This window comes from Micromonospora gifhornensis (genome assembly GCF_016863515.1).
In the GTDB taxonomy this organism is placed as follows: Bacteria; Actinomycetota; Actinomycetes; order Mycobacteriales; family Micromonosporaceae; genus Micromonospora; species Micromonospora gifhornensis.
The window spans coordinates 114,054-229,396 of record NZ_BOPA01000014.1 but is presented as its reverse complement, the minus strand read 5'-3'; the positions used below and the strand labels follow the sequence as shown (position 1 = coordinate 229,396).

Sequence of the window (115,343 nt, the reverse complement as noted above, 5' to 3'; positions counted from 1 at the left end):
CAGGCCCGGCCGAAGCGGAGCATCTCGGCGACGGTGAAGCGCTTGTACAGCGGGTGGTCCTGGGCCAGGAACCCGACACGGGACAAGGTTTGCGGGGTGCTGGCGGTGACGTCGTGGCCGAGGACCTCCACCGTGCCGGTGCTCGGGGCCAGCAACCCGACGACCAGGCGCAGCAGCGTGGTCTTGCCCGCGCCGTTCGGCCCGACCAGGGCGATCACGCCGCCCGCCGGCAGGGCCAGGGTGCAGTCACGCAGCGCCCAACCCTTCCGATACCGCTTGCCCACACCGTCCGTGCGCAGCGCGAGCTCGGTCCCTGTCACGCCACGTCCTCGTTCCTCGTCTGCTGGTGGACGGAAGTGAAGAGCGCGTTGACCGACTGTTCGTCGAGGCCGGCCGCGTAGGCGCGGCGCAGCCAGGTCTCCAGGCCGCGACGCAGCGAGGTGTACGTCGATGCCGACATCGCGGCCGACTGCTGTGCGTTGACGAACGTGCCCTGGCCGGGTCGACCGGTGACCAGGTTCTCCTGCTCCATCTGGCGGTACGCCTTGGCGACGGTGTTCGGATTGATCGCCAGGTCCTCGACCACCTCACGGATGAGCGGGAGGCGGTCACCGGGTTGGAGAAAACCGAGCAGCACCGCCTGGCGGACCTGCTGGACGAGTTGCAGGTACGGCGGCACCCCGGAGCGGGTGTCGAGCCGGAAGACGAACACGGTGACTCCTCACTGCTTTACTAGGACCATAGTAAAGCAGTGAATCGCTGGTCAAGAGGGGCCGACGCACCCGCACACTTGTCTCAGGGACTAGCTGTCTTCCTTGTCGAACGGTTCGTCGCTCCACCGCCACCAGGCCTCGTCGCCCTCGATGTGCAGCAGGAACTCGGGCACCTCCTGGCCCTGCGGGTAGCGCAGCGTCACGGCATTGCGGACCGCGTCGTACGCGCGCTCCCAGGATTCACCGTCCTGGTCGATGCGGTCGAGCAACCGCAGTTCCTCGGCGAAGAGCGGCCGGACCTCCAGGAAGCCTTCCGTCGGGCGGACATGGGCGTTGAGCCACGGGAAGTCACCACCGGTCACCACGAGATCAGCAAGCAGGCCGCCGTCGTCCCGCCGGTGCAGCGACCACACGTCACATTGATCATCACTCACGCCGGCAGACTAGCGACTGCAGCGAATGCCCCTCGACCCGTACCCGGCTCCGGCTTTGCCGAGCAGCCGGCGCTCCTGCTCGGGTGCGGGCCGATGCCATCGCTCTCGGCCCAGGTATCCCTGCCGATGGTCCTGCCGGGATCGGGAGTGTGTTGTCGGTGAGCGGTGGCAGGGTGGGCGTCATGGCGATCGACGTACGCCCCGCGACAGTGTTCGAAGATGTCGCGACTCTGGTCGGCCCGAGACGGCCGGACGCGAACGTGTGCTGGTGCCTGAGCTACCGCATCGGCGCGAAGGAGAACCAGGAGTTGCGCGGGACGATGCGCGGCGACCGGGTACGCGAACTCGTCGGGACGGATCCCCCTCCCGGCGTGCTCGCCTACGACGGCGACGAGGTCGTCGGCTGGGCGGCGGTGCACCCGCGCGCCGACACGAGCTTCGCCCGCAACAGGCGGATCCCGCACCTCGACGATCTCGATGTGTGGAGCGTGTGGTGCTTCCGGGTACGGCCCGGTCACCGCAAGCGGGGCATCGTGCACCACCTGCTGGCCGGTGCCGTCGCCTTCGCCCGCGAGCGCGGCGCGCCGGCCGTCGAGGGTTACCCCGTCGACAACCGTGGCGAGAAGGTGGACCTCACCATGGCCTACGTCGGCACCCGCGCCGTCTTCGAGCAGGCCGGTTTCGTGAAGGCAGCCGACACCACCTCCGTACTCGCCGGGTTCCCCCGGGTGCTCATGCGGCTCGACCTGCGGTGACCTGGCCCGAACCGGTCGCTGCACTGCAATCGAGCGGGTCGCCGGATACCGGCTGGCGGGTCGGGCGCGGGCTGAGCGAAGCTCAGGTGTGATCGTTGTTCAGCGGGTTCGGGTGCGGTGGACGGCTGATGCACGCGGTGTGTCGGCCGCGAACGCGCGCCGTGGCCTCGACCGGGCGGTGGCCTTGCCCCGGTCGCTGCCGGACGGCGATGTGGTCGTCCACGAGGTCCTGGCTGACCAGGCGGTCGACTACGCACGCCAGGAAGAGGTGCTGAGCGGCGGTGTCGAGCAGGCCCGTGCCATCGACCTCTGGCTGGGCCGCACCGGACAGAGGCTCACCGTCGACCGGCTACCCGGTGCGGCAGCCTATCCGCGACCGTACGCCTCCACCCGCCTGTTCACGCTGACCCCAGGTCAGGTCGGCCGTTACCGGGCAAACTTCCGGTTCACCGGCTGCGCCTGCAGCCCGAGCTGGTACTACGAGGACTGGCTGGTGCACGTCAGCCACGGCCCGGTGGCTTGCGGACACTTCGTACACCGACAGCCGGACCGCGATGTCGACCACCGCGTACACCTCTACGGCGGAACCGTTCGCCGCACTTCGTGAGGCGCAGTTCCCTGCTCGACAAGTTCGACGACGTGGCTGGAGCTGTCGCGAGTCAGCCCCATCCGTAACGTCCGGTGGGTGGTGCGTCAGGTGGTGGCGTGTTCGGCAGCGGTGACGGCGTTGCGGAACAGCGTGGCGACGGTGGTGGGGCCGACTCCCCCGACGCGCGGAGTGATCGCGGAGGCGACCGTGGCGCAGGCCTCGTCGACGTCGGGCAGGAGGCGGCGGCCGGCATACCGGACTCCGGCGCCGACCACCACCGCGCCCGGGCGGACGTGCTCGGGTTGGATGATGCCGGGGACGCCGGCCGCGGCGACGAGGATGTCGGCGCGCCGGGTGTGGCGCGACCAGTCCGGGACGCCGGTATGGACGACGGTGACCGCGGCGTTGGCGGTGGGGCGTTTCTGGGCCAGCAGGATCGCCAGTGGTCGTCCGATCGTCGCGCCGCGGCCGAGGATCACCACCTCGCGGCCGGCGACGGGGATCTGATGGTGTGCCAGCAGTGCCTCGATTCCGGCGGGGGTGCACGGCAGCGCGCCGGGCAGGCCGAGGGCCAGCCGGCCCATGTTCAGCGGGTGCAAACCGTCGACGTCCTTGTCCGGGTGCAGTGCCTGCAAGGCGGCGTCGTAGTCCAGGTGGTCCGGGATCGGGTACTGAAGCAGAACCCCGTGCACGTCGGGGTCGGCGTTGAAACCGGCGATCACGTCGAGCAGGTCGTGCTGGGTGGCGTACGCGGGCAGGTGCCGGTGGGGTGAGTCGAAGCCCAACTGGCGGGCCTGCCGCTGCTTGATCCTGATGTATCCGGCGCTCGCATCGTCGTCACCGACCAGGATCGTGGCGAGGCTGGGCGTGACGCCTCGTTCGCGTAGAGCGGCGACCCGCCGGGTGATGTCGGCGAACACGGCCTCGGCCACCGGTACGCCGGGGAGGAGTCGAGCGGTCTGGGTCATGGTTCCTCCGAACGGCAGCCCAGGCGGTCGACTCCCGTGACAGGCTCCCCGATGGTCCGACCCATCCCCGTGCCGCCAGTCGCCCTCCCCGCACCATACCCGGCTCGAACCTCGATCACCGCGTACGCCCTGCATGCACGTGCCTCGGCACGTGGAGAGCGCGGCGTCCCTTCCACACGCGAGATGTCAGGGCCAGGTCAGGGGTTCGTTCCCGTACGCCTCGTGCAGGAGGTGCGCGAAGGTGGTGCCGTCGGCGAGCGGCCGGTCGCCCAGGTGGGAGACGGCAATGGCGGGGGTCCAGGAGTTCATGAGGACGCATGCCAGGTTCTCGGTCAGGTCGGCCCGGCGGATGTCGCGGGTCTGCTGAGCGACGCCGAGGTAGGCAAGCTGACGGGTGAGGATCTGCATGGTGACTCCGGGCAGGAGGTCGGCCTGCGGCCAGATCACCGTCTCGCCGTCCCAGAAGGCCAGATTCCAGATGGTCGCTTCGCTGAGTCGGCCCGTGCCGTCCTCGAAGACGGCGTCGTCGAAGCCGCGGGCTTGGGCCTGCCGGAGGTACCAGGTCTTGGCGACCTCCCCGACGTGCTTGATGCCCGCCAGGTGCCGCTGGTGGCTCACGACGTCCAGGGCCATCGGCCCGGTCGGCGGCTGAGCCGGGTCGGTGAGCCTGATCAGCACGTCCAGGCCCGGGTCGGTGTCGTCGACGACGAACTCCCCCGGCCGGGAGGTGACGAAGCAGGCCAGCGACGCGTCCGGCCCGCCCTTGTCGACGGCCAAACGCAGATACTCGCGAACCCGGCTGGTGGACAGCTGTTGGCCGAACAGCACTTCGCTGGCCCGACGCAGCCGTTCCAGGTGCAGGTCCAGGCCACGGACGGCCCGGTCGCGGACCTGCATCGCGGTGAAGTGGGCGTAGCCGGCGAACGCCAACGGCGCGAGGTCGGCGGCGGTGGCGGGCTTACCGTTGAGATGAGCGAGCGAGACAGCCATGCCAGGACGGTAGGAGCTGACATCAGTGTCACAGGCAAATGGCCAGCGGAGGCGGTTGCTGCGCATCGGTGAGTTGGCCCTGCGTACGGGGGTCAGCCCGCGGATGCTGCGCCACTACGACAACCAGGGCCTGCTGCCCGCCGAGCGGTCCGCCACCGGGCAGCGGCTCTTCGAGGTCTCGGCGGTGGAGCAGGTCCGCTCCATCCGGCTCCTGCTGGACGCCGGCCTGCCGACTCGTGTGATCGCCGAACTGTTGGAGTGCATCCACGAACCCGGCCGACTCGAGCCCTGCGCGGTGCCCACCCTCATCGAGCATCTGCAGGCGTACGACAAACGCATCGCGGCTCTGCTGAGCACTCGTACCGCCCTGCAGGGACTCATCGATTCGTCGAGCCGGACGCAGGGACAACTCGGGGCGGGCGCGCCGCGATAATGGCGGTGCGGCGCAACGCCTGCTGCCGGAGACTCGCTCACATGGTCACGTCAGTACACAGTGTCGCCGACCTGACCGCGGCGATGCGCTCGGGTGCCCGGGTGAAGTTCCTGTTCTTCTGGGGCCACCAGCCGCAGCGCGACGGCAGCGTCGGGGCGGGCTGCCTGAGCCAGTGGTGGTCGGCGCCGTTCACCATCGACGGGCTGCGTTTCGCCACCGCCGAGCACTACATGATGTGGCGCAAGGCCACCCTCTTCGACGACCACGCCACCGCCGCCCGGGTCCTGACGGCGGCGCACCCGCACGCGGCGAAGATGCTGGGCCGGCAGGTCACCGGTTTCGACCAGCACGTGTGGGAGCAGCACCGCTACGACATCGTGCTGACCGGCACCGTCGCGAAGTTCGACGAGCATCCTGCGCTGCGCACGTACCTGATCGGCACCGGTAAGCGGATCCTCGTGGAGGCCAGCCCGCTCGACCGGATCTGGGGCATCGGCCTGGCCGCCGACCATCCGCGCGCCACCGACCCGGCACGTTGGCGCGGGCTGAACCTGCTCGGCTTCGCACTCATGCAGGCCCGCGAGATCCTGACCGGACAGCAAGGCGCCCGCTGACCGAGGCCGTGGAGCTGGGACCGGGCTGTCGTGATCAGGAGGTGGCGGGAGGGCCGCCGCCGGCGACCCGGCGGGCCGAGCGAGGTGCCGGCCGGGTGGGCAGGCCCACCCGTACGACGTGCAACAGCCGGTCGGGTGCCACGTCCAGCAGTGCGGCGAGGGCCGTACGGGTGGCGGCGACGTCGATCAGTTGGCTGAGCGGGTGGGCTGCCAGCCCCGCCGTGTGCAGCGTCAACCAGCACCGCATCAGCACCCGTCCGAACTCGATCTGTCCGGCCGGGTCGAGGCTGTCGGGGGCGACCAGGGCCAGCACGGTGCCGCCTCGGGCGAGCGGGTTGTCGGCAGCGGCGAGCAGCCGGGGCAGGCCGAGCGGGCGCAGCACCGGGTACGCGTCCAGCGCCGCGCGTAGCCCCACCGCGGCGGGCCGGGACAGGGCGAGGCAGCGGTCGGTGAGCCCGTCGACGTGGTAGTTCGGGTGCGCCGGGTCGAGCCGTAGCCAGCGGCGCAGCTCGGCGGTGATCGCCGGGTCCGCGTACAGGTGCCGGTCGGCGGTGCGCAGGAGGGCACCGAGCCGGCCGGCGTGCGGCACGACCCGTACGCTGCCGCCGGCCCGTCGGGCGACCCGGTCCACCGCCGCGAGCACGTCCGGTCCCGGACCGGCAGCGAAGTGACCCCGGTCGGTACGACGTTCCCACACGTCGATGGCGCGGAAGGGGGTCGAGTAGCGGTGTGCGGTGGGCCGCAGCCAACCCACCCAGCGGTCGTCGTGCTCGGCGACGTACTTCAGGTGCAGGTCGGCGTCGGCCGCGACGATCAGGCAGGTCTCGACGAACGCGCCGAGGGACAGCCGCAGGTCGCGGCCGGTGGGGTCGGCCGCCGGCAGCGTGTGGGCGGCGTCCCATCCGACGCGGATCGCTGCGGGCTCGTACCGTAGCCGCCACGGCTGGGTGTTGTGGGCGCTCGGGGCCCGCCAGCACAGCGGTGCGAGAGCGCGGAACGCGGCGAAGTCCACCTATCGCTCCTTGGCGTAGAAGGTGTACCCGTGCAGCGGGCGACCGCCGAGGCGTCGGTACTGGGCGGCCGAGGCCGGATTGTCCCGCTCGACGTAGGTGCTGCGCAGGGTGGTGTAGCCGGCGGCGTACAGGTTGTGGTGCAGGTGGGCGGAGAGCAGCCGCTGGTAGCCGTGTCCCTGGTACCGCGGCACGACACCCTTGATGATCAGCACCGCCTCCCGCCGGTAGCGGCGGCGGGTGGCCAGCAACCGCAGCTGGTTGAGCGGGTGCAGGTTGCCGCGCACGCCGGTCAGGAACTCGCTGATGTCCGGTACGCAGAGCACGAACGCCACCGCCGCGCCGTCGCGGGTCAGGTAGAGCAGCAGCGACTCGTCCAGCAGGTACGCCAGCCCGTCGGTCTGCCGCCGCAGCTGCTCGGCGGAGATCGGGGTGTAGTAGCCGAGCTGGGCGAAGGAGTCGTTGAGCATCCCGCGCAGCAGGTCGAGCTGCTCGTCGAGGCGGCGCAGGTCACCTCGGTGCACTTCGAGGCGTACGCCATCGGATTTTATGTATGTCGACGGCTTCGGCTGCGGCGGGGCGGGCACGGGGCAGATCCAGGTGTCGGCTTCGAAGCGGCGGTGGAACCCGTACGCCTCGTAGGCGATCGGGTAGTGCGGCGGGTTCCAGGCGCTGTCGACGAAACCCCGGTCGGCGTACCCGGAGGTGATCACCCCACCGGCCTGGTTGGGTAGCAGCGCCACCGGGCCGAAGAGCAGGTCCCGGTCGGCGGCGGTGTGCGCGGTGATCGCGTCGAACAGCGGCCCGGCGGCCGGCTCGGTGAACTCGGTGAGCCCGAAGAGTTGGCAGCGGCGGCCGAGTTTGGCGTCGAAGGCCGCGTCGGTGTGCAGGGTGGTGCGTCCGATCACCGTGCCGGCTGGGTCGCGCAGCAGGTACATCGGCACGCCGTCGCGCCACCACCGCCGGATCTGCTGCCGTGGGGTGGGCACGTGCCGCGGTTCGCCCGCGTACAGCCGGTCGGTGAGGGTGAGGAAGTCCCGCAGGTCCCGGCGGCCGGTGACCCGTTCGAACCGGGTTCTCACCGCACGACCTCCGGCCCGGTGCGCTCCGCGCCGATGGGGGTGAAGGTGGCGATGTGTCCCATCTCCGGGCCTTCGGCGCGCCATGTGCCGTTGGAGTATCCGTCGGGGGCGGCGGTGTAGAGCCGGATGAAGCCGGCGGTCGCGTTGCGGGTGCCGTCGGTCAGCCAGACCATCAACCGGCGGTGCTCGCGAGTGCGAGCGAAGCGCAGCATCGCCTCGCGGTCGGTGAAGAAGGCGATCGTGCCGAGGGTCAACGGGAACTGCCAGTAGACGGTGTGCCAGCAGTAGCCGGACATCCGTCGCATGTCGCGGACCATCCGGATCCAGGCCGGTGCCAGCCGCAGCAGGACCAGCGGGTTGGTGTAGCGGGTCGCGCCGATGAACATGGCCCCGGCGCGGGCCTGCGCGGGAGCGCGGGAGAAGTCACGGGTACGCATGGTCACCTCACCAGGTAGACGTTTTTGATCTTCTGATCGCCGACGAACGGGCCGCTGCCGGGTTCGTGCAGTTCCACCCGCAGGTCACCGGCGGTCGGGTCCTCCAACAGCGACTGGGCGAAGTCCCGGGAGACCGAGGTGAGGTGCCGGCGTACCCCGCTGCGGCAGGCGGCGGCGAGGGCCTCGCGTTGCGACGCCGGCAGCGAGCGGCGCAGTTCGATGTGGATCACCGGCCGGGTCTCCAGCGCCGCGTCCTCGACCAGCGCCAGACAGAAGCGGCTGATCTCGGCGGCGTACGGGTTGCCGGTGTAGAGGCCGTACTCGACGTCCTGGGGGTAGAGGTTGGCCCCCAGGTAGGACACCGTGGAGTCGCGCCGACCGAACAGCAGCAGCACCGGCAGGGTCATCCGTTCCGCGGATACGGCGGTACGGAACTCGGCTCGGCGCACCGGGTCGGCGTGCGCCAGCTCGACGATCCGCCGGTACGGCACGAGCAGCGCCTCGTCGCCGATGTTGTAGCGCAGCCGGGGCTGGAGCACGTCACCGGTGACCGTGCAGATCAACTCCCGGTGCTCGTTGGTCTCCAGGTAGGTGGCGAACGGGTTGTACTGGAACACCATGGGCAGCCGCTGCTCGTCGGTGCCGAGCAGCTCGGCCCGCAGCGCGCGGTCGTTCTGCAGCCGCCGCCGCAGCCACACCGTGAACCGGGTCTCCGCGCCGATGCCGATGGTCAGGTCCGACGCGCCGTACGCCGAGCGCACCAGCGCGAACCGCTGCTCCAGGTAGTCGCGCAGCGCCTCGGTCATCCCCTCGCCGCCGCAACTGGCGTGGATGCGGTACCGCGACCAGGGGAACTCCTCGGCGTCGAGCCGGTCGCGCAGATGCTTGAGAAACGGCGGGTACGCGGTCACCAGGTAGTCGAAGTCGGGGCCGAACTCGCGCAGCGTGTCGACGATCTTCCCGAGGTCCGGCCCGGTGTTCTTGACCACGGCGATCCGGGCCATCGCGGCACCTGTCGTCGTCCCGGTCGCCCAGGCCCCCATCGAGTACGCGTTGATCACGAACGGTCGGCGCATCGGGAAGACCAGCCCGGTGTAGCCGACGATGTCCCGGTGCACCGCCCGCAGTTCCCGGTCCCCACGCGGCCAGTTGAACGGCCGCCCCGACGAGCCGGCCGACTCGTCGACCACCACCCCTCGGGTGGGCAACCGCCCGCGCCAGCAGCGCGCGGCCGCGTCGTGGGCCACCACGTACCCGAGCTTGTCGGTTTCCGGGAAATCCGTCAGCCGACGACGCACACCGGCCGGACGGGCGCGCAGGAAGGCCCGGTAGGCGGGCACCTGCCGGGCGGCCCGTACGCAGACGGCCTGCGCGTGCGCCACGGCCAGCGTGTCCAGGACCGGGTGGTGTCGCCGCGCCACCCACCGCCATCCGGCCGGGTGGCGGCCGACGAGCCGGCTCAGCGCGGCGACCGCGCGTCCGAGGGGGGCCAGCACGGCCTGCCGGCTACGCGCGGCCAGGGCCGGCAGCGGTGAAGAAGTGGTACGCAGAGCGAGGTGTCGGTGCGGCAGATCAGCCATGCCATGATCCTCGCGATGCCGACGGGCCGGCACCTGAGACCGCGAACGGTATCCGGGCTGAGCATCCCTACTCAGTCGACAGTGACGCCTGCCCCGGGCCCGCAGCGCCGACCGGATCGACCGCTACGGCATGGCGGGCGCGGGGGTGAGCGCGGTACGCCGCAGACGGGTGGCGTCCTGGCTCGGTGGGGCGCCGAAGTGGCGGCGGTACTCGCGGCTGAACTGTGACGGACTGTCGTACCCCACCGCGTGTCCGACACCGGTGACGTCGTCGGGGTGGGTGGCCAGCAGCAGCCGGGCCTGCTGCAGACGGATCTGCTTCTGGAACTGGATGGGACTCATCGCGGTGACGGCCTGGAAGTTGCGGTAGAACGCGGACAGGCTCATGCCCGACAGTTGGGCGACCTCCTCCACCCGGAACGCTTCCCGGTAGTTGTCGCGGATCCAACGCACCGCGCGGCTGACGTGCGCGATGTTGCTGTCGGCCAGGCCGATCTGGCGGACCGTCTCGCCCTGCTCCCCCGTGACGAGACGCCACAGGATCTCCCGCTTGATCATGGGGGCGAGCACCGGGATGTCGCGGGGTGTCTCCAGCAACCGCAGCATCCGTACCGCGGCGTCGACAAGCTCGACCGGGGCGTCGCTGACGGCGAGCGCGGACGGCGCGCCGTGCGCCCGGGGCAGGCTTCCCGGTGGTGTGTCGAGCAGCAGTTCGGCGATCGCCGCCGGCGCCAGGACGAGGCCGAACCCGAGGGCCGGGCGCTCGCGGCTGGCCTCGGTGTAGTGGCCGGTGACCGGCAGGTCGACCGAGGCGACCAGGTACTGGCCGGCGCGGTACTCGTACACCCGGTCGCCGAGGGCGAGGGTCTTCGCGCCCTGGGCGATGAGCGCCAGCACCGTGCCGGACATCGACGCCGAGGGCAGGTGCGCCTGCTCGGCCCGGCCGATCAGCACCCCGTCGATGGCGGTGGTGCCGTCGGGGCGGGCGTGACGGGCCAGCAACTCCCTCAGTTCGTCAAGCGGCACCGGACAATTCAAGCACGAACCCTGCCTCCGATGGGTGAGAGAATCAGGCAAGAGGTCGGGAGCATCCTTCTAACAGATCACCTGTTCAGGCTGATCAGATGGACTCATCTGAATCGCCGGGAGCTGACAGCAGCTCCACGAATGAACAGGTGGACAGCATGCGGGTCGCACTCGTCATCGGTGCCAGTTCCGGCATCGGCCAGAGCACGGCAATCCAACTCGCCAAGCGCGACACGGGCGTCATCCTGACCTACAGCGGCAACCCGGCCGGCGCGCAGGACACGGTGACGGCCGTGGAGAAGGAGGGCGGCACCGCCGTCGCGCTCCGCCTGGACATCGGCCGCAGCGACACCTTCCCGGCCTTCCGCGACGACGTCGTCACCGCGCTGCGCGACACCTGGCAGCGGGACACCTTCGACCACCTGGTCAACAACGCCGGCTTCGGTGGGATGGCGATGTTCGAGGACACCACCGAGGAACTGTTCGACCGGTTCATGCGGGTGCTGCTCAAGGGGCCCTACTTCCTCACCCAGGCGCTGCTGCCACTGCTCGCCGACGGTGGCGCCATCGTCAACGTCAGCAGCAACTCGGCGTTGCCCACCGGCCTCGTGGACGCCGGCTACTCCGCGTACGCCACCATGAAGGGTGGCCTGAACGTGCTGACCCGCTACATGGCCAAGGAGTTCGCCGCTCGTGGCATCCGGGTCAACGCCGTCTCACCGGGACCGACGCGTACCCGGCTCTCCGACGCCTCGGGCGTCGTGGGCTTCGAGGCGTACCCGGAGGTGATCCCGCTGCTCGCCGCCAAGACCGCGCTCGGCCGCCTCGGCGAGCCCGACGACATCGGCAAGGTCATCGCCGCCCTGCTCGACGACACGGGCGCCTGGATCACCGCGCAGAACATCGAGGTCTCCGGCGGCTACGACCTCTGAGCGCCCACAGTGTCCGCCCGCCGCCCGGCAACGGGCGTGCGGGCGGACGCGGCGCGGTCAGCATGAACGGTCCTTCGGCAGCTCGAACTGGCGTCGATCCTCGCGTGACCTACAGCAGTTGATCTGGGGATAGGGTCGCGAGGTGACGACGGATGCCGATTCCGAGGCTGGGCGTACGCCGGTGCAGCGGCGGTGGGACTGGGAGCATCCGGTCGCGCCCCGCTGGCTGCTCCTCGGCGGTGTCGGCGTCTACGACTCCGACGAGGACGACATCCCGCTGGCGTTGTGCGCCGAGATCGAGGGATTGTTCGTCGACCTGCCGTCCCGGCCGCGGGAGCGGTTCACACTCGTGGGCTGCGCCCCGGAAGGAGCGCTTGCCGATCTGTTGGATCGGCTGCCTGTCGAGGCGCTCGGCACCGAACGAGCCTGGCTGGGTGACATCTCGCTGGCGGCACCAACCGGGTCACCGGACACGTCGCCGTCCTGGTTCGGCGAACATCTCGGCGATGTCGTCGTACTCGGTCGACGACCGAGCCCCACGACGCCGCAGACCGTGGACGTCGACCTCGACGGGTTCGTCCACGTCTACGACCGCACGGACGCGGTGGTCCGTCCCGACGTCGCCGAGTTCGCCCTGCTGGGCCGGGACGAGGCGCCCTACGGCACCTGTCGGGATGTGACTGGCGTGTTCCGCGAGCAGGCCGCACCGCCGGCGCCGCGGGTCAGACTGCTCGGTTGCCGACCGGAAACGCCACTGCTCACCGCGCTCGGTGCGGTCAGCAACGCGAGCAAGGCTTCCCGGCGTCGCCGTCGGATCCACGCCGAGGTGCACATGACAGCCGCCGACGGCTCGATCCGCCCGGTGTTCGACGGCCTGGTGTCCGGAACGGTCGTCGCGGGTGAGCCGTCGCGTCTCGGCGCCGGACTCTTCGACGTGACCGTCGACAGCGATCCACGGGAACCCCTGCCGCTGGGGGTCCTCGACATCCTGGAGCGTTGGCGCATCCGACGGCCCGCAGCAAGGAACGAGTGGGCGGGCTACCACCGCGAGTTGCGCGACCATTGGGCCGGGGTGGCGCTCGCCCACCGGATCGATGTCGCCGACCGGCCACCCGGCACCAGCTATGACCTCGACGGACGGTACGTCAGCGACATCGAAGGGTTCTACTGCGCGATCGGCGAGGCGATAAACGGCCCCGGCGGGTATTTCGGATGGAACCTCGACGCGCTCCACGATTGTCTGCGCGGAGGCTTCGGCGCACGGACACCGTTCAGGCTGGTGTGGCACGACTCGGCAGTCGCCCGCGCGCACCTCGTCGCCGGCTATGACGGACGACGGCTGGCACCGGCGACCACTCTGGACGATCTGCTGGACATCCTCGCGGCACAGCAGGTCGAGGTCGACCTCCGCTGACCACGCCACCCGATCGGGGCCACCCCGGTAGGCGTGTGTCGGAACTGCGCCGCGTGGCATCCTCCCGAAACCGCGGCCCACTACTCTGCGGGAGTGGACTGCTACACGCTGCGATCTGACGTCGTCCCGGATCTCGGCGTGGCACGCACGAGCTGCTGATGAGTGCAGTCCACGACATCCGCCGACGTCATCGTCGGGGCACCTCCGCCAACGCCAGTCCGCGCCGCCACCGCAGCCGATCCTGCTCGTTTCCGGGAGGTACTTCCATGTCCACGTCAGAGCATGGCGCCCGCACGTCGTCACGGCAGGATTCCGTACTGCCGGAGTTGCGGGAGCTGTGGTGGGAGACCGGGGTACGGGCGCGGGCGCAGGCCAGCCTGTTCGCGGTCTTCTCCGAGTTGCCCCGCCTGGTCTGGGCCGCCATCGTCGTCAGCTGGCGGGCCGACCGGCTGCGTACCTCGGTCGTGGCGGTGACCACCGTCGGCGCCGGGGTGATGTCGGCGTTCGGGCTGCTCGCGGCACAGCGGGTGCTCGTGGAACTGTTCGCCGGCGGGCCGACCGCCGACAAGGTGATCGCGGCGCTACCCGCCCTGATCGCGCTGGCGGCGGTGACCGCGCTGCGAGCGAGCATGACAGCCGGGATGGGATACGCGCAGAACGGCCTCACCCCGAAGGTCGATCGGGAGGTCGAGCGACGGCTGTTCGAGATGACCACGGCGGTACGGCTGGAGGCGTTCGACGCCGACGCGTTCGCCGACGACATGGAGCGGGCCACCCGCGGCTCGACCTCCACCACCGACCTGGTGCAGGCGTCGATGAATCTGCTCGCCGGCCTGGCCGGGGTGCTCGCCGTCGCGATCGCCGTCGTGGTGATCCACCCGCTGCTGCTGCTCGCCCTGCTGGTGGCCACCGTGCCGAACGGGTGGGCGTCGCTGCGGGCCGGGCATCTGCGCTACCGGACCTACGCCGCCGGGTCGGTGCGGCGACGACGGATGTGGCTGCTGCACCGCCTGATGGCCGAACGTGACTCCGCTCCCGAACTACGCTCCTACGGCCTGCGTGGCTTCCTGCTCGACCAGTACGACCGGGTCATGGGCGTCGAGACCGACATCCAACTCGCTCTGGCCCGCCGGGTGACCACGACCACCACCGTCGGGGCGATGATCGGTGGCATCGCGACAGGGGTGGTGTACGTCCTGCTTGGTCTGCTGCTCATCGACGGACAGATCCCCCTCGCGGCCGCCGCAACCTGCGTGATCGCCGTCCAGTCCGCGCAGCGGTCGCTGGCCGTGGTCACCTTCCAGACCGACCGGATCTACACCGAGGGCCAACACTTCCGCGACTACACAGGCTTCATGACCCGCGCCGCCGACTACCTGCCCCCGCCCGCCGCCCCCGCGGCGGACGCACCTGACCAACTGCGGGAGATCGTGGTGGACGACGTCCGGCTGCGCTATCCCGACCGCGGGAGCGCCGCCGTCGACGGGGTGAGCCTGCGCATCCAGGCCGGGCAGACGGTGGCCTTCGTCGGCGAGAACGGCTCCGGCAAGTCGACCCTCGCCACCATGATCGCCCTCCTGCGCACCCCGACCGGCGGCACCATCCGCTTCAACGGCCGCCCGGCGGCCGACTGGGACAACGAGGCGCTGCACGCCCGGATCGCCGTCGTCACGCAGGAGTACCACAACTGGCCGTTCACGGCCGCCACGAACATCGCCATCGGCGACATCACCACCGTCCCGGAACAGGCCCGCATCGAGACCGCCGCCGCCCGCGCCGTCGCCCACGACATGATCACCGATCTGCCGTACGGCTACGAGACGCTGCTCGACCGTACCTTCGCCGGTGGTCAGGACCTCTCCGGTGGACAGTGGCAACGCATCACCGCCGCCCGCGGCTTCCTGCGCGACGCCGACCTGCTCATCATGGACGAACCCTCCTCCGCCCTCGATCCGCGCGCCGAGGACGCCCTGTTCCAGGCCATCCGCGACCGGAAAGGACGTGGCATCACCATCCTGATCACCCACCGGCTCGCCAACGTCCGGCACGCCGACCGCATCTACGTCCTGCACCACGGCCGGCTCGTCGAGACCGGCACCCACGACCAACTCATGGCCGCAGGCGGCCGGTACGCCGAGCTGTTCACCCTCCAGGCCGCCGGCTACCGCACCACCCCGGCCACGTCACCGCTGCCCCGCCAGCCCACCGCCTCCGCCTGACGCACGGCATCCGGCCGGGTGCACCTCCGCCCTGCACGACGGCCGCCGCCTTCCTGTCGGTGGTCGATGTGAGAATGCCGGACAACCGATCCTGGGAGATGGCATGGGGACGTGGGACAGCGGGCCGTTCGACAACGACACCGCCGCCGACTGGTGTGGTGATCTCAACGACGCCGACGTGGGCAAGCGCCCGATGCTGGTCCGCGAGGCGCTGAGCCGGACCGCCGGTGAGGCCGGCTACCTCGAGGCCGATGTCGCCTGCGTGGCGATCGCCGCAGCCGCGATAGTGGCCGCGCAGCAACCCGGTGGACCGGAGATCACCTCCTCGTACGCACCGGATTTCCTGCTCGACGGTGGTCGGCTCGATCTGCCCGACGACCTGGTCCCGCTCGCGGCGCGGGCGCTCGACCGGATCATGGCCGCCGACTCGGAGTGGCATTTTCTGTGGCAGGACGCCGCGGGACCCCGCAATCGGGCCTTCGACAGCGTCCACGACCTGCGCGGAGTCCTGACAGCCCGGTAGCCGGGCGCGCCCGGGTCAGGGGCGGGCTGCGGCGAGCTGCGGGTAGAGCCCTTCGACCGGCCCCGCGAGTCCGGCCTTCACCCGGCCGCTGAGCTCATCGGCGAGGATCTCGTAGCTGCCTGCTTCGATCCCGTCGTACGCCGAGCGGACGACGTCGGCCGGGTCGAGCTTGGGGGCCTCGACGTCCCTGGTCATCGGGGTGTCGGCGTAGCCGAGGTGCAACGAAGCGACGTGCACGCCCTCGAGGGCGAGCGTGATGCGCTGCGTGTTCGTCGCCTGCCAGAGTGCCGCCTTGGTGGCGCTGTAGGCGTCGCCGATGCCGAGCCAGCTCAGGACGGACAGCACGTTGAGCACCGTGCCCCGCGACGTCTTCAGCGCCGGAGTGAACGCGTTGGTCACCGCGAGCGCGCCCCAGAAGTTGGTCTCGAACAGCTCCCGTGCCGCCGCCAGGTCGCCGAGCACGCTGGCGCCGTTCAACGCCCCGGCGTTGTTGATCACGATGGTCACGTCGTCGGCGACGTCGGCTGCGGCCGCGATGGACTCCGGCGACGTCACGTCCAGGACGAGGGGGACGATGCGGTCGTCGTTCCAGTCCCGTGGGTTGCGGGCGGCGGCGTACACCTTTACCGCTCCCCGGTCGAGGGCCTGGTGAACGAAGTGGGTGCCGAGGCCACCGTTGGCTCCGGTGACGAGTACGACGGCTCCGTCGAGGCTGGGCATGTCAGATCCTCCCGTGATGGGTGACGGCGTGGCTGCCGCCTTCGCGATCCGGCTGACTAATGTCTGCCATAGCCAGCAACCTAGCCCGCCTGGCTTGGGTTAAGCAAAGTCAGGGTAAGATGGGTGTCATGAATCACGACGAGGGACCTGTCGAGTCCACCGACGCCCTCGAGCGTCTGGGCGTGTTCGCCGCGCGCGACGACTGGACGGCGACGGGTTGGTGCCGCATCGAGCGCTCGCTCGATCTGATCGGCACGCGCTCGGCGATGCTGATAGTCCGTGAACTCTTCTACGGGGGCACCAGGTTCGACGAGTTGGCTCGACGTACGGGCTTGAGCGAGGCCGTCGTCGCCGGGCGGCTCAAGCAGCTGCACGCCGACGGCATCGTCGACAGGCGTCCCTACCAGGAGCCCGGCAAGCGCACCCGCGACGAGTACCTGCTCACCGATCGCGGGCGCGCCCTCTTCCCGATCATCGTCGCCCTCGTGCAGTGGGGTGAGCTGCTCGGCGACGACCACCGCACCGGCGTCGAACTCGTTCACCGTGGCTGCGAAGCCCCGCTCTCCGCCCACGTCAGGTGCGCCAAGGGGCACGACGTGCCGCTCGGCGAGGCTGCCGCGCGGCTGAAGGACGAGGACTACGCGGCTGCGGCGCGCCGGCAGCCTCGCGACCCCGACTGACTCTGCGGTTCGATGACCAAACGGTCCGGCGGCGCGGACGGTGGGGTTGGCACGAGCCGGGCAACTGATCAGCTCATGATCGGCTAAGGGCCCGGTGTCGTCTGGACAAGGTCCAGCTGCACCAGGTCGTCTCCCCTCTCCGTCCAACGGGCGATGGCGGCCCGTCGACTGTCGGCGCTTACGCCTATCGCGCCGAATCGCCCGGACAACACCCGCGAGAACTCTCCACTGGCGGTGTCGATTCGCCAGACACCTGACCTGTTGTCGTGACGACCGGACACCAACAGGGCAGCTCCGTCCGGCGACACCGCTACGTCGGAGGGATCAGTGAGTTCTGGCCCTGTCTGCCGGATGAGACCTGAGGCGGGGTCGAAGGTCATCGCACGCCATCGTGCGCTCTCGTCGAAAAGGCTCTCGGCCTCGTCGGAGACAAGGAAGAAGATCTCGCCGGACCGTGCCACGGCGAGAAATCCCGCTCGTCCCGGTGTCGAACAACCGGATGGGTCGAAGAAATCCTGATCCAGGCCGAAGGGTACGAGTTGAGCCGGTCGGTGCTTCGGAAAGGGGACGACGTGACCCTTCACGTGCCGGGCGATACTCGAACAGTCGCCGTCGGCGTACTCCACCCATCCGTTCGACAGGTCGTCATCCCACGACACCAGCCACTGAGCACCCAACGTCGCCAGCTTGACCATCTTCCCGTCGTCAAGGGCGGCGGCAATTCGTGAACTGACATGCGTCGTAGTGGCTTCGCAGTCGACCACAGCGCCCAGCCTGCCGTCCGGCAGGGTGGAGATGGCGACGATTTCGGGAGCACCGCAGAACCCCGTGGACGGAACGGCCACCGTTTCGCCTCGACCGCTACTTGTGATCATGGAAAACGCCGTGGGACTGGCAGAGTCGACATAGCGGAGAACGTAGAGCTGGCCGCTCGGTAGCCACGCGACATCCACGATGTGGCCATCCTGCGCCGCCGCCAGCCGCTCTGGGGCGATCTCGGCGTCGGTCCCGCAGCCGCTGAGCATGACGACAGAGGCAGCGGCGATCGTTACGACAGTTCGACGCCAACCCCGACCTCGTCTCGGGGCACCGCATTCGCCACGCCGCAGCATCGGTATGCCCCTGCTCCCCGTCGACGTAGGCCGGCCATCCGCGATACGCGTCGGCGGATACTCCCCGCCGGTGCCGTTGCCTCGGCGCACACGGGACCATACCGCCGCCGTACTCGTCACCAGATCGAACGCTCGCTCGGTCTGATCGGGCAGCCCGCCTGCCCTGTTGATCATCGACAGCTCGGCCGGTCAACACGTACGGTGCGGGAATGCGAGTCGTACCCCGATGGGCGCTGGCCTCCGCCGTGGCAGCGCCCATCCTCCTGATCGGTGGCTGGACCCTCGGTGCGGCCCGCCAGCCCGGCGGATTCGACCAGGTCACCGAGACGATCAGCGCGCTCGCCGCAGTCGACGCGACCGACCGGTGGATCATGACGCTCGGTCTGGCCGGACTCGGACTGTGTCACTGCGTGACCGCCGCCGGGCTACGTCCTCTCGCACCTGCCGGACGGGCCCTGCTCGCCCTCGGCGGGGTGGGAACCCTGGCGGTGGCCGCGTTCCCGCTGCCGGCCGGCGGTGAGGACTCGGTGCCCCACACACTCGCCGCCGCCGTGGCCTTCGGCGCCCTGGCGCTCTGGCCCGCCCTCGCCGCGCCGCGCACCACGACCACGAGGGGACCCGCCCGACGGCGCGCACCCTGGGCGGCACTGACGGTCGCCTTGGCGCTGCCGGTGGCCTGGTTCGTGGCCGAGTTGGCTTCCGGCGGCGAGCGGATCGGCCTGGCCGAACGGGTGGCGGCCGGCGCGGAGGCGCTCGCACCCCTGCTGGTGGTCGCCGGGCTGCGCACCGCCTCCGGCCGACGACGGCAACGCGGCACCGCTGCCCGCCCGCCCACCGCGTGACAGGGAACTACTCGCCATCGAGAACACAGATCAGTTGGCCCCACTCGGCAGCGTTGGCGCCGGAAGACGGCTGACCTTCATCGATCGTCACCCTCCGTTTCGGTGAACGCCCGAAGACGCAACCGCGCAGCCGGGTTGAAGACGAACCATGCGTAGAAATCGCCCATCCGGTCTCAGGTGGTCAGGGCCAGGCCGGCCAGCGTGACGGTGGACAGCACGACGGTGCCGACCGTCCCGGCAGTCAACGCGGTGCGGCTGCCGTGGGCGACCGACCGCAGGTCGACCGCGGCACCGAGGGCGAACATGGCAGCCGCCAGCAGAAGCGTGCCTGCCACCGACCCGAGGTCGAGGACACCTGTCGGCAGCCAGCCGGTCGCGCGTAGCATCGCCGCCGCGACGAAGCCGACGACGAACCACGGCAGCATCGGAGGCTTGCGTACGTGTCCGGAGGTCCGGCGTTGCAGGGCCATCAGGGCGACGAGCGGGGCCAGCAGCAGCACCCGGAACAGCTTGACGACGACGGCCGCCGACAGGGCCGTGGCACCGACCGCGCCGCCGACCGCGACGACCTGGCCCACCTCGTGCACGCTCGCCCCCACCCACAGGCCGAGCAGCGCCTCGTCCAGGCCGAACAGCACACCGAGGGCGGGCAGGACGATCATGGACACCGTACCGAGTACGGTGACGACCGCGACCGCGGTGACGACGTCCTCCTCCTCGCCGTCACCGACCTGGTTCATCGCGGCCACGGCCGACGCGCCGCAGATGGCCACTCCGGTCGCGACGAGCAACGACCGGTCGGCGGTGAGACCGAGGCGTCGGCCCACCCGGCGGGTGGCGAGGAAGCTGGCGGCCACCCCCAGCGTCACGACGAGTATCGGCCCGACACCCAACCCGACGACATCGGCCAGCACCAGTTGCAGGCCGAGCAGCACGATGCCGATCCGCAGCAGGGTGGTGGCGGCGAACCGCAGGCCAGGCCGCAACCACGGGCGGTTGCCGCCGCAGGCGGTCAGCACGATACCCAGCACGATCGCCACCACCAGCGGGCTGGCGGCACCGAACCGGAGATTCACCAGATGTCCGACGGCGGCGGCACCGGCGGCGACGAGCAGTCCCGGCAGCAGGCGGGAGCCTCCCCGACCGGTGGCGGGAACGACGCTGGTCGCCTCCTTGATCGTCATAGGGACAGCTTCACGTGATCTGGCCCCCTCCAGTAGCCGTCCACCGGGATGCAGGTCATAGCCTGGGGTTATGAGTGTGCTTCCCGACCTGATGTCGTTGCGGCTGCTGGTCGGGGTGGCGGAGCTGGGCAGTGTCGGCCGGGCCGCACGCGCGATGGGGATGTCCCAGCCGTCGGCCAGCAAGCGCCTCGCCGCGCTGGAACGGCAGGTACGACTCCCGCTGCTGACCCGGACCCCACGCGGTTCGATGCTCACCGACGACGGGCAGGTCGTGGTGACGTGGGCGCTGCGTCTGCTGACCGTCGCCGACGAGTTCGACAACAGCCTCACCGCCATGCGCCACGCACGGGCGGCACGCCTGCGCGTGGCGGCGAGCATGACCGTCGCCGAGGCCCTGCTCCCCCGGTGGTTGCACCGCCTCGCGCAGCGCGAACCCGATGTGCAGGTCGGCCTGACCGTCGTCAACTCCACCGAAGTCGCGCGGATGCTGGTGACCGACGACAGCGTCGACATCGGGTTCATCGAAGGGCCGAACGTGCCCGACGGACTCGACCACATGATCGTCGGGCACGATCACCTGGTCGTCGTCGTGGCGCCACAGCATGACTGGGCCCGTCGTCGTCGCCCGCTGCGTCCGGCGGAACTGGCGGCCACCCGGCTCGTGGTGCGAGAGCAGGGATCAGGCACCCGGGAGACCCTGGAACTGGCCCTGCGCGACCTCGACCCCGCGCCGCCGCACCTGTCCCTCGGCTCGAACGCCGCCGTCAAGGGCGCGGCGATGACCGGCACCGCGCCCGCGGTGCTCAGCAGGCACGCCGTCGAGACGGAACTCGCCACCGGTCACCTGGTCACCGTGCCGGTGGACGACCTGCCGCTCCGGCGGGACCTGCGCGCGGTGTGGCCACGCGGTCGGCGGCTCACCGGGTCGGCCACCGCACTGCTGCAGGCGATCGACACCTCCCCCACGACGCCCCCGGCCCGACCCACGAAGATCACCAAGGACCGGCACCCACCGGGTCGACGCTAGGTCAGCACGGTGGGCCGCCAACGGCCTGGCCGAGCCCCGCGAGTCGGCGGCGCGCGTCATCGACGGTGGGATCACCCAGGTCGTCGTAGATGGCAGAGGCCAGCCGCCAGGCTTGCGCGGCTGCCTCGGCGTTGCCCATCGCGGCGTGGGTCTCGCCGAGACGAACGAGCGTCTCCGCCTGGTGATACCGGTCGGCGGAGGCGCGGAAGAGTTCGACGGACTGCTCGTAGCAGGACACCGCGCGGGCATGATGACCGAGTGCGTGGTAGGCGAACCCGAGGCTGTCCAGCGTCGCCGCTTGGCCGTTGTGGTCGTCGATCAGGCGCTGCTGGGTCAGCGCCGCCGTACAGTCGACGATCGCCTGCCGGTAGTCGCCGCGAACGGCGTGCATGTACCCGACCGCGTTGAGGGCCCGCCCTTCGCCGGCCCGGTTGCCGGTCCGCCGGTACAGGCGCAGGGCCTCGTGGCCGTGGGTCAGCGCCTCGTCCACGCGGCCGAGCACGAAACAGTGCTCGGTGTAGTTGTGCAGGGTCTGCGCCAGACCATCCTCGTCGTCGAGCTGCTCGTACAGCTTGATCGCCCATTCCAGGCGGTCACCGGCGGTGTCGTGCTGGCCGAGTCGCGCGGCGGCCCGGCCCAGCAGTCGGCTGGCCGTGGCCTGCGCATTCAGGTCGCCAAGGCACTCCGCCGCCTGGAGCGCGACCTGCTGGGCGGCGAGCTGGTCGTGCCAGAGCCCACGGGGCGCCAGAAAGGTGGTCAACGCCCAGGCGAGCTGCCAGGCGTACGCCTCGAACCCGGTCGTGGCGGCCTGCCGGATCACCCGCAGGAGCACCCGGCGTTCCGTCGAGAACCAGGCCAGGGCGGCGTCCTGGTCGGCCATCGGCACGTGGATGACGTCGCCCAGTGCCGGCACGGGGGTGATGGGTGTCCACTGCGGCTGGACCAGCCGGGCCGCCGGATAGGCGCTGTGCAGGTAGTGGTCGTACAGCCGGTGCCGGGCGTCGTGCCGCTCGGCGCTCTGCTCAGCGCCCTGCGTCAACTCGGCGGCGTACGAGCGCAGCAGGTCGTGGCAGGCGTACCGGTCCGGCCGGTGCTCGGTCAACAGGTGCAGCCGGGTCAGTTCCTTGAGCACCGGGCCGACCACGGCGGCGGAACAGCCCAGCAGCGCGGCGGCGGCGGCACTTGTCAGTTCCGGTCCCGGATGCAGCCCGATCAGGCGGAACAGGCGGGCCGCGACAGGGCTCAGGGCCCGGTACGACCAGGAGAACACCCGACGTACGTCGCCGTCCGCCAGGACCTCCAACCGTGCCTCGGGTGGGCGCAGCTCCGCAGCGATCGCCTCCAGCGGGAAGGTGGGCCGGGTTGCCACCCGCGCCGCCACGATCGACAGGGCGAGCGGCAGGCGCCCGGATGCCTCGATCATGTCGGCCACCGCGTCCGGTTCGTCGTCGAGCCGGTCGCCACCGATCCGGCTGCGCAACAGGTTCCTCGACTCGGTGGCGGTCAGCAGGTCGAGGGCCAGCAGTCGAGCGCCCTCCGCGGCGACCAGGCTGTGCAGCTGGTCCCGACTGGTCACCACGACGACGCACCGGCCGGCACCGGGCAGCAGAGGCCGTACCTGCTCGGCGTCGCGGGCGTTGTCGAGCACGATGAGCATCTCGCGGGAGGCCAGCAGGCTGCGGTACAGACCGATCCGAGCGTCCAGACTGCTCGGTATGCGGGCCAGGGGTACGCCGAGCGCCTCGAGGAAGCCGAGCAGCGCGTCGGCGGGCGCGACCCGCTCCCCGTCGTCGTACCCGCGAAGGTTGACGTGGAGTTGTCCGTCGGGAAAGCGGTCGGCCACCCGGTGCGCCCAGTGCAGCGCCAGCGCGGTCTTGCCGATGCCGGCCATGCCGCAGACCGCGGAGATGACCACCGTGGTCGGCCCGCCGGCCCGGTCGCCGACCGCCGCGTCGAGGCGGCTCAGGGGCAGCTCCCGACCGACGAACCCGGGTGGGACGAGCGGTAGCTGCTCCGGGCGTACCCGGAGCGAGGCCGTGGCGACACGTTCGGCTGTCGCCGACGGTCCGTCCGGTTGCCGCCGGTGGTGCAGGATGTCGTCGTGCAGGCGGGTCAGCTCGGGCCCGGGATCCATTCCGGTCTCGTCGGCCAACACCCGTCGGACCTGCCGGAAGGCCGCCAGCGCGCCGGCCACGTCACCGCTGGCGTAGAGCGCCGACATGAGGTGCACCCAGGCACGCTGCCGTAACGGATGCCGGTCGAGCAGGGCGCGCAACCGGGGGATCACCTCTGCCGGCGCACCGAGGGCGAGCTTCGCCTCGGCGTGGTCCTCCTCGGCCAGCAGCCGCCGTTCCATCAACTGCTCGACCCAGCGGGACAGCTGCGGGGGAAGTGGCAGCTCGGCCAGCGCCCGGCCGCGCCACAGGCCCAGTGCTGCGGCCAGCTCGGCCTCGGCCCGCTCGGCGTCACCGCTGGTCAGGGCTTCCCGTCCCCGCGCGGTCGCGGCGTCGAAGCGATCGAGGTCGCGTTCGTCCGGCTCGACCCGCAGCAGGTATCCACCGTGGGTGGTCACGATCCGCGGCTCGTCGTCGGCGGCATCGTGGAGGGCCTGCCGCAGCCCGCGGACGTAGGTGCGGATGTTGGCGTTCGCGGACGCCGGTGGCTGGTCGTTCCAGAGGGCGGTGACCAGTCTCTCCCTGGAGACCGCCTCACCAGGCCGGAACAGCAGACAGGCCAGCAGCAGCCGTTGCTTCACCGAGCCGAGATCGACCGGCCGGCCGTCCCGGACCACCGACAACGGGCCGAGCAGGTCGAAGTGGATCGGCATCGTTCACCTCAGCCTGAGGCTGACCAGATGTACCTCGATTGTGCGCGGGTTGTACGCCGGCCACCGTACCATCGGCCACCGAAGCGATCATCTTTCAGCTGTGGCTGTCCTGGAGGTCCGCCATGCAGCAGCCCCCGATCACCGTCGTTGCTGTCGGCGACTTCGGTCGCGCGGTGGCCGGTCGCCTGGTGTCCAGAATCGCCGGAACGCAGGTGACGGAGAGCGTCCCGGCGGCAACCCCTCCCCTGCGACCGATCGTCCTGGCGTCCTGGCGGGAGGCCCGCACCATCGCCCGGAGCATCGACGCCGACGATGCGGTGCCGTGGTGGCTGCCAGTCATCCTGACACATCCGCAGATTCGTGTGGGCCCCGTCCTCGGCGGGCAACTGCCCGGCTGCTACGACTGTCTGCTGGGGCAGGTGCTCGCCACTGACGAGCAGCCGCACGTCACCAGGGCGCTGTGGGACCTGTACGACCAGGACCGGTGGTCTGGTCCGCTCGGCTACCTGGAGCATCACGTCAGTGTCGCGGCGGCCCTCGCCACGATGCTGATCAGGCAGCAGGATCCATGCAGCCAGCGCATTCTCAGCTACGACCTGCTCGACGGCACCGTACGCACCGACGCATTCGTGCCGGTCGACGGCTGTCCCCGGGGCGAGCGCGCGGCGGCGGCGCAGCAGTTACCCGGCGGGTCCGGAGACCGAGCGGGCCAGCCCGGGAGAACGGGGGTTGTGGCGTGACCGGGCCGGTGTACCGCCTCAGCACCGGGCTGGTTCGCTTCGCCTTCGGCGACTCGTACGTCCTGGAGGGCGGGCCGGCACGTGCCGTCGTGACCGGGCCCGGCGCGACGGATGTCCTGCCGCAGCTCTGCGAACTGCTCGACGGCAATCACTGTGTATCGCAGATCGCGCGGTTGCTGGGCGTACCGATGTCGGAGGTCACCGACCGGATAGCCCTGCTCGTGCGACACGGGCTCGCGCACACCGTCACCACGGACGACGCAGCCTGGTCGGGAACCGATCCGCCGACACCGGCGGCCGACTTCCTGTCCCGTACCGCCGGCCAACTCGATCACCCGACCGACGCCGCCCGGATGCTGGCCGACCTGCGTCATGGCCGGGCACTGGTGGCGGGGCGCGGATGGCTGGCCGCGACGATCACCGCCGAGCTGGACCGCAGCGGGGTCACCATGTGGCCGTACGACCCTGATCTGCTGGTCGGACTGCCGCCGGTCACCGCCGACGGACGGAACTCGGTCGTGGTGGTGGAGGTGCTCGCCGACGGCCCACCCTCCACCCTGGCCGCGACCCTGCGGGCGGGTCAGTGGTGGCTCGGCGCGCGGGTCGACGCGAGCGGCGGGTGGGTGGGACCGCTGCTGCGGCCCGGCTCCTGCGGGTGCCAGCTACCACTGCCCCGGCCGGCCACGGCCGGCCCGACCGCGACGGTCGTCGACGTGATCGCGGCGCTGACGGCCGGAAAGGTCGTCGACACCCTGAGTCGGGGCGTGGACCCCACCATTGCGGACACCTGCCTGGAGATCCGCTGTCCCGACGGGGTGCCGACCGCCACCGTCCGACCTCTCCCCCGACGCCGCGACTGCCCCGACTGCGGCCCGAACGGCGCCGCCGACGGCCGGTACGAGCAGGCGAGCCCGGCCGCCTCCGGGTTGCTGCGGCACCTGCCGTCCCCGCCCGCCCCGGTGCCATCGCCGGCGGTGCACCTGCCCGGCGACCCGGTGCCACACGTCGGCGGGTGACTCCCGCGTCCTGGACCAGCCCGTCGGTAACGGGATGACTGACGGTCCGGTCCAGGACGCGGGCGGCTGCACATCGTGGCCGGCTGCGGCACACTCTCCTGCATGACGGTCGCGGGTCGGTGCACATGGGATCAGGCCAATGCGCGACGTCTGGCGCGCGCGGGTCTGACCGGCCCCCGCAGCAGCGGCGAGGCGGCCCTCGCTGAGGTCGCGAGGGCGCAGTGCGGCGTACACGCGCAGGTGATGTCGGCCGCCGAGTGGTCGCTCGGAGCGCGGCTCGACGGGGTGTCCCGGCAGTCTGTGCAGGATGCGCTCTGGCGGGATCACCGCCTGGTGAAGACCCGTGGACCACGTGGCACGGTGCATCTGCTCGCCACCGACGAGCTGCCGATGTGGGCGGGTGCGCTGGGCGCGCTCCCCACCGGCCAGGACCACCAGCCCGCTGCGGTACGAATGACGAAACCCCAGATCGAGGCGGTGATCGAGGCGATCGATGACGCGCTGCGGGACGCCGACCTGACCGTCGACGAGTTGACCGAGGCCATCGCCGCGCGGGTCGGCGACTGGTCGGCCGACCGGGTGATGGAGGCGTTCGGTGATCGTTGGCCGCGGTGGCGGCAGATCGAACACCAGGTGACCAACCGAGGTGTGATGTGTTTCGGTCCGTTACGCGGCCGGAAGGTGACCTATACGAGTCCGGCGCGGCTGCTGCCAGGTTTCACGCCGGCCGCGAGTGACGTCGCGCTGACCGACCTGCTTGCGCACTATCTCTGGGCGTACGGACCCGCAACACCCGCACACGTGGCGCAGTGGTTGTCGATTCCGCGTCCATTCGCGACCGAAATGTTCGAGCTGGCGGCGGACCGATTGGAGCCGGTCGATCTGGAAGGTGAGCGGGCCTGGGTGATCGCGGAGGACCGCGCGTTCGACCAGGAGCCGCCGTCCGGGCTTCGTCTGCTGCCCTACTTCGACGCGTACGTCATCGGCTGTCATCCCCGGGACCGGCTGTTCGCCGGCCGAGCGGCCCAGCGCGCCCTCGCCAACGGTCAGGCGGGCACGTTCCCCGTGCTCCTCGTCGACGGGCGGGTCGCCGGCGTGTGGCATCAACGCAAATCCGGACGCCGGATCGACGTGACGGTGGAACCGCTTGACGAGTTGTCCGCCGCGCAGCGCCGCGCCCTCGACGAGGAGGCGGATCGGTTGGCCGCGTTCTTCGGGGCGAAAGTCTCGATGCGAATTGGTCCTGTCACCGTCGGCGGTCACGCCTAGCTCCCGCAAAGCCGGGTGCGTAACTTCAGTCAGTGCCGCTGCCTGACGTGAACGAGCAGGCAGCGGGGCATGCGCTGGCCATTCCGGCAGTGACCTGATCCGACTTCCAACGTGCGCTCTCGACCAGAGACACGGACTTTTCGTACCCCCGGTGCTTAAACACGACCCTGTTGATGGGGTAGGCTCTGCGGCGCTATTCAACTAGAGTCATATCAGAGACAATAACAGGAGTCGTGGAACGATGGCGAAAGGGCAACTGGGTTGGCTTCCGCAGGGCGAGATCGCCGTGACCCAGCCGGAGTTCGGTCAGCGACTGAAGGCGCGGCGCACGGCACTGCGCATGTCGCAGCGCGAACTCGCCGGTGACTTCGTCACCCCGAGCTACATCTCCCTGCTGGAAGCGGGCAGTCGGGTCCCGACCCTGGACGTGGTGGTGTACCTGGGCCGCATGCTCGACTGCAGCCTGGAGGAACTGCTCGACGTCGACGTGGCACCCCTGCTGCCGAGCGAAGCCAGCCGTCGCCCCATCGTCTTCGAACAGGTCCTGGCGCGCAGCGCGAGCGAGGTCGGTGACCACGCCCAGGCCCGCCGGTTCCTGGAGAACGCGCTAGCCAGCGCGAGATCCGACGGACTGCCCGAGCGCGTGGTCGACGTCAGCCTGGAACTCCAGGACACCCTGCGAATGCTCAGCGAGCACCAGGCCCGACTCCGACTGCTGGAGGAACTGGCCGAGATTCCCCTCGTCCAGTCCGCCCCGGAACTGCTGTTGGTCGTCAAGACCCACCTCGCGTCGGTACTCCGCGACCTCGGGCAACTGCGCGAGGCCCGGCGTACGGCGTACGGCGCACTGACCCACCTGCGGCAGCCCGGAATCGGCGGCACGAGCGTGCACGTACGGCTGCTGGGCGTACTGATCTCGGTGCTCTGCGAGGCCGGTGAGCTCGACCAGGTGGAACCGCTGATCACCGAGATGTTGGAGGTCGCGGGCAAGCTCGACTGGCCGGGCTTCGTCGGGCGGGCCCACTGGGTGGCAAGCATGGCGTACGCGCAGTTGGGCCGCCCGGAGGAGGCGCGTGAGCACTTCGGGCTGGCCCGGGACGCGCTGGCCTTCCCCAGCATGTCGCTCATCGACTGGCTGCGGTTCTGCCGGTCGGCGGCCTCGGTGCTGCTCGACATCGGCGACGACCTGGACAGCGCGCGGCAGTGGATCCGTGACGCGGAGACCACGTCACGGATGCTCGGCCTCGCCCAGGAGCAGGCCATCGTCTCCGCACTGCGGGCCCGCTACGAGCTCAGCACCGGCAACCCCCAGGAAGCGCTGCGCCTGTACGAGCCGCTGACCGGCCCGGACACCCCGCTCGCCGGGCTGGATCTGATCTACAGCTACCTCAGCCACGCCAACGCGCTGCACCAGACCCGCGAACTCGACAAGGCGATAGCGATGCTGCGCTCCGCGGTCGAACTGTGCGAGAAGGGCGGCTCGTATCAACTCGCCGCCCAGGTGTGGCGACAGATCGACGAACTGACCCGGGAACGCGACACGATGCTGGCCGACGACCAACCATAGGAGACGCGATGGCCGACGAGACGACTGATCTGCTAGAACGGCTGGCGAGCCTGCCGGCGAACCGGCGGGAGGCGGCGCTTCGGCTGCTGGGGCGCGACACCGAGGCCGGCACGTTGCGGCCGCGCGTCGATCCGAGCACACCGGTACGCCTGTCCAGCGGACAGGAACAGGTCTGGCTGACCGACCTGATGACCGGGGAACCGGGAAGTCTCGTCGACCATGTCGCGTTCCGGCTCCACGGTCCCCTCGATCTCGCCGCGCTGCACGCCGCGTTCGGCGATCTCGTCGCGCGGCACGAGCCGCTCCGCAGCCGACTGATCCGTCAGGGCGAGATCCCGATGCTCGTGTCCGGATCCGCCCCGGTGGACGTGAGCGTCACCGACCTGACCGGTCAGGGAATCGCCGCAGCGACCGCGGCCGCCACAAGCGACCTCGCGGTGCCGTTCGATCTGGAACAGGGTCCGTTGGCACGGCTGAGGCTGTACCGCCTCGCACCCGACGACCACGTCCTGGTGCTCGCCTCACACCACATGGTGACCGACGGGGTGTCCCAGGGCGTACTCCTGGTCGATCTGGAGGTGCTCTACCAGGCCCGACGCGAAGGCCGGCCCGCCGCGCTCGCACCGCTGCGGGTCCAGTACGCCGACTTCGCCCAGTGGCAGCGCGGCTTCCTGGCCGGTGAGCGGCTGACCACGCTGACCCGGTACTGGACGGATCGGCTGGCCCACACGTCCGGTCGGCTGCTCCTGCCGCTGGACAATCCCCGCTCGGCCCGACGCGGCGGCGCCTACCTGGACTTCACCGCCCCCGCCGGGCTGGCCGACCGGGTGGCTACCGCGGCCCGCCAGCACGCCACGACCCCCTTCGTCGTACTGCTGACCGCATTCCGGCTGCTCCTGTGGCGCCTCACCGCGCAGCGCGACACGCTGGTCGGCACCCCGGTCAGCGCCCGGCCACTGGCGGAGACCGAGAACATGGTCGGCTACTTCCTGAACATGGTGGTGCTGCGCGGTACCGCCGACCCCGAGGCATCGCTGCGCGAGGTCATCGCCGCCGAACACGCCTCGGCGATGTCCGCGTACGCGCACCAGGATCTGCCGTTCGAGCAGTTGGTCACGCAGCTGCGCCCGCCACGGGAGATGGGCTCCACCCCGCTGGTGCAGAGCGTCTTCTCCGTCGAGGGACAGCCCGGAATGAGCGGCAGTTACCTCGGGGCGAGCTGCGAGGAGATCGTGCTGACCGGCGGCCGGGCACAGTACGACCTGATGGTGAAGGTGGTCCGCGACGTGGAGCTGACCGCCCGGTGGGACTTCGACGACGCGATCATCGACGCGACCCGGATCACCGAGTGGGCGCGGCAGTTCTGGGCGCTCGTCGACGCGGTGACCAGCGACCCCGGCCGCCGGGTACGCGACATCCCGGGACTCGGCGACGTGCCACCGGACCCGAGCCAGGACGACCAGGGCACCGTCGAGGTCCTGGCGTGGGCCGGCACCGCGGACCGGGTCGAGCCGCAGGGCTATCTCCAGGAGACCATCGCCGCCGCCTGGCAGTCGCTGCTCGGCGTCTCCCCCGGCGCCCACGACGCCCTGTTCGACCTGGGCGGGCACTCGCTCACCGTCGCGCAGCTCTCGTTCCGGTTGAGTGACACGTTCCGCGCCCACGTCGGGGTCGCCGAGCTGTTCGAGTATCAGACGGTGGCCGCCCAGGCCGAGTACGTCGAGCGCCTGCTGCTGGAGCGGGCGGCACAGTTGTCGCCGGACGAGCGGGAGCAGTTGCTCGACGGGCAGCCCTGATCGGCACCGCCGGCTGCGGACAGCACGCCCGCCGCGGGCCTCACGCGAAGGCGTCGAGGCCCGCGGCGAGGTTCCGGACCTGCCGGCAGGCGGTCAGCAGCGCGGCGAGCCGATCCACCGGATACATCTGTGCCGCGTCGCCGGGCCGGTACATCCGTTCCGGCGCGGGATGCGTCTCGACGAGCAGCCCGTCCACGCCGAAGACGGCGGCCGCCAACGCGGCCGGCGCGACCGCCGCGGCGCTGCCGGTGCTGTGGCTCGGGTCGAAGATGACGGGCAGGTCGGTGTGTCGCCGTACCGCCGCGACAGCACCGTAGTCCAGTTGGTACGCCAGCGACCGGTCGAACGACACGACGCCCCGGGCGCACATGATGACGTGCGGGTTGCCGTGGCTGACGACGTACTCCGCGGCCTTGAGCCACTCCACGACGGTGGCGCGTACGCCCCGCATCAGCAGCACCGGCCGACCGCTGCCGCCGAGCTCGGCCAGCAGGGCCCGGTTGGTCATGTTGCGCGGATCGACCTGTAGGCAGTCGGCGACCTGCGCGACCGGTCCGACGTCACGTGGGTCGACCACCTCGGTGATGACCGGCAGCCCGCCTTGGGCGCGGACCTCGGCCAGCGCCGACAGGCCGCCGCGTCCCTTGCCGGGGAAATGGTAGGGACCACTCCTGACCTTGAACAGGCTGGCCCGCAGCGCGTCGGCCCCGGCGCGACGCACCATCGCAGCGGTCTGCACCGTGTCCGACACCGACTCCAGCGCGCACGGTCCGGCCCCGCACCACAGGTCACCGCCGCCGACGTGACCGGTCCCGAGCGGCACCCGCCGTGGCAGCACCGCGTTCGCCCGGTCCACCAGCCAGTAGCCCTGCTCGGCGGTGCTGTGCCAGGCGCGGATCGCGGCCGAGGGCACCCGGTGCACCAACCGTTCGTCTCCGGCGACGACGAGGAAGCACCTGCCGGCCAGACGCAGCGGCCAGGCGGTGACGTCCTCGTGTCGTGCGATCCGGGTGGCCAACGAGGCCAGCTCGGCGTCGCTGCTGTGCGGAGCGAGCTCGACGAGCACGGGTCAGCTCCGGGTGGCGATACGTACCTGGTACCGGACGAACTCCGCGAGCTCGACCAGGGTGGGGTGCTCCAGCACCGCGCGCACGGTGATCCGTACCCGCAGCCGGCGACTCAGGCGTGCGGCGAGCCGGTTGGCCGACATCGAGTCGCCGCCCAGGTGGAAGAAGTGGTCGTCCAGGCCGATCTGCGCCACCGGCAGCAGGTCCGCCCAGAGCTGCGCCAGGTCACGCTCCACCTCGTCGCGGGGTGCCCGGTAGGGCTTGCGGAGGGTGGTCCAGTCGGGGGCCGGCAGCGCGTTGCGGTCCACCTTGCCGTTGGCGGTCACCGGCAGCCGGTCCAACAGGGTGAACGAGGCCGGCACGGCGTGCCCGGGCAGCAGGTCGACAAGCGCGGCCCGGACCCGGTGCGGTTCGGCCTGCGGGGCCACCAGATAGGCGCAGAGCTGGCTTTCGCCGGCCTCGTCGGCGAGGGCCACCACGACCGCGTCCTGCACACCGGGCTGGGCGAGCAGCGCCCGCTCCACCTCCGCGGGGTCGACCCGGAAGCCCCGGATCTTCACTTCCCGGTCGACGCGACCCCGGTGGTGCAGCCGTCCCCGTTCGTCGAAGCAGGCGAGGTCGCCGGTGCGGTAGAGGCGGGCACCGGGTGGCCCGTAGGGATCCGGTCGGAACCGGTCGGCGGTCTGCGCCGGGTCGCCGAGATATCCCCGGGCGAGTTCGGGCCCGCCGAGGTACATCTCGCCGACCGCGCCGGGCAGCAGACGGCGCATCGCGGTGTCGAGGAGTTCGACCCGTACGCCCGGCCACGGCCTGCCGATCGGCGGCGGCGCGGTCCGGTCGGTGGTGGTGGCGGTCGCACTGGTGAGGCGGTCCTGCCACGGCACGAGACAACTGCTGATGCCGTTGGCCTCGGACGAGCCACAGGCGACGGCGACCTCGAAGGGCAGGTCCGGTGCCGCCCACCGCCGCACCTTGTCGCTGCCGACGGTCAACAGTCGCAGGGCCGTCTGCGCGGGCCAGGGCAGTTGGTACAGCTGCTCGGCGAGAGGCATGCTGACGTACGCCTTGGTGATCTTCTCGGCCACCAGCCAGTCGCGCAGCAGGGGCGCGGCGCCGACGATCTCCGGTGGTGCGGTGTGCACACTGGCCCCGGCACACAGGTACGGCCACAGCTCGCCGACCGACACCGAGGAACCGGGTGGTGCCAGCCAGGCGGCCCGGTCCTGCGCAGTGATGCGGTGACCCTCCTGATGGGTGGCGACCGAGTGGGCCACCGACCGGTGCAGGACCGCGACCCGTTTGGGCGTACCTGTCGATCCGGACGTGTGCACCACGTAGGCGATGTCCTCGGGATGTACGGCGATGCCCGGGTCGTCGGTGGGGAGCCGGTGGATGCGCGGCCACTCGGTGTCGACGGCCACCACGGTGCCCGCGACGGGCGGCAGGACGGCGCCGAGCCGCGCCAGGGTGAGCACCGCGCGTGGGCGGGCCACGTCGAGCACCTCGGCGATCCGCTGGGCCGGATGGGCCGGGTCCAGCAGGATCGCCGCCGCACCGCTTCTGAGGATGGCGAGGAAGGAGACGAGCATCTCGCTGCCACGATCCATCATCAGCCCCACGCAGCCGTCCCGCTGGGCGCCGAGTTCCCGCAGCACCCGTGCCAACTGGTTGGCCCGGGAGTCCAGCTCGCCGTAGGTGAGGCTCGCGGGACCGGATCCGAAGGCGAGACGCCTCGGGTGCTGCTGCGCCTGGTGGGCCACCAGGTCGGGTACGAGTCCGCCGACGAGCGCGGTGTCGGCGGGCCGCCCGTGGCGCGCCAACCAGTCCTGGGCGCTGCGGTCCGGTACGGCGAGCGTCCCGATCGGCCGGTGCGGGTCGTCGGCCACCTGGGCCAGCAGGGAGGCGAGGTTGCGGTCCAGTTCGGTGGCGAGCATCGGGGCGGACCAGCCCTGGGCGAGTTGCCAGGAGATCCCCGTCTCGTCGCAGGTGAGGACGAGTTGGGCGTCGGTGTCGGAGTGCGGATGGTGCCAGTGGAACGCCGCCGGCGCCGAGACCTCGCCGCTGCTCAGGGGGGTGGCGGCGATGGTGTCGACGAGTTGCGCCATCGTCGTGCGACCGGACGGTACGGGCACCGTCGCCGATGCCCCTTCGACACGCAGGGCGACCCGGCGTGGTGCGTGTGGGCCGCAGTGACGCAGCAGCACGAGCAGGGCGGAGGCGTAGGTCGACCAGTGCGGCGCGACGGCGTCTCGCGCTGTCGTCGGCGCGGTGAGCTCTGTCGATACCCGGTCCATTGCGGATATCGTCGATCTGGACTGCGGCGCAGATGCCGTCACAGCTGCCTCCTCGCGCACGTCACGACAACCCTCGGATCGCCAAGCATAACTAGAGTCAGCGCCTTGTCGGTAGATTTGAGACTGTAGTTGTCTCCAGTTATGCTTCCGGAAGCGCATGACCGAGGAGGACTTATGAGCGTGGCGGACGACGACGCCGAATACGTGGTGGTCTCCAACGACGAGGAGCAGTTCTCTCTCTGGTTGACCGGACGTAGCCTGCCCAACGGCTGGCGCGAGGCGGGCAAGCGGGGCAGCCGCGAGGAGTGCCTCGCGTACATCGAAGAAGTCTGGACCGACATGCGACCGCGCAGCCTGCGCGAGTTCGCGGCCCGGTCGTCGACGCGGTGATCCGCGCCGTCGTCTTCGACATCGACGACACCCTTGTCGACTTCTCCGGGGCGACCGGCCGCGGTCTGCTGGCCCACCTGGCCACGACGAGGACGGTGAGCCCCACCGACGCCGAACGGTACCTCGCCCTCTGGCGACACCTGGAGCAGATCCACTTCACCGCGTACCTACGCGGTGAGTGCACCTTCACCGAACAACGTCGACGCCGGGCACGGGAGTTCTGTGCGACGGCCGGGTTCCCACTGGGTCCCGAGGAGAGCGAGATCGACGCCTGGGTGGCCCGGTACCTGGAACACTGCGACGAGGCGTTCGCGCTCTTCCCCGACGTGCTACCCGCGCTCGACACCCTGCGGCACGCGCAGGTGCGCCTCGCGGCGATGAGCAACAGCGACCGGGCGTACCAGCACCGCAAGCTGACCGCACTGGGCATCCGGGACCGGCTGGAGGCGCTGGTCTGCTGTGACGACGTCGACGGGGTGGCCAAGCCGGACCCGCGGATCTTCCACGCCGTGTGCGACCGGCTCGGCCTCGCACCCGCCGAGACGGTCTACGTGGGGGACCGACTCGACTCCGACGCCCGCGCCGCCACCGCGGCCGGGCTGACCGGGGTATGGCTGGACCGTACCGGTGACGGGCAGGCCGACGTACCCACCATCACCACACTCGATCAGCTCGTCCGGCTGTTGGCTGCCCGGACGGTGCGGAAGGGATCCTGATGCCGCTGACCCGAGAAGGGACCAGCTTTGCCGGGACGTGGTCGAGGCTGAGCGCCCAGCGGGGCAGCCTCTGCCTCGGGGTCGCTCCGTCGGCGGCCTGGCTGCGCCGGTGGGACCTGGACGACACCAGCGAGTCGCTGGACCGCTACGGCGACATCATCCTGGAGGCGGCCGGCGACGGTGTGGCCGGTTACAAGGTGCAGGTTCCGTTCTATCTGCGCCACGGCACCGCCGGGCTTGAGGCGTTGCGCCGTTTCGTCGACGGCGCCCACGAGCGGGACGCGCTGGTGCTCCTCGACGCCAAGGTCGGCGACGCCGACGACACGATGGCCGCCTACGCGGATCTGTACCTCGGGCCGGACAGCCAACTCGGCGGGGACGCGGTCACCACCTGCGCATTCATGGGCACCGCGACACTGCACCCCTTGCTGCGGATCGCACAGGACAGCGGCACCGCGGTCTTCACGTTGGTCCGTACCTCGAACCACGGTGCCGGAGAGGTCCAGGGCAGCCGTACCGACGGCGGCACCAGCACGGCCGAGGCGATCGCGGACGCGCTGACCGGATGGCACACCGAGCATTGCGGCACCGCCGGGCCCGGACCGGCGGCGGCGGTGGTGGGTGCTCGGCTGCCCGAGTCGGCGCAACTGGTCCGCCGCCTGCCGCACAGTGTCCTGGAGATCCCCGGACTGGGCCGGGCCGACCGCCGTACCGAGGAGGTCCTCGCCCCGGTCCGGGACGCCGCCGACCGGGCGATGCTCACGGTGACGACCGGGGTGCTGCGGCACGGTCCCACGCCGACGGCGCTGCGCGCCGGGATCCGGTGGTGGCACGAGGAGATCGCGCGACACCGCTAGACAGGTCGGGATGTCGATGCCCCGCCGCATCGAGGGCACCGACATCCCGACTGCCTGCTCACGACCCGGCCAGCTCGGACAACCGCTGGTCGGGTCGGTGCGTCGCCGCCAGCAGAAGGTCACGCCAACGGGTCAGCAGTCCGCGCGCGGACGGCGCGTCCCACAGGTTGGTGTTGAACTCGACACTGAGTTCCAACCGGTCGGCCCGGAGGGCGGCGGTGAAGTACAGGTCGTTGCGGGCCGTGTCGAGCCGGGTGAAGTGCCAGTCGACCGTGCAGCCGGCCAGGTTCCATCCGCTACGGTCGGGCTCCTGCCACTCCACCGCCACCTGGAACAGGGGCAGCCGGTCCAGTTGCCGTGGCATCGCGGCGGCCCGCACCAGCTGAGGAAACGGCAGGCCCTGATGGTCGTACGCGCCCAGCACCGTGTCCCGTACCCGGGTCAGCAGCTGCGCGAAGGACGGATCACCGGCGCAGTCCACCCGCAGCACCAGCGTCGCGATGGTGCAGCCGAGCAGTTCCTGGGCCCCCGGCAGGCGGCGGTTCTCCCCCACCGTGCCGATCGGCACGTCGTGGCTGCCGGAAAGGTGGTGCAGCAAGGCCGCCTGCGCGGCGGTGACCAGGATGAACGGGCTGACCCGCTGGGTGGTGGCCAACCGCAGCACCGCTGCGGTCTGCTCCGGGTCGAGCAGGATCGTGAGCTGGTCACCGTCGAAGGTGGGCAGCGGCGGCCGGGGCAGCGGCGTCGGCAACGCCAGCACGGGCAACCCCGCCAGGGCCTGCTCCCAGTACGCCCACAGCCTGGCCGGCTCGGGGCCGCCCAGCCACTCGTCCTCCCAGCGGGCGTACTGCTGCCAGGTCAGCCCGGCTGCCGCCGTCGGTGGCGGGTTCGCTCCGCCGACGAGGGCGTTGTAGCAGGCGCTCAGGTCCCGACAGAACACCTGGAAGCCCACCCCGTCCATGGCGATGTGATGCACGGTGAGCAGCAGCACGTGCCGTGCGTCGGCACCCACGACCAGGGTTGCCCGGATGCCCGGCTCCCGGGCGAGGTCGAACGGTCGCAGCGCCTGCGCCTGCGCGAGCCGGTCGATCTCGGCCGCCTGCGCCTGCGGTGGCAGCGCGCTCAGGTCGGTGACCGACAGCTGCGGACCCTGCGGCTGCGGCACCTGCACCGGCCGGTCGACGACGAACCGGATCACGCTGCGCAGCATCTCGTGCCGCTCGACCACCTGCGCGAACGCCTGCCGTAGCGCGGCCACGTCGAGTGTGCCGCCGATGTCGACCCGCAGCGGGCTGTGATAGGTGGCCCGACCGGGAGCGAGCCGGTCCAGCACCCAGATCTGGGTCTGCGCCGCCGTCAGTGGCGCGGTACCGGCCGGCGCGGCCCCCGGCCCGGGCGCTGCCCCACTGCCCGAACCGAGGGCCGGGGCGCCGGTCGGGGCGGCGACGCGCGCCCGCGCCGGGCCGGCGGTGTCCTCCCGCTCGATCCGACGGGCCAGGGAGCGCACCGTCGGGGCCTCGAAGATCCACCGGATCGGCACCGACCGACCGAGCTCGGTACGCAGCCGCGACACCAGTTCCGCCGCCAGGATCGAGTGTCCGCCGAGGGCGAAGAAGTCATCGTCGTCGTCGAGGTCGTCCCGGCCCATCACCTGCCGCCAGCTCCGGCGTACCTGGCCGAGGATCGCGCTGTCGCCGGTGCTCTCGGCCGCCGGGCGGTCCACGTCGATCACCGCGGGAATCGCGTACCGGGGCAGCCGGGTGGCGAGAAACTCGGCCAACTGCCGAGCAGTCGGGACCGGGTCGCCGGCGCACGTCACCCGGGCACGCAGCACCGGCGGAGTGCCGTCGTAGCCGACCTCGGCGGCACGGACGCCGGGATGCACCGAGATCGTGGCGGCCACCTCGTCCAACGGCACGGTCAATCCGTTGATCACCGGATGCTGGTTGCGGGGGCCGAGCCGCACGATCTCGCCCCGCCCGTCGACGTATCCGAGGTCGCCGGTGTCGGTGAGGGTCTGCCCGTGCACCGCCAGGAGGCGGTCGCCGACAAGTCGGACGTGCTGTGGGTCGACCGCGACGATCCGGCCGACCACGCCCTGCGGTGCGAGCGTGTCCAGGCCCTGCACCACCTGCTCCGCAGCGGGGACCGGGACACCGACAGGTGGCACCTCGGCGATGGCCACGGCCCGCTCCGCGGCGGAGAGCATCGGCAGGTCGGTCAGCGCCATCCCGGGCGCCTCGATCGCCGCGGCCAGCAGGGACCGCAGGTGGTCGAAGAGGGCCCGCACGAACGGCTCGGGAAGCAGCCCCTCGTCGAACTCCAGCCAGAAACCGATGCTGCTCGGGCTGGTCTGGGCCTCCACGATCAGATCGAAGCGGGACCGGGACCGGGGAACGTGCTCGTACCGCAGGCGCAGGGTCTCGCCGGTCAGCTCCGCGTCGCGGACGTCGGCATGCGAGAAGACCACCTGGATCAGCGGATGGTAGCTCGGATCCCGGTCGGGTCGGACCAGATCGACAAGTTGGGAGAAGGGCAGCCGGTCGTGATCCAGCGCGTCGAGGCTGACCTCCATCACATGCCGTACGAGCTCGTGGAACGACTGATCGGGGCGGGGCCGCAGGCGCAGCGGCACCGTCGTGGCGAAGAAGCCCACGAGTGGCTCCCACTGCTCGTCCGGACGGGCCGCACTGGCGGTGCCGATGAGCAGGTCCTGCCGACCGGTGTAGCGGTGCACGACCGCGGTGAAGGCGGCGAGCAGCACGGCCGCAGGGGTGCTGCGGCAGCCCGTGGCGTGCCGGTAGAGCGACCGGGCCAGGCTCGCCGGAAAGGTCACCTGGATGCGTCGCCCGTGCGGCGACTTGACCGGTGGACGCAGACCGCCGGTACGCAGCGGGAGCACGGGCACGGCCCCGTCGAGTTGGGCACGCCAGTACCGCTGTTCCTCGGCGAGTTCCCGACCGTCGAGCAGCCGACGCTGTTCCTCGGCGAAGTGCCGGTACTGGCACGGCAGAGGTGGCAGCTCAGGTGCCCGCCCGGCAGCGAACGCCTCGTAGGCGGCAAGCATCTCGTGCAGCACCACGCGCAGCGACCAGCCGTCGGCCACGATGTGGTGGGTGGCGAGGACGAGGATGTGCTCGGCGTCGTCGAGCCGCAGCAGCGCGGCGCGGACCAGTGGACCGCTACGCAGGTCGTACGGAGGGTCCGCGACCAGGGCGGCGAGATCGGCGACCATCTGGTCGCGTAGCGCCACCGGCACGTACGCCAGATCCGTCGGCTGCCCCAGGTCGATGGTGAGTTCGGGCAGGATGCGGCAGACCGGCGTACCGTCGACGGTGTCGAAGGTGGAGCGCAGCACCTCGTGCCGGCTCAGGATCAGGTCGAGGCTCCGTTGCAGCAGCGGCACCCGCAGCTCGCCCTCGATCCGCAGCACCCAGACCTCGTTGTAGGTGCCGGGAGCGAGGCTCTCCATCAGCCACAGTTGCTCCTGCGGGAACGACAACGGCGCCAGTCGGCCACGCGGGATCTCGATGCCGGTCACCCTGTCCCCCACCGCCGCGCCAGGAGCCGGGTGGCCGAGTGCCGGTGCGGGATGGGCTGGTCGGCGTGGGAGGAGATGACGTCGTCGTCGTGTACCTCGACAAGTTCCCAGTCCGGCTTGAGGTAGTAGCCGACGAGAGTGCCGTGCGGCAGGATGCAGCGGGGCGGGTTGACGTGGTTGTCCAGTTCCTGGGCACGGTCGTTGAAGGCGCACAGGACGTGCCAGCCGCCGACCCGGGTGGCCTGTTGCAGGGCGGTGACCGCGGCGGCGACGGACGCCTCGTCGGCGAGCCAGTGCGCCACACTGTCGAAGACCACCACGTCGTAGCTGGCGGGCGGCAACGGTTGGGTGAGGACGTCCCGCACCGACCAGGTGATCCCCACCTCGTCCGGCCACGCCCCCCGAGCGTTGCGCAACGCCAACTCGGACACGTCGGTCGCGTCGACGAGCGCACCGTGTCGGGCCAGGAACGCGGCATTGCGCCCTTCGCCGCAGCCGGCGTCCAGCACCCGGAGGCCCTCCAGCGAGGTGCGCTGGGCCAGGCTCTCGACGACCGGTTCCGGCTCACGTCCCCACAGGCAGGGGCTCATCGCGTAACCGCGGTCGCAGCCACCGTCGAGCGTCGGACCACTCATGCCGTCGCCTCCACGTCCTGAACGGTGCGCAACTTCGGAATCGGCGAGAAGATCAGCCACAGCAGCGACAGCGGGATGCCCACGGCGGTGATGAACAGCGTTGCCCGCAACCCGATGGAGTCACCGAGCAGGCCCGCCACCAGCGCGGAGATCGGCACCAGGCCACCGATGAGGAACCGGAAGCTGGCGTTGACCCGACCCAGGATGTGCTGGGGGATCACCATCTGACGCATGGTCATCTCGGCGATGTTCGACGAGACGATGCCGTAACCGACCACGAAGTGGATGATCCCGAAGAGGATCGCGGCGGTGGTCGGCGAACCGTCGACGAACGGTATGGCCACGATCGGCACGACCGCCAGCAGGTAGGCGACGATCAGCAGCCGTCCGTAGCCCAACACCTTCAGCAGCCGTCCCATGGTCACCGCGCCGAGCAGACCGCCGACGCCGAAGGCGGCGAAGATGAAGCCGAGCGCGGCCGGGGTGATGCCGAACTCGCGGGTCGCGTACAGCACGAAGAGGGTGAGCATCAGCATCGAGAAGAAGTTGAAGGTGGCGCTGTTGCCGGCCAGGGCCCGGACCACCGGGTGCCGGACGGTGATCCGCATGCCGTTGCCGATGTCGCTGAAGACTCCCCGCCAGCCGCGACCGATGTCCTCGGCGGACCGCTCGACCGGCGGCTCCGGGGTCTTCACCAGCGCGATGGCGATCGCCGAGGCGACGAATGAGATCGCGTCGATGACCAGCGCGAACGGCGCTCGCAGCGCCTGCACGAGCAGACCGGCCAGGCCGGGACCGGCGATCTGGGACAGCGAGTCGGTGGCCTGCAGCCGGCTGTTGCCGGCCATCAACTGCTCGCGGGAGACGATGCTGGGCAGGTAGGAGCGGTAGGCCAGGTCGAAGATGACCGAGAGGCAACCGACGGTGAAGGCGACGAGGTACATCACCATCATGGTCAGCGAGTCGAGGAAGGCCAGCACCGGCACGAGACCGATCACGAAGGCACGGGCCAGGTCGGTACCGATCATCAACGGACGTCGGCGCATCCGGTCGACGAGGACGCCGAAGAACAGGAGAGGGCCCAGGAAGGCCAGCTCCCGCAACGCCGACATGACGCCGATCTGGGTGGCGCTCGCATCGAGAATGAGGATCGCGGTGAGCGGCAACGCCAGGGTGGTGATCTCGGTGCCGAAGGCGGAGATCCCCTGCCCGAGCCAGAGCTTGTTGAAGTCGCGGTGCCGGTTCAGCGAGGGTGGTGGAGCTCCGTCATCCGACGGTGCTCCATCGCGGACGGTTTCGGTGCTCATAACGGGGTTTCCTCTCGGGCTCCGAGCAGGGTCGGCGCGTTGCCGGTGGTCCAGGGGTCGTAGAGCAGTGCGCGGTCACCGGCGTGCCGGCGAAGCGCGGTGATGACGGTCGTCGGGTCCGGCGCGGCGACGGTGAGCCGCGAGGTGGCGTACACCTGCTGTGCCGGGTCGTTGAACGACGCGCCGGTGTACGGGACCTCGGCGGCGTACCGGAGGGCCGGCAGCGCCGCCGACGACGTCAGGTGGTGTAGCGAGAAGACGGGAACCTCGGCGGCCAGCGCGGCGATGCGCAGCGTGCCGCAGATCCGCGGGTTGATCTCCAGGACCAGACCGGTGCCGTCGGCCTGGACCAGGAACTCCACTTCCAGGTAGCCGTCGACGTCGGCGGCCTGCGCGATCGTTTCGGTGGTGTCGCGCAGCCAGGTGTCGAGGGCCGGGGTCAGACCGGGGGCGGGGCACAGCCGCAGCCGGCGCCACGGTGGGACCAGCATCGGCGAGGTGGGTCCCTTCCAGACCGGCGGGAGGGTGATGGTGCGCCCGCCGGTCCGGTGCGCCACGACCGAGTACTCCACACCGTCGGCGTACCGTTCGGTGAAGTACTGCGGGGACGACGTCACCTCGGTGGCCATCCGGATACCGATGCTCTGGGTGCTGTTGCGGCCCTTCACCACCAGCAGGTCGTCGCCGGCTCCGTCGAAGGTGCCCTCGTCCTGGTACCGCCACGGCGCGGTGGGGATGCCGTGCCGGTCGAAGAAGCGCTTCATCGCCACCTTGTCGAGGCCGAGGCTCGCCGCGCTCGCCGACTGGACGATGACCCGGTGGCCGGCGACGCGCAGCCCGGCGGCGAGTTCCCGGTCGCGTAACAGCGTGTCGTGGCTGGTGAGGAAGACGGCGGTGGCGGCGTCGAGGCCCTGGAAGCTGCGCTGGAGCGCCTCGGCGTCGACCGGCCCCTCCCCCAGATGCAGGTGCCGATCGCCCGGTCGCCACTGGACGAAGTGGGTGAACCAGCTGGCGAGGCTCTGCACGCCGACGAGGTAGACCGAGGTCTGGCTCATCGGGTCGCCGCCAGGTCGGACAGCGCCCGCTCGGCAGCCCGCCGGTACGCGCCGAGCAGTTCCTCCTGCGGCTCGTTGAAGTAGGTTGCCGGCAGGCTGATCCACTCGTCGTGCAGCCGGGCGCTCACCGGAAGGTCCTCCGGGGCGTACGTGAAGCGTCGGCGCAACGTGGCCGGTGAGTAGGCGTGCCAGGTCGGTGGCCGGGCGCCGGTGAAGACCGACGTACGGTGCAGCGGGGCGGTCTGCGGCACACCGGCCCGTACGCCGTGCCGCTTCAGCGCGGCAATCAGTTCGTCGCGGTCGAAGCCGGCGCGCAGCGGGTCGACGCGCAGCACGATGTCGTACCAGCCGCCCATGGTGTGTCCGGCCGTGACGCCCAGCCCTTCGATGCCCGGGTGGGTGCTGAGCGCGGCGACGAGTGCGGTGGCGTTGTCGTGTTTGGCGCGTACCAGCGCGTCGAGCCGTCGCATGTGGCTGCTGGCCAGGACGGCCGCGACGGGGCTGATCCGCAGGTTGCCGCCCAGCCCGACGTCGGCGAGGCGACGCAACGCCGGATCCCGGACGGTGAGGTTGCTGCGTTGCCGGAAGCTGCTCAGCAGGCACGCCAGGTCGTAGTGGCGGGTGTCGCGGCAGGCGAGGACACCGCCCATCCCACCGCTGACGAGTTTGAGTCCGCCGATGCTGAAGACGGCGAGGTCGCCGAAGGTGCCCACCGGGACTCCGTCGATCGTCGATCCGTGGGCGTGCGAGCAGTCCTCGATCAGCGCCAGTGACCGTTCGCGGGCGAGCTGTGCGATCTCCGCCATCGGGCAGGGGTGACCGAACAGGTGGGTGACCGCGATGGCCCGGGTCCGGCTGGTGATCCGCTCGGCCAGGCTGGCGGCGGTGACGTTGCCGTTGGCCGCTGCGCTGTCGCAGAGCACCGGGGTGGCGCCGAGCACGAACAGCGGCGATGCGGTGGCGAGGAAGGTCAGGGACGGCACCAGCACCTCGTCACCGGGGCCGAGCCCGAGGACGTAGTACGCGGCGAGCAACGCGCTGGTGCCGGAGTTGACCGCGAGGACGTGTCGACCGTCCAGGTGTTCGGAGAACAACTGCTCGATCTCGGCGATCTCGGGGCCGTGCCGGTAGTCGAAGGTGCGGCCGGCGCGGATCAGGTCGGTGGCTCTTGCGACAGCCTGAGTGTCGTAGACCGGCCACTGCTGCGGGTGGTCGATGGCGGGCGCAGTGGCGGCGAGTCCGGTGGAGGTCATGGCCGTCACCGCGCCACGCTGAGCAGGTCTTCGTCGATCAACCGGAGTATCTGTGCGGTGTGTTCGTGCAGGAAGAAGTGCCCGCCCGGGAAGACGCTCACCCGGCACGGGCCGGTGGTCTCGCGTTCCCAGGCCCGAGCCCGCTGCGGTGTGGCGTAGTCGTCGTCGGTGGCGGCGAAGGCGTGTACCGGCACCGACGACGCGGTGGTGTACGGGTACTGCCAGGTGGCGCCGAGGGTCAGGTCGGCGCGGATGACGGGCAGCGCCAGCTGCATCAGGTCCGGGCTGTCGAGCACCTCCGGGGGCGTACCGCCGAGGTCGGCCAGCCAGGCCAGCAGCCGGTCGTCGGGCTCGGCCCAGGCCGCTTCGGGGATCCGCAGCCACGGTGCGGGGCTGCCGGAGGCGAACAGCCAGCTCGGCAGGGGCGCGCCGTCCTGTTCGAGCCGGCGGGTCAGCGCGTACGCGATCCGGGCGCCCATGCTGTGGCCGAAGAAGGCGAAGGGGCGTTGCCGCAGCAGCGGGTCGAGGGCCTCGACCAGCAGATCGAGCAGGCGGTCCATGGCGGCGATCGGTCGTTCCCCGAGCCGGTTCTCCCGCCCCGGCAACTGCACGGCGGCCACCTCGACCTGCGGCAGCCAGCGGTGCCACTCCCGGTACGCGGAGGCGCCGCCGCCCGCGTACGGGAAGCAGAACAACCGCGTGGGAGCGGTCGGGTTCGGCGTGGCGATGCTCACCCACTTGTTCATCAGCACCTCAACTCGTCTTGACTGCCGATGACAACGAAACTTACCAGAGTTAACGGCCCAAGTCATGACAGGAGTCATGCAAAGTCAACAGCCGGAATCGGGTCGCCCTGTGCCTCCCACAGCGGCCACGTACCGTCGTGGGCGGTACGCCCGTGCCCCATCCGCACGTTGTCGACGAGCACTACGTCCCCCGGCGTCCACGACAGGTCGAACGTCGACGCGTCGATCGCCTCCTGCACCGCCGCCAGGTCCTCGGCCGGCACCGGTTCCCCGTCACCGAAGAAGGTGTTGAAGGGCAGCCCCGTGCGGCCGTACGCCCCCACCAGCACCTCGCGTTCCTCGGGCTGGAGACTCCATTCGCTGAGGAAGGCGATCTGGTTGCACCACGCCGTCGCGCCCGTCACCGGATGCGCGAACGTCGACGCCCGGGCCTGCCGGGTACGCAGCGTGCCGTCGGGCAGCCAGTCGTACCCGATCGACTGTCCGGCGCAGTACGCCTCGACCTCGGCGACCGTCTCCATCCCGAACGCCTGTCGCCAACCCATGCCCACGTACGGCCGGAAGTTGCGGACCAGCATCCACCCCCGCGTGACGAACGCGTCCCGCACCCTCGACGGCATCCGGGACAACGCTTCGACCCCGTCGGCGAGCAGGGTCCGCCCGGTCGCCGCCGCCCCTGGCGGGTGTGCCAGCAGCAGCGTGCCGGGAAACACCAGGGCGTGGCTCTGCTCGTTGTGCGGGCACATGTCCCGGTAGGACGGCCAGGCAGGCGGCCCGTACACCGGCCCGCCCAGGTGTGGCCGTGGTGCGAACGGTTCCCGGCGCGGGCAGGGCCGTACCAGCGCCTCGACGGCCGCCGCGAACCGTTCGGGGGAATCGAGCCCGAGCCCCCGCAGGTGCACCACGCCGGTCTCGGTGAGCCGCTGACGAAGCTCGACACGGTTGTCGTACAGCCAGTCGTCGGTGCCGGCGTGGACCCGCCACGGCTCGACGACCCGGCCGCCGCTCGCGACCGCGGTCACCGCGCCACCACCCGCCCGACGATCTCCACGGCCCGGTCGACGTCGGCACGGCTGACACCGCGGTGGGTCACGGCACGGATCCGACCGTGCCCGAACTCCGCCACCCGCAGTCCGAGGTCGGCCGTCTCGGCGACGAACCGCTCCCACGGCATGTCGGCGAGCCGGAACAGGACGATGTTGGTCTGCACCCGTTTCGGGTCGAGGGTCACCCCGGGCAGCTGCGCCAGCCCTTCGGCGAGGCGCAGCGCGTTCGCGTGGTCCTCGGCGAGTCGCTGCGGCATCCGTGTCACGGCGATCAGCCCCGCCGCCGCAAGCACACCCGCCTGCCGCATCCCACCGCCCAGCAACTTGCGCACCCGGCGGGCCCGGCCGATGACCTCGGCGGGGCCGGTGAGCATCGAACCGACCGGAGCGCTGAGCCCCTTGGACAGACAGAACTGCACGGTGTCGGCGTGCCGCGCGACGGCCTCGACGGTGGTACCGGCCGCCAGTGCGGCGTTGAACAGGCGCGCCCCGTCGAGGTGGACAGGAACTCCCCGCTCGTCGGCGAAGTCCCGCACCGCGCGCAGGTACGCCTCGTCGAGCACGATGCCGCCGGCCCTGTTGTGGGTGTTCTCCAGGCAGATCAACGCCGGCAGCGCGAACTGCGGGTCGTCCGGGTCGGCGGGAAAGGCCGCGGCGAGCCCGTCGAGCGGAAGACGCCCCTCCTCGTCGGTGCGGACCGGCTCGTAGGCCGCCCCGGCACAGACGCTCGCCCCGGCGGCCTCGTACAGGTAGATGTCGGACTCGTCGCCGACGATGACCTTCGCGCCGCGTGGCACCTGGGCCATGATCGCGCACAGGTTGGCCATCGTGCCGCTCGGCAGGAAGCAGGCCGCCTCCTTACCTGTCAGCTGCGCGCTCGTCTCCTCCAGCTCACGGACTGTCGGGTCCTCGCCGTAGACGTCGTCGCCGAGCGGGGCGCTCGTCATCGCGGCGAGCATCTGCTCCGTCGGCAGGGTGAAGGTGTCACTGCGCATCTCGATCATGCGGATACCGTCACTTTCTCGTCAGCCGCCGCGTCCGACGCGGGCGTCACGTCCAGTGCCATGCGGGCCACGGCCTGGTCGAGGCGGGCCCGTACCTCCTCGGGGCTGTCGCCGTCGGCGATCACCCAGCCGAGTCGCCCGTAGGCGTCGGTGGCCGGGCCTACGGCGGCACCGACACGTGCCGTGACCGTCACGTCGTGCACGCCCGGCAGCGCGGCGACCTCATCGGCGCCGTCGACGGCACGCAACACCCCGGTGGTCGCGGTGGTCAGGAAGCGGATCCCGGCGTACCGGGTCGCGGGTGCCAGCGGCTCCAGCGGCAAGCCGCTCGCCGCCCTCAGCTGCCGCTCCACCATGTTGAGCCCGGTGGCGATGCGGATCAGTTCGGGGATCATGCCGCCGGCCAGCCGAGCGTTGATCTCGACGACGACCGGTCCGGCCTCGGTCAGCCGCATCTCGATGTGCGCCGCGCCGTGCGCGAGCCCGACCGCGGCGAGCGCCGAGCGGGCGGTCTGTCGGATCGCCTCGCTCTCCGGTCGGTGCGGCGCCGGGAAGATGTGACCGGTCTCCACGAAGTACGGCTCGGGACCGATCGTCTTGTCGGTGATGCCGACGATCTCCACGCGCCCGTCGGCGGCGAAGGTCTCCACACTCACCTCCGCACCGCGCAGATACTGCTCGACCAGCACTGCCGCATTCGTGGCCTGGCCACGGACGTTCACGGTGACCGCGAGCAGCGCCGCCACCTGGGCCTGCGCCTCCGCCTCGGTGCGACACAGCCGCACCCCGGTCGAGGCGGAGTCGCCCGTCGGCTTGACCACGCAGGGCAGCCCGGCCCGCGCCACCGCAGCCGCGACCTCGTGCGGCGCACGGACCACCGAGTACCGCGGCTGCGGCAACCCCGCCCGGCTCAGCAGGTCACGGGTACGCGCCTTGTCCCGACACGCCGCCACCGCGTCCGCGCTGCTACCGGGCAGGCCGAGGCCGCCCGCCAGGGTGGCAGCGGTCTCCAGGTAGAACTCGCTCGTGGTGGTGACGCCGGCCAGGGACCTCCGCCGGGACAGCAGCGCGCGCAGGGCGTCGACGTCGTTGGTGTCGCACTCGACGACCTCCGCCGGGGTGTCGGGCAGCCCGCGATACCGTCCCGGACGATGGGTCAGCAGAACCGGGCGCAGGCCCAGTCGTACCGCCTGGTGCAGGGCGAGCATGCCGGTGCCGGTGGTGTTGGACTCGACGAAGACCAGCTCCCGGGACGGCACCGCCGCGTACGACCACGAGGTGATGCGGCTGCCGTACGGCACCTGCACCGGCTCGCGGGCCAGCGGAAGGTCGTCGAGGTTCTGCTCGGCCCAGTACCCGTCGTCGTAGAGGTTCTCGGCGTAGCGGTCGCCCCTGTCGGGCAGGATGCCGACCACCCGGGTCCCCGGGGCGAGCAGTCCGGTCAGCCCCTTCATCACCTGGTACACCGATCCGGCCGAGTTGCCGGCGAAGATGCCCTGTTCCCTTGCGAGGTCGCGGGTGGCGGCGAAGGCCTCCCGGTCGTTGAGCCAGTGCACCTCGTCGATGACCGTGTGGTCGAGGTTCTCCGGGTGCAGGCTGTTGCCCAGACCGCTCTGCCGGCGGCGGGGCAGATCGGGCTGACCGAACAGGACGCTGCCGACGCAGTCGACCGCGACGACCCGCAGCTCCGCCTGGTACGCGCGCAACGCGCGGGCGGCACCACAGAGCGAGCCACCGCTGCCCACCGAGCCGACGAGCACGTCGACCGGTCCCAGGTCGGTGACGATCTCCCGGGCCAGCGCCTGGTACGCCCGCGGGTTCAGCGGATTGCCGTACTGCTGCGGCCAGTACGCGCCGGGCAGCTCCCGGCGCAGTTCGGCGAGGCGCTCCAGGCGTGCGCTCTGCCAGCCGTGGCGTGCCATCGCCGGCACCACGTGCACGACACAACCGAGCGAGCGGAGCTTGGCCAGGGTGATCGGGTCGATGCGGGGGTCGGTGACGATGTGCACCGGGTGACCCAGCACGGTTCCGACCAGCGCCAACCCGAGCGCCAACGTCCCGGAGGAACTCTCCACGATCGGTGCCCCCGGGGCCAGCTCACCGGACTCCCGCGCCGCGAGCACCACCTCACGGGCGACCCGGTCCTTCATCCCGTACGGGTTCTGTAGTTCGAGCTTGGCGAACAGGTGCACGTCACCGGAGGCCCGCAGCCGGACCAGGGGTGTATGCCCGATGGCGTCCACCATGGAGTCGAAACGCACCGCAGCTCCTATCGGTAGTCCACGCACAGGGCGTGGTAGAGCAGGACCTGGTCGCTGAGTTCGGCACAGCGGCGCAGGGTCAGATCGAGGCGGCGCTCGTACCCGAGCGCCTGGTGGGGCAGGAGTACGCCGATGGCCGTACCGCTGTGGGCCACCACGACACCGACCCCGCCCGCCTCGGCACAGATCGCGAGCATCGCGGTCAGCGACCGCTTGGGCCGCAGCTGCTGGTTGAGTTCCGCGCTGCGGGTGGCCACTCGCCCGACGGTCGCCAGGTCACCCACGGCGATGGCGGTGGTGATGGTGTCCAGCAGGCGGGCGTACTCGGCGCGGGTGGCGGCGGGGAACGGCTTCGGGATGCGGTTGAAGGCGACGGTGTCCACCGTGCCTCCCTCGTCGATGCCGACCACGGTCAGCGGCGGCAGTACGCCGAGCCGGGCGCGCAGCCGTACCGCCCGGTGGTCGAAGGCCACCACCTCCGGGTACATGACGCCGTCGGTGGGTTCGATCTCCCGCAGGAAGTCCTCGATGTCGGTGTCCGGCAGGTGGACGCCGAGGGCGTTGGCGACCGCGCGGGCGGTCGCCACCAGGTCGGCGGAGGAACTGGCCAGGCCCTTGCCTTCGGGGATGGTGCCGTCGAGCGTCAGTCGTCCCCCGGCGCCCGGCGCGTGGACGGCGAGGATCGACTCGGCCAGTCGTCGGGCCTTGGTCTTGTGCGCGGGGGTGACACCGACCCCGCCCGAGGCGGCCAGCTCGAAGGTCGCCGTGGCCCATCGGGCGATCGGCATGGTGACCAGGAAGTCGACCTGATCCGGCAGCACCCCCTGGAGCAGCTCGCCGAAGGTGCCGAAGGCGGAGCTGACGCCGGTGGCGGTCCGGGACCGGTGCGCCTGTCCGGTGCTCACGCCGGTCCTCGCGCCGCGGTGGGCGAGCCGGCCGCGAAGAGGGCGTGGACCTCCCGGATCGCGGCTTCGACGGTGGCCCGACGACGTCCCAGCTGCCCGGCCAGCGCGTCGAGCGCGACACCCTGGCGGTCCAGCAGGTCACGGACGTGGTCGGGACGGGCGGACCCCGCAGAGCACTTGACGGCCAACTGCCCCTCGCTGTCGAGCCCACGCAGCCGCGCCGCCGGGTCGGTCAACAGGTACCCCGCCGCTTCGGCCAGATCGGCCAGCAACGACGCGTCGGGTCGGTCCAGGGGGTCACCGGCGGCCAGCTTGGCGCTGACGTACCGTCCGACGATGACCTGCGCGGTCCGCCACGGGACCTTCTCGTCGAGGGTGAGCCGGTTGGCGAGGGTGAATCCGCCGAGGAACTCCCGGTCACAGGCGGACCGCATCGCCTCGGGCCGCCAGTCCAGGTTCTCCAGCACCGTCCGCAGCAGGGCGAGCACCCCGCGCGCCGATCGGAACAGGTCGTGCAGGTACGCCCCGGCTTCCTTGGAGACCTCGACCATGTTGCTGTACGGGGTGGCCCGTTGCGCGGTGGCCAGGTCGAGGGCGAGGGAGGTCAGGTGGGCGGTGCGACCCCGGATCCGCTCCAGCACCGGATAGTTCTTCTTCTGCGGCATGGCTGCGGAGATGCCGGCGAGTTCGTCGGGCAGTTCGACGAAGCCGTACGCGCTGCTGGCCCAGGCCATCAGGTCCGTGACGAACCGGCTCGTCCCCACCCCGAAGTGGGACAGCTCGCCGGCGATCTCCAACGCCCAGGCCCGGGACGCCACGGCGGTCAGCGCGTGCGGATGCGGACTGGCGCAGCCGAGCAGCAGGGCCATCCGGTCCCGGTCCCAGGGCAGTTCCTGACCGGTGAGCGCACCCGCACCGAGCGGGCTCAGGTTGATCTCGTCGTAGGTGGCCAGGAGCCGCCGTAGCGTCCGTAGGCAGTGCTCGACGAGGGCGCTGAGGAAGAAGCCCGGCGTGCTGACCTGGGCTGCCTGCAGGTGGGTGTACCCGGGCATCGGCAGGTGCGTCACGGCGGCGGCCCGGTGCTGGGCGACCCGGGTGAGCTCCACCAGCGCCTCGGCGATGTCGAGCAGCTCGCTGCGGGCGTACAGGAGTTGGACGGTGGCCTGGATGTCGTTGCGGCTGCGGTCCACGTGCCAGGCGGACGGCACCGTCGCCAGCCCGGCCAGCACGTGCCGCTCCAGCGCGAGGCAGATGTCGGAGAGGTTGGCCGCCGGGTCGGCGGTGATCCGGTCGGCGGTGGCCGTGTCGAGCAGTGCGGCGATGGCGGCTGCCTCGGGCTCGGTGACCAGCCCCATCCGGGTGTACTCGGCCAGCAGCACCCGCTCGACGACCCGGTACCACCCGAGCAGGTGGTCGACCTCGAACTGGAACTGCGGTGCCAGGACGTGCTCGTGCAGGACGACGGACGGGGTACGGCCGAGCCGCCCGGTGAGCGGCATCGCGGTCGGCTCCACCACGGGCTGCCCGTTCACGCGCCGGTCCGGGTGGTCACGATCGACCGGAGGAGGGTGACCACCTCGTCGGCGTGGGTGCGCAGGAAGTGCCGTCCTGCACCGGGCAGGACGACCTGCTCGGCTGTCGGGGCGAAGTGCCGCCAGGCCAGCTCGGGACGGGGTTCGGTGGCCAGTCGCATGTCGTCGTCGCCGACGACGACCCAGGTCTGCACCGCCAGTGCCGGCCACCCGTCGCGCGCGTGCCGGAGGAAGTGCGCTGCGCCGAGGGTGTCGTGGCGGTACGCCCGCTCGATGAGCGCCTCCCGCTCGCTCTTGAGTTCGTCGAGTTCGGTGTAGGTCGCCTGGGCGGCCATGTGTCGCCGAATCTCCCCCTCCCCCATCGCCTGCACCTCGGCGAGATCCGCGGCGAGCTGATGCGGGTCGGCGGTGGCCGCGGCGAGGACGAGTCGGGCCGCGGGCCGACCCCGGTCGTGCAGCAGGCGAGCGCATTCCACCGCGACAGCCGCGCCGCTGCCCTGGCCCCAGAGGATCAGCGGGGTGTCGACCCGTGCGGCGATCTCGTCCGCCAGCCGGGTGGCGACCTGTGCCACGTCCACAAGTGGCTCCTCGGGACGGGCGAGGTCGTGCCCGGGCAGTTCGGTGGCGAGCAGAGCACAGTTCATCGCCGTGAGGCCGGCGGCGAGCGGTTGGAAGTTGAGGGCGGTGCCGGCCGCGTCGGGCACGGTCACCACCGTCGCCACCGGCTCCTGCGGCGTGGCCAGGGCCTGGAGCAGCTGCGCCTGACCGGTACGACTCGCGGCCTCGGCCAGGTCGGCCAGCACCGGGTTGCTGGTCAGGGTGGTGAGGGTGATGAGGTGCTTGAGCTTGACGACCAGCCGGACCGCCGAGAGCGAGTCGCCGCCGAGGGCGAAGAAGTTGTCGGTGCGGTAGATGTCCTCGAGCGGGCGGTTGAGGACCTCGGCCCAGGCGGCCGCGAGCCGGCGCTCCAGCGGGTTGGTCGCCTGTTCACGTTCCTGGGACACGGTTGCCTGAGCGCCGGCGCGCAGCGCGGCGGCGACGAGTGCGGCCTTGTCGACCTTGCCGTTCTCGGTCAGTGGCAACGCGTCGAGCTGGTGCACCGTGGAGGGGACCATGTGGGCCGGCAGCAGGTCCGCCAACCGCCGTTTGAGGTCCGGCACCGGTTCGTCGGCGGTGAAGAAGGCGGCCAGGCGTTTGCTCGTCCCGATCGGCACCACCACCAGGCAGGCCGAGCGTACCCCGGGCACCCGCAGCAGAGTGTTCTCGACCTCGCCGACCTCGACCCGCATCCCGCTGATCTTGACTTGCTCGTCGCGCCGGCCGAGGAACTCCAGATGCCCGTTGGGCAGCCAGCGACCGTAGTCGCCGGTGAGGTACATCCGCTGGTCGGGTCGGAACGGGTCGGGCACGAAGGCCGCCGCGGTGCGGTCCGGGTCGTTGATGTAGCCGGGGCCGACGCAGATGCCGGCGAAGGCGATCTGTCCGGGTGCGCCGAAGGGCACCAGGGCGAGCTGACTGTCCAGGATGTACACCGATACGTTGTGCACCGGGCGGCCGACCGGCACCAGTTCGGTGGCGGGCAGCGCACGCATGATCTCGTGGGTGGTGTCGTCCGAGACCTCGGTCGCACCGTAGGCGTTGACGAGCGGAACGTCGGGGAAGCAACCGAACCAACGGGCGACGAGACTGCGAGAGATGGCCTCCCCGGTGACGCAGACGATCCGTGGTGCCGGACGTTGATGCGGACTCAGGTCGAGGTGGCCGAGCAGGACTTCGAGGTACGAGGGAACGACCTGAAGGACGGTGATCCGCTCGCGGTCGAGAGTGGACACGAACGCCTCCACGTCGAGGATCACCTGCGGCGGCACGAGCACGGTCCGCCCACCGACGAGCAGTGGCGCCAGCACCTGCCACAGGGAGATGTCGAAGCACTGCGGCGCGTTCTGGCAGACGGCGTCCTGCTCGGTGAGGCCAAGGTCATCGATCTTGGCCGTCAGGTGGTTGAGCATGCCGGCGTGGGCGCAGACCGCGCCCTTCGGCTCACCCGTGGAGCCGGAGGTGAAGTAGATGTACGCGGGGGCGTCGGCCGGTACGGACACCTGTGGGTCGATTGTCGGTCCGGCGGCCTCCAGCGGCAGCACCGGGACGTCGGCGATCGGTTCGATCGGCACCTCGGCCAGCAGCAGCCGGGTTCCGCTGCGCCGCAGGATGCCGGCGATCCGGGAGTGCGGGTAGGCGGGGTCGACCGGGAGGTAGACCAGGCCGGCCTTGAGGATGCCGAGGATCGCGGCCACCCAGGGCAGGGTCCGGTCGCTGAGCACGGCGACCACGTCGCCGGGACGGGCGCCGGCCGCGACGAGCCGGTTCGCCACCGCGTTGGCGCGCTGGTCCAGTTCGGCGTACGTCCAGCGCAGTTCGCCGCGGACGGCGGCGACCGCATGGGGCGTACGCCGGGCCTGCTCGCCGATCAGCTCGTGTGCCCGGCGGTCGGGCAGCTCGCGCAGCTCGCCGTGGAACACGTGCAGTTGCCGCCAGACATCCTTGCCGGTGAGCAGCGAGTGCTTCTCGTGCGGCGCGTCCAGGTCCGCGGCGATGGCCCGCAGCACCCCGTCCAGGTACTCGCCGGTTCGTGACGCGTCGACGCCGCGCAGCAGGTCGGCGGGTTGTTCCAGCTCGACGGCGGTGGGCGGTTCGCCGACGGGCGTGGCCTCGCCGGTGTCGGTGCCGAGCAGGCCGCGCCAGGGTCCGGGCGGCAGCTCGGGGTCACCGGTCAGGACCGACCTGACCTTGGCCCAGGCCGCCGCGACCACCTGTCGGGTTGGCACCTGCGCGCTGCGGGCCGCCCTCGTCACGGCCGTAGCCGCGGCCTCGGACAGCTCCCATCGATGGTGGTCGACCAATTCCGGTAGCGACTCTGTCACGTACTCGCCCCTCCCCCAGCACCGATCCATAGTCAGCGTCCAACAACTACTGTAATCTCTGCACAACTACAGTCAATATTAAGTGACTGAAATGGCAGGGTACGAAGGGTCGACCGAAACGGAGGTACGGCGCGTGGAACGGATGCGCCTGCCCAACGGCTACGACGTCATGCAACTCAATGCTGGCGAGACGAGCCTGATGTACCGCAACATCGTGACCGGACGCGCCTACCTGCAACACGGCGTCACCCTGACGCCAGGTGGGACCGTCTTCGACGTGGGGGCGAACGTCGGTGTGGCCTCACTGTTCTTCCACTGGGAGGCCGGCAGCCGCGTCTTCGCCTTCGAACCCGCACCCCGGTGCTACCAGGCACTCGCCGCCAACTTCGCCGAACATCGCGTCCGGGGCACCGCCTACCCGTTCGCGTTGTCCGACCGGCCCGGCAGGGCGGTGCTGACCAACTATCCGCAGATCACCGCGATGACCAGCTTCCACGCCGATCGCGGGTACGACGAACAGCTCACCCGGGCCTTCCTCGCCAACAGCGGGTTCGACACCGACGACATCGAGGAGATGGTGGCCGACCGGCACGACAGCGAGACGCTCACCTGCGAGCTGCGCACCTTCTCCGAGATCGCCGACGAACTGGGCGGCGAGCCGATCGACCTCCTGAAGATCAACGTGGAGAAGGCGGAGGTCGAGGTGCTGCGCGGGATCGCCGAGCGGCACTGGCCCACGATCCGGCAGGTCGTCGTGCAGCTGCACGACATCGGCGGACGGCTGCACCAGCTGCGGCAGGAACTCACCGAACGCGGATACCGGGTGGGTGTGGCCCAGGATCCGCTGCTGACCGGCACCGACATCTTCGAACTGTTCGCGGTACGCCCCACCGGAGGTGCGCGGTGAACCAACTGACCGACGTGGACCTCGGCGACCCCGAGCTGTACGTCAGCGGCAACCCGTACCAGGTCTGGGACCACCTGCGCGAGCACGCCCCGATGTACCACAACCGGCGGCCGGACGGCTCCGAGTTCTGGGCGATCACTACCCATCGGCTCGCCACCGCCGTCTACGAGGACCGGCAGTCCTTCACCTCCGAGCGTGGCATGCGCATCGGTGGGGAGGGCGCGGCCGGACGGGCCTCCGCCGGCAAGATGCTCATCGTCACCGACGGCACCCGGCACCGGCGGATGCGGGACGTGCTCAACCCGGCCTTCACCCCACGATCCGTACGACGGCTCGAGGAGAGCATGCGGACCATCGTCCGGCAGCTCCTCCACGAGGTACGCGATCTCGACTCGTTCGACTTCGTGGACCGCATCGCCGGACGGCTGCCGCTCTACGTCACCTGTCAACTGCTGGGCGTACCACGCGACGACTGGGACCTGATGATCGAGCTGACCCGTACCGCGTTCGGCTCGGTCACCGAGGACGGCGGCGACCCGATCAGCGCGCAGCTGCAGGAGCAGGCGCACGCCGACATCTTCCTGTACTCGGCCGACCTGATCGCCGAACGCCGACGTCGCCCCGGCGACGACCTGGTCAGCGCCATGGTGACCGGACAGTCGGCCGGCTACCGGATGTCCGACGAGGACATCCAGGTCAACATCAACGGCATCCTGACCGGCGGTAACGAGACCACCCGGCACGCCACGGCCGGCGGGGTGCTGGCGTTCATCGACAACCCCACCCAGTGGCAGCGGATGCGACACGACACCGAAGCGGTCATGGCGACCGCCGTCGAGGAGATCCTGCGGTGGACCGCGCCGAGCCTGCACGTCATGCGTACCGCACTCACCGACGTGGTGGTCGGGCCGCAACTCGTCGAGGCCGGTGAACAGGTGACCATCTGGAACCCGGCGGTCAACCGCGACGAGGCGGCGTTCCCCCACGCGTCCCGCTTCGACATCACCCGGTGGCCCAACCGGCACGTCACCTTCGGCATGGGGCAGCACTTCTGCATCGGCGCCGCCCTGGCCCGGCTCGAACTACGCGTCGCCCTCGACGCACTGGCCAGTCAGGTGGCGCGCTTCGAGCTGACCGGACCGGTCCGCCGGCTCAGGTCGAACCTGATGTGGGGTCTGGACCAGCTTCCCGTACGCATTCACCTGGAGGACGATCGTGACTGAGGCGCTGACCTCCGCAGGACCGACGAGCAGGCCCGGCACCCCGACCGACCTGAGCGACGACCCGCGACACGTGGAGTACTGGCGGCGGCACCTGCGGGGCGCGCCGCCCCGGCTCGGCCTGCCGTACGACCAACCGCCGGTGTCCGCACCGTCCGCCTCACCCGCCTCCTGCGAGCTGACGCTGCCACCGACCGTCGGCCGGGCGGTCGCCGTGCTCGCCCGACGCGAGCGGGCCAGCACCCTGATGGTGGTGACGGCCGCCGTGGCCGCCTGGGCGTCGCGCCTGACCGGACAGGACGACATCCTGGTCACCACGCCCCTGGCGAGGGCCCGGCACCCGGAACACGTCCTGCCCGTGACGGTACGTCTCGACTGCTCCGGCGAGCCCACCTTCACCGACGTGCTGCGCCGCACCCGGGAGGTACTGCTCGACGCACTGGCACACCGCAACCTCGACGCGTCGACGCTGTCGGCGCTCTCCGGGCCGCCCCAGCTGGTGGTCTCGGTCGCGGACACGCCACCCGCGATGGTCGGCGGCGCGCAGTTGCAGCTGTGGTTGGCCGACGACGGCAGCCGTGCCGCGCTGCACTACCGGTCGCCCTGGTTCACCGCCACCACCGCGCAGCGGCTGCTGCACCAGCTCACCCTGCTGCTGGCCGGCGCCACGGCGCAGGACGGCACACGCCTGTCCGACCTGCCGATGCTCAGCCCGGCCGACCAGGAGCTGCTGGACCGTCCGCCCCGTCCGGGCGCGACGCCGGTCACGGCCGTACCGGCGCAGTTGTTCGCCGAGGTAGCCGCGGCCCACCCGGACGCCACCGCGGTCCGGACCCGGGACACCTCGATCAGCTACCGGGAGCTGGACGTCCGGGCCACGAAGCTGGCACATCACCTGCGGCAGGCGGGCGCGGGGCCGGGCAGGGTGGTCGGCGTCTGCGTCGGACGCGGCATCGACCTGCCGCTCAGCTTCCTCGCCGTACTCAAGAGCGGGGCGGTGTACCTGCCACTCGATCCCCGCCACCCGGCCGAACGGCTCCGGGACATCCTCGACGCCGCCGACGTGACACTCGTCGTCAGCACCGCGAGCGAGGCCGTCGCGGTCGCGGCGCACAGCGGCCCGCTGCTGCTGCTCGACCGGGACGAGGCCGCGATCGCCGCCCAGCCCGACACGCCCGTCACCGACCTGCCGGACCCGGCGGAACTGGCCTACCTCATCTACACCTCCGGGTCGACCGGGCGACCCAAGGGCGTCGAGGTCACCCAGGCCGGGCTGGCCAACCTGGCGGTGACCCTGCGGGACGAGTTCGCGGTCGGTCCGCAGGACCGGGTGTCGCTGTTCTCCTCGGCGGCCTTCGACGCCTCCGTCTGGGAGATGACGATGGCCTTCGCCGGTGGGGCGACCCTCGGCGTCCTCACCACCGCCGAGGCGACCCCGGCCGAGATCGCCGCCGAGATCCGGGAGCTGGGCCTGACGGTCGGCACGTACCCCCCGACCCTGCTCCGTGCGCTCACCCCGGACGACCTCGGCAACCCGCGCCTGGTCGTCTCCGCCGGGGAGCAGTGCGACACCGACCTCGCCGCCGCCTGGGCGCCGGGCCGCCGGTTCGTCAACGCGTACGGCCCGACGGAGACGACAGTGTGTGCCACGTTCACCGACGTCGCCGCCCCGGTCACCGACGCGCCCGCGATCGGCACCGCCCTGCCGAACCTCGCGGTCCAACTGCTCGATCACCGGTTGCGGCCGGTACCGGTCGGCGCGCCCGGCGAGATCTTCGTGGCCGGAGTGGGCCTGGCCCGCGGATACCGCCGCCAGCCCGCGCTGACCGCGGCAGCCTTCCTGCCCGACCCGCACGGCCCGGCCGGCTCGCGCATGTACCGCACCGGAGACCTCGGCCGATTCGGCAACGACGGCCGGCTGTACCACCTCGGGCGCGTGGACCATCAGGTGAAGCTGCGCGGTTTCCGGGTCGAACTGGGCGAGATCGAGCATCATCTGATGGCTCAGCCCATGGTGCGCGACGCGGCCGTGGTGATGCGCCGCGACGGCGATCACGACCGGCTGGTCGCGTACCTGACCGTCGACGATGCGCGCACCGACCCGGTGGCGCTACGCGGAGCGCTGCGCGCGGCGCTGAGCCGGGCGCTGCCCGAGTACATGCTCCCGGCCACCTACGTGGTGCTGGACGCGATGCCGCTGAACAGCAGCGGCAAGATCGACCGTGCCGCCCTGCCGGAGACGTCGGGCGAGGCGCCCGCCGGGCCGGTCGAGCAGTGGCAGACCCCGGACGAGCAGCGCATCGCCGGCCTGTGGCGGGACGCGCTGGGAGTCGCCCAGGTACGGCGTACCGACAGCTTCTTCGAGCTGGGTGGACACTCGCTGGTGGCGGCCCAGATGATCGGCTCGGTGCGACAGGCGTACCAGCTCAACCGGTTGCCGATGCGGCTGCTGTTCGAGAAGCCGGTGCTCGCCGACTTCGCCGCAGCGGTCGCACGGCTGTAGTACCCGGTGCGGTGGACCCCTCAGCCGGCCAGATCCTCGGCGATGATCCGCAGGAGGGCCGGCGAGGGGTCCAGGAACGCCCAGTGGTCACCGTCGAGACTGACCGTCCGGTCCTGACCGAACCGGGTCCAGCCGGTGGTCAGGCTCGGCGGGACCGTCCGGTCGCCGCGCCACGAGAGCACGGTGACCGGGCAGGGCATCGGTGCGGGGGCGGCACCACCGAAGTCACGGTAGGCGCGCAGGTCTGCCTCGACGGCCTCCATCGCCAGCTCGACGATCTCCGGTGAGGGTTCGGTGCCGCGCGCCCGCATCAGGTCGGCGACGACCTCGGGCAGGCGGTCGGCGGGCACGTCGAGCAGGCTGCCGAACGGGACCTGGTCGGGGGCGACCATCGAAGAGGCGAAGAAGCGCCGTGGTGCGTGGCCGGCCGCGGCCAGCCGCAGCGCCACCACGTACGCGGCGAAGACGCTGTTGCAGTGCGCGAAGAGGGCGTACGGCCGATCCAGCAGCGGCTCGACGGCGGCCAGCAGATCCTCCGCGAACGGCTCGTACGCCCGGTGGGCCGGTTCCAGCAGCCGGTTCTCCCGACCCGGTGGTTGCAGCAGGCAGACCTCGACCTCGCCGATGCGGCGCGGCCAGCGGTGATACATCGACGCGCCGGCACCGAGGTACGGCAGGCAGAACAGGCGAGCGGCCGGATCACCGGAGACCGGGCGCAGCAACCATCCGTTCGCGCGTGCGGCGTCTACCGTCATGGGTCCTCCCTCAGGGCAGACGGATCCGCGCGAGCGCGGCGCGATCCACCTTCCCGGTCGTCGTGGTGGGCATGGTGCGCAGCGCCCCGATCGCGGTGGGCCGCATGTGTCCGGGCAGCTTGTCGCGCAGGTACGCGCGAAGCGTGTCGAGCGCCGACGCCGAGGCGGCCGGACGCAGCTGCACGTACCCGACGAGACGCTGGTCCGCGCCGACCGGTACGGCCACGGCGGCGGCCACCGCGACGTCGGGGTGTTCGCTCATCACGTTCTCGATCTCGCCGAGCTCTATCCGGTGGCCACGGATCTTCACCTGGTCGTCGTCGCGGCCCCGCAGTTCCAGCCGCCCGTCGGGCAGCACCAGCGCCCGGTCGCCGGTGCGGTAGAGCCGCTCGCCGGGATGATCGGGGTCGGGTACGAAGCGCTCGGCGGTCAGCGCGGGCCGACCGAGATAGCCGCGAGCCAGGCAGACACCGCCGAGGCAGAGTTCGCCGACCGTGCCCGCCGGCACCGGTCGCAGCGCGCGGTCGAGGACCACCGCCCGGGTGCCGGGAATCGCGGTACCGATCGGCAGCACGGCGGGTTGTGGCCCGGGAGGCACGATGTCGCTGACCGCGTACATGGTCGCCTCGGTGGGGCCGTACAGGTGGTGCACCCGCTCGACGCGCTCCGCCAGTCGACCGCCGAGGGCCGGTGGCACCCGATCGCCGCCGATCAGCGCAACCAGCCCGCCGTCCCCGGTCCAGCCTGCGGTGAACAGCATCTGCCAGGTCAAGGGGGTGGCGTGCAGGTAGCGCGGTCTGGTGGTGGCCAGCAACTGCGCCAGGTCGGGGCCGCTGCGCGCCTGTTCACGGCTGGCGATCTCGACCTGTCCGCCCGTGGTGAGCGGCATGAGCAGTTCCAGCATGGCGATGTCGAAAGTGAGCGGGGTGACCGCGAGCCAGCGCTCGCCGGGGGCGTAGGCCAGCGCCTCGGCGGTCGCGGTGAGGCAGTTGGCCAGCGCGCCGTGGGTCACGCCGACTCCCTTGGGGCGCCCGGTGGAGCCGGAGGTGTAGAGCAGGCAGGCGAGCTGGTGCGGATGGCCGTCGAAGTCGACCTCCCCGGACACCGGGACGAGCATGTCCAGGCGCAGCACCGGCAGCCCGGCCAGGGTGGGCGGCACCGGTTGCGTCCCGTCGGTGAGCAGGAGACGGGCCTGGGCGTCGGTGGCGACGTAGCGGAGCCGGTCCGCCGGGTGGGTGGCGTCCATCGGTACGCAGACCGCACCGGCCGCGGCGATGCCCAGCAGTACCGCGGGCAGGTCCGCGCTGCGGTCGGCCAGGACCGCGACCCGGTCCTCGGCCCGGATACCGGCGGCGGTGAGCCGCTCGGCCACGGCCCGGGCCAGACCGGCGACGGCCTGGTAGTCGCGGGTGTCAGAACCCTGACGGACGGCCGGGGCGTGCGGGGCACGCCGCATCCACCGGCGCACCAGGGGTACGGCGAGGGTCGTACCGGCTGCCGTCATGACGCGGTGTCCGTGATGAAGCGGGCCAGCCGTCCGACGCCGTCGACGATCTCCTGCTCGGTGAGGTAGCTGACGGACAGACGTACGGCGCGCTGCCCGGCGTCGGAACGCACGTGGAAGTAGCTCATCGGCGTCCACAGCACCCCGTAGCGACGGGCGCAGTCGTCGAGTTGCTCGTCGCCGGCGACGAACGGCACGGTCAGGCTCAGGAAGAAGCCGCTGTCCGGGTCGTTCCAGCTGACCCCGAGCCGGTCGCGTACCGGCTGCGGGAAGTGGCGGTCCAGTTCGGCGCGGAGCAGGCGCATCATCGCCGAGTACCGGCGGGCGGCCGGGGCGGTGGCCGCACCGAGCCGGTGACCGGCGCGCAGCAGCAGTCCACCGATGAGTGCCTGGCTGACCGGTGAGGTGTTCACCGTGACCATGCTCTTGATCTTGCTGAGTTCGTCGGCCAGCAGGCCGGTGCCGTCGGGTCGGTACAGGGTCTGGTCGGCGATGACGTAGCCCACGCGGGCACCGGGAAAGGCGGACTTGGCGAACGATCCCACGTGGACGACCTGCCCGTGTCGATCGAGCGCCTTGAGCGTGGGTGGACGGTCGGCGGGGCCGAGCAGCCGGTACGGGGTGTCTTCGAGCACCACCGTGCCGTACGGCCGCAGCAGGTGCAGCAGGTGCTCGCGGGCGTCGCGGCTCATCGTGGTGCCGGAGGGATTGGCGGCGTCCGGGACCAGGTACAGCAGTCGGGCCCGCCGTTTCTCGGCGTGCAGCCGTGCCAGCAGGCGGTCCAGATACGCCAGGTCGGGACCGTCGGTGGTCTCCGGGACCGCCTCGACGCTCACGCCGAGCAGGCTCGCCACGCCGGTGACGCCGGTGTAGCAGGGATCGGGAACCAGCAGCACGTCGTCGGGGCCGGCACAGAACGCCCGGACGGTGATCAACAGCCCTTCCTGCGCCCCCACCGTGATCACGTACGCCTCGGGGGCAACGTGGATTCCCTCGTCCTGGGCGACCGTCTGGGCGACGATGTCGCGGATCGTGCCAGCGGTCGGGCCGTACTGGAACAGCTCACGGGTCAGGACGGTTCCGGTCTGCCCGCCGGCCTGCCGGTGTTCGAGGTAGGCACCCAGGTGCCCGGACAGCTCCGCCAGGTCGTAGCCGTCCTCGAAGGGACGACCGGGTGCGAACGACACTGCGTCGGGATAGCGGGCGACGATCTCGTTGAGGAAGGTCATGGTGCGGAGCACCGGATGACGCAGGCTCGCGTGCAGGTCGGTGAGATGCAGTCCGGTCGGCAGCGCGCCGGCGGTCGGCTCCGGTGGACCGGTGACCGAGCCGGTGACGGGGGCGGTGACCGTGGCCGGACCGATGTCGGCGACGGCGGCCAGACCGGTCAGGAACATGCTCTCGACGAACTCCTCGATCAGGATGCGGAGGACCTCGCCGACCCCCTGTTCCCCGTCGACGGCCAGCCCGTGCAGCACCGGCCGTCCGACCAGCACCCCGGTGGCGCCGAGAGCCAGCGCGCCGAGGACGTCGGCGCCGGTGCGTACGCCGCCGTCGAGCAGGACCACGGCGGCGCCGTCGACGGCGCGGGCCACCTCGGGCAGGGCGTCGATGGACGCGGTCGCGCCGTCGAGTTGCCGTCCACCGTGGTTGGAGACGACCAGGCCGGCGACGCCCGCCGCGACGGCCAGCCGGGCGTCCTCGGCGGTCAGCACCCCCTTGACGATGACGGGGAGCGTGGTCGAGGCGCACCACCGGGCGACGTCGTCCCAGGTGAGTCCGGTCGCGAAGTGGGTCTCCGCGTGTCCGGCGGGACGGGCGGCCCCGGTGCGCCAGGACGCGGGCAGGTTGACCGGTGCGACGCCGTCCGGCAGCCGGAAGCCGTTGCGCAGGTCGCGCAGGCGGCGGCCGAGACGGGGAGCGTCGACGGTGAGCACCAGCGCGTCGAATCCCGCTCGCTCGGCCGTACGCACCAGATGTGCCGTCGCGGCGGGATCGCGCAGTGGGTACAGCTGCAGCCACAGCGGCGCGGTGGTCTCTGCGCGGATCTCGTCGAACGCGCGACCGGCCATGGTGCTGACGACGAGCGGTACGCCGCAGGCGCCGGCGGCCCGCGCGGTGGCCAGTTCCCCGTCCGGGTGGACCAGGGTGTGGTACGCCAGCGGCGCGATGCCGACCGGGGCGGCCCAGGCACGGCCGAGGACGTCGACCCTGGGGTCCACCTCGGTCACCCCGGTCAGCACCCGGGGCCGGAGCCTGATCCGCGCGAACGCGTCCCGGTTGGCCGCGAGGGTCCGTTCCCGGCCGGCGCCGCCCTCGACGAAGTCCCAGACCTCGGCCGGTAGCTTGCTGCGGGCGGTGGCGGCGAGGTCGTCGAGGGTGAGGTACGCCGTCATCGGGTCCGCGTGCTCTCGCGTTGGCGCTCGCGTTCCACCGCCTCGTAGAGGGCGCGGATGTTGGCGCTGCCGAAGCCACGGGCGTCGTTGCGCTGGATCAGCTCGTAGAAGAGGGTCCGACGCGGGTACGGCGAGCGGGTGAAGATCTGGAGCAGGTAGCCCCACTCGTCGCAGTCGGCGAGCACCCCGGTGTCGCGCAGGTCCGCGATGCGGTCGCGCAGCGAGGTGACTCGTTCCAGCAACGTCTCGTAGTAGACGCCCGGTGGGGTGAGGAAGCTGATCCCGGCGTCGCGTCCCTGCCGGACGGCGGTGACGATGTCGTCGACGAGGAAGGCCAGGTGCTGGACGCCCGCTCCGGCGTGCCGGTCGAGGAACTCGTCGATCTGTCCGGGCGCGTGCGACAGGTCGGGCTCGATGAGGGTGAAGGTGATGGCGCCGGACGGGCTGCGGACCACCACCGAATCCATCGCCTGTGCCCCGACCTCGATGTACTCGCTGGAGTACCGGGGCAGGCCGAAGGCGTCGGCGTAGTGGTCGGCGGTCTGTTGCAGGGTGCCCCCGGGCAGGCAGACGGCGATGTGGTCGAGGGCCTGGATGTCGAGCGCGCCCCGGGAGACGGGCTGTTCGGGCAGGTAGGTCCAGGACAGGCCGGGCGGCAGGGGATCGGCTCCGACGGGGAGCAGGGTGTGCACGACCGGTCCGAACCCCGCGGCGCGGGCGGCGCCGCCCGGCGCGGGCAGCATCGGCGTCGCGGACCGTACGAGCCGGTGGACGTCCGCGTCGAGGTCGGTGCTCGTCATCGGGACGTCGATGATGCCCGCGCCGTGCCGGTCGAGGTGCTTCGCGTACGGCCCACGGGCGCCTACCGGGGACGACACGACGATTGTCACCGGGCCGTTTCGCAGCGCCAACGCCTGCCGATCGGCATCGGCGGCGCGTGCCGCCGGAACGAAGGCGAGTTGGTCGGACAGGTAGCCGATGACGCTCTGCGGATCGTCGGTGACCAGGTCCAGGTACGGGATGTCACGGAACACTTCGACTCCCACCACTGTTGACTGTTGTTATGTCTGCTTTACTCTTGTCACGTTAGTTGTTTAGTATCGCCTCGTCAACGGCGCGCGGGACGCGGACCGCCACGGCAGCCGACGTCGGTGTGACCGGCGGCTTTTCCCTGATCGGAGTCGCATGACCAGTCAGATGAGGATCCTTATCCGCGACGAGAAGAACGACGTCGAGGCGTTCGTCGTCGTCGACTCACTCGTCGCCGGCCGGGCGATGGGCGGAACCCGGATGACCACCGACGTCACCGTCGACGAGGTCGCCGGCCTCGCCTCGGCGATGACGAGAAAACTGGCCCTGGCCGGGGTGCCGATCGGCGGCGCGAAGGCCGGCATCCGCTGCGGCCTGCCACCGGGACCGCACCGCAACAAGGTCCTGACCGCGTTCGGCCGGCAGCTCACCCCCCTGCTGCGCGGCGGCCTGTACCTCGGCTCGGACCAGGGCATCACCCACGACGACCGGGACCTGTTCTTCTCCGCCGCCGGCTTCGATCCCCGGCGTCAACTCCCCTGGCTGCCGTGCAGCTGGGGGGAACTGTGGCGGCGCTGCCGCGAGGTGACCGGGCTCGGGGTCTGCGAGGCGGTCGACACCGCCGCCGCCCAGCTGCTCGGGCCGGAGGCGGTGCGTTCCATCGTCATCCAGGGCTTCGGTGTCGTCGGCCGGGCGGTCGCCTCCGGGCTCGCCGCCCGCGGCTATCCGATCGTCGCCGTCGCCGACCGGCTCGGCACCATCAGCGCCACCGGCGGACTCCCGGTCAGTGCGCTGCTGGACGCCACCGACAGCACCGGCACCATCGACCGGCGCCGCCTGCCCGCCGGAATCGAGTTGACCGACGCGTCGGACGCCTGGCTCGACGTCCCCGCCGACGTCCTGGTCCTCGCCGCCGGCAGCGGAGCTGTCAACGAGACGAACGTGGACCGGGTCATCCCGCACCTGCTCGTCGAGGCCGGCAACCTGACCTGCACCCCCGCCGCCGAGAAGCTGCTCCTCCAGCGCGGCGTGCACACCCTGCCCGGCCCGGTGGTGAACGTCGGGGCGGCGGCGGTGACAGGAATGCTGCTCACCGACTCGGTCGGCACGTACACCGACCCGGACAGCCTGGTCGCCGCCCTGTTCGAGACCGTCGCCACGATCATCAGGGACAACACGGCCGAGGTCATCACCCAGGCCCACGGCACCGATCGCCCGCTGAGCGTCGTCGCCGACTCCCTCGCCGCCCAGCGCGTCCACGCACGGACCATCGCCGCGGAACCGCTGAGCGTATGAGCCCGCGCGTCTGTGTGTACCACCCGAGCATGGGCCCGGCCATCACCCGGGCCCTACAGGCAGCCCACCCAGGGGTACGCGTCGACGTCGCGTCCGACCTGCGGACCGACCCGCCGCAGCCGGAAACGATCGACGTACTCGTCGCCAACCGGCTCCCCGACGGCCTGCTGAAGCGGTGCACCCGGCTGTCCTGGCTGCACCTGACCGGGACCGGTACGGATCATCTCGCCGCCGCCGGTGCGCCGCCCGGACTGCGGGTCACCACCTCCGCCACCGTCCCCGTCCGGGCCGTCGCCGAGTTCGCCTGGACGGCGGTCCTGGCCCTGGCCAAGGACCTGCCCCGACTCCGTGACCAGCAGCACGAGCATCGCTGGCAGCTACCCGACGCGCGACTGGTCGCCGGCTCCCGACTGCTGCTGCTCGGCCTGGGCCGCATCGGTTCGGCGGTAGCCGAACTGGCCGCCGCATTCGGGGTACGGGTCACCGCGATCACCCGCACCGCCCGACCGTCACCACTGGCCGGCACGGTCCTGCCGCCGCACGTCCTGCGGGCCGCCGCCGCGGACACCGACCACCTCGTCAACACCCTGCCGAGCAACCCGGGCACCCGTGGTCTGGTCGACCGGCAGGTGATCGAGGCGCTGCCGGACGACGCGGTCGTGGTCAACGTCGGCCGCGCCGACACCATGGACACCGCCGCCCTGGTCGACAGGTTGCGGGCCGGGCGGTTGCGCGGCGCGGTGCTGGACGTGCACGACGAGGAGCCGCTGCCACCGGGGAGCCCGCTGTGGAGCGTGCCCCGGTTGTTCGTCACGCCGCACGGGGCGTACCGCTTCCCGGAGGAGGAACACGCCGTGGCCAAGGTCTTCCTCGCCGAGTTCGCGGCCTGGTCGGCCGCGGTGGCACCGGCCGAGCAGGGCGCTACCGGCTGCCCCTACCTGGCCCGGACGGAGATCGCATGACCACCCAGGTCACCCTCGACACCACCGCCATGCTCGCCGAGGCGGACCACCCCGTCGACCCGGACGCCCACTACCAGCAGGGCCTGCACCGGCTCGCCGACGCGCTGCGCGAGGAGGCCCGACTGCACCCGCAGGGTGCGGCCGCCGTACACGCCAGTCTGGTCGCGGCCCTGCGGACGCGGACCGCGGTGGACCGGCTGCACGCGCAGGTACCTCAGGTCGGCGCCGTCCCGGTGCACCGGCCGATCTTCGTGACCGGGCTGCTCAGAAGCGGCACCACGCTCGTGCAGAACCTGCTCACCGAACACCCCGCGCTGCGGGCGCCCGCATTGTGGGAGCTGATGCTGCCGGTCAGCGAACCCGGCGCGGACGCGCGGACGCTCGCCGACCGGGCCCAGGGGTACGTCGACGAGTACTACCGGGTCGCCCCACTGTTGCGGTCGATGCACTTCCTCGACGCGAACCGCCCCGACGAGTGCCACCGGCTGACCGGCAACGCCTTCGCCAGCATGGTCTACGGGATGCGCTACCGGGTGCCGTCGTACGACCGTTGGCTCGACGAGACCGGCATGGTGCAGGCGTACCGGGACCACCGCCGCCAACTCCAGGCGATCCTGTGGCGCCGCCCCGGCCGTCAGGTGGTCCTCAAGTGCCCGTTCCACCTGTGGCACCTGCGCGACCTGGTCCAGGTCTACCCCGACGCACGGATCGTGGTGCTGCACCGCGATCCCGCTGTCACCGTGGCCTCCACCTGCCTGCTCTGCGAGACGGTACGCGGCGCCCGCTGCGCGACCATCGACCGGCACGAGATAGGTCGGCAGTGGTCGACGGCGGTCGGCACCGGACTGCGCCGGTACGCGCGCGACCGCAGCGCCCTGCCCTCGACCGTGCAACTGGTCGAGGCGGACTACCCCGCCCTGCTCCGCGACCCGATCGCCGTCCTGCGCGACATCTGCGACCAGCTCGGCATCGGGCTGGCGGCACCGGCCGAGGCGGCCATGCGCCGCTACCTCGCGGACCACCCGCAGTACAGCACCGGCGCCTACCGGTACCGGGCCGAAGACTACGGACTCGATCCGGCCCGCCTGGCCCGGGAGTTCGCCGCGTTCCACCGTCCGTGACTTGCCCCGCAGCACCGCCGCACCAGGGAGGACCCCGTGACCACACCCCAATCTCGCGCCGCCGCGCTGATCGCGGCCACCAACGACGCCACGGTCGGGGCGGGCGAGGCGCTCACCATCGGCTTGCTGACGCCGGTCACCGGTCCCGGTGACGCCACCGCCGGTGAACTGATCGTGCGGGCGGCCTGCCTCGGCGCGGAGTACCTCAACGAACGCGGCGGCGTACGCGGCGGGCTGCCGGTACGGCTGGTGCTGCAGAACGACCAGCCCCTGGAGGAGGGCGAGATCATGCAGCGCAGCGCCGTCGGCGGGCTGGCGAAACTCGCCCTGGTGGACCAGGTGCACGCGGTCATCGGGCAGTGGCATCTGCGGACCGCACCCGGAGTGTCGGCGGCCGCCGAACTGTTCGGCGTGCCGCTGTTCGTGGAGAACGGGCACAGCACGCTGACCCAGCAACGTCGCCGCACCCTCTTCCGCACCTACTTCACCATCGCCGACCGGGCCCCGATGATCGCCGACCTGCTCGTCGAACAGGGGGTCCGCAAGGCGGGGATCCTCGCGGCGGACACCGTCTTCGGCCTGATGAACGCCGACACCATCGCCGACGAGTTGACCGCACGCGGCGTCGAGGTGCTCCGCTTCGACTTCCCGCAGGACACCACCGACGACGTCCGCGACCAGCTCCGGGCGGTCAAGGACTTCGCGCCGGACGCCCTCATCAACGGGGGTGTGGTCCGGACCAACTACATGATCATCCAGCAGGCCGCGGAAGTCGGACTGCTGCCCGGACCGATGCTCGTGGTCCTCTTCCCCTTCCCGATGCGCTCGCAGGACTACTGGCGCCTCGCCGGCGAGGTCGGCAACCACGTCATCTGGCCCGCGCTGCTGTACCGGCCGTCCTGGCCGGGCCTGACGGAGATCGGTCGCTGGTTCACCGAGCGCTACGCCGAACGCTTCGGGTCGTTCCCACCGGACAACGCGCTGAACGCCTTCACCGACGTCACGATCCTCGGTCAGGCCGCCGACGCCGCGCGCGAACTGAGCCGCGAGGCGCTGATCGAGGCGCTGGAGACCCACGAGTTCGACACCTGGCGGGGCCCGGTGCGGTTCCAGCGGGACGACCAGCACTGGCACCACAGCCCGCCACCCATCGTCCTGATGCAGTACCAGCAGGTCGGACAGACCTTCGACGACGCGACGATCGTCTACCCGCCCCAGGCCCGTACCGGTACGCTGACCCGCCCCGACCGCGACGCGCAGGTCGTCCGGTGACCGACCCCGCAGGTACGACGGCCGCCGCCCGGCTCGTCGCCACGCTGCGCGCGCACGGCGTGGACCGCGTCTTCTGCGTACCGGGCGAGAGTTTCCTGCCGGTGCTGGACGGGCTCGCCGACGCCGGCATCGACCTGGTCACCTGCCGCCACGAGGGCGGGGCCGCCTTCATGGCGCTGGCGGACGCCAAACTCACCGGCACACCGGGGGTGGTGCTGGTCAACCGCGGCCCGGGTGCGACGAACGCCGCGATCGCGGTGCACTCGGCGGACCTCGACGCCACCGGGCTGCTGCTGATCGTCGGCGACGTGCCCACCGCCGAGCGCGGGCGACGCTCCTTCCAGGAACTCGACCACCAGGGCACCTTCGCCGGGATGTCGCGCGGGGTGTTCACCGTCGGGCATCCCCACCATGTCGCCGAGTTCACCGCCCGCGCTCTCGCCGCCGCACACGGTGGGGTACCCGGACCGGCGGTGCTCGTCGTACCGGAGGACGTGCTCACCGCACCGGTGCCGGTGTCCGGCTCCGGGGCGCCGGTGGCGACCGAGGTCCCCCCTGCGCCGGCCGACGCGATCGACCGGACCCTGGCCCTGCTGTCCGCGAGCCGACGACCGGTCCTGGTCGCCGGCTCCCAGGTGGACACCCCGCAGGGCCGACGCGCGCTGAAAGTGACCGCCCACCGGCACCGCCTGCCGGTGCTGGTGACGAACAAGCGGCAGGACCTGTACGACAACACCGACCCGTTGTACGCCGGGCACCTGCACCTGGCGACCCCGGCACACCAGCGCGACCTGGTCGGCCGCGCCGACCTGGTGCTGGCCGTCGGCACCCGACTCGACGCCGTCAGCACCCAGCGGTACACGCTGCCCGACCCGGGCACCGCGCTGGTGCACGTGTACCCGGACGCGACGGTGCCCGGTGGGGCCTACCGGCCCCGGCTGGCGTACGCCTGCTCCCCCGCCGCCTTCCTGGAGCAGCTCGCCGCCGCACCGCCCCGTGCCACCGTCGACGACGACTGGGTCCGGCAACTCGCCGACCACGAGGCCGAACAGGCACAGTGGACTCCCGTCACCGCCGGCGACGGGGTCGTGTTCGGTCGGGTCGTCGCGGTGCTGAGCGACCTGACCTCGGGGCGTGGCGTGGTCACCGTCGACGCCGGCAACTTCACCTCCTGGGTGCACCGGTACCACCGGGTGGTCGAGGAAGGTCGGCTGCTGGGCATCGGGTCGAGCGCGATGGGGTTCGGCGTACCGGCGGGTGTGGCGGCCGCACTGCGTCGCCCGGAGCAGCCCACAGTCGTCTTCGTCGGCGACGGGGGTTTCCTGATGACCGGCAGCGAACTGGCCACCGCGGTCCAGCGCCACGCCCGGGTGGTCATCGTCGTCGCCGACAACGGCAGCTACGGCACCATCCGCCAACACCAGGAGCGCCGCAGTCCGGGCCGGGTCGTCGGCACCGACCTGACCAATCCCGACTTCGCCCTGCTCGCCCACGCGTACGGGGCGTTGGGTCTCACCATCGGCACCGACGCCGAGGTGGAGCCGGTGCTGTCGAAGGCGCTCGCCCACCCCGGCCCGGTCGTGGTGCACGTACGCACCAGCCTCACGCACATCTCCGCCTACCAGCGCCTCACCGACCTCGGGAGGGTCCGATGAACCTCGTGCAGCGACTGACCGGTCTCGTCGGTGCCGACCACGTGCTGCTCGGTGACGCGATCGGCGCCCGGTACGCACAGGATCTGTGGGGCAGCGACCGGATCGGTACGCCGACAATGGTGGTCCGCCCGGCGGACACCGGTGAGGTCGCCGCCGTACTGGCGGAGTGCCATCGTCGGCGTCAGCCGGTGGTGGTGCAGGGCGGGATGACCGGGCTGGTGGGCGGTGGCGTCCCGGACGCACACGAGGTGGTGCTCTCGCTGGAACGGATGACCGCGATCGAGGAGATCGACGTGGTCGGCACGACGATGACGGTCCAGGCGGGTGCGACGCTGCAACAGGTGCAGGAGGCCGCCGAACGGCACGGGCTGATGTTCCCGCTGGACCTGGCCTCACGCGGGTCGTGCACGATCGGCGGCTGCCTGGCCACCAACGCGGGCGGTAACCGGGTGCTGCGCTACGGCATGACACGTGACCTGGTGCTCGGCGTCGAGGCGGTGCTCGCCGACGGGACCACGCTGCCCGGGCTGCACAAGCTGGTCAAGAACAACGCCGGGTACGACCTCAAGCATCTGTTCATCGGCTCCGAGGGAACACTCGGGGTGATCACCCGAGCGGTGCTGCGCCTTCAGCCCCTGCCCCGTACCCGTTACGTGGCCTTCTGCGGGCTGTCCGGCGTGGACGCGGCACTGGCGTTGCTGGGCCGGCTCCGCGCGGCGTTGCCGGGCTCGGTGAGCGCGTTCGAGGCGATCTGGGACGAGGCGTACCAGTTGATCCTGCCGCTGCGCGACACGGTGCGGACACCGCTCGTCGGCCGGTACCCGGTCTACGCGCTCGTGGAGATCCAGGGCTCGGACCCGGTCGGCGACACCGAGCGGTTCGTCTCGGCGTTGGACGGCTGCGACGACCTGATCACCGAGTCCGCCGTCGGGCTGGAGCCCGCCGAGGTGGCCGCCCTGTGGGCGGTACGGGAACGGATCCCGTCGCTCATCCTCGGGGGCGAAGGGCCGTTGTTCGGCTTCGACGTGAGTCTGCCCGCGACGTGCCTGGAGGCCTACCTGACCACCGTCGACCGCGAGTTGCGCGAACTGTGGCCGCAGGTGTCGTTGCAGGTGTTCGGGCACCTGGGCGACGGAAACGTGCACATCGCGGTGATCACCGGTGAGACCACCCGTCGACGCAAGGCGGAGGTCGAGCACATCGTCTACCGCAACGTGGAGCGCTACCAGGGGTCGATCTCCGCCGAGCACGGTATCGGCTTCGAGAAGGAGCCGTACCTGGCCTACTCTCGACGCCCGGCGGAGATCGCGACGATGCGCCTGCTCAAGCAGGCCCTCGACCCGCACGGCATCCTCAACGGCGGGCGGATCTTCGCCACCGGAGGCGACCAGGTACGGCTCCGGGCGGAGGTGCCGGCATGACCCTGCTCCGCAGTTCCCTGCGCCCGTACGGGACCTCGATCTTCACCGCGATGAGCCAGCAGGCGGCCCGGCAGCAGGCGGTGAACCTGGCCCAGGGGGCACCGGACTTCGGTCCACCGGCCGCCCTGCTGGCCGCCGCCGACGAGGCGGTACGCAGGGGCGGGCACCAGTACAGCATGAGCATCGGGGTGCCCGCGCTGCGTCAGGCGATCGCCGCCGACCTGCTGCGCCGCTATCGACGTCAGGTCGACCCGGAGACCGAGGTCACGGTGACCGCCGGTGCCAGCGAGGCGATCTGGTGTGCCGCGCTCGGGCTGCTCGAACCGGGCGACGAGGCGATCGTCCTGGAACCCTGCTACGAGCAGTACCCACCCGCGGTGACGGCGGCCGGGGCGACGGTGCGCTACGTCCCCTGTGACTTCCCCGAGTTCCGGCTGGATCCCGAGCGGCTCGTCGAGGCGTTCAATCCGCGCACCCGACTGGTCTTCCTCAACACGCCGTGGAACCCGGCCGGTCGGGTGCTCCGCGAGCCGGAGCTGACACTCATCGGCGAACTCGCCGAGAAGTACGACGCGTACCTGGTCGCGGACGAGACGTACGAGCACCTGACCTTCGACGGGGTGGCGCACCTTCCGGTCGCCGAGGTCGCGGCGTGCCGGGACCGTACCGTGACGATCTCGTCGGTGTCGAAGACCTTCTCGGCGACCGGGTGGCGGGTCGGTTGGGCGGTGGCCCCACCGGCACTGACGGCGGCGCTGCGCGCGGTCAAGCAGTTCGTGACGTTCGCGCCGGCCACTCCCCTGCAACTGGCCACCGCCGTGATGGTGACCGACGCCCCGGCCAGCGGTTACTACGAGCTGTTGCGCGCCCAGTACGCCCAGCGGCGGGCGGTGCTGCGGGACTACCTGCAACGCACCCCGCTGACCCTGGCCGACAACGAGGGGACGTTCTTCCTGCTCGGCAGGTGCGCCGACGACGATGTGGAGTACTGCACGGAGCTGATCCACAGTCGGGGGGTGGCGGCGATCCCGGCCTCCCGGTTCTATGCCGATCCGCAGCGGGGCCGAGGACTTGTCCGCTTCGCATTCTGCAAACGTCTCGATACGCTGCGGCTGGCGGGTGACCGTCTGACCGCGGGAGGGTGATCTGACGATGGAACCGACTGCGCTGCCCCTGGCGGCACGGGACTACCTCGATCCACTTGCGGCGGAGATGGCCGCGTTCGAGGCGATCGCCCGCAAGGCCGACCTGTCGGTGCCGGTGCCGGCACAGGTGAGCCGCTACTGGCAACTGCGGGATCTGGTGGCCCACCTCGGCGGCATCCACCGGTGGGCGGTGGAGAACATCCGTACCGGCAAGCGGGCCCGGCAGGTGCCGAAGCCGGACGACGACGCCGACCTGGCGGACTGGTACCGCGCCGGAGCGGACCTGCTGCTCGACGAGCTGGCCCGGACCGACCCGGACGCGCCCTGCTGGAATTTCAGCACCGTGCCCCGGGCCGCCGGTTTCTGGTTCCGGCGGCAGTTCCACGAAACCCTGATCCACGGACGCGACGCCGACCTGACCCTGGGCGAACTGCGACCGGTGCCGCAACTGCTGGCCGCCGACGGCGTGGACGAGGTGCTGCGGGTGATGCTGGCGGTCGGCCACCGTTGGGACGGCAAACCGGTCACCACGCTCACCGGCCCGGTGACCGTGGAGCTGTCCGACACCGGGCACCGGTGGGTGCTGACCCCGTCGGGCAACCGGGTTCCGGCGGTCAGCGGCCCGAGGGCTGCTGCTGCGGACGAGTCGGTGGCGGTGGTACGCGGACCGGCCCAGCAGGTGCTGTTGCTGCTCTGGCAGCGGCTGCCGTTCGCCGACGGTACACACCTGGTCAGCGGTGACACCGACCTGGTGCAGCGACTGCTGAAGAGTCAGATCACGCCGTAGCCTCAGACCCCGAGGCCACCGCTGACCACCAGTTGGGTCCCGGTCACGTGCCGGGACTCGTCACTGGCGAGATAGAGGATCGCCGCCGCCGCGTCGTCGGGGGTGCCGAGTTCACCCATCGGCACCCGGGCCAGGTACGCGGTGCGGGCCCGGTCCACGTCCGGATCGAACAGGGCGAGCACCCGGTCACCCAGGTCGGTCTCGATCAGTCCAGGGTGCACCGAGTTGCACCGGATGCCGTACCGCCGCCAGGCGCAGTGCACCGCGACGGACTTGGTGAGCTGGGTGATGGCGGCCTTCGCCGCGCCGTACGCGGTGAACAGCGGGGTGGACATCAGCCCGGCGGTGCTGGAGACGTTGACGATGCTGCCGCCGCCGCTGGCCCCCATCACCCGTACCGCGGCACGGCAGCCGAGCATGACGCTGTCCAGGTTGACCGCGAGGATGCGCCGCCACTGCTCCAGTTCCACCTCCTCGATGTCCTGGGCCTGCTCGTCGCCGATCCAGCCGGCGTTGTTGACCAGGATGTCGAGGCGTCCGTACCGGGCGACGACCGCGTCGACGACCGCGTCCCAGCGGTGTTCGTCGACCACGTCCTGAGGCAGGTACCAGGCGGGCCCGCCGATCCGTTCGACCGCCTCGGCGCCACGCTCGGGGTCGCGGCCGGTCACCACGACGGCCTGCGCGTCGTGCCGGGCGAACAGCTCGGCGGTGGTCAGGCCGATGCCTGCGGTACCGCCGCTGATCAGGCAGACCTTGCCGGCCAGCCGCATGGGTGCCTCCCTCGTCACGATCCCGCGCCGTCGAGCAGGCGCTGCACCTCGTCGTCGGTCATCGATTCCACCCGCGCCAGCACGTCGTCGAGCAGCCGATCGTCGACGGTCTGCGGGGCCAGGCCCTGCCGCACCTCGGCGGCGAGCGTGGCGAGCGTGGGGCGCTGGAAGTAGCGCAGCGCGTCGATCTCGACGCCGAAGGCGAGCTGGGCCATGGCGACCAGCCGGATCAGCATGACGCTGTCGCCACCGACCTCGAACAGGTCGTCGTCGGCGGACACCGGGACGCCCGGCAGCACGACGGCGTAGCACTCGTCGCGCAGTCGGCGCAGAACCTGGTCGTCTCCGGTGTCGCCGGTCCGGTTTTCGGTGTCCACCCGCACCCCCTGATCAACCAAGCAACAACTAGACTATTGACTACAGTTATATCGTGAGTCAAGGCTCAAGTTCGGAGGCGACGCATGACCATGGAGTCCGACACGGAAGCCCTCCAGCGGCGACTCGACCACCTGCCGCCCGACCGGCGCAGGGCGCTGGAACGCGTGCTGCGCGCCCGCGCCGAACCGCCCCGATCGACCGCGCCGCTGGCCCCCCGGCCCGATCCCGACGCGCCGGCACCGCTGTCGTACGCACAGGAACGGCTCTGGTATCTCGAACAGCTCTACCAGCGGCGCGACATCTTCGCCTTCCCCACCGCCAGCCGCCTGCACGGGGAGCTCGACCTGGCCGCGCTGCGCAGCGCCTGCGCCGACCTCGCCGCCCGACACGACTCGCTGCGCACCATCGTCACCACGATCGACGGCAGACCGGCCCAACAGATCCTGCCCGTGGGCACTGTGGACTTCGCGCTCGTCGACCTCACCGGCGCCGACCCCGCGGCCTGTGCCGAGCGGGCCAGCGCCGACGCGCTCGCCGGCTTCGACCTCGCGACGCAGCCGCCACTGCGGATCCGCCTCTACCGGCTCGCCGACGACGACCACGTCCTGGTCGTCAACCAACACGTCGCCGTCGCCGACATGCCGTCCCGGGCGATCCTGCTCCGCGACCTGTGGAACCGGTACGAAGCCGCCGCGTACGGCACCGCGCCGCCGCTGCCCACCCTGCCGATCCAGTACGCCGACTTCGCCGTCTGGCAACGCGACCGCCTCGACGGCCAACGGCTGGACCGGCTGCTCGACTACTGGCAGCAGCACCTACGCGACGCGCCGCACAAGCTCGCCATCCCCACCGACCGGCCCCGCCCCGCCCGGCACGAGGGCGCCGGACGGTTCTACTACGACACCGCCCCCGACGGGCTGGGTGAGCGGGTCCACGAGGCCGCGCGGGCGTGGCGTACCACCCCGTCGGTGCTCCTGCTCGCCTGCTACCGCCTCCTGCTGTGGCAGTACAGCAGCCAGGAGGACATCGTCATCGGCGTGCCCAAGAGCGAGCGGGCCCACCCGGAGACCGAGAACCTCATCGGCTACTTCGTCAACGTGCTGCCGTTGCGCTCCCAGGTACGCGACACCGACACCGCCCGGCAGGTCATCGCGCGCGAACACGCCCACGCCCTCGCCGCGTACGCCCGACAGGAGCTGCCGTACGAGCGGGTGGTGCGTGACGTCAACCCGGTCCGCGAGGCCGGTGTCCCGCCGCTGTACCAGGTCTCCTACTCGTACCTGGCCGACGACGGCACCGGGTTGCCGCTGGCCCCCACCGGCCTGCGCGGCGAGCCGTTCCCGCTGCGGTCCGAGGGCACCGAGTACGACCTCGGCGTCAACATCCTGCACGGGGCGCAGCTCGGCGCGCAGTGGCCGTACAACGACGACATCTTCGACGAGTCGACGATCGTCGCCCTCGCCGGACAGTTCTGGGCGCTCGTCGCCGCCGTGGTCGACGACGTCGACACGCCGGTCACCGCGCTGCCGGTGGTCCACGAGGCCCGCACCGCCCCGACCACCGCAGCCGGTGACGGCGCTCGGCGTACCCCGATCGACTCCCCGCTCGCGACGATCCCGGCTGCCGCCGCCGCCCTCGGGGCGATCGGCCGCCTGCTCAGCACCGCACCCCCCGGCAGCGCCCTGGCCGACGTGGACGCCGCGCTGGCCGAGGCCACCGGCGCCGAGCTGATCCGCGTTCCCGACGACGGCAGCGAGCTGACCGCGCTCGTGGACCGGCTGCGGCCCGGTCTGCTCAGCGCCACCGTGCCCCTGTTGGCGCGACTTCCCGCAGGCTGGCGGGCCCCGCAGGGCTGCGCCCTGCTGGCCGTCGGTGACCTGCACCGCGCCGCCGCCGCGCGGCTCGCCGCCCGCGCCGACGTGGTCTGGTACGGCTGCCTGCGCACCGCCGGCGGCCTGGCCACGGTGGGTCGGCTGTCGGTCGGCCCGCACCGCGTCGACGCCGGTCGACCGCTCGCCCCGCTGCGGGCGTGGACGGCCCACCCGTCGGGCCGCCCGCTACCGCAGGGCGCCTTCGGCACCCTGCACCTGGGCGACGCTGCGGACGCAGGCGAGCCGACCCGCTGGTACGCCCGGATCCGCGCCGACGGCCGCGTCGAACTCGTCGGCCCGGCCGACGAGAGGACCGTCCTGCGCGGGGTGCCCCTGCACCCGGGCGAGATCACCGACCTGCTGGTCGAGTGTCCCGGCGTACGCGACGCGACGACGATCACCACCGCGGACGGCACCCTGCACGCGTACCTGGTGCTGGACGGTACGGCCGACGTGTCGCAGGTACGGCAACGGCTGGAGCAGCGGCTACCGGGCTTCGCCGTGCCCGGGCTGACCGTGCTGCCCGCACTGCCGTACACCGCCGACGGGTACATCGACCGGGCGGCACTGCCCGCACCCACCGCCGACGGGCGCACCGGCGGCCGGGCCCCGTCCGGCCCCGTCGAGCAGGTCGTCGTCGACGCGTGGCGCGACCTGCTGGGTCGGGCACCCACACAGGTCGACGACAACTTCTTCGACCTCGGCGGGCACTCGCTGATGTTGCAGCAACTGTCGGCCCGACTCTCGGAGGCCTTCGGCGGCGCGGTGCCGCTGATCGAACTGCTGGAGCATCCGACGGTGGCCCAGCAGGCGCAGCTCGTCACCGAACTCGGCCTGGCCGAGGATCCGGCATGACCGCGTTGCACGACCCGACCGGATTTCACGAGCCGACCGGGTTGCACGAGCCGGTGGCGGCCATCCTGCGCGACGAGGTCCTCGCCGCCGTCCTGCCCGGACTCGACGTGCAGCCCACCGCGAACCTGTTCGAGTCAGGTGCCGACAGCCTCGCCCTGATCCGGCTGGTGAACCGCGCCAACCGGGTCTTCGAGGTCGAGGTGGACGCCGCCGCGTTCTTCCAGCAACCCACAAGCGACGTGCTGACCCGCCTGGTGGTGGACCAACTCCAGGGCGGGACCGGCCAGGGAGCCCCGCAGTGAGCGGCCCCGACACCGACCCGCGACTCGGCATGAGCGTGGCCCACCGGCGCTACGTCTCCCGCGCCGACGTCCGCTACGCGGGCGACCTCGTCAACGGCGCGTACGCCCTGGCCGGGTTCGGCGACGCGGTCACCGAACTCACCATCCGGACCGACGGCGACGAAGGGCTGCTCGCCGGCTACCGGGCCGTCGAGTTCCACGCCCCGATCCGGGCCGGTGACGTCGTCGAGTTCACGGCCACGGTGACCCGGCTGCGTACCCGGTCCCGTACCGTCGCCCTGACCTGTTCGGTGCTCTGCCGGGCCACCCCCGAGCGGGGGGTCACCGCGGCGCAGCCGCTGCAACCGCCGGTCGTCGCGGTCACCGCCGAGGCCACAGTGGTGGTCCCCCCGGCGGGCTGACCGCTCACCCGCACCTCACGCACGATCGTCGGGCACCTCCGCCCCCGAGGGGTGGAGGTGCCCGACGCTTGTGCGCTACACCTCGTCCAGTCGCTGCCGCAGCGCCGCCCCGATGCGCGCGAGCGGCGCGGGTTCGGTCATCGACCAGTGGTTCGCCGCCACGTCGACCCGGGTCACCCCACCTCCCACGTACGGCTCCCACGCGTCCGCGGTGGGCGCCTGCTCGGGCCGGTCCTCGGTGGCGGTGACGAAGAGCAGGTCGCCGTCGTACCGGCGGGGCAGGTGGTGGCGCATCGCCTCGACGTGCCCGGCGGCGGCGCGGGCGATCCCGGCGATCTCCGCGGTCCGCAACTGTGCCAGCGCCGGGTTCGCCTCCCGTACCAGCTGGGCGAGTTCCTCGTCGTCGGGCAGTACGGACAGGCTCGGATCGGTGCTGCGAAGCTCGGGGTCACCGGTGAGCACGCCGAGCACCTCGGCCGGAGTGGGCGGCTGGGCCGCCGGGCCCTGCTGCGGCACCGGGTAGGCGTCCAGCAGTGCCAGCACGCCGACCTGCTCGCCCCGCTCCCGCAGCCGGACCGCGATCTCGTGGGCCACCAGGCCTCCGAAGGACCACCCGAGCAGGTGGTACGGCCCCTGGGGCGCGACCGCGCGGATCCGTTCGAGGTACAGCTCCGCGAGGGCCGCGACGTCAGCTGCGGCCGAATCCGGATCGGTCAGCAGCGGCGACTGGAGGCCGTACAGCGGTCGGTCGGACTCCAGATGCCGGGCGAGTCCCGCGTAGCCCCAACTGAGCCCGGTGAACGGGTGTACGCAGAACAGCGGCGCGCGGTCACCTGTAGCTCGCAGGGGCAGCAGGACGTCGAGGCCGCCCTGCTCGGAGGCGTCGGAGAGCAGCCCGGCGACGGTCGGGGTGACGAACACCGACCGGACGCTGAGCTGCCGTCCGGTGGCCGCGGCGATCCGGTTGACCAGTTGGACCGTCAGCAGGGAGTGCCCACCCAGGTCGAAGAAGTTGTCGTCGATGGTGACCTGGTCGCGGTGCAGCAGTTCGGCGACGATCCCGCAGGCGATCTCCTCGTCCCGGGTTCGCGGTGCTCGTCCCCGCCCTCCGTCCCGGCCGGGTGCGGGCAGCCGGGACCTGTCGAGTTTGCCGCTCGCCGACAGCGGAAGCCGGTCGAGCAGGACGAGGCGTTGCGGCACCAGATGCGCCGGTAGCACGTGGCGGGCCTCGTCGCGCACCTCGGCGACGAACTCCGCCTCCGTACGGGGACACCTGAGCTGCGCCGGCCGCGCTGGCCGCGACAAATCGTCGGGACGGACGGCGTGCAGGCTGACCAACCCGGTGCCCGCGAGCAGTTCCGGCGTGTGCCGGGTGACCGCGAAACCGTGCCGGACCAGCAGGTCGCCGACCTCGTCGGCGCCAGCGTTGTCGGTCTCGACGAGCACCTGCCGGATCAGCGGCCAGTGCTCGTCGCGGATTCCGCGCAGCACGTCGAGTTCGCTGCGTTCGACGTCGACCTTGAGCAGATCGATGCGCGACACGGCGGTCTCGTCGATGACGGCGGACAGGGTGCGCAGCGCGACTGTCACACGTTCCGGTCGCAGTCGCTCGTCGCGCAGCTCAGCCCAGTGCGGGCTGTCCGCCGACACCCCTTCGTACCCCTGGACGACGCGGGCGTCGGCTGCGGTGTCGGCGTACCGGCCGGACATGATCGACAGGTGCGGGTAGTAGGTGAAGTCGACCTCGCCCTCGGTGTCGCCGAGCCCGTGGGCGAAGGTCTGCGCCGTCAGTCCGTACAGGGCGGTGTTGGCCGCCAGCATCCGGTGCAGGGCGGGCACCGGCTCGAAGGCGTACGTCACCACATCCGGGTGGGCGCGGTGCAGGGCGAGGCTGAACATGCCGACGTGTGCGCCGACGTCGAACACGCACGCGTCGGCGGGCAGCTCCAGACGTGCCGGTGACACCGGGCCGTCCTCGAACAGCTCCCGGTACAGGAACTGAGCGGTGGCCCGGTCCGGGGCCACGACCGCGGTGCCGTCGGGCAGGGTCTGCCACGGCAGTGACTCGGTCGCGCGCAGTGCCGCCAGGCGGTGCAGCAACGGCTCCACCGTCGGGTCCGGCACGAGGTGACCGACGAGTTGGGCGCCGCCGTCCGGGGCGGGATGGGCAGCGACCGCGGCGGACGCCACGCCGGTGTGCCGGGCGAGCGCCTCCTCCACCTCCTGCGGCTCGATCCGCAGGCCACGGATCTTCATCTGGTCGTCGACCCGCCCCAGGAACTCCAGCGCGCCGTCGGCCCGCCACCGGGCGAGGTCACCACTGCGGTACATCCGGGACCCCGGCGGACCGTACGGGTCGGGCAGGAACCGCTGGGCGGTCAGGCCCGGCTGGTGCTGGTAGCCGTCGGCGAGCTGGCGGCCGGCCAGATACAGCTCGCCGGTGACACCTATGGGCAGCGGGTTCAGTTGGTCGTCGAGGACGTGCAGGCGGGTGTTCCAGACCGGTCGTCCGATCGGTACCGGTCCGGTGTCGTCGGGGCGGCACTGCCAGGCGCTGACCTCGACGGCCGCTTCCGTGGGCCCGTACAGGTTGTGCAGTTCCGCGTCGAACAGCTGGTGGAAGCGCCGCTGGACCGCGGTCGGAAGCTCCTCCCCGCTGACGAAGACCCGCCGCAGGCCGGTGCAGGTCGCCGCGGTGGGCTCGGCCAGGAACGTCCGCAGCATCGACGGTACGAAGTGCACGACGGTGACCGCGTCGTCGCGGATGCGCGCGGCGAGGCGACCGGGGTCGGCCTGCTCCCCCGGTGCGGCGAGCACGAGCGTGGCACCCACCTGGTGCGGCCCGAAGAACTCCGGCACCGACACGTCGAACCCGGCCGGGGTCTTCTGCAACACCCGGTCGGTGGCGTCGAGCGGGTAGTGGTGCAGCATCCAGGCGAGCCGGTTGACGATCGCGTGGTGTGACACGACGACCGCCTTCGGCCGCCCGGTCGACCCGGAGGTGTAGATCACGTACGCGGGGTGTCGGGGGTGCAGGTCGCGCGCCGGCCGGGTGGCGGGCCGGGTGGCCAGTTCGGTGCGGGTCCGGGGATCGTCCAGGACCACGACCGGTACGCCGAGATCGGGGAGTTCGGTGTCGCCGGTGGTCAACACGAGGGTCGGTCGACTGTGCCGTACCGCGTACCGCAGTCGCTCGGCCGGGTGGTCGGTTTCCAACGGCAGGTACGCCGCACCTGCCTTGTGCACGGCGTAGAGGGAGACGATCAGCTCGATCCGCCGGGGAATCGCGACCGCGACGATCGCCCCGGGCGTGACCCCGTGGGAGAGGAGGTGATGCGCGAGCCGGTTCGCCGCCTCGTCGAGCGTCGCGTAGTTGACGGCACCCGTGTCGGCGACGACGGCGGTGGCCTCGGGGCTGCGCTGCACCTGCGCCTCGAACAGATCGGGCAGCACCGTGTCGGGTACGGGTCGGTCGGTGCGGTTGAACTCGTCGAGCACCCGCTCGCGTTCACCCGGCAGGAACAGGTCGATGGCGTCCAGCGGCTGCGCCGGATCGCGGCTGACCGCGTCGAGAAGGTGGACCAGTCGCGCCCCCAGCCGCGCCACGGTGTCCCGGTCGAACAGATCGGTGGCGTACTCGAACGAGCCGAGGATGCCGGCGGGTCGCGCCTCGGTGTAGCTCTCCTCCGCGCCGAGCACCAGGTCGAACTTGGCCACGTGCAGGTCGACCAGCTCCGCGGTCACGGTGACGTCGCCCAGCGGCGGTAGGCCACCCGCCCCACCGCTGTTGACCTGGAGCACCACCTGGAACAGGGGGTGGTGCCCGGCGGCGCGCGGCGGGTTGAGCGCCTCGGCGAGCAGCTCGAAGGGCAGATCCTGGTGGGCGAAGGCGGCGAGGTCGGTGTCGCGTACCCGGGTCAGCAGTTCGGCGAAGGTGGGGTTGCCGGCGGTGTCGGTGCGCAACACCAGGGTGTTGACGAAGAAGCCGACAAGGGCGTCGAGGTCGGCCTCGGCCCGCCCGGCGGTGGGGGCGCCCACGGGAATGTCGGTGCCCGCGCCGAGGCGGGTCAGCAGGGCGGCGAACGCGGCCTGGAAGAGCATGAACATGCTGACGCGGTGGCGTCGGGTCAGGTCGAGCAGGCGGGCGTGCAGCTCGGCGTCGATCGGGAAGGTGAGCAGGTCACCGCGGTAGCTGGCGACCGGGGGCCGGGGCCGGTCGGCGGGCAGCTGCAACGCCGCCGGCAGCTGCGCCAGCGTCCGCTTCCAGTAGGCGAGCTGCCGGCCCAGCGGGCTGTCGGGGTCGGTGACCTCGCCGAGTTGCGCCCGCTGGCGCAGGGTGTAGTCGGCGTACTGCATCGGCAGGGGCGGCCAGGTCGGCGCCGACCCGTCGCGGCGAGCCGCATAGGCGGTGCCCAGATCGGTCAGCAGCGGCAGCAGGGAGAGCCCGTCGCTGGCGATGTGGTGCAGGACGATCATGAGCACGTGCTCCTGCGGCCCGGTGGGCAGCAGCCACGCGCGGACCGGCAGGTCGACGGCGAGGTCGAAGACGGTTGCGGCGGCGTCGGCGAGAAGCTGTGGCAGCTGTCCCGGCGTGACGTCCGGGCGGATCAGCGGTACGTGGGCGTCGGCCACGACGTGCTGCGTCGGTTCGCCGTCGAACTGCGGGTAGACGGTACGCAGCACCTCGTGCCGGCCCACCACGTCGTCGAGCGCCACCTGTAGGGCGTCCGGGTCCAGCGGCCCGGTCAGCCGCAACGCCATCGGCACGTTGTAGGTGGCGCTGGGGCCTTCCATCTGGGCCAGGAACCACAGCCGCCGTTGGGCGTAGGAGAGCGGCACCCGCTCCGGGCGTCCCGGCTCGCCAGCCGGGACCGCACCGACGTCCGCAACCGGCGGCTGCTCGGTCGGTGCCTCGACCTGCGGCTGCTCGGTCGGTGCCTCGACCTGCAGCTGTTCGGTCGGTACCGCGAGGTCCTGGTCGTCCGCGCCGCTGCCGCCGTCCAAGGTGTGCGCCATCCCGGCCACGGTCGGCGTGTCGAAGATGGTCCGGATCTCCAGTTCGGCACCGAGCCGTTCGCGTACCCGGTTCACCAGCCGCACCACGAGCAGCGAGTACCCGCCCAGGTCGAAGAAGCTGTCGTCGATGGTGACCGTGTCCACCCCGAGCACCTCGGCGAAGAGTTCGCAGAGCACCCGCTCCGTCTCGGTACGCGGTGCGCGCCCCTCGGTGAGCTGCGGCGCGGGCAGTGCCGCCTGGTCGATCTTCCCCACCGTGGTCAGGGGCAGTTCGTCAAGTACGACATAGCTGCCGGGTACGACGCCGGCGGGCAGTTCCCGGGTCAGGTGTGCGCGTAGTTCGGCCTCCCCCGGCACCCGGGACCCGGGAACCAGGTACGCGACGAGCCGGGGACCGCCGGGCAGGTCCGTACGGAGCAGGACGGCGGCCTGGCGTACCTCCGGATGGCCGGCGAGACAGGCCTCGATCTCGGTCAGCTCGATCCGTACGCCGCGCAACTTGACCTGGGTGTCGATGCGCCCGAGGAACTGCAACTGGCCGGTCTCGCCCCACATGCCGAGGTCTCCGGTGCGGTACATCAGCTCACCGGGACGGAACGGGTTCGGCACGAACCGGGCGGCGGTCAGCTCCGGGGCGTTGAGGTAGCCGCGGGCCAGACCCACACCGCCGACGGTGATCTCGCCGGGCACCCCGACCGGGGTGGGCTTGTCGAAACGGTCGAGCACGTAGACGAAGCGGTTGGGCATGGCCCGACCGATCGGCGGCTGTCCCCGCCATTCCCGGTGTTCGCAGACGTAGTAGCTGCACCCGATGGTGATCTCGGTGGGGCCGTACCCGTTGACGAAGCGACGGCCGGGGGCCCGCCACCGGTTCACCAGGTCACCGGGCAACGCCTCACCACCGACGAGGATCTTGCGCAGCAGCGGGTACTCCGCCGGTGGGATGAGGCTCAGCACCGCCGGCGGAGCACCGAGATAGGTGATGCCCTCGGCCTCGATCACCCCGGACAGCGAACCGGGGTCGCTGCGCAACTGCTCCGGCGCGAGCACCAGGGTCGCTCCGGAGGTGAGCGCGGAGAAGATCTCCCCCTCGGCGAGGTCGAAGTTGACCGCGGCGTACTGCAACATCTGGTCGCCAGGTCCGAGTTCGAACACCCCGGTCATCCAGGAGACGAAGTTGGACAGCGCGCGGTGCTCGATCAGCACGCCCTTGGGCCGTCCCGTCGAACCGGAGGTGTAGAGGACGTAGACAAGCGACGACTCGGTGACTGGCGACGGTTCAGCAGGTGTCGGCGCGGCGGCGATCGCGGCGGCGTCGAGATCCAACCAGACCGGCTCCCAGCCGGTGCTGTCCGGAAGCCGGTCCCGTACCCGGGAGTGGCTGATCACCACCTTGGCGCCCGCGTCGTCGAGCTGGTAGGCGAGCCGGTTGCGGGGGTGGGCGAGATCCAGTGGGAGGAACGCGGCGCCCGCGTTCATCGTGGCGAGGAAGGCGACGACGGTGTCGATGCCACGTTCCAGGGCGACCCCGACGATGTCCTCGTGTCCGACTCCGCGACCCCGCAGGTACCCGGCGAGGCGGTCGGCCCGCTCGATCAACCCGCGGTAGGTGAGTTGCTCGTCGCCGTGGCGCAGGGCGACGGTGCGGGGCGTACGCGCAGCCTGGGCGGCGATCTGTCGGTGCACCGGTTCACGCAGGTACGGCCGGCGGGCCCCCTGCCAGGCCTCCAGGACCCGCTCACGTTCGATCGGGGTGAGTATCGGCAGTTCGCCCAGTCCGGTGCCGCTGTTCGCCGCCACCGCCTCCAGCACGGTGCACAGGTGCCCCACGAGTCGTTCGATGCGGGGTACGGCGAACAGGTCGGTGCGGAAGTCGGCGGTGATGTGCAGCGCCTCTTCGTCCTCCTGGACGGTCAGGGACAGGTCGAACGGATGCCGGTCCAGTCCGGCGTCGACGAGTGCGGCGCTCACCTCGGGCAGGTCCAGCGCGGCACCGGCGGCTGCACCGGGCAGCAGTTGCAACCCCACCTGGAACAGCGGGTTGCGCCCGGCTTCCCGTTCCGGACGCACCGCGGCGACGACCTTCTCGAACGGTACGTCCTGATTGCGCCAGGCACCCAGCACTGTCTGCTGTACCCGGTCGAGCAGTTCGTCGAAGGTGGGGTTGCCGCCGAGATCGGTGCGGAGCACGACCATGTTCACGAAGTGACCGATCATCTCCGGCAGCTGGGGGCGGTGTCGGCCGGTGGTGGTGGTGCCGATGACGATGTCGTCCTGACCGGTGTAGCGGGACAGGACCGCGTCGAAGGCCGCGACGAGGGTCATGAACAGCGTCGCTCCGCGCCGACGGGACAGCTCGCGCAGGGCCGGTACCACCGCGCCGCGAAGGACCGTCGTCACGCTCTCGCTGCGGTCGGAGGGTACGACCGGCCGGGGGAAGTCGGTGGGCATCGCCAACGTCGGCAGGTCCCGCAGCGTCCGCTGCCAGTAGTCCAGCTGCCCGGTCAGCATCTCGTCGCCTCGGCTGCGCTGCCAGACCGCGAAGTCGGGGTAGTGCACCTGCGGTACGCCCAGCGCCGGTTCGGTACCGGTCACCGCGGCCCGGTACAGCTCGGTCAACTCGGCGAGCAGGGTCTGTGACGACCAGCCGTCGACGCAGATGTGGTGCATGGTGAGGGCGAGCAGGTAGTCCTGCGGGCCGAGGACGGCGATCGTGGCGCGGAACAGGGTCTCCCGGTCAAGGTCGAAGGGCCGGTCGACGGCCTCGCGGGCCCAGCGGGCAACTGTGCTGTCGCGTTCGGCCTCCGGAGTACGGGACAGGTCGACGACGGTCACAGCGGCCCCCGCGTCGTGGACCACCTGGACCGGCCGCCCGTCCTGGTCGACGACCGTGGTGCGCAGTGCCTCGTGCCGGGTGACGAGGTCGTGCAGGCTGGCGCAGAGTGCGCCGATCTCCACGCGTCCGCGTAGCCGGAAGGTGGCCCCGAGGTTGTAGGTGCTGGTTCCCGGGTTCAGCCGGTCCAGGAACCAGAGGTGCTCCTGCAGGTAGGACAGCGGCAGCGGGTGGGTGCCGTCAGGACGTCGCCTGATCAGGTCCTGCTCCGGTTCGGCGAGGCTGCCGGTGAGCCTCCTGAGCACCTTGTCCCGCTCGTCAGCCGGAAGTGAACGGACCCGATCGCCGAAGCTATCCATAACCACCCCGCCTGTTGCATGACTGTAGTCTTCAAGCCGTGACTACAGTAATGTCAACTGCATGCAGCGTCAACGAATCCCCCTCGACCCTCCATCCGGGACGCGCACCCCCCACAGGACAAGGTTTGACGAGAATCCCACCCGGTTCATATTTACAAGAGTTACGGCGATCAGTAACGATGCATCAGGTAGTGGATCGCCAACACACGGTTGGGAGGTTGTCCGGTGCTTACCCCTCACCTCATCGACTGGCCCTGGTAAACCCACCCATCCGGTGCCGTGCGGGCCGTGTTCCAACGGCCCGCACGAGCCCCGGAGCGGCACCCGCCCGTCGGGTCCGACCGCCCCGCAGATGTCACAGTTGTGAACGGCGCGGTCAGCTACACGATCAGCGGGCTGCACAGCGTCGCTGCGCTCACCATCGTCCTCACCGCCGCCCACCTCTTCCGCCGGCTCGCCCGGTTCGTCGGCCAACCGGGGGTGGTCGGAGAGATCACGCTGGGACTGCTCGCAGGCCCACTCATCCTGACGCTCGGCGGCGAAGACGCCCGCCAGGCCCTACTTCCCGCCGACGTCCTGACCGTCCTGTACCTCTGCGGTCACGTCGGCCTCGTCCTCTTCCTCGTCGCCACCGCCACCGAACTCACCGCCTCCACAGTGTCCCTGCGGGGTCGGGTGATCGCCTGGGTGACGGCCGGGACGCTGTTCCCGTCGCTGGCGGCCGGCGCCGCACTGGCCGGGTGGCTGCTCTGGCAGAACGACCCGGACCTGCGCGGCAGCGCTCCCCGACCGGCGTTCCTCATCTTCATCACCATCGCGCTCACCGTCTCGGCGGTGCCCGTCCTCGCCCGCATCATCGCCGACCACCGCCTGAGCGGCACCCGCGCCGCCAGACTGTCCCTGTCCTCCGCAGTGGTCGTCGACGCGATCGCCTGGCTGCTGCTCGGAACGGCAGTCGGCCTCGCCGGCACCGGCACCCATGCGGCGCTGACCGCCATCCTGGTGCTCGTCGGCGGGCTCGGCGCCTCGCTCCTGCTCCGCCGTCTGCTCGCCGCCCGTACCGTGCCTTCGGCGCTCGTCCGACACCCCTACCCCGTCGCCGCGGTGATCGCCGTGGTCGCCCTGGTCGCCGCACACGCCACCGAGTCCGGCGGACTGACCGCGATCTCCGGTGCCTTCCTCGTCGGGCTGTGCCTGCCGGCGAAGCAATCCTGGGCGGCGGCCGCTGTCACCCGGATCAACCGTCTCGGCACCGCGCTGCTGCCGGCGTTCTTCGTCGCCACCGGCCTCACCGTCTGGTCCACCGGGGCCACGGCCGTACCGTGGTTGGCGATCACCGTGGCGACCGCTCTCGCCGTGATCGGCAAGACCGTCGGCAGCTACGTCGGCGCCCGCCTGGCCGGCGAGACGCCACACACCGCGCAGCGGATCGGGGTGCTGCTCAACGCCCGCGGCCTCACCGAGATCGCGCTGCTGCAAGCCGGACACGCCGCCGGCATCGTGACCGGGCAGCTGTACCTCGCGCTCGTCGTGATGGCCCTGGTCACCACCGCCATGACGGGCTGGTCGCTGCGGCTGGTCGACCGCCGCCAGCACCGCAAGGTCCGCAGTGGAGGGATTCCGACAGAGGACAGCCAGCCCCTTGAGGGAACGAAGGCAATTCACTAAATTCTATGGATCATCTTCGACGTCAAGGAGCGTGACACCATCGCACACATCGATCTAGGGGTGCAGGAGTCCGAGTTCCCCGGCGTCCGTGGGCCGTTGCGCTTCCGACCCGAGACCGGCCGACCGTTGCTCGACCTGGTCGAGGTGCTGCTGCGCGGACCACACTCCCTCACCGCGGGGGAACGGGAACTGATCGCCGCGTACGTCTCCGGCCGCAACGAGTGCACCTACTGCTGCTCGGCGCACTCGGCTTACGCGGCGGCACAACTCGACGAGGGCATGTCCCTGGTCGACCAGGTGCACGCCGACCCGGACCGCGCTCCGATCTCCGCGAAGCTGCGTGCGCTGCTGCGTATCGCCGCCGCCGTTCAGGTCAGCGGACGCGAGGTCACCGCCGACCTGGTCGAGGCCGCGCGCACGGAAGGCGCCACCGACCTCGAGATCCACGACACGGTCCTGATCGCGGCGGCCTTCTGCATGTTCAACAGGTACGTCGACGGACTCGGCACCGTACCGGCGGCCGACCCAGGGTGGTACGCGCAGGCGTCCGAACGGATCGCCACCCACGGCTACCTACCAGTGCTGGACCGCTGAGCCGTACCGGGCTGTCAACTCGACCGAATGAGGGCATGACGTCATGGCACACATCGACCTGGGCGTGGACGAGACAGAGTTTCCCGGGGTACGGGGGCCGATGAAGTACCGCCCGGTCACCGGCAAGCCGATGCTGGAACTGGCGGAGACCCTGCTGCGTGGGCCACTCAGCCTGCCGACGGCCGACCGCGAGTTGATCGCCGCGTACGTCTCGGGCCTCAACGAGTGCACCTACTGCTGCTCGGCGCACTCGGCGTTCGCCGCCGCACTGCTCGACGAGGGCATGCCCCTGGTCGACCAGGTACGCGCCGACCCGGCCACGGCACCGATCTCCGCCAAGCTGCGCGCCCTGCTGCACATCGCCGGGGCGGTGCAGCGCAGCGGACGCGACGTCACCACCGAACTGGTCGAGGCGGCCCGCACCGAGGGCGCCACCGACGAGGAGATCCACGACACCGTCCTGATCGCGGCGGCCTTCTGCATGGTCAACCGGTACGTCGACGGTCTCGGCACCTTCGCCCCGAGTGATCCGAAGTTCTACGAAGAGACGGCCCGCCGGGTCATCAGCGTCGGCTACCGCAACACCGTCTGAGCTTCCACTGTCCGCTCAGGTCAGTCGACGGCGCTGCTCACCGCGCTTTGGGCACGCCGGCGTCGCGGGAGCGTCGGTCTCGTGGTGGCGGGCTGGCGAGCACCCGCAGTGGTGCCATCAGGCGACGGATCGTCCCCGGTCGGGTTCGGTCCTGCACCCGTGTGCGCAGCAGCGCCAGCCCGTCGCCCGTCAACTGGTCGAAGGCCCACGGCCGGCCGCCGATGCCGAGCAACAGGGCTTCGGCGCGACCGCGTACCACCGGGCCGCTGCCGTGCGTCCATCCGGTGTCGGTCGCCTCCAGTCGCAGACCGTGCAGCCGGTCGCCCATCGTGTACCCGGGCGACGGCTGGTCGGTCAGGTGTCGGAACGCCACCCGGAGCCGTTCCTCCGGGATGTCGCGGGCGATGTTCAGGGGAACCCGCATGTCCAGGTCGTGCAGCAGCACGTCGGTCAGGACCGGGTCGTAGCCGGAGCGCGGGATGGTGGTGCGGGAGCCGGCGTGCCGCCGCAGCGTCGCCACGATCTCCTCGATCGGTAGGCGGGCGGCGCGGCGGGTCAGCCGGAGGTTGAACCTGTCGAAATCGGCGCCGGTGGTGACGATCGCGGCGTAGATCTTCAACTGGCCGAAGCGCAGGTAGGTGGTGAGGTGAGCGGCGACGTCGTGCACCGTCCAGCCCGCACACAGGCTCGGCCGGCGGAGTTGTTCGGCTGTCAGCCCGTCCAGGAGGTCGGCTGCTCGGTGCCGCTCGTCGACGATCATGTCGAACACCCGCATGTCGGACAGCGTATTGAGGCCGACCGCGCTCGGCATCCGCGCGCGTGCCGTCCTGACCGGTGGCGGCCCACCCCGCCCGACGGGACGGATCGCCGGGCGGGGCAGCGAGGCGGACCGCGACGCGCGCCGATCAGTCGAAGTCGGCCGGGTTGAAATCCTTGTGCTCGACAAGGACCAGCCAGTTGCCGGAGTTGTCGCGGGCCACGGCCTCCACCCCGTACGGGCGGTCCGCCGGTTCCTGAAGGAACTCCACGCCCTTGGCCCGCAGGTCGTCGTAGGTCTTGCGGCAGTCGTCGACGGCCAGGCCCAGGGCGAACAAGCTGCCCTCGTCGCGCGCCCGGGCGAACATCTCGGCGACTTCCGGCGACAGCGGCGGCCCGGGAAGTTGCAGGTGCACCTCCAACTCCGGTTGGCCGGGATGGCCGACGGTGCACCAGCGGTAGGAGCCGTCGCCGATGGTGATGTCGGTGCGTTCGACGAAGCCGAGCACGTCGATGTAGAACGCCTTGGCGGCGTCGATGTCCTTGACGAAAACGGTGGTCAGCGAGACGTTCGTAATCATGGGAGCCAGGCTAGGCCCCGTCGGCGCCGGGGCGGCTTCTCCTAGCTTGCGGCGTCGCCGCGTCGCTCCGCGAACCCCCACATGAACACGAAACAGCCCGGGATGTGCGGGGTGCCGGCCTGCGCCCAACGACGCTGGAACTCGCGGGGTGACTCGCCGACGAGTTCCCGGAACCGGCTGCTGAACGAGCCGAGGCTGGCGAAGCCGACCGCGTAGCAAACCTCGGTCACGGTGAGGTTGGTGGCCCGCAACAGGTCCTGGGCCCGCTCGATGCGCCGTTGCGACAGGTACGCGGCCGGCGAGAGCCCGTACGTGATGGTGAACAATCGATGAAAGTGATATTTGCTGATGCCGGCGACGGCCGCGACGGCGGCGAGGTCCAGCGCCTCGGTGTAGTGGCGGTCCATGTGGTCGCGTGCGCGGCGCAGGTGAACCCGAAGGTCACCGGGAGCCCGGCTCGGTGGTCGGCTCATCACGGGCAAGTTTATGTGACAGCCAACGCGAGAACGATCCGCATGACTGTAACGAACCAGCCTGGTCGTACGCCTATCCCGGGTGTAGACAGGAATCTGATCATGGCGGCGGTGCGCGGGGCGGTTCTACCGCCCGCCAGAGATCCACAACGTGAGAGGAGGGCTGGTGCGGGGCGAACTGCAACGCATCGTCGACGCCGTCGCCGCCCACGCCGGACGTCCCGCACTGATCGAGGACCGTCGGCAACGGGTCGTCGTGTACAGCGAGCAGAACGGGCTTACCGACGAGGTCCGCCGGGCCTCGATCCTGCGCCGGCAGAGCAGCCCCGAGGTCGTCGCCTGGGTACGCGACCTCGGCCTTTCCGACGCACGCGGGCCGGTACGTACTCCGGCCCGACCGGATCTGGGCATGCTGCCCCGCCTGTGCGTGCCGGTGCGGCACCACGAACTGCTGCTCGGCTACGTCTGGTTCATCGACCCCGACGGCACCATGACCGACGTGGACCTGACCGCCACCGGGCTGCTCAAGGAACTCTCCCTGGCCCTGTACCGGGAGAACCTGCTCGGCGAACTGGCTGCGCAACGGGAGACCGAGGCGGCCCGTACGCTGCTCGCCGACAGCCCGGAGACCCGCGACCAGGCGGCCCGCGCCCTGCTGGAGGCGGGGATGATCGCCGCCGACGGGCCCCGGACGGCGCTTGTGGCCCGGCTGGTCGCCCCCGCGCAGCGGCAGCCGGACGAGCTGGCCCGCATCGCGCTGGAACAGGCGCTGGTGGCCGCGCGCCGACGGGCCGGCATCAGGGAGGCCCTGCATCTGATCCGCCACGACCACGGCGTGCTGCTGCTACCGGCCGAGCCGGTCGCCGGACGACCCGCTCCCGAGGTCGCCGCCCGGCAACTCGACGAGGACCTGCAACACGTCACCCGCGCGCTCGGCTCGGTGGAACGTACCGTGGTCGGCGTCGGTCAGACGCGAGCGCGGTTGGCCGACGCCGCCGAGTCGTACGTCGAGGCCCTGCACGCGGCACGGGTCGGTGCGCAACTGCCGGCGCTGGGCCAGGTCGTCTTCTGGTCCGGTCTGGGTAGCTACCGGGCGCTGGCCCGACTCGGCGACCAGCAGCTCACGGTGGCCGACGTGCATCCCGGGCTGGCCCGGCTGCTGGCCACCCCGGGCAGTGAGGTCCTGCTGACCACACTGGAGCGATACCTGGACCAGGCCGGCAACGCGCACGCCACCGCCGCCCGGCTGCGGCTGCACCGCACCACCCTCTACTACCGACTGCAACGGATCGAGGAACTCGCCGACACCGACCTCAAGGACGGCGACGAGCGGCTCTGCCTGCATCTGGGGCTCAAGCTGGCCCGGTTGACCGGGCAGCATCGGCCCGAGGAGTAGACCATCTGCGACACACGTAGTAACCCGGCTCGGAGATCTTCGACAGGTGACCGATGACCGATGGCAGGTCGATCCCTAGGTTCGGCCGAGGGTTCCGGAAAGCAGGGGGTGGCGCGGTGGTCGGGCGATGGCTCGGGCGGTTCGTCGTGCCCGCCATCTTCGCGGCGATCTTCGTCGCGCCACTGTGGTTCATGCTGGTCGGCTCGCTGCGACCGGCCGGTTCCCCACCACCGCGCACCCTGGAACTGTGGCCGGCCGATCCCACCACCGCCGCGTACACCCGGCTGCCGGAACTGGTGCCGCTGGCGCGGTACCTGGCCAACTCGGCGCTGGTGGTGGCACTGGCCGTACCGCTGACCGTGCTGGTGGCCGCGTTGACCGGATTCGGGCTGCGGCTGCTGTCCGGGACCGCGCGCCGCCGGGCGCTGCTCGCGCTGCTGGTCGTGCTGCTGGTGCCGGTCACCGCCGTGTGGGCCACCCGGTTCGAGGTGTTCCGGCTCTTCGGCGCGGTCGACACGTACCTGCCGCTGCTGGCGCCGGCGGCACTGGCCGTCAGCCCGTTCCTGATCCTGCTGTACGCCTGGAGTTTCGGCGGCATCCCGGACAGCCAGTTGCAGGCCGCGCGGCTGGAGGGCGCCGGGTGGCTGACCATCTGGCGACGGTTGGCGATGCCGCAGGTCAAACCGGCGACGCTGGCCGTGGCGGTGCTCGCCTTCACCTTCCACTGGTCCAACTTCATCGACCCGCTGCTCTATCTGACCAGCGGCGACCGCTACACCTGGCCGTTGGGGCTGCGGTTCCTGCTGCTGCTCAACCCGACGGACTGGCCGCTGCTGATGGCCGGCAGCGTGATCGCCACCGCGCCGTGCGTACTTGTGTTTCTGCTCGCCCAGCGGATCCTGCTGGCCGACGATCCACTGGCGGCGCTTCGCTCGAAAGGAAACCGATGACCTCCCTCTGGCGGCGCGTCTGCGCCACCCTGCTGACGGTGCTGCTGGTCGGCACCGGATGCTCGTCCGGTGACAAGGCGACGGACGACAGCGGCATCACCGTCGTGCTGTTCGGTGACGCCGAGGAGATCGCCGGCTACCGGGACCTGGTCGCCGGCTTCACCACCGCCCATCCCGACATTCCGGTCACCCTCTCCCCCGTGGCCACCCAGGACGAACTGATGGCGCGGTTGACCACCTCGTTCGCCGGGGGTCAGCCGCCGGACGTGTTCCTGCTCAACTACCGCCGCTACGGGCAGTTCGCCGCGCAGGGGGCGATCGAGCCGGTGCAGGCGTACCTGGACTCCAGCGAGGCGATCCGGGAGAGCGACTTCAGCCCGCGGTCCCTGGACGCGTTCCGGTTCGACGGTCTGGAGTTGACCTGCCTGCCGCAGAACCTGTCCTCGCTTGTCGTCTACTACAACGTCGACCTGTTCACCGCCGCCGGCATTCCCGCCCCGACCGCGGGCTGGACCTGGGACGACTTCCTCGCCGCGGCGAAGGCGTTGACCCGCGACGGCCGCTACGGCGTCGGTGTCGACCCGTCGCTGCCCCGACTCGCCCCGTTCGTCTGGTCCAACGGTGGTGAGCTGGTCGACGATTCGGACAAGCCGAGCCGGCTGACCCTCACCGACAACCCGTCCTCCCGGGCGGCCGTCGACTGGTTCCTCGACCTGCAGTCGCGCCACGGCGTGGTGCCGCCGGACGCCGAGGAACAGAGCGAGTCCAGTGAGGCCCGGTTCCTGCGCGGCACGCTCGGCATGTACCTCAACAGCCGGGTCGCCGTGCCCACCCTGCGCACCATCACCGACTTCACCTGGGACGTCGCGCCGCTGCCGGTGGCACCGGGCGGGAAGCCGGCGTCGATCCTGCACAGCGACGCGTACTGCATGAGCGCCGGCCTGGCCGACCACCGTCCGGCGTGGCGGTTCATCGAGTACGCGATGGGCGACGCCGGGCAGCGCACCCTCGCCGAGTCGGGTCGTACGGTGCCGTCGCGGCTGGAGGTGGCGAACTCCCCCGCCTTCCTCGACCCGACCAAGGCGCCCCGGTCCTCGCAGGTGTTCCTCGACGCGGAGCCGTACCTGCGGGCCACTCCCCGTACCGGCAGCTGGTCGCGGGTGGAGAAGGAGGGCAACAGCCTGCTGGCCGAGGTCTTCTACGGCCGCATCGACCGCGAGGACGGGCTGCGCCAACTGGAGGATCGGGTCCGTCCACTGTTCTCGGTGGGCAAGTGAGAGGCGTCATCCGACTGGAGGCCCTGACCCGCTCGTACGGCGGCAAACCCGCCGTCGATCGCGTGGACCTGGAGGTGGCGGCCGGGGAGTTGATCACCCTGGTCGGCCCCTCCGGGTCCGGCAAGTCGACAATCCTGCGGCTGATCGCCGGCCTGGACCGGCCCGACAGCGGCCGGATCCTGGTCGACGACGTCGACGTCGCCACGGTCCCGCCGCCCCGGCGGGCGGTGGCCATGGTCTTCCAGGACTACGCGCTCTTTCCGCACCTGACCGTGCTGGGCAACCTCACCTTCGGGCTGCGGGTGCGCAAGGTGCGCCGGGCCGAGGCGGAGCAGCGGGCCCGGGTCGCCGCGCAGCGGCTCGGCATCGACGACCTGCTGGACCGCTACCCCGACCAGATGTCCGGCGGCCAGCGTCAACGGGTGGCGCTGGCCCGGGCGTTGTTGCGCGACCCGAGCGTCTACCTGCTCGACGAGCCACTGGCCAGCCTGGACGGTCCGCTGCGCTTCGCCACCCGCACCGACCTGCTGGCCCTGCACCGGGAACTGCGCACCACCACCATCCACGTCACCCACGACCAGCACGAGGCGATGACCCTCGGCGACCGGGTGGTGGTGCTCGCCGACGGGCAGATCCGCCAGGTCGGCCCACCCCAGCAGGTGTACGACGAGCCCGCCGACACCTTCGTCGCCGGATTCCTCGGCAGCCCGCCGATGAACCTGGTACCCGGCGGCGGAGTGCTCGGCGGCGACGCCACCCTGACCATCGGCGTACGGCCGGAGGATCTGGCCCTCGACGACGCCGGGCCGGTCACCGCCACCGTCGAGGCGGTGGAGTCGCTGGGCAGCGAGGCGAACCTGTCGACCCGCTGCCCGGACGGCACCCGGCTGATCGTGCGCACCGGCCCTCGCCCCGGCGTGGCTGGCGGAGACGAGGTGCGGCTGCGCGCCGATCGGCTGCACCGGTTCGACGCGACCACCGGCCGACGGCGATGAGCCGTCCCCGGCGGCCCCTGACCGGCTGGGCGTTCCTCGCCCCGTACGCCATTGCGGTGGCGCTGCTGGTCGCGGTGCCGGCACTGCTCAACCTCGGGTACGCGTTCACCGACCACACCGGCCTGACCCGGGATCCGCAGTTCATCGGGCTGGACAACATCCGTCGGATGCTCGACGACCGGTTCCTGCTCGACAGCATGGAAGCCTCCCTGTTCCACGTGGCGCTCGCCGTGCCGGTACGGTTCGTCGCCGCGGTGGGGCTCGGTCTGCTGCTCGCCGCCCCCCGCCCGGGTGGCCGCTGGTTCCGCACCGCCGTCTACCTGCCCACCGTCATCCCCGACGTGGCTCTGGCGGTGCTGTTCCTGTGGGTGCTCAACCCGCTGTACGGGCCGCTGAACCAGCTTCTCGGGCTGTTCGGTCACGAGGGCTACAACTGGCTCGCCGACCCGACCACGGCCCGCATCGGGGTGGTGTTGATGCTGGCCTTCCCGATCGGTGAGGGCTTCGTGGTGGTGCTCGCCGCCCGCCGGCTGCTCAACGGGCGACTGTACGAGGCGGCGGCGTTGGAGGGCTGCGGACCGTTCGGACAGTTGCGCCGGCTCACCCTGCCGTTGCTCGCCCCGGTGCTGGTGCTGCTGGCGGTACGGGACATCATCCTCACCCTCCAGGTCAACTTCGTGCCCGCGTACGTGCTCACCGACGGCCGACCCGCAAACGCCACGCTGTACCTGCCGGTGTACATCTTCGACCAGGTCTTCGAGTTCTCCGGCTTCGCGTACGGTTCCCTCGTCACCATCCTGTTGATGCTGATCACTGCCGTGATCATCATCGTGTTGCTGCTTGCCGTACGACGCTGGCGGGTGCTGCGATGAGCTGGCATCCTGCTGCGATGAGATTGCGGGTACTGGTCGCCACCGTCGTCGTCCTCCCGCTGTTGGCCGCCTGTGGTGGCGGCTCGGCGGCACCGTCACCCGGCGGCGGACGCGACCTGTTGGCGAATCTGCCCAGCTGTGACCGGGTGCCGATGGACGATCCGGAGGTCGAGGCCGAGGTGCCGGGTCTGGCCCTGCCGGAGGGTTCCCGGGTCACCGCCGTGGTGCAGCAGGGCGTGCTGACCACGGTTGAGGCGACTCTGCGGATGTCTCCACTGGACGTTCGCGCACACTATGAGCAGCGCACGGACATCGATGTGCTGCGCGTGGAGGACGAGATCTTCGAGACCGAGGTGTTGGCCCGGACCGAGGCGCGGCGGATGTACCTGCGTGCCTCGGCGCTGTGTGCTGACGGCTCCAGCCTGACCGTCGTGGTGGGACCCGATTCCGAGGACGCCGGTCTGCCCGAGTTCCGCAGCGGCGGATGACCCGCCTCGACAATTGTCCTAACCAGACCGGGGGTTTCCTCGACAGTTGATCGGTGACGTGCACCGACCAGCGATCTAGCGTGCGCAGCAAGGACCGTTCGTGTCCGGATCAGGAGAGACCCCCATGAAACTCACGTTCGCGAGGCACTATCGCGGACTGGCGGCGACAGCTGTGGTCGGGCTGCTCGCCACGGTCGCGTTGGCCGCGTCGTCCAGCCCACCCCCCGCTGCTGAACCGTCGCTGGCCACCAACCTGCCGACCGGCCCCATGGAGATGCCGGACGAGTGGATGACCGCCCAGCGGTTGAGTGACGGCAGCACCAGCCTGTCGGTCACCCAGTACGCCAACGCCCGGAGCCAGGCCAACCAGCTCGCCGTCCGCACCAAGAACAGCTACCGCAAGCTCGGCAACCAGGAGTGGGACTTCTTCGGTCCGCTGAACATCGGTGGCCGGGTCCCCGACCTCGTGGTCGACCCGCAGGTGCCGGACCAGCTGTTCATCGCCGCCGCCTCCGGTGGTGTGTGGAAGTCCAGCGATGCCGGTGACACCTTCACCCCGGTCTGGCCGGACAGCTGGTCCCAGCCCATCGGTGCGCTGGCCATGACCAGCGACGGCGTCCTGTTCGCCGGCACCGGTGAGGCCCAGCCGGGCGGTGGTTCCATCACCTTCGGTGGTGACGGCATCTACCGCTCCACCGACCGCGGGGGCTCCTGGGAGCGGGTCGGTCTGACCGACAGCCACGCCATCGGCCGGCTCGCGATCGACCCGACCAACGAGGACCGGATCTTCGCGGCGGCCAGCGGCAACCTGTTCATCCCCGGCGGCGAGCGCGGCGTCTACCTCAGCGAGGACGGCGGTGACAACTGGCGTCAGGTGCTCGCCCCGCTGAACGACACCACCGGCGCCACCGAGGTGATCATCGACCCGAGCAACCCCAACCGGGTGTACGCGGCGATGTGGGACCACCTGCGCGAGCCGCACCAGCGCACCTACGGTGGCCCCGGTTCCAGCCTCTGGCGCTCGAACGACGGCGGTGAGACCTGGCAGCGGATGACCAACGGTCTGCCCACCGACGCCGACCAGGGCCGCTGGGGCCTGGCCGTCGCGGCGAACAACCCGCAGCGCCTCTACGCGTACGTGGGCACCGCCATCGGCCCGTTCCGGGCGTTCTACCGCTCCGACAACGGCGGTGACAGCTGGACGCTGATGCCGGTCAACGCGAACCAGGCCTCGCAGTCGACCTTCAGCTGGTGGTTCGGCAAGATCTGGGTCGACCCGGCCGACGCCGACCACCTGTTCCTGATGGGTGTCAACCTGATGCGCTCCACCAACGGCGCGCAGAGCTTCTCCTCGGTGCGCGGTCCGCACGCCGACCAGCACGTCATGCGCTGGGACCCGAAGGTGCCGGGCCGGGTCTACCTCGGCAACGACGGCGGCGTCTACCGCTCGGAGCAGAACGGCGCGGCCGGCTGGGTGAAGGCCACCGACGAGCGGTACACCCAGTTCTACACCGTCGACGTGGCGGAGACCGACCCGAGCCTGAAGGTCGCCGGCGCCCAGGACAACGGCTGCAACCGCGGCTACAACGGCCGCCTCGGCCCGTGGGAGGCCATCGGCTGTGGTGACGGTCTGCAGACCATCATCCACCCGGAGAACCCGAACATCGTCTTCGGGTGCAGCCAGTACGGTTCCTGCTACCGGTCGGAGAACGCCGGTGGCACGCCGCGGCAGACCATCGGTACCGGCCAGACCACCTCGCAGCGGCGTAACTGGCTGACCCCGCTGCTGTTCGACCCGAACGACCCGAACGTCATGTACTACGCCGGCAACATCCTCAACCGGTCGACGGACAACGGTCGTACCTGGACCCCGATCAGCCCTGACCTGACCAACGGTGGCCCGAACGACCCGTCCGGCTACCCGTGGGGCACGATCACCACTGTCGCCGTCGCGCCCAGCGACAGCAACACCCTCTACGTGGGCACCGACGACGGCAAGGTCTGGTGGACCCGTGACCTCGGCGCCACCTGGAACGAGGTGAACTCGGCGCAGTTGCCGGGCACCTGGGTCACCCGGATCGCGGTCAACCCGAAGGACGCCAAGATCGCGTACGCGACCTTCTCCGCCTTCCGTTCGGGCAGCAGCCGGGCGCACGTGCTGATGACCCGCGACGGTGGGCAGACCTGGAGCAACATCGGGCAGGGCCTGCCCGACGCTCCGGTCAACTCGATCGTCCCGACCTCCGACGGTCTGCTGATGGTCGGCACCGACGTCGGCGTCTTCCTCTCCGCCTGGAACGGCGGGGAGTGGGCCGCGCTCGGCAAGAACCTGCCGCAGGCTCCGGTGATGTACCTGCGTTACCACGAGCCGAGCCGGCAGCTGACCGCCGCCACGTTCGGCCGCGGCATCTACGACGTGTCCGTGCCGAGCTGCCCGGCCTCGTCGACCAAGCTGCCGCTGAAGAACCCGGGTGTCGGCGTGGTGGGCGTACTGAACTCCTGCCGCTAGCCTGATCGGCCGCCACCGCACCGGCCCGCCGAGGTGATCACCAATCGGCTGGTCTCGGGGCGGTGGCGGTCGGACCGCTCGAACAATCCGGAGGCCACCTCCCCAGCCCGGGGCGGTGGCCTCCGGCCTGAGCAGCTAACGCAGGCGGCGGGCCGGGAACCGGTTCGGCGGGTGGGCGATCGCCTCCTGGGCGGCGATCAGCTGGAGTTCGCGGGTGCCGGCGGCCAGGGTCGCCTCCAGCACGGCGAAGATCGAGGCGGTGGTCCGTTCCAGCGCGATGGCCGGCGAGCCGCTGATCCGAAGGTGCGCGAGGTAGAGCGCGGCGGTGACGTCGCCGCCGCCGTTCGGGTTGATCGGCAGCAGCGGGGTGGTCACCGCCCAGGCGCCCTCGTCGGAGACCGCCACCACGTCCAGCGATCCCGCCGGTACGGCACCGTGCAGCACGCTGGTGACCAGGACGTGCCGTGGCCCGCTCGCCCGGACGATGTCGACGGCGGCCAGCAGATCCACCACCGAGTCGGTCCGGCGGCCGGCGAGGAACTCCAGCTCGAACTGGTTCGGGGTGACGATGTCGGCTCGGGGCACCACCACGTCGCGCAGGTACTCGGGGATGCCCGGCCGGACGAACATGCCCCGGCCCACGTCGCCCATGACCGGGTCGCAGCAGTAGACGGCGTCCGGGTTGGCGGTCTTGACCAGGCTCACCGCGTCGAGGATCACCGCGCCCATCGCCGGGTCGCCCTGGTAGCCGGAGAGAATCGCGTCGGCGTCACCGAGGACGCCCCGGTCGGCGATACCGGCGATCACCTCGGCGACGTCGGCCGGGGCCAGCAGCGGCCCGCGCCACGCGCCGTACCCGGTGTGGTTGGAGAAGTGCACGGTCAGTACCGGCCAGACCTCGTGCCCGAGTCGTTGCAGCGGAAACACGGCGGCAGAGTTGCCGACGTAGCCGTAGGCGACCGAGGACTGGATGGACAGGATTTTCACCGTCTCATCATGGCGGGCGCTGCTGCGGGCCGCGTCGGGACCCGGGCGAAGCTGCCCGGCGTCGGCCGTACGGCACTGGCGGCAGGTGTCGCAGCACCGGGGTGCGGGCCACCCGTCAGGGTGGCCCGCACCGTCGGTTTCCTACTCGAACAGGGACAGGGTCAGCGTCGAGGTGTACGCACCAGCCTCGACGTCCGCCGGAGTCCGCAGGAACAGATCCGCGTCAACCGTGTACTCGCCACCGGCGACCGCACCGGAGTCGAAGGTCGACACCAGCAGCTCCTGGTCGACCAGACCCACGTTGTTACCCGGCTGAGTCGGCTCGTCCAACACCGTGACGACCTCCTCACCCTCACTGACCAGACCGGTGTCCCCACCGTCGATCAGCTTCGGCTTCCAACCCAGGTGACCGGCACCGATCGGCGCCTGACCCGCGTCACCGACGAAATCGGTCGCGCTACCCAACACCGCCCACGCCGCACCAGCCGGCACCTCGTCGGCCGTACGAGTGTCCGTCACCGTCACCGTCGGCAGGTTGCCGGTGAACTGACGGACCAGCAGCGTCGACCCGTCCTCCGACAACATCACCGAATCGGCGGCCACCGTCATCGCCAGGACACCCGGCTCCCGAATCTCCTCGATCTCGACGGTCACCTCCACCCCGGCCTCGTCACCCGGCTCGGCGAAGGCAGGCGAACCCACCGCCACCACACCGGCCAGCAGCGCACCGGACGCACCGGCCGCCAGCAGCCGCTTACGACTCCATGTGTTCATTCGTTTCTCCGTCGTCGCTTGTCAGTTACTGGGCGGGCCGAGGGTCGGCGCAGTTGACGGCCGCGTACTCCCCGGTGACCGTGGTGGTCACCGTCTCGCCGCCGAGAGCCCCGGTGGCGTGCGCCGAGGCGGAGCCGGCCGAGACCGTCCCGGCCCGGGTGTTGAACTGCTGGAAGGTGCTCGCGCCCGGCGCGACGTTGACGGCGGCCTTGGTGCCGTAGGTGCTCTCCAGGGAGATGCTCACGGCCGCGTCGTTGTGGTTGTGCGCCTGCACCGCGACGTACGCCTTGCCGGCCACACACCGCACCTGGCTGGTCACCGTGACCCGCAGTGCCTCCGGGTCCCAGGCCTTCGTCGTGTTGTGGTTGGTGCCGGTGCCGTCGGGCAGGTAGCCGTTCTCGACGTTGCCCTTCGAATCCACCGAGAACCAGTTCACGGTGGTGCCGTTCGGCAGGGTCAGGGTCTCCCCACCCTCACGCACACCCGCCGAGCCGTAGAGGGTCGACTCCAGGGTGGGCCGGCTGCCGTCGACGGTGTAGAAGACACCCGCCGGCTCGCTGGTGTCGAAGGTGACGTCGACCATGCCCGCCGTGGCGCTCGGCTCGACAGTGATCGTGCTGGTCGGGGCCGCCGTGTCGGTGTCGTAGTCGCGGGCCACCCGCAGCATCTCGACCAGACCGTTGGAGAACTCCATGGTCTCTTCCTTGGCCGATGCCCACGCCGGCTGGAAGGACGTGCCGACCTCGAAGTTCCAGGCGTAGATGCCGTACTTGTACCAGAGCATGTCACCGGAGTTGCCGGCCGCCGAGTAGAGCACGTCGGCGATCGGACCGGTCCGCGCCGGGGTGACGGCCAGGTTGCGGTGCCGCTTGATGGCGGTGAGGATCCGCGACGAGGCACCCCAGAACAGCGACTCCTCGGCCAGCGTCGGCCGCGGCGCCGAGATCCGGCCCGGGGTCGCGTAGGCGCCGGGCGACCACATGAAGTAGTTGCCCGAGGAGTGCAGGTTCATCGAGAACTTGATGTTGCCCCGAGAGGCCATCCAGTCGACGTTCTTGTTCTCCGGCTCCGACAGCTCGCTCGGCCCGGCGTACGTGCCGCTGGTGCAGCTGGCCGAGGCGCCCGAGTAGCCGTCGAAGAGGCTGTACTCGGTGTAGTTGCGGTTGTTGTCCACACCCCAGGAGGTACGGCCGAGGAAGTCCCCGTTCGTCTCGGTGGTGCAGTGGTTGGTCATGTTCTTACGCTGCGAGTTGAAGTCGTAGAACGAGTAGTGCCCGCCGTCCGGGTTGACCGACGGTGCGATCCAGATGTCCAGGTTGTCGACCAGGTCGCGGGTGTTGGCGTCCTGCTCGTAGTTGCGCAGCAGCCGCTCGGCGGTCTCGATGGTCACCAGCGGCGGCACCCACTCACGGGCGTGCTCCTGGGCGTAGGCCAGGACACCGAGCTTGGAGCCGTCGCGGTGCTTGCCGATCCGGATGGCGTAGACGGAGTGCGGCTCGCGGGAGACCGACTCCGGCGCGGAGAGGCCGTCCGACAGCTTGGTCGGCGCGGCCGGCGCGACCACACCGGCGCCCTCGTTACCCCGATAGGTGTACGCCGTGAGCAGCGTGCCCGCCTCCGCGTTGAGCGCGGCGGCGACCTGCGCGGCGGTGCTGGTGACCGCGCCGGAGGCGTCGGTGGCCAGGCTGACCCGCACGTCGTTGCCGGTGACGGTCACCGTCAGCGCCGAGTCGGCGGCACCGGGGTTGACCAGTTCGACCGAGATGTCGTTGCCGCCCTCGTGGCCCCAGGCCAGCGAGTCGACGCCGACCCGGCTGGCGTTGGCGCTACCGAGCACGGCCTGGGCCTTGCGCCGGTAGCCGTTGGTCTTGTGCGGCAGCTCGACGATCTCGGAGATGGCCGGGTACTGCGCGGCCAGGGTGTGGATCCGGTCGTACAGCTCCGTGGGGGTCAGGTAGCTGTTGACGAAGTCCTTCTGGTAGCCCGGGCCCTCGGGGGCGTCACCGGAGATCGGCAGCCACTCCTTGACCTTGGCCACCGCGACGTCACCGGTGGGGCTGGTGATCTGCACGTACTCCGGCTTGCTCGTCACGTTCGACGCGCCCCGGTGGTACATGTAGACCCCGGCGTCGACGAAGCGGGTGATGTTCTGCGTACCGCCGGAGCCCATCTCGGTGCCCGGCCCACTGTCCCGGGAGACGGTGAGGGCGTTGTTGGCGTCTTGGCCGCCCGCCCACTTCGCCTCCACCGACAGCACCTGGCTGGTGCCGTTGGTGTAGTAGTCGGCGCGGATGATCTTCACGTCGGAGGCGGCGGCACGAGCGGCAAAGCCCGCGCCCTCCATGAACTCCTCGTTCTCGGCCAGGTGCGCGGCGATGGTCGCCTCGCGCTCGGCGATTCGCGCCGCGGAGTCGGACGGGGTGTGCAGCACCTCGCCGAAGGTGAATCCGGCGGCGGTCAGGGTGGCCACCTCGTTACCGGTCACCACCGCGTGGACGACGATGCCGTCCTCGCTCTGGTGGACGTGGTGGTCGAGGTCGACGCCGGTGGCCACCAGCGCGTCCAACTCGTCTTTGTCGGCCAGCAGCACCTCGACCACGTTGGCCTGCTCGTCGGCAAGCCGGCCGAGGTCCTCAGGCACCTCGCTGACTCCGGTGGTGGCGGTCTGCGACACGACGGCGGCTGCCGGGTTGACCAGCAGCAGCACCGCAGTGCCGGCCGCCAGCGCGGCCGCCAGGGGTACCCGGCGTCGCCACCGGGCACTGGAACGGAATTCGGACATGAGGCTCGTAGCCCCTTCTCGGTGTGCGGTGGGGGTTAGGCATGCGCCTCGGCCGCGCTCGACTCGTGCGGGCAGCGCGGTGAGGCATCCGATGTAGACGCTGCCCGCATCACCGACTACGCAGCGTCACACACCGGACCGTTAGGAGTGATCAGGTTGCGGACAACTTTCACGCCCTGAAGGTCATCTGTCAATCGTCCCGAAGTATGGGCGGGTGATCACCCCCACCTCGGCCAACCGTCCAGGGTCACGTGTTTGACCTGCGTGCAGACTGGAGAGGCAAGAGCAAGGAAGCTTGAGTGCAAGGGGGGACCACCCGTGTCCGACAATGCCGGCAATCGGCCCAGCCGCACCTATGACCGCCCGGAAGAGGTGACCGATCCACTGCTGTGGCGGCTCGCCCTTGACGTCGCCGAGGCGCACGCTCCGGCGGAGGACGGCGGCTGCGAGCACCTGCTCTGCGCCGGACAGGACTGGCCCTGCGGGCCCTGGGAGCAGGCGCAGCGGGCCCTCAACCTGGCACAGGGCGGCTCGACGCGGCAGACCCAGGCCACCGAGCGGACCACCTACCCCGCACCGTTCACGCTGCCGGGCCGGCAGGGCGAGCAGTCGCGTGGCGACTCCGCCGCCGCCTGACCCCTCTTCCATCCCGGACGCGCCGCTCACGGGGGCGGCGCCCCACCGCCGACAGCGCCGCCCCCGGGGCGTGGAGGGTCCCGGCGATGTCAATGTAGCGTTGACAGGTGCCTGACCCGCTGGACCGTCTCGCCGGGATACCGGCGGCCCGCGACCGCCTGGACGAGGCTGAACTGGATCTCATCGACCAGGCCCGGCAGGCCGGAGCCACCTGGCAGCAGGTAGCCGGGGCGCTCGGCCTGAGCAGCCGCCAGGCCGCCGAGCAACGGCGTCAGCGGCTGACCGCCGGCCGCCGGGCCCGCCGCGCGGCGGCCGACCGGCGCTGGCCGGACGAGGTCACCGGGTTGCGCACCGCGCTCACCGGGCTGCACCGCTGGATCGAGGCGGACCGCCGGTGGGACGGCAGGTTTTCCGGCGCCAACCTGACCCGGCACACCGCCCTGCTCGCCCTGGACGCCGAACCCGGCGCCCTCCACGATCTGGCCCGGCACGTCGCCGCCGATCTCACCGCCGCCGGCCCTGAACTGCCCGGACCGGTCCGCATCATCACCGCCGAACTGCACGCCATCTTGTCAATGCCGTATTGACAGAGCCGCAGCAGTCTTGCCTCTATCCGGCTCAGCATCGAGGCTGTGAGTCAGGTCGACTCAACCCTGGAGGCGTGGTGCGGCGCAACGCGGCCCTGTTCGTGACCATCTCCGTGTTGTCCGGCTTCGGCGGCAGCGCGATGGCTCTGGTCGCCGGCATCTGGATTCTCGACCTGACCGGGTCCAGCGGGCTCGCCGCGCTCGCCGGGCTCTGCGTGTACGCCCCCACGCTCGCCGGACCGTGGCTGGGTGCCCTGGTCGACCGGCTACCCCGCCGAGGGCTGCTGATCGCGACGAACCTGACCCTGGCCGCCGTGCTGCCCACCCTGTTGGCGGTGCACGGTCCCGCGCAGCTGTGGCTGCTGTTCACCGTCTGCGCGGTGTACGGCCTCGCGTACGTCGTCGTCGATGCCGGCGAGAGCGCCATCCTGCCGGCCGCCCTCTCCCCCGCCGAACTCGGGCACGTCAACGGTTGGCGGTCCAGCGCCCAGGAGGGGGTCAAACTCGTCGCCCCGCTGGCCGGGGCCGGCCTGTACGCCTGGCGGGGCGGGCACCTCGTCGCGCTGCTCGCCGCCGTCCTGCCACTGCTGGTGGCCGTCGGGTACGCGGCGTTGCGCCTGACCCCGACCCCGCCGGCCACCGCGAGGCGACGTGGTGCGGTCCGCGCCGGTCTCGCCGTCCTGGTCGGTTCGGCGTCGATCCGCCGTCCGGTGAGCCTCGCCGCGACCGCGATCGGCATGCAGGCCCTCACCACCGCCGCCGGGTACGAGATCGTCACCGTCGAACTGGGCCTACCGGCGACCTTCCTCGGTGTGCTGCTCAGCACGCAGGGTGCCGGTTCGGTCGCCGGCGGGCTCGTCGTCGGCCGACTGATCACCCGGTTCAGCCCGACCACCGTGGCCGTCGTCGGCACCGCCCTGTTCGCGGCGAGCTGCCTGGGCCGCTGCGTGCCGTGGTGGCCGGCGGTGCTCACCGCCTCGGTGGTGGCCGGGGTCGGGCTGCCCTGGACGCTCGTCGCGGCCGTCACCGCGATCCAGACACACAGCCCCGACGATCTGCTGGGCCGCGCCTCCGCGACCGCCAACACGATCATGTTCGGGCCGATCGCGCTGGCCACCCCGCTCGGTGCCGCCGCCGTACTGCTGGGTGCCCGGCTACCACTCGTCCTCGCCGCCGCCGTCTGCCTGGCCGCCGCCGTGGCCACCGGCCGGCGGAGCCGGCCCCGATCCGGCCGGGCCGGCGCGCGGTCACCGCAGCCGGCACCGACCGGAGTCTGAGATTGAGCCGTACGGCCGACTTCAGCTGGCCTTGCGGGCGACCACCGCGTACTCGGAGACGGGCGTGGTGTCGTTACCGTCCGGCCGCCACTGCGAACAGGTGACCAGGCCGGGTTCGAGGATCTCCAGACCGTCGACGAAAGCGGCGATCTCCGCCGGGGTACGCACGGCCATCGCCGCACCGCCGCCCGCCCGCCACGAGTCCATCGCCCGATCCACCGCCTCGGGGTTGACCTCGCGGGTGGGATGGGAGATGACCAGGTACCCGCCGACGGGCAACGCCTCGACCAGACGTCGCACGATCCGGGTGGCCTCGGCGTCGTCGACCACGAAGTTCAGGATGCCGAGCAGCATGACCGCCACCGGCCGGGTGAAGTCCAGGGTGCGCCGGGCCTCGGTGAGGATGTGGTCGGGCTGGCGCACGTCGGCGTCGATGTAGTCGGTCGCACCCTGCGGGTCGCTGGTGAGCAGGGCACGCGCGTGCACCAGCACCATCGGGTCGTTGTCGACGTAGACGACCCGCGTTTCCGGAGCGACCGACTGGGCCACCTCGTGGGTGTTGTTCGCGGTGGGTAGCCCGGTGCCGATGTCGAGGAACTGCCGTACGCCTGCCTCCGCGACGAGGTGTCGCACCGCCCGGCCCAGGAACTCGCGGTTGAACCGGGCCGACTGCACCAGCTCCGGCATGTAGGCCAGGACCTGCTCGGCGGCCTCCCGGTCGGCGGCGAAGTTGTCCTTGCCGCCGAGCAGGTAGTTCCACAGTCGAGCGGAGTGGGGTATGTCGCTCTGGATGGCGGCGTTGAGCGGGGATGCGTCGGTCACCTGGGCTCTCCGATGGTGCGGTGGCACGGCTTCGTCCATCAGGGACGGTAGCACCCGGAGATCGACTGCGAAGCATCCGATGATCCACTGACAATCGACAGAACGGTGGGTGCCCAGGCCGGCACCCACCGTCAGACTTCCTGAAACCGGCCTCTGCTCCCACCACGAATGGGCGGCAGGCCGCAGACGAGACGGAGTGGTCACCCATGGGCATCTTCAGACGGCGTAGGCAGGTGCCGGAGCAACTGCCTGAGCTACCGCCATACCCGCCACCACCACCCACTCTGGCACCGGGCGACCTGGCGGTCGCGCAGCAGGTGGTCCGGGCATTCCTCGCCAGCCTCGGCGACGACGATCGGATGAGTACGGCCGCGGCGGCGGTGGTCCAGGCCGGCGGGGGCGTCACCGGTATCGAAGAACTGGTGCGCAACGTCCACCGGATCTACGAGACCGGCGACCTCGGCTTCGACCGCCCCTGGCGCTGGCTGGCCGTGGTCACCGCCGAGGCTCGGCAGCTCGGTGACCTGGTCCTGGTCGCCGACATCGCGCACTTCGTCCACCTCTGGGACATCCGGCTGCGCAGCCGGAGCGCCTCCGGGGAGGCAATGATGTTGCTGCAGTCCCCGCCACCCGACGCCGTGCGAGAGATCTACCCGATTGCCCTGGCCGCCCTGGCCGAGGTCGACCCCGACCACGTCATCGCGGACGGCACGGGCGGCATCACGGTGGCCGCGCTGCGGACCGGCATCGCCCACCGCATCCTCGACGCCGACCCGCCGTACCCTGCGGAGGTCTCGACCGAGGCCCTACGGATCGTGCCCACCTGAATGGTCCAGCCTGCGCGGCCCGGACCGTGCGGTGCCGGCCGGCAGCACAGTGCGGAGGAGCCCGGACCGCGGTCCGGGCTCCTCCGGTCAAGGCAATGGCGTCAGGCCGGAATCGCGGTGACGTACCAGAGCTGGCCGGTGACGTTCTGGCACTTGTCCATGAACGACGCGCCCTTCAGGACGGACTCCGGCGCGAACCGGTTGCCTTCCAGGCATTCGCCTTCCTTCTCCCGGAACTTCGTCTGGAGCCGGAAGAGGTTGTCACCGGCCTTGACGAACTTCCACATCTGGCCGGTGACCTCTTTACAGGTGTCGAGGAAGGCGGCGCCGCCGAGGACCTTGCCGGCGACCTGGTTGCCTTCCAGGCACTTGTCCTCGCCGAGGAACTTCGTCCGCAGCGTGTAGTAGCCGTCCGGGCGCTTGGTGAAGCTCCACGCCTGCCCGTCCACGTCCTGGCAGGTGTCCTGGAACGCGGCGCCGGCGAGGGTCGAGTTGCCGTCGATCCGGTTGCCTTCCAGACACTCGTCCTCGCCCCGGAACACCGTCTTGAGCTTGTAGTACCCCGAGGCGGCGGCGGGGAGCTGCGCCGCCGGCTGCGCCTTGACGTCGACCGTCTTCACGGCAGCGGGGTCCGAGCCGTCCACCGGGGCCTCGTTGATGGACGTGTCGATCGCCGCCGCCGCGGACGAGTCAGCGGTAGGGGATGCCGCAGCAGGGGATGCCGAACTCGTCGATGCGGTCGGCGTGGATGCCGGCGAGCTGGACGTCTCGTCCTGTGCACATCCCGTCGCGGCCACCGCGAAGACCGCCAATACCGCCACAAAACGCCTCATATTGCCCAACTTTCGTTACTGCATGGTATGGATTTCAGTTCCACCAGCTCTGTTGCGACCGCCCCGAGTCCTCTGACTGGTCACCCGAGCGGCTGGCGTCGTAACCGTACGTGTGTGCCAATGTCGACGACAACGGGCGAGCGGACGGCAAAGTCGCTCCCGTCGGGGCGTACCGGTTCGTTCCTCGGTCCTGTGTGGACGCTGACCGGTGACGGCCTATTCACCGGTCGGCTAGAAATCGCAGGGTGAAGCAGGTGAAATGTCCATAGTGGACAGTAGGCTTACGCGTAGTTCACAGTGGACGTGGTGCCACCGGCCGGACCGAGTCGAGGCCGACGGTCCATGGCCGCTCGCAGGGCCATCCGGTTCGGGGTCGGGTGGGCGTACCGCCACACCCGACCCCGAGTCGGACGCTCAGTCTGCGAACCACCCAGCGGCTACAGGGTGCGGGCAAGGCGGTCGGCGAGGATCCGGGCGAACCGCGACGGGTCGGCCAGGTCACCGCCCTCGGCCAGCAACGCCGTGCCGTACAGCAGCTCGGCGGTCTCCGCCAGGGAGTCGTTGGCACCGTCCTGCTCGTACGCCTTGCGCAGCCCGGTCACCAGCGGATGCCCCGGGTTGATCTCCAGGATCCGCTTGACCTTCGGCAGCTCCTGACCCATCGCCCGATACATCTTCTCCAGCGTCGGAGTCAGGTCATGGGCGTCACCGACCACGCAGGCCGGCGAGGTGGTCAACCGCGACGACAGGCGTACCTCCCGGACCGAGTCGGTCAGCACGCCGCCCATCCAGGTGAGCAGGTCGGCGTACTCGGTGCGCTGGCGTTCCCGCTCCGCCTCGGCCTCGGTGCGCTCCTCCTCGGTGTCCAGGTCCACCTCGCCCTTGGCGATCGACCGCAGCGTCCGGCCGTCGTAGCTGCCGACCCGCTCCACCCAGACCTCGTCGACCGGGTCGGTGAGCAGCAGCACCTCGTAGCCCTTGGCCCGGAACGCCTCCATGTGCGGGGAGTTCTCGATGGTGGCCCGGTTCTCGCCGGTGGCGTAGTAGATGTCGCTCTGGCCGTCCTTCATCCGGCTGACGTAGCCGGCCAGGTCGGTCAGCTCCGCCGGATCGTGGGTGGAGGCCGCCGACAGGATCTCCAGCAGGGTGTCCCGGTTGTCGGTGTCGTCGATCAGGCCTTCCTTGACGGCGGCGCCGAACTCGGTCCAGAAGGTGCGGTACCGCTCGGGCTGCCCGGTCTTGAGGTCCTTGACGGTGGCCAGCACCTTCTTGACCAGCCGACGGCGTACGGCCCGGATCTGCCGGTCCTGCTGGAGGATCTCCCGGGAGATGTTCAGCGACAGGTCGTGGGCGTCCACCACACCCTTGACGAAGCGCAGATAGTTGGGCATCAGCGCGTCGCAGTCGTCCATGATGAACACGCGCTTGACGTACAACTGCACGCCGCGACGGCCCTGCGGGGAGAACAGGTCGATCGGCGCGTGCGACGGGATGAACAGCAGCGCCTCGTACTCGAAGGTGCCCTCGCCGCGCATGTGGATGGTTTCCAGCGGGTCGGCCCAGTCGTGGCCGATGTGCTTGTAGAACTCGTGGTACTCCGCCGGCTCCACCTCGCCCTTGGGGCGGGCCCACAGCGCCTTCATCGAGTTGAGCGTCACCGTCTCGGTGGTGGCCTCGGCGCCGTCGGTGCCGGGACGCTCGACCGTCATCCGGATCGGGTGGGCGATGAAGTCGGAGTACCGCTTGACGATCTCACGGATCGTCCACTCGGCGGTGTAGTCGTGCAGGTTGTCCTCGGCGTCGGCCGGCTTGAGGTGCAGCGTCACCGCCGTACCCTGCGGCGCGTCGTCGAGCGCGGCGATGGTGTACGTGCCCTCGCCGCTGGACTCCCACCGGGTGCCACCGCTCTCGCCGGCCCGCCGGGTGGTCAGCTCGACGGAGTCGGCGACCATGAACGCCGCGTAGAAGCCGACCCCGAACTGCCCGATCAGCTCCTGGGAGGCACCCGCGTCCTGGGCCTCGCGCAGCTGGCGCAGCAGCTCGGCGGTGCCGGACTTGGCGATCGTGCCGATGACCGAGACGACCTCGTCGCGGGTCATCCCGATGCCGTTGTCCCGCACGGTGAGGGTGCGGGCGTCCCGGTCGACCTCGATGCTGATGTGCAGGTCATCGGTGTCGACGGCGAGGTCCTTGTCGCGCAGCGCCGCCAGCCGCAGTTTGTCCAACGCGTCGGAGGCGTTCGAGATCAGCTCGCGAAGAAACACGTCCTTGTTCGAGTAGATCGAGTGGACCATCAGCTGGAGCAGCTGACGGGCCTCGGCCTGGAACTCCAACGTCTCAGCCCGGTCGTTCACACCTTTCCCCTTCTTCGCTCGTCAGCCACGACGACTCGCGGAAAGGATACGAGCCGTCGCTGTCCGCGTGCGTGGCCGGTCCGCCTCCGCGGGCACGACACCGGCCCGCCCCCTGCGACAGCGGGGACGGGCCGGCGGACGAACGGGTCAGCGGCGGCGGCCGTACGTGCTGGCGAGCAGCGAGACACCGACCGCAGCGAAGGCGATCTGGATGAACAGCTCGATCCAGTCGATGCCGCGGGTGTCGTCCACGCCGAGCAGGCCGGCGACGAGTGTGCCGAGAAGCGCGGCGACGACGCCGATCGCCAGGGTCAACAGGATCGGGATGCGCTGACGTCCCGGCACGACGAGGCGGCCGAGCGCACCGATGATCAGACCGATGATGATTGCGGTGAAGAAGCCGGTGATTTCCACGAGAGCCTGCCCTTCCGAACGGTTACCTCGCCCGACGTGGTGCCCCGGCCGGCCCGAAGGGCAAACGCGGGAGCCCCGTCACCGACGGTTTGTGTCGTAATCGTCACGGTTCCGCGTGACGTCCGTCATGGACCGGTCACCGGAGGGTGATCAGGACCGCGTAGTCGGCGGCGGTGAGCGGATCCGACGACAGCGAGTGGTCTCCCCGGGGGACGCTCAACGGCGCGCCGTCGCGTAGGAAGATCACCGCGTCGACGTCGGCGCGGGCGGTGAGCGTACAGACGATCTGCCCGTAGGCGAGCATCTCGTCGGTACGACCGGTGTCGGCGACCGTCGGCGTGACCGTGACCCGGGCCTGCCCGTCGACGAGTTCCACCTCGGCGTTGCTGAGCGCGCCGGTCAGGGCGTTGGTCAGCCCGTCGTCGCGTTCGGTGTGGGTCGGCCCGGCGAGCAGGTCCCGCAACTGCACGTCGACGGTGGGCACCTCGTCTATCCGGCGGATCACCGGCACCAACCGGTCCTCGCGGGAGAAGTAGAGCACCTCGGTCACCGCGCCGGTCTCGGCGGTGGTCGGCGCGACGGTCGCGGTCGGCGGGAACGGGCCGGGCGGTGGGGTCACCGCACGGGGTCGGTCCTCGCCCGGCACCCCGCACGCGGTGACCACGGCGAGCAGGAGGGCCGCCACGGCGACGTGGACGCGCCGGCCGCCGATCATGACAGGCTCCCGGGCAGGGTGATCCGGAACCGGGCGCCGCCCTCCGGGCGGTCGCTGACCGAGGCGCTGCCACCGTGGGCGGCCGCGTGCTGGGCGACCAGGGCGAGCCCGAGGCCGGTACCGTCGCCGCCGCCCCGATAGTTGGCCGCCCGGCCACGAACGAAACGATCGAAGATCGCCTCACGGTCCTCCACCGGCACCCCCGGTCCGTCGTCGTCCACCTCGATGACCCCGGTGTCACCGGTACGCGACAGCAGCACCGCGACCGGTCCCGCGCCGTAGCGTTCGGCGTTGTCGAGCAGGTTGGTCAGCACCTGCGCCACCCGACGCCGATCCACCCGCCAGGTCGCGGGGGTGTCCTCGGCCAGCCGCACCATCGTCTCCGGCAGGTCCCGATCCCGGCAGACCTGCCGGGCCAGCTCGGCCAGGTCCACCGGTTGTCGGTGCACCGACTGGTCGCTGCGGGCCAGGTCCAGCAGGTCGTTGACCAGCTGCTGGAAACGGTCGATCTCGTCGGCCACCAGCCGGGCCGCGGTGGCGGTGCGCTCGTCCTGGTTGTCCCGACGCCGGGACAGCACGCTTGCCGCCGCGGCGAGCGTCTGCAGCGGTGACCGCAGCTCGTGACTGACATCGGCGGCGAAGCGCCGGTCCCGGTCGATGCGCTGGGCCAGCTCGTCGACCATCCGGTTGAAGGAGGTCGACAGCCGGGTCAGATCCGGGTCGGTGTCGGGTGCCAGACGGGTGGTGAAGTCACCGGCGGCGATCCGCTCGGCGGCGTCCGCGACGGCGGTGAGCGGGCGCAACCCGTGCCGGGTGGCGTACCAGCCCAGCGCCGCACCCGAGCCGGCCACCATGATCGCCACGGCGGTCAGGGCCAACGCCAGGACCTGGAAGGTCTGCTCCAGCTCCCGCAGCGAGGCGATCTCGTAGAACGACGCCGACTCCGACAGCGGCACACCGACCAGCAGGACCGGCTGGTCGTCGACGCGGATGCGTTGCACCGCCGGCTCCCCCGCGCTGACCAGTTCACGCAGTCGCGCCGGGATCGCGGCGGTCAGGCCGTTGTCGGCGGCCCGGCCGTACCAGTCGCCGTTGAGATGCAGCACCGCCCGCCGGCCGGTGCCGGTGTCCAGCGTGCGCAGGGCCTCCCCGGCGTCCGGATTCTCGGTGTCGAGTCCGGCGCGCACCACGGCCGCGTCGTAGTAGGCCGCCCGCAGCACGGTGCGTTCCCGCTCGTCGAGCAGCGTACGGCGGGTCAGCTCGTAGGACACCAGGGCCATCGAGGCGGACAGCAGCAGGGCGCCGATGGCGAAGGCCGCGGTGACCCGGGCACGAAGTCCGAGTCGTCTCATCGTTGCAGCTTGTAGCCGAGCCCGCGCAGGGTGACCAGGTGTTTCGGGTTGGCCGGGTCGGCTTCGATCTTCTGCCGCAGCCGGCCCACGTGCACGTCGACCAGCCGCTCGTCGCCGCTGTCGTATCCCCAGACCCGGCTGAGCAGCTGCTGGCGGGACAGCACCCGCCCGGCGTGCTCGGCCAACTCGCAGAGCAGCCGGAACTCGGTGCGGGTGACCGCCACCGGCGTGCCCGCCCGGCGTACCTCCCCCGCCTCGGGGCTGACCTCCAGCTCGCCGAAGACGAGCACGGGCACCGGCTCCTCCACCGGTGCCACGGTGCGGGCCCGCCGCCGCAGGGCCCGCAGCCGAGCCGTCAGTTCCTTTATCGCCACCGGTTTGACCACGTAGTCGTCGGCACCGGCCTCCAGTGCGGCGACGATGTCGTGGGTGTCGTCGCGGGCGCTGACCACCACGATCGGCACGTCGTCGTCGCGCCGCAGCTGGCGAATGCACTCGAAACCGTCGATTCCGGGCAGCATCAGGTCGACCAGGACGTAGTCCGCCGGGCTCCGGCGCTGCGCCCGCAGGCCCTCCTCGGCGGTGGCCGCACCGTACGCCTCGTAGCCCTCGTCCTCCAGTGCGAGCAGCAGCGCCAGTCGGATGCGGTCGTCGTCCTCGATCACCAGTACCGCTGTCATACCGGGAATCATCCCCAAGCGTCCGCCGACCGGCCAACCACCACCGCCTCCAGGGTGTTTTGTCACGCAACTGTCATACGTCCGCGCAGTGCCTGCCAACCCCGCTGGGCAGGGTGAGAGCCACCTGGGGACCGCAGGAGAGGGGGCAGCGACGTGACCACGCCACGACGCCCCGAGTGCACCGTGCCGCTGGTGGAGGTGGCCATCACCGAGTTCGACCTGGCCTGCCTGCCGGAGACCGGCACAGTGTTCGACCGGCTGCTCACCCTGCACCCCGACCAGGTCATAGTCGATCTTTCCGACTGTCGGCACATCGACGCGGCGGGCATCGGGCTGCTGCTCGACGTGCACCGCCGGATGCT

General features: G+C 71.0%; 96 protein-coding genes and 1 riboswitch (2 of these 97 cut by a window edge). Of the genes, 48 read left to right on the top strand and 48 right to left on the bottom strand.

Annotation, left to right across the window (positions count from 1 at the left end):
- From Vgi01_RS09235 to Vgi01_RS09225, 3 genes are all read right to left on the bottom strand, one after another.
- Positions 1–320, bottom strand: the 5' portion of a protein-coding gene (locus Vgi01_RS09235; protein WP_204290713.1) for an ABC transporter ATP-binding protein. Its footprint begins 580 nt before the window's first position; 320 of the gene's 900 nt are visible here — the first part of the coding sequence; the start codon lies at positions 318–320; its stop codon lies off the left edge, out of view.
- Positions 317–712: a GntR family transcriptional regulator gene (locus Vgi01_RS09230; protein ID WP_204290712.1), complete on the bottom strand. Its 396-nt coding sequence runs from the start codon at positions 710–712 to the stop codon at positions 317–319. Before Vgi01_RS09230 ends, Vgi01_RS09235 begins: the two co-directional genes overlap by 4 nt.
- Before the next feature lie 90 nt (positions 713–802).
- Complete coding sequence (locus tag Vgi01_RS09225) at positions 803–1,147, bottom strand: hypothetical protein (protein ID WP_239088848.1); 345 nt, start codon at positions 1,145–1,147, stop codon at positions 803–805.
- 182 nt (positions 1,148–1,329) lie between these two features.
- Between Vgi01_RS09225 and Vgi01_RS09220 the strand changes: the two genes are divergently transcribed.
- Together Vgi01_RS09220 and Vgi01_RS09215 are read left to right on the top strand one after the other, a co-directional pair.
- Positions 1,330–1,902 carry a GNAT family N-acetyltransferase gene (locus tag Vgi01_RS09220; RefSeq protein WP_204290711.1) on the top strand — a complete coding sequence of 191 codons (573 nt, stop codon included), beginning with the start codon at positions 1,330–1,332 and terminating at the stop codon, positions 1,900–1,902.
- Between the two features lie 139 nt (positions 1,903–2,041).
- Entirely contained in the window at positions 2,042–2,509 is a 468-nt protein-coding gene (locus Vgi01_RS09215; protein ID WP_239088847.1) for a hypothetical protein, read from the top strand.
- Positions 2,510–2,595: 86 nt separating this feature from the next.
- Here the strand turns inward: Vgi01_RS09215 and Vgi01_RS09210 are convergent, their stop codons facing one another.
- Complete coding sequence (locus Vgi01_RS09210) at positions 2,596–3,459, bottom strand: bifunctional 5,10-methylenetetrahydrofolate dehydrogenase/5,10-methenyltetrahydrofolate cyclohydrolase (protein ID WP_204290710.1); 864 nt, start codon at positions 3,457–3,459, stop codon at positions 2,596–2,598.
- Positions 3,460–3,469: 10 nt separating this feature from the next.
- Positions 3,470–3,552: riboswitch (ZMP/ZTP riboswitch) on the bottom strand.
- Positions 3,553–3,645: 93 nt separating this feature from the next.
- The gene (locus Vgi01_RS09205; RefSeq protein ID WP_204290709.1) at positions 3,646–4,449 is read right to left on the bottom strand and encodes an aminotransferase class IV family protein; all 804 of its coding nucleotides are present in this window, start codon (positions 4,447–4,449) and stop codon (positions 3,646–3,648) included.
- A 25-nt stretch (positions 4,450–4,474) separates the two neighbouring features.
- Between Vgi01_RS09205 and Vgi01_RS09200 the strand changes: the two genes are divergently transcribed.
- Both Vgi01_RS09200 and ybiA read left to right on the top strand, forming a co-directional pair.
- Positions 4,475–4,882, top strand: coding sequence for a MerR family transcriptional regulator (locus Vgi01_RS09200; protein WP_239088846.1), 408 nt, complete (start codon positions 4,475–4,477; stop codon positions 4,880–4,882).
- A gap of 41 nt (positions 4,883–4,923) precedes the next feature.
- Positions 4,924–5,496, top strand: coding sequence for a riboflavin biosynthesis intermediates N-glycosidase (ybiA, locus tag Vgi01_RS09195; protein ID WP_204290708.1), 573 nt, complete (start codon positions 4,924–4,926; stop codon positions 5,494–5,496).
- 34 nt (positions 5,497–5,530) lie between these two features.
- Here ybiA and Vgi01_RS09190 read toward each other — a convergent pair whose 3' ends face one another.
- From Vgi01_RS09190 to Vgi01_RS09170, 5 genes are all read right to left on the bottom strand, one after another.
- The gene (locus Vgi01_RS09190; protein ID WP_204290707.1) at positions 5,531–6,508 is read right to left on the bottom strand and encodes a nitroreductase family protein; all 978 of its coding nucleotides are present in this window, start codon (positions 6,506–6,508) and stop codon (positions 5,531–5,533) included.
- Positions 6,509–7,588 carry a GNAT family N-acetyltransferase gene (locus tag Vgi01_RS09185; protein WP_204290706.1) on the bottom strand — a complete coding sequence of 360 codons (1,080 nt, stop codon included), beginning with the start codon at positions 7,586–7,588 and terminating at the stop codon, positions 6,509–6,511. It lies immediately after the preceding gene.
- Positions 7,585–8,025, bottom strand: a complete 441-nt coding sequence (locus tag Vgi01_RS09180; RefSeq protein ID WP_102657395.1) for a DUF4188 domain-containing protein — start codon at positions 8,023–8,025, stop codon at positions 7,585–7,587. Before Vgi01_RS09180 ends, Vgi01_RS09185 begins: the two co-directional genes overlap by 4 nt.
- 2 nt (positions 8,026–8,027) lie before the next feature.
- Positions 8,028–9,605, bottom strand: coding sequence for a phenylacetate--CoA ligase family protein (locus Vgi01_RS09175; protein ID WP_204290705.1), 1,578 nt, complete (start codon positions 9,603–9,605; stop codon positions 8,028–8,030).
- A 123-nt stretch (positions 9,606–9,728) separates the two neighbouring features.
- The gene (locus Vgi01_RS09170; protein WP_239088845.1) at positions 9,729–10,631 is read right to left on the bottom strand and encodes an AraC family transcriptional regulator; all 903 of its coding nucleotides are present in this window, start codon (positions 10,629–10,631) and stop codon (positions 9,729–9,731) included.
- 158 nt (positions 10,632–10,789) lie between these two features.
- On the opposite strand from Vgi01_RS09170, the gene Vgi01_RS09165 reads away from it, so the two are divergent.
- The 4 genes from Vgi01_RS09165 (at position 10,790) to Vgi01_RS09150 (ending at position 15,719) form a co-directional block, all read left to right on the top strand.
- Positions 10,790–11,563: an SDR family NAD(P)-dependent oxidoreductase gene (locus tag Vgi01_RS09165; RefSeq protein ID WP_204290704.1), complete on the top strand. Its 774-nt coding sequence runs from the start codon at positions 10,790–10,792 to the stop codon at positions 11,561–11,563.
- A gap of 142 nt (positions 11,564–11,705) precedes the next feature.
- On the top strand, positions 11,706–12,977 hold the full coding sequence (locus Vgi01_RS09160) for a barstar family protein (protein WP_239088844.1): 1,272 nt from the start codon (positions 11,706–11,708) through the stop codon (positions 12,975–12,977).
- Between the two features lie 266 nt (positions 12,978–13,243).
- Positions 13,244–15,196, top strand: a complete 1,953-nt coding sequence (locus Vgi01_RS09155) for an ABC transporter ATP-binding protein (RefSeq protein WP_204290703.1) — start codon at positions 13,244–13,246, stop codon at positions 15,194–15,196.
- Positions 15,197–15,299: 103 nt separating this feature from the next.
- The gene (locus Vgi01_RS09150; RefSeq protein WP_204290702.1) at positions 15,300–15,719 is read left to right on the top strand and encodes a DUF4259 domain-containing protein; all 420 of its coding nucleotides are present in this window, start codon (positions 15,300–15,302) and stop codon (positions 15,717–15,719) included.
- Between the two features lie 15 nt (positions 15,720–15,734).
- On the opposite strand, the gene Vgi01_RS09145 is transcribed toward Vgi01_RS09150, so the two are convergent.
- Complete coding sequence (locus tag Vgi01_RS09145; RefSeq protein WP_204290701.1) at positions 15,735–16,439, bottom strand: SDR family oxidoreductase; 705 nt, start codon at positions 16,437–16,439, stop codon at positions 15,735–15,737.
- A 128-nt stretch (positions 16,440–16,567) separates the two neighbouring features.
- Here Vgi01_RS09145 and Vgi01_RS09140 point away from each other — a divergent pair, with 128 nt between their 5' ends.
- Positions 16,568–17,119 (top strand): winged helix-turn-helix transcriptional regulator, encoded by a 552-nt coding sequence (locus Vgi01_RS09140; RefSeq protein WP_204290700.1) that lies wholly within the window; start codon positions 16,568–16,570, stop codon positions 17,117–17,119.
- Between the two features lie 83 nt (positions 17,120–17,202).
- Here the strand turns inward: Vgi01_RS09140 and Vgi01_RS09135 are convergent, their stop codons facing one another.
- Entirely contained in the window at positions 17,203–18,144 is a 942-nt protein-coding gene (locus Vgi01_RS09135; protein ID WP_204290699.1) for a TolB-like translocation protein, read from the bottom strand.
- A 296-nt stretch (positions 18,145–18,440) separates the two neighbouring features.
- Here Vgi01_RS09135 and Vgi01_RS09130 point away from each other — a divergent pair, with 296 nt between their 5' ends.
- A complete protein-coding gene (locus Vgi01_RS09130) occupies positions 18,441–19,073 on the top strand; it encodes a DUF998 domain-containing protein (protein ID WP_102657389.1) in 633 nt (210 codons plus the stop codon).
- A 173-nt stretch (positions 19,074–19,246) separates the two neighbouring features.
- Here Vgi01_RS09130 and Vgi01_RS09125 read toward each other — a convergent pair whose 3' ends face one another.
- Positions 19,247–20,257, bottom strand: coding sequence for a YeiH family protein (locus Vgi01_RS09125; RefSeq protein WP_204290698.1), 1,011 nt, complete (start codon positions 20,255–20,257; stop codon positions 19,247–19,249).
- 70 nt (positions 20,258–20,327) lie between these two features.
- Between Vgi01_RS09125 and Vgi01_RS09120 the strand changes: the two genes are divergently transcribed.
- A complete protein-coding gene (locus Vgi01_RS09120; protein WP_102657387.1) occupies positions 20,328–21,284 on the top strand; it encodes a LysR family transcriptional regulator in 957 nt (318 codons plus the stop codon).
- A gap of 1 nt (position 21,285) precedes the next feature.
- Here Vgi01_RS09120 and Vgi01_RS09115 read toward each other — a convergent pair whose 3' ends face one another.
- The gene (locus Vgi01_RS09115) at positions 21,286–24,111 is read right to left on the bottom strand and encodes an AfsR/SARP family transcriptional regulator (RefSeq protein ID WP_204290697.1); all 2,826 of its coding nucleotides are present in this window, start codon (positions 24,109–24,111) and stop codon (positions 21,286–21,288) included.
- 122 nt (positions 24,112–24,233) lie between these two features.
- Here Vgi01_RS09115 and Vgi01_RS09110 point away from each other — a divergent pair, with 122 nt between their 5' ends.
- The 5 genes from Vgi01_RS09110 to Vgi01_RS09090 all read left to right on the top strand — a co-directional run bounded on the left by Vgi01_RS09110 (position 24,234) and on the right by Vgi01_RS09090 (position 30,499).
- Positions 24,234–24,851: a TOMM precursor leader peptide-binding protein gene (locus tag Vgi01_RS09110; protein ID WP_204290696.1), complete on the top strand. Its 618-nt coding sequence runs from the start codon at positions 24,234–24,236 to the stop codon at positions 24,849–24,851.
- Positions 24,848–25,867 carry a winged helix-turn-helix domain-containing protein gene (locus tag Vgi01_RS09105; protein WP_204290695.1) on the top strand — a complete coding sequence of 340 codons (1,020 nt, stop codon included), beginning with the start codon at positions 24,848–24,850 and terminating at the stop codon, positions 25,865–25,867. The genes Vgi01_RS09110 and Vgi01_RS09105 overlap by 4 nt, the downstream gene beginning before the upstream one ends.
- Positions 25,868–25,969: 102 nt before the next feature.
- On the top strand, positions 25,970–27,136 hold the full coding sequence (locus tag Vgi01_RS09100) for a winged helix DNA-binding domain-containing protein (protein WP_239088843.1): 1,167 nt from the start codon (positions 25,970–25,972) through the stop codon (positions 27,134–27,136).
- Positions 27,137–27,377: 241 nt separating this feature from the next.
- Positions 27,378–28,703 (top strand): helix-turn-helix domain-containing protein, encoded by a 1,326-nt coding sequence (locus Vgi01_RS09095; protein ID WP_102657384.1) that lies wholly within the window; start codon positions 27,378–27,380, stop codon positions 28,701–28,703.
- Between the two features lie 8 nt (positions 28,704–28,711).
- Entirely contained in the window at positions 28,712–30,499 is a 1,788-nt protein-coding gene (locus Vgi01_RS09090) for a condensation domain-containing protein (RefSeq protein WP_204290694.1), read from the top strand.
- Positions 30,500–30,539: 40 nt separating this feature from the next.
- Here Vgi01_RS09090 and Vgi01_RS09085 read toward each other — a convergent pair whose 3' ends face one another.
- Entirely contained in the window at positions 30,540–31,565 is a 1,026-nt protein-coding gene (locus tag Vgi01_RS09085; protein WP_102657382.1) for a 3-deoxy-7-phosphoheptulonate synthase, read from the bottom strand.
- Between the two features lie 3 nt (positions 31,566–31,568).
- Positions 31,569–33,860, bottom strand: a complete 2,292-nt coding sequence (locus Vgi01_RS09080) for an AMP-binding protein (protein ID WP_204290693.1) — start codon at positions 33,858–33,860, stop codon at positions 31,569–31,571.
- A 174-nt stretch (positions 33,861–34,034) separates the two neighbouring features.
- Between Vgi01_RS09080 and Vgi01_RS09075 the strand changes: the two genes are divergently transcribed.
- Genes Vgi01_RS09075 through pyrF form a run of 3 tightly spaced genes read left to right on the top strand, consistent with a single transcriptional unit; the run spans position 34,035 to position 35,823 of the window.
- Positions 34,035–34,250 carry an MbtH family protein gene (locus Vgi01_RS09075; RefSeq protein ID WP_204290692.1) on the top strand — a complete coding sequence of 72 codons (216 nt, stop codon included), beginning with the start codon at positions 34,035–34,037 and terminating at the stop codon, positions 34,248–34,250.
- A complete protein-coding gene (locus tag Vgi01_RS09070) occupies positions 34,247–34,966 on the top strand; it encodes an HAD family hydrolase (protein WP_102657379.1) in 720 nt (239 codons plus the stop codon). Before Vgi01_RS09075 ends, Vgi01_RS09070 begins: the two co-directional genes overlap by 4 nt.
- The gene (gene pyrF, locus Vgi01_RS09065; protein WP_204290691.1) at positions 34,966–35,823 is read left to right on the top strand and encodes an orotidine-5'-phosphate decarboxylase; all 858 of its coding nucleotides are present in this window, start codon (positions 34,966–34,968) and stop codon (positions 35,821–35,823) included. The genes Vgi01_RS09070 and pyrF overlap by 1 nt, the downstream gene beginning before the upstream one ends.
- Before the next feature lie 58 nt (positions 35,824–35,881).
- Here the strand turns inward: pyrF and Vgi01_RS09060 are convergent, their stop codons facing one another.
- The 12 genes from Vgi01_RS09060 to Vgi01_RS09005 all read right to left on the bottom strand — a co-directional run bounded on the left by Vgi01_RS09060 (position 35,882) and on the right by Vgi01_RS09005 (position 53,933).
- Positions 35,882–39,364, bottom strand: a complete 3,483-nt coding sequence (locus tag Vgi01_RS09060) for a condensation domain-containing protein (protein WP_204290690.1) — start codon at positions 39,362–39,364, stop codon at positions 35,882–35,884.
- Positions 39,361–39,999 (bottom strand): class I SAM-dependent methyltransferase, encoded by a 639-nt coding sequence (locus Vgi01_RS09055; RefSeq protein WP_204290689.1) that lies wholly within the window; start codon positions 39,997–39,999, stop codon positions 39,361–39,363. The genes Vgi01_RS09060 and Vgi01_RS09055 overlap by 4 nt, the downstream gene beginning before the upstream one ends.
- A complete protein-coding gene (locus Vgi01_RS09050; protein WP_102657375.1) occupies positions 39,996–41,306 on the bottom strand; it encodes an MFS transporter in 1,311 nt (436 codons plus the stop codon). The genes Vgi01_RS09055 and Vgi01_RS09050 overlap by 4 nt, the downstream gene beginning before the upstream one ends.
- A complete protein-coding gene (locus Vgi01_RS09045; protein ID WP_204290688.1) occupies positions 41,303–42,361 on the bottom strand; it encodes an ATP-binding protein in 1,059 nt (352 codons plus the stop codon). Before Vgi01_RS09045 ends, Vgi01_RS09050 begins: the two co-directional genes overlap by 4 nt.
- Positions 42,358–43,614 carry a DegT/DnrJ/EryC1/StrS family aminotransferase gene (locus tag Vgi01_RS09040; protein WP_102657373.1) on the bottom strand — a complete coding sequence of 419 codons (1,257 nt, stop codon included), beginning with the start codon at positions 43,612–43,614 and terminating at the stop codon, positions 42,358–42,360. The genes Vgi01_RS09045 and Vgi01_RS09040 overlap by 4 nt, the downstream gene beginning before the upstream one ends.
- A gap of 5 nt (positions 43,615–43,619) precedes the next feature.
- Positions 43,620–44,360, bottom strand: coding sequence for a thioesterase II family protein (locus Vgi01_RS09035; protein ID WP_204290687.1), 741 nt, complete (start codon positions 44,358–44,360; stop codon positions 43,620–43,622).
- Positions 44,361–44,434: 74 nt separating this feature from the next.
- A complete protein-coding gene (locus tag Vgi01_RS09030; protein WP_204290686.1) occupies positions 44,435–45,382 on the bottom strand; it encodes a TauD/TfdA family dioxygenase in 948 nt (315 codons plus the stop codon).
- A complete protein-coding gene (locus Vgi01_RS09025; RefSeq protein ID WP_102657370.1) occupies positions 45,379–46,410 on the bottom strand; it encodes a GntG family PLP-dependent aldolase in 1,032 nt (343 codons plus the stop codon). The genes Vgi01_RS09030 and Vgi01_RS09025 overlap by 4 nt, the downstream gene beginning before the upstream one ends.
- Positions 46,407–48,671, bottom strand: coding sequence for a pyridoxal-phosphate dependent enzyme (locus Vgi01_RS09020; protein WP_204290685.1), 2,265 nt, complete (start codon positions 48,669–48,671; stop codon positions 46,407–46,409). The genes Vgi01_RS09025 and Vgi01_RS09020 overlap by 4 nt, the downstream gene beginning before the upstream one ends.
- 8 nt (positions 48,672–48,679) lie before the next feature.
- On the bottom strand, positions 48,680–49,576 hold the full coding sequence (locus tag Vgi01_RS09015; protein ID WP_102657368.1) for a GHMP family kinase ATP-binding protein: 897 nt from the start codon (positions 49,574–49,576) through the stop codon (positions 48,680–48,682).
- The gene (locus Vgi01_RS09010; protein ID WP_204290684.1) at positions 49,573–51,108 is read right to left on the bottom strand and encodes an argininosuccinate lyase; all 1,536 of its coding nucleotides are present in this window, start codon (positions 51,106–51,108) and stop codon (positions 49,573–49,575) included. The genes Vgi01_RS09015 and Vgi01_RS09010 overlap by 4 nt, the downstream gene beginning before the upstream one ends.
- Positions 51,105–53,933 carry an amino acid adenylation domain-containing protein gene (locus Vgi01_RS09005; RefSeq protein ID WP_204290683.1) on the bottom strand — a complete coding sequence of 943 codons (2,829 nt, stop codon included), beginning with the start codon at positions 53,931–53,933 and terminating at the stop codon, positions 51,105–51,107. Before Vgi01_RS09005 ends, Vgi01_RS09010 begins: the two co-directional genes overlap by 4 nt.
- Before the next feature lie 238 nt (positions 53,934–54,171).
- Between Vgi01_RS09005 and Vgi01_RS09000 the strand changes: the two genes are divergently transcribed.
- The 3 genes from Vgi01_RS09000 to Vgi01_RS08990 are packed head-to-tail and all read left to right on the top strand — an operon-like array spanning position 54,172 to position 58,659.
- On the top strand, positions 54,172–54,936 hold the full coding sequence (locus tag Vgi01_RS09000) for an FkbM family methyltransferase (protein WP_239088863.1): 765 nt from the start codon (positions 54,172–54,174) through the stop codon (positions 54,934–54,936).
- Positions 54,933–56,159: a cytochrome P450 gene (locus tag Vgi01_RS08995; RefSeq protein WP_204290682.1), complete on the top strand. Its 1,227-nt coding sequence runs from the start codon at positions 54,933–54,935 to the stop codon at positions 56,157–56,159. The genes Vgi01_RS09000 and Vgi01_RS08995 overlap by 4 nt, the downstream gene beginning before the upstream one ends.
- Positions 56,152–58,659: a non-ribosomal peptide synthetase gene (locus Vgi01_RS08990; protein ID WP_204290681.1), complete on the top strand. Its 2,508-nt coding sequence runs from the start codon at positions 56,152–56,154 to the stop codon at positions 58,657–58,659. The genes Vgi01_RS08995 and Vgi01_RS08990 overlap by 8 nt, the downstream gene beginning before the upstream one ends.
- A gap of 20 nt (positions 58,660–58,679) precedes the next feature.
- On the opposite strand, the gene Vgi01_RS08985 is transcribed toward Vgi01_RS08990, so the two are convergent.
- From Vgi01_RS08985 to hppD, 4 genes are read right to left on the bottom strand one after another with little or no spacing between them, the layout of a single operon-like run.
- Positions 58,680–59,414, bottom strand: coding sequence for a thioesterase II family protein (locus tag Vgi01_RS08985; protein ID WP_204290680.1), 735 nt, complete (start codon positions 59,412–59,414; stop codon positions 58,680–58,682).
- 10 nt (positions 59,415–59,424) lie between these two features.
- The gene (locus Vgi01_RS08980) at positions 59,425–60,918 is read right to left on the bottom strand and encodes an amino acid adenylation domain-containing protein (RefSeq protein ID WP_204290679.1); all 1,494 of its coding nucleotides are present in this window, start codon (positions 60,916–60,918) and stop codon (positions 59,425–59,427) included.
- Positions 60,915–63,314 carry an aminotransferase class I/II-fold pyridoxal phosphate-dependent enzyme gene (locus Vgi01_RS08975; RefSeq protein ID WP_204290678.1) on the bottom strand — a complete coding sequence of 800 codons (2,400 nt, stop codon included), beginning with the start codon at positions 63,312–63,314 and terminating at the stop codon, positions 60,915–60,917. Before Vgi01_RS08975 ends, Vgi01_RS08980 begins: the two co-directional genes overlap by 4 nt.
- Positions 63,311–64,348 carry a 4-hydroxyphenylpyruvate dioxygenase gene (gene hppD / locus Vgi01_RS08970; RefSeq protein WP_239088842.1) on the bottom strand — a complete coding sequence of 346 codons (1,038 nt, stop codon included), beginning with the start codon at positions 64,346–64,348 and terminating at the stop codon, positions 63,311–63,313. The genes Vgi01_RS08975 and hppD overlap by 4 nt, the downstream gene beginning before the upstream one ends.
- Positions 64,349–64,499: 151 nt before the next feature.
- Here hppD and Vgi01_RS08965 point away from each other — a divergent pair, with 151 nt between their 5' ends.
- The 8 genes from Vgi01_RS08965 to Vgi01_RS08930 are packed head-to-tail and all read left to right on the top strand — an operon-like array spanning position 64,500 to position 74,002.
- Positions 64,500–65,639: a Glu/Leu/Phe/Val dehydrogenase dimerization domain-containing protein gene (locus Vgi01_RS08965; protein ID WP_102657359.1), complete on the top strand. Its 1,140-nt coding sequence runs from the start codon at positions 64,500–64,502 to the stop codon at positions 65,637–65,639.
- Positions 65,640–65,668: 29 nt separating this feature from the next.
- Positions 65,669–66,601 (top strand): NAD(P)-dependent oxidoreductase, encoded by a 933-nt coding sequence (locus tag Vgi01_RS08960; RefSeq protein WP_158244871.1) that lies wholly within the window; start codon positions 65,669–65,671, stop codon positions 66,599–66,601.
- Entirely contained in the window at positions 66,598–67,722 is a 1,125-nt protein-coding gene (locus Vgi01_RS08955) for a sulfotransferase family protein (RefSeq protein WP_204290676.1), read from the top strand. The genes Vgi01_RS08960 and Vgi01_RS08955 overlap by 4 nt, the downstream gene beginning before the upstream one ends.
- A 36-nt stretch (positions 67,723–67,758) precedes the next feature.
- Positions 67,759–68,994, top strand: coding sequence for an ABC transporter substrate-binding protein (locus Vgi01_RS08950; RefSeq protein WP_239088841.1), 1,236 nt, complete (start codon positions 67,759–67,761; stop codon positions 68,992–68,994).
- A complete protein-coding gene (locus Vgi01_RS08945) occupies positions 68,991–70,649 on the top strand; it encodes a thiamine pyrophosphate-dependent enzyme (protein WP_204290675.1) in 1,659 nt (552 codons plus the stop codon). Before Vgi01_RS08950 ends, Vgi01_RS08945 begins: the two co-directional genes overlap by 4 nt.
- Positions 70,646–72,070 carry an FAD-binding oxidoreductase gene (locus Vgi01_RS08940; protein ID WP_204290674.1) on the top strand — a complete coding sequence of 475 codons (1,425 nt, stop codon included), beginning with the start codon at positions 70,646–70,648 and terminating at the stop codon, positions 72,068–72,070. The genes Vgi01_RS08945 and Vgi01_RS08940 overlap by 4 nt, the downstream gene beginning before the upstream one ends.
- Entirely contained in the window at positions 72,067–73,215 is a 1,149-nt protein-coding gene (locus tag Vgi01_RS08935) for an aminotransferase class I/II-fold pyridoxal phosphate-dependent enzyme (protein ID WP_204290673.1), read from the top strand. Before Vgi01_RS08940 ends, Vgi01_RS08935 begins: the two co-directional genes overlap by 4 nt.
- Positions 73,216–73,222: 7 nt before the next feature.
- On the top strand, positions 73,223–74,002 hold the full coding sequence (locus tag Vgi01_RS08930) for a maleylpyruvate isomerase family mycothiol-dependent enzyme (protein WP_102657353.1): 780 nt from the start codon (positions 73,223–73,225) through the stop codon (positions 74,000–74,002).
- Positions 74,003–74,004: 2 nt separating this feature from the next.
- Here the strand turns inward: Vgi01_RS08930 and Vgi01_RS08925 are convergent, their stop codons facing one another.
- Together Vgi01_RS08925 and Vgi01_RS08920 are read right to left on the bottom strand one after the other, a co-directional pair.
- Positions 74,005–74,775: an SDR family NAD(P)-dependent oxidoreductase gene (locus Vgi01_RS08925; protein ID WP_102657352.1), complete on the bottom strand. Its 771-nt coding sequence runs from the start codon at positions 74,773–74,775 to the stop codon at positions 74,005–74,007.
- A gap of 14 nt (positions 74,776–74,789) precedes the next feature.
- On the bottom strand, positions 74,790–75,152 hold the full coding sequence (locus Vgi01_RS08920; RefSeq protein WP_158244870.1) for an acyl carrier protein: 363 nt from the start codon (positions 75,150–75,152) through the stop codon (positions 74,790–74,792).
- A gap of 84 nt (positions 75,153–75,236) precedes the next feature.
- On the opposite strand from Vgi01_RS08920, the gene Vgi01_RS08915 reads away from it, so the two are divergent.
- From Vgi01_RS08915 to Vgi01_RS08905, 3 genes are read left to right on the top strand one after another with little or no spacing between them, the layout of a single operon-like run.
- Positions 75,237–77,879, top strand: a complete 2,643-nt coding sequence (locus Vgi01_RS08915; RefSeq protein ID WP_204290672.1) for a condensation domain-containing protein — start codon at positions 75,237–75,239, stop codon at positions 77,877–77,879.
- Positions 77,876–78,181 (top strand): acyl carrier protein, encoded by a 306-nt coding sequence (locus Vgi01_RS08910; protein ID WP_204290671.1) that lies wholly within the window; start codon positions 77,876–77,878, stop codon positions 78,179–78,181. Before Vgi01_RS08915 ends, Vgi01_RS08910 begins: the two co-directional genes overlap by 4 nt.
- A 29-nt stretch (positions 78,182–78,210) precedes the next feature.
- The gene (locus tag Vgi01_RS08905; protein ID WP_204290791.1) at positions 78,211–78,582 is read left to right on the top strand and encodes an FAS1-like dehydratase domain-containing protein; all 372 of its coding nucleotides are present in this window, start codon (positions 78,211–78,213) and stop codon (positions 78,580–78,582) included.
- A 75-nt stretch (positions 78,583–78,657) separates the two neighbouring features.
- Here the strand turns inward: Vgi01_RS08905 and Vgi01_RS08900 are convergent, their stop codons facing one another.
- Positions 78,658–86,790 (bottom strand): non-ribosomal peptide synthetase, encoded by an 8,133-nt coding sequence (locus Vgi01_RS08900; RefSeq protein ID WP_204290670.1) that lies wholly within the window; start codon positions 86,788–86,790, stop codon positions 78,658–78,660.
- A 363-nt stretch (positions 86,791–87,153) separates the two neighbouring features.
- Between Vgi01_RS08900 and Vgi01_RS08895 the strand changes: the two genes are divergently transcribed.
- Genes Vgi01_RS08895 through Vgi01_RS08885 form a run of 3 tightly spaced genes read left to right on the top strand, consistent with a single transcriptional unit; the run spans position 87,154 to position 89,644 of the window.
- Complete coding sequence (locus Vgi01_RS08895) at positions 87,154–88,458, top strand: cation:proton antiporter (protein ID WP_158244869.1); 1,305 nt, start codon at positions 87,154–87,156, stop codon at positions 88,456–88,458.
- A 39-nt stretch (positions 88,459–88,497) separates the two neighbouring features.
- Positions 88,498–89,052 carry a carboxymuconolactone decarboxylase family protein gene (locus Vgi01_RS08890; protein ID WP_102657346.1) on the top strand — a complete coding sequence of 185 codons (555 nt, stop codon included), beginning with the start codon at positions 88,498–88,500 and terminating at the stop codon, positions 89,050–89,052.
- A 43-nt stretch (positions 89,053–89,095) separates the two neighbouring features.
- Positions 89,096–89,644: a carboxymuconolactone decarboxylase family protein gene (locus tag Vgi01_RS08885; RefSeq protein WP_102657345.1), complete on the top strand. Its 549-nt coding sequence runs from the start codon at positions 89,096–89,098 to the stop codon at positions 89,642–89,644.
- A gap of 37 nt (positions 89,645–89,681) precedes the next feature.
- Here the strand turns inward: Vgi01_RS08885 and Vgi01_RS08880 are convergent, their stop codons facing one another.
- The 3 genes from Vgi01_RS08880 to Vgi01_RS08870 form a co-directional block, all read right to left on the bottom strand.
- Entirely contained in the window at positions 89,682–90,419 is a 738-nt protein-coding gene (locus Vgi01_RS08880; RefSeq protein ID WP_204290669.1) for a maleylpyruvate isomerase family mycothiol-dependent enzyme, read from the bottom strand.
- A 130-nt stretch (positions 90,420–90,549) separates the two neighbouring features.
- Positions 90,550–90,981 (bottom strand): VOC family protein, encoded by a 432-nt coding sequence (locus Vgi01_RS08875; RefSeq protein WP_204290668.1) that lies wholly within the window; start codon positions 90,979–90,981, stop codon positions 90,550–90,552.
- A 41-nt stretch (positions 90,982–91,022) separates the two neighbouring features.
- Positions 91,023–91,454, bottom strand: a complete 432-nt coding sequence (locus Vgi01_RS08870) for a helix-turn-helix transcriptional regulator (RefSeq protein WP_308441767.1) — start codon at positions 91,452–91,454, stop codon at positions 91,023–91,025.
- A 166-nt stretch (positions 91,455–91,620) separates the two neighbouring features.
- Here Vgi01_RS08870 and Vgi01_RS08865 point away from each other — a divergent pair, with 166 nt between their 5' ends.
- The 7 genes from Vgi01_RS08865 to Vgi01_RS08835 all read left to right on the top strand — a co-directional run bounded on the left by Vgi01_RS08865 (position 91,621) and on the right by Vgi01_RS08835 (position 99,941).
- The gene (locus Vgi01_RS08865) at positions 91,621–92,850 is read left to right on the top strand and encodes a PucR family transcriptional regulator (RefSeq protein ID WP_204290667.1); all 1,230 of its coding nucleotides are present in this window, start codon (positions 91,621–91,623) and stop codon (positions 92,848–92,850) included.
- Between the two features lie 116 nt (positions 92,851–92,966).
- Positions 92,967–93,800, top strand: a complete 834-nt coding sequence (locus Vgi01_RS08860; RefSeq protein ID WP_204290666.1) for a carbohydrate ABC transporter permease — start codon at positions 92,967–92,969, stop codon at positions 93,798–93,800.
- Entirely contained in the window at positions 93,797–95,077 is a 1,281-nt protein-coding gene (locus Vgi01_RS08855; RefSeq protein WP_204290665.1) for an ABC transporter substrate-binding protein, read from the top strand. Before Vgi01_RS08860 ends, Vgi01_RS08855 begins: the two co-directional genes overlap by 4 nt.
- Positions 95,074–96,072 (top strand): ABC transporter ATP-binding protein, encoded by a 999-nt coding sequence (locus Vgi01_RS08850; RefSeq protein ID WP_102657339.1) that lies wholly within the window; start codon positions 95,074–95,076, stop codon positions 96,070–96,072. Before Vgi01_RS08855 ends, Vgi01_RS08850 begins: the two co-directional genes overlap by 4 nt.
- Positions 96,069–96,944, top strand: coding sequence for a carbohydrate ABC transporter permease (locus tag Vgi01_RS08845; RefSeq protein WP_204290664.1), 876 nt, complete (start codon positions 96,069–96,071; stop codon positions 96,942–96,944). The genes Vgi01_RS08850 and Vgi01_RS08845 overlap by 4 nt, the downstream gene beginning before the upstream one ends.
- A 17-nt stretch (positions 96,945–96,961) precedes the next feature.
- Positions 96,962–97,432 carry a hypothetical protein gene (locus Vgi01_RS08840; RefSeq protein ID WP_146017486.1) on the top strand — a complete coding sequence of 157 codons (471 nt, stop codon included), beginning with the start codon at positions 96,962–96,964 and terminating at the stop codon, positions 97,430–97,432.
- A 124-nt stretch (positions 97,433–97,556) separates the two neighbouring features.
- The gene (locus Vgi01_RS08835; protein ID WP_239088840.1) at positions 97,557–99,941 is read left to right on the top strand and encodes a WD40/YVTN/BNR-like repeat-containing protein; all 2,385 of its coding nucleotides are present in this window, start codon (positions 97,557–97,559) and stop codon (positions 99,939–99,941) included.
- Positions 99,942–100,076: 135 nt separating this feature from the next.
- Here Vgi01_RS08835 and pdxY read toward each other — a convergent pair whose 3' ends face one another.
- The 3 genes from pdxY to Vgi01_RS08820 form a co-directional block, all read right to left on the bottom strand.
- Positions 100,077–100,928, bottom strand: a complete 852-nt coding sequence (gene pdxY / locus Vgi01_RS08830; protein WP_013734228.1) for a pyridoxal kinase PdxY — start codon at positions 100,926–100,928, stop codon at positions 100,077–100,079.
- A gap of 141 nt (positions 100,929–101,069) precedes the next feature.
- Positions 101,070–101,702 (bottom strand): hypothetical protein, encoded by a 633-nt coding sequence (locus Vgi01_RS08825; RefSeq protein WP_204290663.1) that lies wholly within the window; start codon positions 101,700–101,702, stop codon positions 101,070–101,072.
- Positions 101,703–101,727: 25 nt separating this feature from the next.
- The gene (locus tag Vgi01_RS08820; RefSeq protein ID WP_204290662.1) at positions 101,728–104,484 is read right to left on the bottom strand and encodes a M14 family metallopeptidase; all 2,757 of its coding nucleotides are present in this window, start codon (positions 104,482–104,484) and stop codon (positions 101,728–101,730) included.
- Between the two features lie 318 nt (positions 104,485–104,802).
- Here Vgi01_RS08820 and Vgi01_RS08815 point away from each other — a divergent pair, with 318 nt between their 5' ends.
- The 3 genes from Vgi01_RS08815 (at position 104,803) to Vgi01_RS08805 (ending at position 106,984) form a co-directional block, all read left to right on the top strand.
- The gene (locus Vgi01_RS08815; RefSeq protein ID WP_204290661.1) at positions 104,803–105,120 is read left to right on the top strand and encodes a hypothetical protein; all 318 of its coding nucleotides are present in this window, start codon (positions 104,803–104,805) and stop codon (positions 105,118–105,120) included.
- A gap of 107 nt (positions 105,121–105,227) precedes the next feature.
- Positions 105,228–105,707, top strand: a complete 480-nt coding sequence (locus Vgi01_RS08810) for a hypothetical protein (protein ID WP_204290660.1) — start codon at positions 105,228–105,230, stop codon at positions 105,705–105,707.
- 77 nt (positions 105,708–105,784) lie between these two features.
- The gene (locus tag Vgi01_RS08805) at positions 105,785–106,984 is read left to right on the top strand and encodes an MFS transporter (RefSeq protein ID WP_239088862.1); all 1,200 of its coding nucleotides are present in this window, start codon (positions 105,785–105,787) and stop codon (positions 106,982–106,984) included.
- A 21-nt stretch (positions 106,985–107,005) separates the two neighbouring features.
- On the opposite strand, the gene Vgi01_RS08800 is transcribed toward Vgi01_RS08805, so the two are convergent.
- Entirely contained in the window at positions 107,006–107,845 is an 840-nt protein-coding gene (locus Vgi01_RS08800) for an SAM-dependent methyltransferase (protein ID WP_204290658.1), read from the bottom strand.
- Positions 107,846–108,012: 167 nt separating this feature from the next.
- Here Vgi01_RS08800 and Vgi01_RS08795 point away from each other — a divergent pair, with 167 nt between their 5' ends.
- On the top strand, positions 108,013–108,633 hold the full coding sequence (locus tag Vgi01_RS08795) for a hypothetical protein (RefSeq protein ID WP_146017631.1): 621 nt from the start codon (positions 108,013–108,015) through the stop codon (positions 108,631–108,633).
- A 101-nt stretch (positions 108,634–108,734) separates the two neighbouring features.
- Here the strand turns inward: Vgi01_RS08795 and Vgi01_RS08790 are convergent, their stop codons facing one another.
- The 6 genes from Vgi01_RS08790 to Vgi01_RS08765 all read right to left on the bottom strand — a co-directional run bounded on the left by Vgi01_RS08790 (position 108,735) and on the right by Vgi01_RS08765 (position 114,981).
- Positions 108,735–109,277, bottom strand: a complete 543-nt coding sequence (locus tag Vgi01_RS08790; RefSeq protein ID WP_102660290.1) for an RICIN domain-containing protein — start codon at positions 109,275–109,277, stop codon at positions 108,735–108,737.
- A gap of 626 nt (positions 109,278–109,903) precedes the next feature.
- Complete coding sequence (gene htpG / locus Vgi01_RS08785) at positions 109,904–111,820, bottom strand: molecular chaperone HtpG (RefSeq protein ID WP_102660291.1); 1,917 nt, start codon at positions 111,818–111,820, stop codon at positions 109,904–109,906.
- A 147-nt stretch (positions 111,821–111,967) separates the two neighbouring features.
- Positions 111,968–112,234 (bottom strand): GlsB/YeaQ/YmgE family stress response membrane protein, encoded by a 267-nt coding sequence (locus Vgi01_RS08780; RefSeq protein WP_102660292.1) that lies wholly within the window; start codon positions 112,232–112,234, stop codon positions 111,968–111,970.
- 136 nt (positions 112,235–112,370) lie between these two features.
- Positions 112,371–112,949 carry a GerMN domain-containing protein gene (locus Vgi01_RS08775; protein WP_204290656.1) on the bottom strand — a complete coding sequence of 193 codons (579 nt, stop codon included), beginning with the start codon at positions 112,947–112,949 and terminating at the stop codon, positions 112,371–112,373.
- Positions 112,946–114,301, bottom strand: a complete 1,356-nt coding sequence (locus tag Vgi01_RS08770; protein WP_204290655.1) for a sensor histidine kinase — start codon at positions 114,299–114,301, stop codon at positions 112,946–112,948. The genes Vgi01_RS08775 and Vgi01_RS08770 overlap by 4 nt, the downstream gene beginning before the upstream one ends.
- On the bottom strand, positions 114,298–114,981 hold the full coding sequence (locus Vgi01_RS08765) for a response regulator transcription factor (RefSeq protein ID WP_204290654.1): 684 nt from the start codon (positions 114,979–114,981) through the stop codon (positions 114,298–114,300). Before Vgi01_RS08765 ends, Vgi01_RS08770 begins: the two co-directional genes overlap by 4 nt.
- Positions 114,982–115,134: 153 nt before the next feature.
- Between Vgi01_RS08765 and Vgi01_RS08760 the strand changes: the two genes are divergently transcribed.
- A protein-coding gene (locus Vgi01_RS08760; RefSeq protein ID WP_204290653.1) for an STAS domain-containing protein crosses the window boundary here: on the top strand, positions 115,135–115,343 show its beginning. 217 nt of this gene lie beyond the right edge of the window; 209 of the gene's 426 nt are visible here — the first part of the coding sequence; its start codon is at positions 115,135–115,137; its stop codon lies off the right edge, out of view.

Bases quoted from the DNA above. Each gene is read 5' to 3' on its own strand.
- Vgi01_RS09100 (WP_239088843.1), top strand. From the start codon at position 25,970: ATGACGGTCGCGGGTCGGTGCACATGGGATCAGGCCAATGCGCGACGT.
- Vgi01_RS09095 (WP_102657384.1), top strand. From the start codon at position 27,378: ATGGCGAAAGGGCAACTGGGTTGGCTTCCGCAGGGCGAGATCGCCGTG.
- Vgi01_RS09035 (WP_204290687.1), bottom strand. From the start codon at position 44,360: ATGAACAAGTGGGTGAGCATCGCCACGCCGAACCCGACCGCTCCCACG.
- Vgi01_RS09125 (WP_204290698.1), bottom strand. From the start codon at position 20,257: ATGACGATCAAGGAGGCGACCAGCGTCGTTCCCGCCACCGGTCGGGGA.
- Vgi01_RS09140 (WP_204290700.1), top strand. From the start codon at position 16,568: ATGAATCACGACGAGGGACCTGTCGAGTCCACCGACGCCCTCGAGCGT.
- Vgi01_RS09050 (WP_102657375.1), bottom strand. From the start codon at position 41,306: ATGAGCACCGAAACCGTCCGCGATGGAGCACCGTCGGATGACGGAGCT.
- ybiA (WP_204290708.1), top strand. From the start codon at position 4,924: ATGGTCACGTCAGTACACAGTGTCGCCGACCTGACCGCGGCGATGCGC.
- Vgi01_RS08955 (WP_204290676.1), top strand. From the start codon at position 66,598: ATGACCACCCAGGTCACCCTCGACACCACCGCCATGCTCGCCGAGGCG.
- Vgi01_RS08820 (WP_204290662.1), bottom strand. From the start codon at position 104,484: ATGTCCGAATTCCGTTCCAGTGCCCGGTGGCGACGCCGGGTACCCCTG.
- Vgi01_RS09040 (WP_102657373.1), bottom strand. From the start codon at position 43,614: ATGACCTCCACCGGACTCGCCGCCACTGCGCCCGCCATCGACCACCCG.
- Vgi01_RS08825 (WP_204290663.1), bottom strand. From the start codon at position 101,702: ATGAACACATGGAGTCGTAAGCGGCTGCTGGCGGCCGGTGCGTCCGGT.
- Vgi01_RS09130 (WP_102657389.1), top strand. From the start codon at position 18,441: ATGCGAGTCGTACCCCGATGGGCGCTGGCCTCCGCCGTGGCAGCGCCC.
- Vgi01_RS08925 (WP_102657352.1), bottom strand. From the start codon at position 74,775: ATGCGGCTGGCCGGCAAGGTCTGCCTGATCAGCGGCGGTACCGCAGGC.
- Vgi01_RS08940 (WP_204290674.1), top strand. From the start codon at position 70,646: ATGAACCTCGTGCAGCGACTGACCGGTCTCGTCGGTGCCGACCACGTG.
- Vgi01_RS09180 (WP_102657395.1), bottom strand. From the start codon at position 8,025: ATGCGTACCCGTGACTTCTCCCGCGCTCCCGCGCAGGCCCGCGCCGGG.
- Vgi01_RS09220 (WP_204290711.1), top strand. From the start codon at position 1,330: ATGGCGATCGACGTACGCCCCGCGACAGTGTTCGAAGATGTCGCGACT.
- Vgi01_RS09135 (WP_204290699.1), bottom strand. From the start codon at position 18,144: ATGCTCAGCGGCTGCGGGACCGACGCCGAGATCGCCCCAGAGCGGCTG.
- Vgi01_RS09000 (WP_239088863.1), top strand. From the start codon at position 54,172: ATGCGCCTGCCCAACGGCTACGACGTCATGCAACTCAATGCTGGCGAG.
- Vgi01_RS09210 (WP_204290710.1), bottom strand. From the start codon at position 3,459: ATGACCCAGACCGCTCGACTCCTCCCCGGCGTACCGGTGGCCGAGGCC.
- Vgi01_RS08765 (WP_204290654.1), bottom strand. From the start codon at position 114,981: ATGACAGCGGTACTGGTGATCGAGGACGACGACCGCATCCGACTGGCG.
- Vgi01_RS08980 (WP_204290679.1), bottom strand. From the start codon at position 60,918: ATGACGGCAGCCGGTACGACCCTCGCCGTACCCCTGGTGCGCCGGTGG.
- Vgi01_RS08960 (WP_158244871.1), top strand. From the start codon at position 65,669: ATGGGCCCGGCCATCACCCGGGCCCTACAGGCAGCCCACCCAGGGGTA.
- Vgi01_RS08910 (WP_204290671.1), top strand. From the start codon at position 77,876: ATGACCGCGTTGCACGACCCGACCGGATTTCACGAGCCGACCGGGTTG.
- Vgi01_RS08915 (WP_204290672.1), top strand. From the start codon at position 75,237: ATGACCATGGAGTCCGACACGGAAGCCCTCCAGCGGCGACTCGACCAC.
- Vgi01_RS09120 (WP_102657387.1), top strand. From the start codon at position 20,328: ATGAGTGTGCTTCCCGACCTGATGTCGTTGCGGCTGCTGGTCGGGGTG.
- Vgi01_RS09055 (WP_204290689.1), bottom strand. From the start codon at position 39,999: ATGAGTGGTCCGACGCTCGACGGTGGCTGCGACCGCGGTTACGCGATG.
- Vgi01_RS09175 (WP_204290705.1), bottom strand. From the start codon at position 9,605: ATGGCTGATCTGCCGCACCGACACCTCGCTCTGCGTACCACTTCTTCA.
- Vgi01_RS09115 (WP_204290697.1), bottom strand. From the start codon at position 24,111: ATGCCGATCCACTTCGACCTGCTCGGCCCGTTGTCGGTGGTCCGGGAC.
- Vgi01_RS08835 (WP_239088840.1), top strand. From the start codon at position 97,557: ATGAAACTCACGTTCGCGAGGCACTATCGCGGACTGGCGGCGACAGCT.
- Vgi01_RS08855 (WP_204290665.1), top strand. From the start codon at position 93,797: ATGACCTCCCTCTGGCGGCGCGTCTGCGCCACCCTGCTGACGGTGCTG.
- Vgi01_RS08775 (WP_204290656.1), bottom strand. From the start codon at position 112,949: ATGATCGGCGGCCGGCGCGTCCACGTCGCCGTGGCGGCCCTCCTGCTC.
- Vgi01_RS09150 (WP_204290702.1), top strand. From the start codon at position 15,300: ATGGGGACGTGGGACAGCGGGCCGTTCGACAACGACACCGCCGCCGAC.
- Vgi01_RS09165 (WP_204290704.1), top strand. From the start codon at position 10,790: ATGCGGGTCGCACTCGTCATCGGTGCCAGTTCCGGCATCGGCCAGAGC.
- Vgi01_RS08885 (WP_102657345.1), top strand. From the start codon at position 89,096: ATGGCACACATCGACCTGGGCGTGGACGAGACAGAGTTTCCCGGGGTA.
- Vgi01_RS09075 (WP_204290692.1), top strand. From the start codon at position 34,035: ATGAGCGTGGCGGACGACGACGCCGAATACGTGGTGGTCTCCAACGAC.
- Vgi01_RS08975 (WP_204290678.1), bottom strand. From the start codon at position 63,314: ATGACGGCGTACCTCACCCTCGACGACCTCGCCGCCACCGCCCGCAGC.
- Vgi01_RS09205 (WP_204290709.1), bottom strand. From the start codon at position 4,449: ATGGCTGTCTCGCTCGCTCATCTCAACGGTAAGCCCGCCACCGCCGCC.
- Vgi01_RS09045 (WP_204290688.1), bottom strand. From the start codon at position 42,361: ATGAGCCAGACCTCGGTCTACCTCGTCGGCGTGCAGAGCCTCGCCAGC.
- Vgi01_RS08900 (WP_204290670.1), bottom strand. From the start codon at position 86,790: ATGGATAGCTTCGGCGATCGGGTCCGTTCACTTCCGGCTGACGAGCGG.
- Vgi01_RS09110 (WP_204290696.1), top strand. From the start codon at position 24,234: ATGCAGCAGCCCCCGATCACCGTCGTTGCTGTCGGCGACTTCGGTCGC.
- Vgi01_RS08870 (WP_308441767.1), bottom strand. From the start codon at position 91,454: ATGAGCCGACCACCGAGCCGGGCTCCCGGTGACCTTCGGGTTCACCTG.
- Vgi01_RS08845 (WP_204290664.1), top strand. From the start codon at position 96,069: ATGAGCCGTCCCCGGCGGCCCCTGACCGGCTGGGCGTTCCTCGCCCCG.
- Vgi01_RS08930 (WP_102657353.1), top strand. From the start codon at position 73,223: ATGGAACCGACTGCGCTGCCCCTGGCGGCACGGGACTACCTCGATCCA.
- Vgi01_RS09080 (WP_204290693.1), bottom strand. From the start codon at position 33,860: ATGGACCGGGTATCGACAGAGCTCACCGCGCCGACGACAGCGCGAGAC.
- Vgi01_RS08935 (WP_204290673.1), top strand. From the start codon at position 72,067: ATGACCCTGCTCCGCAGTTCCCTGCGCCCGTACGGGACCTCGATCTTC.
- Vgi01_RS09025 (WP_102657370.1), bottom strand. From the start codon at position 46,410: ATGATCGAGATGCGCAGTGACACCTTCACCCTGCCGACGGAGCAGATG.
- Vgi01_RS08880 (WP_204290669.1), bottom strand. From the start codon at position 90,419: ATGCGGGTGTTCGACATGATCGTCGACGAGCGGCACCGAGCAGCCGAC.
- Vgi01_RS08795 (WP_146017631.1), top strand. From the start codon at position 108,013: ATGGGCATCTTCAGACGGCGTAGGCAGGTGCCGGAGCAACTGCCTGAG.
- pyrF (WP_204290691.1), top strand. From the start codon at position 34,966: ATGCCGCTGACCCGAGAAGGGACCAGCTTTGCCGGGACGTGGTCGAGG.
- Vgi01_RS08875 (WP_204290668.1), bottom strand. From the start codon at position 90,981: ATGATTACGAACGTCTCGCTGACCACCGTTTTCGTCAAGGACATCGAC.
- Vgi01_RS08800 (WP_204290658.1), bottom strand. From the start codon at position 107,845: ATGGACGAAGCCGTGCCACCGCACCATCGGAGAGCCCAGGTGACCGAC.
- Vgi01_RS09090 (WP_204290694.1), top strand. From the start codon at position 28,712: ATGGCCGACGAGACGACTGATCTGCTAGAACGGCTGGCGAGCCTGCCG.
- Vgi01_RS08905 (WP_204290791.1), top strand. From the start codon at position 78,211: ATGAGCGTGGCCCACCGGCGCTACGTCTCCCGCGCCGACGTCCGCTAC.
- Vgi01_RS08965 (WP_102657359.1), top strand. From the start codon at position 64,500: ATGACCAGTCAGATGAGGATCCTTATCCGCGACGAGAAGAACGACGTC.
- Vgi01_RS09155 (WP_204290703.1), top strand. From the start codon at position 13,244: ATGTCCACGTCAGAGCATGGCGCCCGCACGTCGTCACGGCAGGATTCC.
- Vgi01_RS08840 (WP_146017486.1), top strand. From the start codon at position 96,962: ATGAGATTGCGGGTACTGGTCGCCACCGTCGTCGTCCTCCCGCTGTTG.
- Vgi01_RS08985 (WP_204290680.1), bottom strand. From the start codon at position 59,414: ATGACGGTAGACGCCGCACGCGCGAACGGATGGTTGCTGCGCCCGGTC.
- Vgi01_RS09145 (WP_204290701.1), bottom strand. From the start codon at position 16,439: ATGCCCAGCCTCGACGGAGCCGTCGTACTCGTCACCGGAGCCAACGGT.
- Vgi01_RS08770 (WP_204290655.1), bottom strand. From the start codon at position 114,301: ATGAGACGACTCGGACTTCGTGCCCGGGTCACCGCGGCCTTCGCCATC.